This window comes from Parabacteroides sp. AF21-43, assembly GCF_003635435.1.
Classification (GTDB): domain Bacteria; phylum Bacteroidota; class Bacteroidia; order Bacteroidales; family Tannerellaceae; genus Parabacteroides; species Parabacteroides distasonis.
Genome location: NZ_QTMG01000004.1, coordinates 1 through 115,343, shown reverse-complemented (window position 1 = coordinate 115,343; position 115,343 = coordinate 1). Strand labels below are relative to the sequence as shown.

The 115,343-nt window shown below is 42.2% G+C and carries 98 protein-coding genes (1 of these 98 running past the window's edge); 33 read left to right on the top strand and 65 right to left on the bottom strand.

Annotated features, from left to right (window positions below):
- The 5 genes in view from DWX84_RS04725 to dinD are tightly spaced (at most 33 nt apart) and all read right to left on the bottom strand, a layout consistent with a single transcriptional unit that may run on beyond the window.
- On the bottom strand, positions 1 to 1,778 hold the 5' end (the start) of the coding sequence (locus DWX84_RS04725; protein ID WP_122377431.1) for a discoidin domain-containing protein. 1,846 nt of this gene lie to the left of the window's left edge; the window shows 1,778 of its 3,624 coding nt (coding positions 1-1,778); its start codon is at positions 1,776 to 1,778; its stop codon lies beyond the left edge, outside the window.
- A 32-nt stretch (positions 1,779 to 1,810) separates the two neighbouring features.
- Positions 1,811 to 2,590 carry a radical SAM protein gene (locus DWX84_RS04720; protein WP_122370271.1) on the bottom strand — a complete coding sequence of 260 codons (780 nt, stop codon included), beginning with the start codon at positions 2,588 to 2,590 and terminating at the stop codon, positions 1,811 to 1,813.
- Positions 2,591 to 2,623: 33 nt separating this feature from the next.
- Entirely contained in the window at positions 2,624 to 4,684 is a 2,061-nt protein-coding gene (locus tag DWX84_RS04715; RefSeq protein ID WP_009016542.1) for a helix-hairpin-helix domain-containing protein, read from the bottom strand.
- Positions 4,685 to 4,697: 13 nt separating this feature from the next.
- Complete coding sequence (locus tag DWX84_RS04710) at positions 4,698 to 5,507, bottom strand: hypothetical protein (RefSeq protein WP_121960724.1); 810 nt, start codon at positions 5,505 to 5,507, stop codon at positions 4,698 to 4,700.
- 21 nt (positions 5,508 to 5,528) lie between these two features.
- Positions 5,529 to 6,356: a DNA damage-inducible protein D gene (gene dinD, locus DWX84_RS04705; RefSeq protein ID WP_005863734.1), complete on the bottom strand. Its 828-nt coding sequence runs from the start codon at positions 6,354 to 6,356 to the stop codon at positions 5,529 to 5,531.
- A gap of 119 nt (positions 6,357 to 6,475) precedes the next feature.
- Between dinD and DWX84_RS04700 the strand changes: the two genes are divergently transcribed.
- Positions 6,476 to 7,081, top strand: a complete 606-nt coding sequence (locus DWX84_RS04700) for a DUF4294 domain-containing protein (RefSeq protein WP_008778681.1) — start codon at positions 6,476 to 6,478, stop codon at positions 7,079 to 7,081.
- Here DWX84_RS04700 and DWX84_RS04695 read toward each other — a convergent pair.
- Positions 7,073 to 7,603 (bottom strand): RNA methyltransferase, encoded by a 531-nt coding sequence (locus tag DWX84_RS04695; RefSeq protein ID WP_122377430.1) that lies wholly within the window; start codon positions 7,601 to 7,603, stop codon positions 7,073 to 7,075. The genes DWX84_RS04700 and DWX84_RS04695 overlap by 9 nt on opposite strands.
- 696 nt (positions 7,604 to 8,299) lie before the next feature.
- On the opposite strand from DWX84_RS04695, the gene nadA reads away from it, so the two are divergent.
- From nadA to DWX84_RS04675, 4 genes are all read left to right on the top strand, one after another.
- Positions 8,300 to 9,286: a quinolinate synthase NadA gene (gene nadA, locus DWX84_RS04690; RefSeq protein ID WP_008773192.1), complete on the top strand. Its 987-nt coding sequence runs from the start codon at positions 8,300 to 8,302 to the stop codon at positions 9,284 to 9,286.
- Positions 9,287 to 9,845: 559 nt separating this feature from the next.
- Complete coding sequence (locus tag DWX84_RS04685) at positions 9,846 to 12,266, top strand: TonB-dependent receptor (protein ID WP_121960725.1); 2,421 nt, start codon at positions 9,846 to 9,848, stop codon at positions 12,264 to 12,266.
- A 20-nt stretch (positions 12,267 to 12,286) separates the two neighbouring features.
- Positions 12,287 to 13,729: an MBOAT family protein gene (locus DWX84_RS04680; protein WP_048926947.1), complete on the top strand. Its 1,443-nt coding sequence runs from the start codon at positions 12,287 to 12,289 to the stop codon at positions 13,727 to 13,729.
- Positions 13,730 to 13,764: 35 nt separating this feature from the next.
- On the top strand, positions 13,765 to 14,724 hold the full coding sequence (locus DWX84_RS04675) for a hypothetical protein (RefSeq protein ID WP_227154513.1): 960 nt from the start codon (positions 13,765 to 13,767) through the stop codon (positions 14,722 to 14,724).
- On the opposite strand, the gene DWX84_RS04670 is transcribed toward DWX84_RS04675, so the two are convergent.
- The 7 genes from DWX84_RS04670 to DWX84_RS04640 all read right to left on the bottom strand — a co-directional run bounded on the left by DWX84_RS04670 (position 14,708) and on the right by DWX84_RS04640 (position 23,716).
- Positions 14,708 to 15,760 (bottom strand): acyltransferase, encoded by a 1,053-nt coding sequence (locus DWX84_RS04670; protein ID WP_048926945.1) that lies wholly within the window; start codon positions 15,758 to 15,760, stop codon positions 14,708 to 14,710. The two genes, DWX84_RS04675 and DWX84_RS04670, sit on opposite strands and share 17 nt — an antisense overlap.
- Before the next feature lie 4 nt (positions 15,761 to 15,764).
- The gene (locus DWX84_RS04665; protein ID WP_048926944.1) at positions 15,765 to 18,095 is read right to left on the bottom strand and encodes a T9SS type A sorting domain-containing protein; all 2,331 of its coding nucleotides are present in this window, start codon (positions 18,093 to 18,095) and stop codon (positions 15,765 to 15,767) included.
- A gap of 1 nt (position 18,096) precedes the next feature.
- Positions 18,097 to 18,678: a non-canonical purine NTP diphosphatase gene (locus DWX84_RS04660; RefSeq protein WP_005863752.1), complete on the bottom strand. Its 582-nt coding sequence runs from the start codon at positions 18,676 to 18,678 to the stop codon at positions 18,097 to 18,099.
- A gap of 87 nt (positions 18,679 to 18,765) precedes the next feature.
- Complete coding sequence (locus tag DWX84_RS04655; RefSeq protein ID WP_005860386.1) at positions 18,766 to 19,644, bottom strand: YitT family protein; 879 nt, start codon at positions 19,642 to 19,644, stop codon at positions 18,766 to 18,768.
- Positions 19,641 to 22,481: a leucine--tRNA ligase gene (gene leuS, locus DWX84_RS04650; protein ID WP_122377429.1), complete on the bottom strand. Its 2,841-nt coding sequence runs from the start codon at positions 22,479 to 22,481 to the stop codon at positions 19,641 to 19,643. The genes DWX84_RS04655 and leuS overlap by 4 nt, the downstream gene beginning before the upstream one ends.
- Positions 22,482 to 22,570: 89 nt before the next feature.
- Complete coding sequence (locus DWX84_RS04645; RefSeq protein WP_048926942.1) at positions 22,571 to 23,128, bottom strand: ORF6N domain-containing protein; 558 nt, start codon at positions 23,126 to 23,128, stop codon at positions 22,571 to 22,573.
- Between the two features lie 24 nt (positions 23,129 to 23,152).
- Positions 23,153 to 23,716, bottom strand: coding sequence for an ORF6N domain-containing protein (locus tag DWX84_RS04640; RefSeq protein WP_048926941.1), 564 nt, complete (start codon positions 23,714 to 23,716; stop codon positions 23,153 to 23,155).
- A 406-nt stretch (positions 23,717 to 24,122) separates the two neighbouring features.
- On the opposite strand from DWX84_RS04640, the gene DWX84_RS04635 reads away from it, so the two are divergent.
- From DWX84_RS04635 to mutS, 13 genes are all read left to right on the top strand, one after another.
- Positions 24,123 to 25,832 (top strand): lipopolysaccharide assembly protein LapB, encoded by a 1,710-nt coding sequence (locus tag DWX84_RS04635; protein ID WP_048926940.1) that lies wholly within the window; start codon positions 24,123 to 24,125, stop codon positions 25,830 to 25,832.
- A 181-nt stretch (positions 25,833 to 26,013) separates the two neighbouring features.
- Positions 26,014 to 26,376 (top strand): DUF3244 domain-containing protein, encoded by a 363-nt coding sequence (locus tag DWX84_RS04630; RefSeq protein WP_048926939.1) that lies wholly within the window; start codon positions 26,014 to 26,016, stop codon positions 26,374 to 26,376.
- Positions 26,377 to 26,396: 20 nt separating this feature from the next.
- A complete protein-coding gene (locus DWX84_RS04625) occupies positions 26,397 to 27,422 on the top strand; it encodes a DUF4848 domain-containing protein (RefSeq protein ID WP_048926938.1) in 1,026 nt (341 codons plus the stop codon).
- Between the two features lie 12 nt (positions 27,423 to 27,434).
- Positions 27,435 to 28,070 (top strand): outer membrane beta-barrel protein, encoded by a 636-nt coding sequence (locus DWX84_RS04620; protein WP_048926937.1) that lies wholly within the window; start codon positions 27,435 to 27,437, stop codon positions 28,068 to 28,070.
- 358 nt (positions 28,071 to 28,428) lie between these two features.
- Positions 28,429 to 29,517 (top strand): hypothetical protein, encoded by a 1,089-nt coding sequence (locus DWX84_RS04615; RefSeq protein ID WP_005863764.1) that lies wholly within the window; start codon positions 28,429 to 28,431, stop codon positions 29,515 to 29,517.
- A 79-nt stretch (positions 29,518 to 29,596) separates the two neighbouring features.
- Positions 29,597 to 30,874 carry a DNA cytosine methyltransferase gene (locus tag DWX84_RS04610; protein WP_005863765.1) on the top strand — a complete coding sequence of 426 codons (1,278 nt, stop codon included), beginning with the start codon at positions 29,597 to 29,599 and terminating at the stop codon, positions 30,872 to 30,874.
- A gap of 1 nt (position 30,875) precedes the next feature.
- On the top strand, positions 30,876 to 31,595 hold the full coding sequence (locus tag DWX84_RS21790; protein ID WP_229103476.1) for a hypothetical protein: 720 nt from the start codon (positions 30,876 to 30,878) through the stop codon (positions 31,593 to 31,595).
- On the top strand, positions 31,564 to 32,028 hold the full coding sequence (locus tag DWX84_RS21785) for a hypothetical protein (RefSeq protein WP_233573911.1): 465 nt from the start codon (positions 31,564 to 31,566) through the stop codon (positions 32,026 to 32,028). The genes DWX84_RS21790 and DWX84_RS21785 overlap by 32 nt, the downstream gene beginning before the upstream one ends.
- Positions 32,029 to 32,126: 98 nt before the next feature.
- Positions 32,127 to 32,351 carry an ATP-binding protein gene (locus DWX84_RS04600; RefSeq protein ID WP_048926936.1) on the top strand — a complete coding sequence of 75 codons (225 nt, stop codon included), beginning with the start codon at positions 32,127 to 32,129 and terminating at the stop codon, positions 32,349 to 32,351.
- A gap of 27 nt (positions 32,352 to 32,378) precedes the next feature.
- Entirely contained in the window at positions 32,379 to 32,708 is a 330-nt protein-coding gene (locus DWX84_RS04595; protein WP_048926935.1) for a hypothetical protein, read from the top strand.
- Complete coding sequence (locus DWX84_RS04590; RefSeq protein WP_048926934.1) at positions 32,705 to 33,268, top strand: RNA polymerase sigma factor; 564 nt, start codon at positions 32,705 to 32,707, stop codon at positions 33,266 to 33,268. The genes DWX84_RS04595 and DWX84_RS04590 overlap by 4 nt, the downstream gene beginning before the upstream one ends.
- Before the next feature lie 69 nt (positions 33,269 to 33,337).
- A complete protein-coding gene (gene fsa, locus DWX84_RS04585) occupies positions 33,338 to 33,994 on the top strand; it encodes a fructose-6-phosphate aldolase (protein WP_005860406.1) in 657 nt (218 codons plus the stop codon).
- Between the two features lie 84 nt (positions 33,995 to 34,078).
- Complete coding sequence (gene mutS, locus DWX84_RS04580) at positions 34,079 to 36,664, top strand: DNA mismatch repair protein MutS (protein ID WP_154396195.1); 2,586 nt, start codon at positions 34,079 to 34,081, stop codon at positions 36,662 to 36,664.
- Positions 36,665 to 36,699: 35 nt separating this feature from the next.
- Here the strand turns inward: mutS and DWX84_RS04575 are convergent, their stop codons facing one another.
- The 7 genes from DWX84_RS04575 to DWX84_RS04540 all read right to left on the bottom strand — a co-directional run bounded on the left by DWX84_RS04575 (position 36,700) and on the right by DWX84_RS04540 (position 42,321).
- Positions 36,700 to 37,866: a 6-bladed beta-propeller gene (locus tag DWX84_RS04575; protein ID WP_048926932.1), complete on the bottom strand. Its 1,167-nt coding sequence runs from the start codon at positions 37,864 to 37,866 to the stop codon at positions 36,700 to 36,702.
- Positions 37,867 to 37,942: 76 nt separating this feature from the next.
- Positions 37,943 to 38,419: a DUF4252 domain-containing protein gene (locus DWX84_RS04570; RefSeq protein ID WP_081024254.1), complete on the bottom strand. Its 477-nt coding sequence runs from the start codon at positions 38,417 to 38,419 to the stop codon at positions 37,943 to 37,945.
- Positions 38,412 to 38,804, bottom strand: a complete 393-nt coding sequence (locus tag DWX84_RS04565) for a hypothetical protein (protein ID WP_048926931.1) — start codon at positions 38,802 to 38,804, stop codon at positions 38,412 to 38,414. The genes DWX84_RS04570 and DWX84_RS04565 overlap by 8 nt, the downstream gene beginning before the upstream one ends.
- Positions 38,797 to 39,309, bottom strand: coding sequence for an RNA polymerase sigma factor (locus DWX84_RS04560; RefSeq protein WP_005863772.1), 513 nt, complete (start codon positions 39,307 to 39,309; stop codon positions 38,797 to 38,799). The genes DWX84_RS04565 and DWX84_RS04560 overlap by 8 nt, the downstream gene beginning before the upstream one ends.
- Positions 39,310 to 39,320: 11 nt before the next feature.
- The gene (locus DWX84_RS04555) at positions 39,321 to 39,776 is read right to left on the bottom strand and encodes a DUF4252 domain-containing protein (protein ID WP_048926930.1); all 456 of its coding nucleotides are present in this window, start codon (positions 39,774 to 39,776) and stop codon (positions 39,321 to 39,323) included.
- A 126-nt stretch (positions 39,777 to 39,902) separates the two neighbouring features.
- Positions 39,903 to 40,850, bottom strand: coding sequence for a fimbrillin family protein (locus DWX84_RS04550; protein WP_048926929.1), 948 nt, complete (start codon positions 40,848 to 40,850; stop codon positions 39,903 to 39,905).
- Positions 40,851 to 41,352: 502 nt separating this feature from the next.
- On the bottom strand, positions 41,353 to 42,321 hold the full coding sequence (locus DWX84_RS04540; RefSeq protein WP_005860423.1) for a fimbrillin family protein: 969 nt from the start codon (positions 42,319 to 42,321) through the stop codon (positions 41,353 to 41,355).
- 203 nt (positions 42,322 to 42,524) lie between these two features.
- On the opposite strand from DWX84_RS04540, the gene DWX84_RS04535 reads away from it, so the two are divergent.
- The gene (locus tag DWX84_RS04535) at positions 42,525 to 43,670 is read left to right on the top strand and encodes an AraC family transcriptional regulator (protein WP_005860425.1); all 1,146 of its coding nucleotides are present in this window, start codon (positions 42,525 to 42,527) and stop codon (positions 43,668 to 43,670) included.
- Here DWX84_RS04535 and DWX84_RS04530 read toward each other — a convergent pair.
- Positions 43,662 to 44,576, bottom strand: a complete 915-nt coding sequence (locus tag DWX84_RS04530) for a TolB family protein (protein WP_008773214.1) — start codon at positions 44,574 to 44,576, stop codon at positions 43,662 to 43,664. The two genes, DWX84_RS04535 and DWX84_RS04530, sit on opposite strands and share 9 nt — an antisense overlap.
- A 95-nt stretch (positions 44,577 to 44,671) precedes the next feature.
- Positions 44,672 to 45,775 carry a redox-regulated ATPase YchF gene (gene ychF, locus DWX84_RS04525; RefSeq protein WP_005863784.1) on the bottom strand — a complete coding sequence of 368 codons (1,104 nt, stop codon included), beginning with the start codon at positions 45,773 to 45,775 and terminating at the stop codon, positions 44,672 to 44,674.
- 239 nt (positions 45,776 to 46,014) lie between these two features.
- Between ychF and DWX84_RS04520 the strand changes: the two genes are divergently transcribed.
- The 5 genes from DWX84_RS04520 (at position 46,015) to mobV (ending at position 51,133) form a co-directional block, all read left to right on the top strand.
- Complete coding sequence (locus DWX84_RS04520; protein WP_122377428.1) at positions 46,015 to 46,944, top strand: hypothetical protein; 930 nt, start codon at positions 46,015 to 46,017, stop codon at positions 46,942 to 46,944.
- A 129-nt stretch (positions 46,945 to 47,073) separates the two neighbouring features.
- Positions 47,074 to 47,364, top strand: a complete 291-nt coding sequence (locus DWX84_RS04515) for a helix-turn-helix domain-containing protein (protein WP_042987434.1) — start codon at positions 47,074 to 47,076, stop codon at positions 47,362 to 47,364.
- A 4-nt stretch (positions 47,365 to 47,368) separates the two neighbouring features.
- Positions 47,369 to 48,445 (top strand): AAA family ATPase, encoded by a 1,077-nt coding sequence (locus DWX84_RS04510; protein ID WP_057329505.1) that lies wholly within the window; start codon positions 47,369 to 47,371, stop codon positions 48,443 to 48,445.
- 153 nt (positions 48,446 to 48,598) lie between these two features.
- On the top strand, positions 48,599 to 49,585 hold the full coding sequence (locus DWX84_RS04505) for a toprim domain-containing protein (RefSeq protein WP_057329504.1): 987 nt from the start codon (positions 48,599 to 48,601) through the stop codon (positions 49,583 to 49,585).
- Between the two features lie 192 nt (positions 49,586 to 49,777).
- On the top strand, positions 49,778 to 51,133 hold the full coding sequence (gene mobV, locus DWX84_RS04500) for a MobV family relaxase (protein ID WP_057329503.1): 1,356 nt from the start codon (positions 49,778 to 49,780) through the stop codon (positions 51,131 to 51,133).
- A 212-nt stretch (positions 51,134 to 51,345) separates the two neighbouring features.
- On the opposite strand, the gene DWX84_RS04495 is transcribed toward mobV, so the two are convergent.
- From DWX84_RS04495 to DWX84_RS04475, 5 genes are all read right to left on the bottom strand, one after another.
- Positions 51,346 to 51,975, bottom strand: coding sequence for a hypothetical protein (locus tag DWX84_RS04495; protein WP_057329502.1), 630 nt, complete (start codon positions 51,973 to 51,975; stop codon positions 51,346 to 51,348).
- Position 51,976: 1 nt separating this feature from the next.
- Positions 51,977 to 52,456, bottom strand: a complete 480-nt coding sequence (locus DWX84_RS04490; RefSeq protein WP_057329501.1) for a DUF488 domain-containing protein — start codon at positions 52,454 to 52,456, stop codon at positions 51,977 to 51,979.
- Positions 52,457 to 52,462: 6 nt separating this feature from the next.
- Positions 52,463 to 53,014 carry a DUF488 family protein gene (locus DWX84_RS04485; RefSeq protein WP_057329500.1) on the bottom strand — a complete coding sequence of 184 codons (552 nt, stop codon included), beginning with the start codon at positions 53,012 to 53,014 and terminating at the stop codon, positions 52,463 to 52,465.
- Positions 53,015 to 53,106: 92 nt separating this feature from the next.
- The gene (locus tag DWX84_RS04480; protein ID WP_122377427.1) at positions 53,107 to 54,252 is read right to left on the bottom strand and encodes a site-specific integrase; all 1,146 of its coding nucleotides are present in this window, start codon (positions 54,250 to 54,252) and stop codon (positions 53,107 to 53,109) included.
- A 331-nt stretch (positions 54,253 to 54,583) separates the two neighbouring features.
- Complete coding sequence (locus tag DWX84_RS04475) at positions 54,584 to 55,663, bottom strand: acyltransferase (RefSeq protein WP_048926928.1); 1,080 nt, start codon at positions 55,661 to 55,663, stop codon at positions 54,584 to 54,586.
- A gap of 216 nt (positions 55,664 to 55,879) precedes the next feature.
- Between DWX84_RS04475 and DWX84_RS04470 the strand changes: the two genes are divergently transcribed.
- Positions 55,880 to 58,057: a thiol protease/hemagglutinin PrtT gene (locus DWX84_RS04470; protein ID WP_229103478.1), complete on the top strand. Its 2,178-nt coding sequence runs from the start codon at positions 55,880 to 55,882 to the stop codon at positions 58,055 to 58,057.
- Positions 58,058 to 58,239: 182 nt separating this feature from the next.
- On the opposite strand, the gene polA is transcribed toward DWX84_RS04470, so the two are convergent.
- Complete coding sequence (gene polA, locus DWX84_RS04465; protein WP_048926926.1) at positions 58,240 to 61,005, bottom strand: DNA polymerase I; 2,766 nt, start codon at positions 61,003 to 61,005, stop codon at positions 58,240 to 58,242.
- A gap of 101 nt (positions 61,006 to 61,106) precedes the next feature.
- Here polA and DWX84_RS04460 point away from each other — a divergent pair, with 101 nt between their 5' ends.
- Positions 61,107 to 62,081, top strand: a complete 975-nt coding sequence (locus DWX84_RS04460; RefSeq protein WP_008773223.1) for a polyprenyl synthetase family protein — start codon at positions 61,107 to 61,109, stop codon at positions 62,079 to 62,081.
- A 191-nt stretch (positions 62,082 to 62,272) separates the two neighbouring features.
- Here the strand turns inward: DWX84_RS04460 and deoC are convergent, their stop codons facing one another.
- Genes deoC through mnmG form a run of 6 tightly spaced genes read right to left on the bottom strand, consistent with a single transcriptional unit; the run spans position 62,273 to position 69,422 of the window.
- Positions 62,273 to 63,211, bottom strand: coding sequence for a deoxyribose-phosphate aldolase (gene deoC / locus DWX84_RS04455; RefSeq protein ID WP_005863803.1), 939 nt, complete (start codon positions 63,209 to 63,211; stop codon positions 62,273 to 62,275).
- A 4-nt stretch (positions 63,212 to 63,215) separates the two neighbouring features.
- Entirely contained in the window at positions 63,216 to 63,548 is a 333-nt protein-coding gene (locus DWX84_RS04450; RefSeq protein ID WP_005860438.1) for a nucleotide pyrophosphohydrolase, read from the bottom strand.
- Between the two features lie 2 nt (positions 63,549 to 63,550).
- A complete protein-coding gene (gene dtd / locus DWX84_RS04445; protein WP_005860440.1) occupies positions 63,551 to 64,003 on the bottom strand; it encodes a D-aminoacyl-tRNA deacylase in 453 nt (150 codons plus the stop codon).
- A 27-nt stretch (positions 64,004 to 64,030) separates the two neighbouring features.
- Positions 64,031 to 65,866, bottom strand: a complete 1,836-nt coding sequence (uvrC, locus tag DWX84_RS04440; RefSeq protein ID WP_048926925.1) for an excinuclease ABC subunit UvrC — start codon at positions 65,864 to 65,866, stop codon at positions 64,031 to 64,033.
- Positions 65,863 to 67,500, bottom strand: coding sequence for an adenine deaminase (gene ade, locus DWX84_RS04435; RefSeq protein ID WP_048927205.1), 1,638 nt, complete (start codon positions 67,498 to 67,500; stop codon positions 65,863 to 65,865). The genes uvrC and ade overlap by 4 nt, the downstream gene beginning before the upstream one ends.
- A gap of 44 nt (positions 67,501 to 67,544) precedes the next feature.
- Entirely contained in the window at positions 67,545 to 69,422 is a 1,878-nt protein-coding gene (gene mnmG / locus DWX84_RS04430) for a tRNA uridine-5-carboxymethylaminomethyl(34) synthesis enzyme MnmG (protein WP_048926924.1), read from the bottom strand.
- Between the two features lie 118 nt (positions 69,423 to 69,540).
- Here mnmG and DWX84_RS04425 point away from each other — a divergent pair, with 118 nt between their 5' ends.
- Together DWX84_RS04425 and DWX84_RS04420 are read left to right on the top strand one after the other, a co-directional pair.
- The gene (locus DWX84_RS04425; protein WP_048926923.1) at positions 69,541 to 70,689 is read left to right on the top strand and encodes a metallophosphoesterase; all 1,149 of its coding nucleotides are present in this window, start codon (positions 69,541 to 69,543) and stop codon (positions 70,687 to 70,689) included.
- A gap of 145 nt (positions 70,690 to 70,834) precedes the next feature.
- Positions 70,835 to 71,473, top strand: coding sequence for a porin family protein (locus DWX84_RS04420; RefSeq protein WP_048926922.1), 639 nt, complete (start codon positions 70,835 to 70,837; stop codon positions 71,471 to 71,473).
- Here the strand turns inward: DWX84_RS04420 and DWX84_RS21595 are convergent.
- The 3 genes from DWX84_RS21595 to DWX84_RS04410 form a co-directional block, all read right to left on the bottom strand.
- A complete protein-coding gene (locus DWX84_RS21595) occupies positions 71,446 to 71,619 on the bottom strand; it encodes a hypothetical protein (protein WP_005863815.1) in 174 nt (57 codons plus the stop codon). The two genes, DWX84_RS04420 and DWX84_RS21595, sit on opposite strands and share 28 nt — an antisense overlap.
- A gap of 28 nt (positions 71,620 to 71,647) precedes the next feature.
- Positions 71,648 to 72,079, bottom strand: coding sequence for an rRNA maturation RNase YbeY (gene ybeY / locus DWX84_RS04415; protein ID WP_044545705.1), 432 nt, complete (start codon positions 72,077 to 72,079; stop codon positions 71,648 to 71,650).
- A 90-nt stretch (positions 72,080 to 72,169) separates the two neighbouring features.
- The gene (locus tag DWX84_RS04410) at positions 72,170 to 73,399 is read right to left on the bottom strand and encodes a nucleoside recognition domain-containing protein (RefSeq protein WP_005863819.1); all 1,230 of its coding nucleotides are present in this window, start codon (positions 73,397 to 73,399) and stop codon (positions 72,170 to 72,172) included.
- An 84-nt stretch (positions 73,400 to 73,483) separates the two neighbouring features.
- On the opposite strand from DWX84_RS04410, the gene DWX84_RS04405 reads away from it, so the two are divergent.
- The 5 genes from DWX84_RS04405 to DWX84_RS04385 all read left to right on the top strand — a co-directional run bounded on the left by DWX84_RS04405 (position 73,484) and on the right by DWX84_RS04385 (position 77,396).
- Complete coding sequence (locus DWX84_RS04405; protein ID WP_044547042.1) at positions 73,484 to 74,443, top strand: 2-hydroxyacid dehydrogenase family protein; 960 nt, start codon at positions 73,484 to 73,486, stop codon at positions 74,441 to 74,443.
- Positions 74,440 to 75,147 (top strand): DNA alkylation repair protein, encoded by a 708-nt coding sequence (locus DWX84_RS04400; protein ID WP_048926921.1) that lies wholly within the window; start codon positions 74,440 to 74,442, stop codon positions 75,145 to 75,147. The genes DWX84_RS04405 and DWX84_RS04400 overlap by 4 nt, the downstream gene beginning before the upstream one ends.
- 1 nt (position 75,148) lies before the next feature.
- Positions 75,149 to 75,895 carry a TIGR02757 family protein gene (locus DWX84_RS04395; protein ID WP_048926920.1) on the top strand — a complete coding sequence of 249 codons (747 nt, stop codon included), beginning with the start codon at positions 75,149 to 75,151 and terminating at the stop codon, positions 75,893 to 75,895.
- Between the two features lie 6 nt (positions 75,896 to 75,901).
- Complete coding sequence (locus tag DWX84_RS04390; RefSeq protein ID WP_008773231.1) at positions 75,902 to 76,504, top strand: TIGR00730 family Rossman fold protein; 603 nt, start codon at positions 75,902 to 75,904, stop codon at positions 76,502 to 76,504.
- 61 nt (positions 76,505 to 76,565) lie between these two features.
- A complete protein-coding gene (locus tag DWX84_RS04385) occupies positions 76,566 to 77,396 on the top strand; it encodes an MBL fold metallo-hydrolase (RefSeq protein WP_048927204.1) in 831 nt (276 codons plus the stop codon).
- 8 nt (positions 77,397 to 77,404) lie between these two features.
- Here DWX84_RS04385 and DWX84_RS04380 read toward each other — a convergent pair whose 3' ends face one another.
- The 28 genes from DWX84_RS04380 to DWX84_RS04245 form a co-directional block, all read right to left on the bottom strand.
- Positions 77,405 to 77,602, bottom strand: a complete 198-nt coding sequence (locus DWX84_RS04380) for a hypothetical protein (protein ID WP_005863831.1) — start codon at positions 77,600 to 77,602, stop codon at positions 77,405 to 77,407.
- A 790-nt stretch (positions 77,603 to 78,392) separates the two neighbouring features.
- Positions 78,393 to 79,583: a cyclically-permuted mutarotase family protein gene (locus DWX84_RS04370; RefSeq protein WP_005863833.1), complete on the bottom strand. Its 1,191-nt coding sequence runs from the start codon at positions 79,581 to 79,583 to the stop codon at positions 78,393 to 78,395.
- 3 nt (positions 79,584 to 79,586) lie between these two features.
- On the bottom strand, positions 79,587 to 81,662 hold the full coding sequence (locus DWX84_RS04365) for a GDSL-type esterase/lipase family protein (RefSeq protein ID WP_048926919.1): 2,076 nt from the start codon (positions 81,660 to 81,662) through the stop codon (positions 79,587 to 79,589).
- A 21-nt stretch (positions 81,663 to 81,683) separates the two neighbouring features.
- Positions 81,684 to 83,702 (bottom strand): family 20 glycosylhydrolase, encoded by a 2,019-nt coding sequence (locus tag DWX84_RS04360; RefSeq protein WP_048926918.1) that lies wholly within the window; start codon positions 83,700 to 83,702, stop codon positions 81,684 to 81,686.
- 11 nt (positions 83,703 to 83,713) lie between these two features.
- Positions 83,714 to 85,336: a sialidase family protein gene (locus DWX84_RS04355; protein ID WP_005863836.1), complete on the bottom strand. Its 1,623-nt coding sequence runs from the start codon at positions 85,334 to 85,336 to the stop codon at positions 83,714 to 83,716.
- A 137-nt stretch (positions 85,337 to 85,473) separates the two neighbouring features.
- Positions 85,474 to 87,039 carry a SusD family outer membrane lipoprotein NanU gene (gene nanU, locus DWX84_RS04350; protein WP_005863837.1) on the bottom strand — a complete coding sequence of 522 codons (1,566 nt, stop codon included), beginning with the start codon at positions 87,037 to 87,039 and terminating at the stop codon, positions 85,474 to 85,476.
- A 25-nt stretch (positions 87,040 to 87,064) separates the two neighbouring features.
- Entirely contained in the window at positions 87,065 to 90,340 is a 3,276-nt protein-coding gene (locus DWX84_RS04345) for a TonB-dependent receptor (RefSeq protein ID WP_005863838.1), read from the bottom strand.
- A gap of 47 nt (positions 90,341 to 90,387) precedes the next feature.
- Positions 90,388 to 91,638: an MFS transporter gene (locus tag DWX84_RS04340; RefSeq protein WP_005860494.1), complete on the bottom strand. Its 1,251-nt coding sequence runs from the start codon at positions 91,636 to 91,638 to the stop codon at positions 90,388 to 90,390.
- Between the two features lie 103 nt (positions 91,639 to 91,741).
- On the bottom strand, positions 91,742 to 92,944 hold the full coding sequence (locus DWX84_RS04335; protein WP_005863839.1) for an AGE family epimerase/isomerase: 1,203 nt from the start codon (positions 92,942 to 92,944) through the stop codon (positions 91,742 to 91,744).
- Between the two features lie 3 nt (positions 92,945 to 92,947).
- Positions 92,948 to 93,865, bottom strand: coding sequence for a dihydrodipicolinate synthase family protein (locus DWX84_RS04330; protein ID WP_005863840.1), 918 nt, complete (start codon positions 93,863 to 93,865; stop codon positions 92,948 to 92,950).
- Positions 93,866 to 94,006: 141 nt separating this feature from the next.
- Entirely contained in the window at positions 94,007 to 95,215 is a 1,209-nt protein-coding gene (locus DWX84_RS04325; protein ID WP_005863842.1) for an ROK family transcriptional regulator, read from the bottom strand.
- Between the two features lie 200 nt (positions 95,216 to 95,415).
- Complete coding sequence (locus tag DWX84_RS04320; protein ID WP_005863846.1) at positions 95,416 to 96,711, bottom strand: HlyD family secretion protein; 1,296 nt, start codon at positions 96,709 to 96,711, stop codon at positions 95,416 to 95,418.
- A gap of 21 nt (positions 96,712 to 96,732) precedes the next feature.
- Complete coding sequence (locus tag DWX84_RS04315) at positions 96,733 to 98,928, bottom strand: peptidase domain-containing ABC transporter (RefSeq protein ID WP_005863848.1); 2,196 nt, start codon at positions 98,926 to 98,928, stop codon at positions 96,733 to 96,735.
- A 36-nt stretch (positions 98,929 to 98,964) separates the two neighbouring features.
- Positions 98,965 to 100,110: a 6-bladed beta-propeller gene (locus tag DWX84_RS04310; RefSeq protein WP_005863850.1), complete on the bottom strand. Its 1,146-nt coding sequence runs from the start codon at positions 100,108 to 100,110 to the stop codon at positions 98,965 to 98,967.
- Between the two features lies 1 nt (position 100,111).
- Positions 100,112 to 101,296 (bottom strand): 6-bladed beta-propeller, encoded by a 1,185-nt coding sequence (locus tag DWX84_RS04305; RefSeq protein WP_005863852.1) that lies wholly within the window; start codon positions 101,294 to 101,296, stop codon positions 100,112 to 100,114.
- A gap of 128 nt (positions 101,297 to 101,424) precedes the next feature.
- Entirely contained in the window at positions 101,425 to 102,804 is a 1,380-nt protein-coding gene (locus DWX84_RS04300) for a glycosyltransferase (RefSeq protein ID WP_048926917.1), read from the bottom strand.
- Between the two features lie 25 nt (positions 102,805 to 102,829).
- On the bottom strand, positions 102,830 to 104,068 hold the full coding sequence (locus DWX84_RS04295) for a TIGR04157 family glycosyltransferase (RefSeq protein WP_048926916.1): 1,239 nt from the start codon (positions 104,066 to 104,068) through the stop codon (positions 102,830 to 102,832).
- A 30-nt stretch (positions 104,069 to 104,098) separates the two neighbouring features.
- Positions 104,099 to 104,962, bottom strand: coding sequence for a lanthionine synthetase LanC family protein (locus tag DWX84_RS04290; protein ID WP_048926915.1), 864 nt, complete (start codon positions 104,960 to 104,962; stop codon positions 104,099 to 104,101).
- 17 nt (positions 104,963 to 104,979) lie between these two features.
- Positions 104,980 to 106,134, bottom strand: a complete 1,155-nt coding sequence (locus DWX84_RS04285) for a 6-bladed beta-propeller (protein ID WP_057328961.1) — start codon at positions 106,132 to 106,134, stop codon at positions 104,980 to 104,982.
- 59 nt (positions 106,135 to 106,193) lie between these two features.
- Positions 106,194 to 106,451 (bottom strand): SPASM domain-containing protein, encoded by a 258-nt coding sequence (locus DWX84_RS21780; protein ID WP_233573910.1) that lies wholly within the window; start codon positions 106,449 to 106,451, stop codon positions 106,194 to 106,196.
- Between the two features lie 59 nt (positions 106,452 to 106,510).
- Positions 106,511 to 107,350 carry a hypothetical protein gene (locus DWX84_RS04280; protein ID WP_233573908.1) on the bottom strand — a complete coding sequence of 280 codons (840 nt, stop codon included), beginning with the start codon at positions 107,348 to 107,350 and terminating at the stop codon, positions 106,511 to 106,513.
- On the bottom strand, positions 107,347 to 108,789 hold the full coding sequence (locus tag DWX84_RS04275; protein WP_057328959.1) for a radical SAM peptide maturase: 1,443 nt from the start codon (positions 108,787 to 108,789) through the stop codon (positions 107,347 to 107,349). The genes DWX84_RS04280 and DWX84_RS04275 overlap by 4 nt, the downstream gene beginning before the upstream one ends.
- 115 nt (positions 108,790 to 108,904) lie before the next feature.
- Positions 108,905 to 109,072 (bottom strand): TIGR04149 family rSAM-modified RiPP, encoded by a 168-nt coding sequence (locus tag DWX84_RS04270; protein WP_081032003.1) that lies wholly within the window; start codon positions 109,070 to 109,072, stop codon positions 108,905 to 108,907.
- Positions 109,073 to 109,214: 142 nt separating this feature from the next.
- A complete protein-coding gene (murF, locus tag DWX84_RS04265) occupies positions 109,215 to 111,233 on the bottom strand; it encodes a UDP-N-acetylmuramoyl-tripeptide--D-alanyl-D-alanine ligase (RefSeq protein WP_083434086.1) in 2,019 nt (672 codons plus the stop codon).
- 21 nt (positions 111,234 to 111,254) lie between these two features.
- The gene (locus tag DWX84_RS04260) at positions 111,255 to 112,034 is read right to left on the bottom strand and encodes a response regulator transcription factor (protein ID WP_157395831.1); all 780 of its coding nucleotides are present in this window, start codon (positions 112,032 to 112,034) and stop codon (positions 111,255 to 111,257) included.
- Between the two features lie 31 nt (positions 112,035 to 112,065).
- The gene (locus DWX84_RS04255) at positions 112,066 to 113,700 is read right to left on the bottom strand and encodes a glycosyltransferase family 32 protein (protein WP_048926909.1); all 1,635 of its coding nucleotides are present in this window, start codon (positions 113,698 to 113,700) and stop codon (positions 112,066 to 112,068) included.
- Positions 113,701 to 113,899: 199 nt separating this feature from the next.
- A complete protein-coding gene (locus DWX84_RS04250) occupies positions 113,900 to 114,265 on the bottom strand; it encodes a DUF3244 domain-containing protein (RefSeq protein WP_048927202.1) in 366 nt (121 codons plus the stop codon).
- Positions 114,266 to 114,369: 104 nt separating this feature from the next.
- Positions 114,370 to 115,320 (bottom strand): hypothetical protein, encoded by a 951-nt coding sequence (locus tag DWX84_RS04245; protein ID WP_229103479.1) that lies wholly within the window; start codon positions 115,318 to 115,320, stop codon positions 114,370 to 114,372.
- Positions 115,321 to 115,343 lie beyond the last annotated feature (23 nt).

The following is a 115,343-nucleotide window of genomic DNA, read 5'->3' as shown; positions in this document are numbered from 1 at the left end:
TGAATCGTTACCTTGCCTGTAGAAGTCAAGTACACATCATCCCAAATACCTATATTACGACCACGGATCGTCGAGATCCAATCCCAACCGATCGAAGCGTGGAAGGTTGGGTTATCAGCGCCTAAGATACCACCGTTGAAATCCGTATTCTTCTCACATTTCTCCTTGATAGCGCCGATATGCTCATTCTTGATGATCTCCACCGCGACAACGTTCTTACCCGGTACGACCCTGTCTGTAACGTCAAATACACCTCGGATAAACGCTCCCTCGATACGGCCGATCTTGTTACCGTTTAAATATACATTCGCTTTCCAGTTGATACCATCGAAATTCAAGAACAAACGATCTTGCTTGAATCCTTCGGGTACCTCAAACTCATCCCTATACCAGAAATTAGAGTTGAAGAATGACTCGGATATCTGCATCAAGTTATCCGCGTAATTCGGATTCGGGATAGCTCCGATATTCTTATAACTGCTCAATACCGTTCCCGGTACGGTCGCCACGATCCAATTTTCCGGAGAGAAAGAAGGTTTCGATATTTCCTCACCAGAAGCGGTTACCTCGGAAGCTCGTTGTACTTTCCAGTTTCCGCCCGACAAACGGATCTCGTCTTTTGTAGAAGCCGGAGCAGCAGCCGGTTGGGCAAGCAAGCCACCTTTACCCATCACCTCTATCTCGCTTAAGATATAACGTCCGTCATTAGCCGGTTGCTCCATCCATACCCGTACGTAGCGGCCCTTTCCTTTTAGCTTGATCTCATCCAGATTAGCATCTCCACCCGGAAGATTCGCTATGTCAACCCATTGTTTCGCGTCGTCGGAAACTTGAATCTTACCCTTGATCGCTTTATTGATCCAATGCAATTTTACTTTGTCAAATTCGGATTGGCTACCCAAGTCCACATAGACCCACTCCTCTCCTGTCGTGGCACTCATCCAAGCGCTATTAAAGAATTTGGAAGGAAGCAAATCTATCAACTTATCTTGGTTATAGAAATTCATCTCGAAGAATGCCCAATAAGCGGCACCTTCCATTTTCAATCGCATCCGATAATAAGCATATTCACCCGGTTGATCGAATGTCAAAGTCTCATTCAACATACGGGTGGGCAACGTACCCGGATCCCAGCTATTTTTATTTGGGTCTGAATGGGCCTTATACTTGCTGGCCTTACCCGGCATACCTTTACCCTTTAAGGCAGCCAATTCCGTCCAAGTATTTCCATCATTCGATCCCTCGCAAACAATCTCATATCCATCCTTAATCTTATTCTCGTCATAAGCCACGCTGCCGCGAAATTGTACCTTGTCGGCTTTCTCTTTCCAGTTATTCAGCGTGAACAGGAAATAGGCATCCTCGCCTGTAACCGCATTACGAGAATAAGGACCTTGATCGATCATCCACTCACGCTCACGACGAGCGATATCCCCATTTTGCGTGGAGAGATCGAGATACTGAGGTTGTTTATCGCTAATAACACCATCCGTCACCAGTTGAGCCGTTAGATTGTAATCATAACTGGAGGAGTTGTAAGCGCTACGCAAAAGAGCTATGTTACGATACGTGGAATAATCCGGACGTAATGAAGGAGAGAAATCCTCCCCCGGATCTCCCGGATACGAACCGATACCTCTGGTATAATAATCCGACCGATCGAAAGATTCCGCCGGAACACCGCTCTGCCCACATCCTCCTAGCAATGCTGAGACCGCTACCGCTCCACAAAGCGTCAAGAGTCGAGGCAATTTTTTCTTTTTACTGAATGTTCTCATACTACTTATTGTGTTTCTCTAAATTAGTTAGTTTAATAAGATACCGTCACGTCAAAACCCTCCTTCCGGGCCCGTTCCGCAATCGCATCTAATTCTTCTTTAGTAGCTTTTTTCAAAGCTTTAACCGGGGTCTCCCTATCTATCGTATAAATCATGACTTGTTTCGGACGGATTTGTTTTAAGGCGGAGATCCAGCCCGCTATCTCCTCTTCTGTCATATTATTAACCGATTCCCCGTTTAATTCCCCCTTCAAGAACATGGTCTGTATAATCAAGTTTCCGTTAAAACGACATAATTGCTTTAATAAAGACTCGAAATTAAACGCCGGAGAATTAGGTACGTCTATCTGCCGAATCCGACTGTCTAATACAGAATCCAGTTTCAATATGTTATCCTCTATTTTATTCAAGGCTTGAAAGACCTCCTCTTTCTGGAGCATCGTAGAATTAGAAAGTACGGCGATTTTAGCATCAGGGAAAAATCGATCCCGGGTAGCGATCGTATCATCAATGATTCCACCGAATTCCGGGTGTATCGTAGGCTCTCCGTTTCCGGCGAATGTAATTACATCCGGAGCGATCCCTTCCGCTTTCATGGAACTTAGTTTTTGCTCTAAGGCTTCCCTCACTTCCGTACGAGTAGGCAGTTTACTATGGGTCCTATGATTCTCATTCAATCCACATTCGCAATAAATGCAATTAAAAGAGCATAATTTCCCGTCTGTAGGAAGTAAATTCATCCCTAAAGAGACACCTAGGCGCCGACTATGTATCGGGCCAAATACAATTTTATCAAAAAGAATTGTAGACATAGCGCTGTTTGTTTTTACCCACGCAAATCTACTCTAAAATTTCCAGCGAAGCAAAGCATAAAGATCTGTTTTATCAGAACCGCTTATCTCCTCCGTATCAGTACCTATCAAATCCCTGTCCCAATAATGGGTGTGAGCCAGTTTCGCGGATAAGGATAAACGTTTCCAAATATCCAGACGAAAGGTAAGGGCAAACCGCATCCCATCCCCATAAAAAGAGGGCATATTAAAGGCATACAATATATTCTTCTCATACGAACTGACCCGGCTATTGTAATCATCCGTATGAAACCACGCTAGATAACCATCCATTTGAAGAGGTAGGGTAGTGGGCTTCCAGCCTATACTTTGGGATATCATAATTCCTTTATTAAGTTTCTTTATAGGATCATCGAATAGAATACCATCTAAGGAAGTCTTAAAAATAAAAGGAGAAGAAAAGTTATAAACCTGTTGAAAACGAATACGATGTTGTTTATAAGAATTGATTCTCAATAAATTATCATTTTCAAAAGTTCCATTCTTTTCTTTTTGCCGGTATTTATAACGAAGATAAGCTGAATAGTTTCTACTAGGGGTATAATCTATCTGAGCCATATATTCCTGTCCTCCGGAAGGAGCGTCTATCCCGTATTTCAACCAAGGAAAACGGAATAAGTCCGCATAAACGGATAATTTCCAGCGGGCGATCGGGGTTAATTGCAATCCCATATAAACCCCTTGCTCGTTTTGAACCGTAGAGCCTTGCGAGAAAGCATTTCCAAACAAAGCTTGATAACGGCGGTCGTAATAACGGTATAATACCAAGAAAGATATATAAGAAGCGGGTGTTAACTGCAAGGCATTCAAGGTAGAAATAGCTCCGTTTTTCGAAAGGGCAGTTTCGCCATAAAACTTAATACGGTTACTTTTCAACATATAGTCAACACCGATGTTGAAATTGTTGGAACCTCTGAAATAGAACAAATTATAAGGTTTTGGATCGGGGTCCATCTTAAACTTACCGAATGAATAGGAGAGAGCCGTTAAACCTACATGAAAATGAGATGTAGCATAGCGGATATTTCCTCCATATACCTGCATCGTTATCATTTTCCTCTTTTCCCAATCCCGTTGTAAACGATGAAGTCCATCCGTTTTTAATGAGGTGAATGTCAAGCTATCTACGGCCGCATCCATTTTCCGGTACGAATAGAAAACACTTATATCCAAGTTTTTAATCGTGATCGTACTAGCCACCCCTCGGAAGAAATCCTGTTCATTGGTTGAGAAGTGCCTACGGAAGCCATTTGTCCTTCGCTCCGCTTGAGCGACTACTGCCGTACGACTAGGAGAAAAGTCATTGCTAATCACCAGACCTTGTCCGAAAGACATCTTGTAATCCCCTATAGCCAAGCTTTTTAACCAGTTGATATCTTTTAGGAATAGATGTGCGGAATAAAAGTCATATCCTTTATGATATGCGTTCCAAAAAGGTTCGCCCGCATCTTTCTCGGCTACGAAGCCTGCTTGTAAACGATCCTCGAAAGTATAGGAATAACGTAAGGAGTGATAGAAAGGTTCTCCTCTATATTTACGATTTGGATATAACGAAAGTATGCTGTCCGTTTGTTCACCATATCCCTTTTTCTGTTGAAAACATTGATCATACCTGATTTGTAATTCATTACGACCATATTTCAACAGGTTCTTAACCGTAAGCAACCGTTTTTCAACAAGATTATCACCTATATAAACAAATGGAAGGAGAAGAGATATCGTCTGAAAATCGATATCCTCTATATTCTTCAACTCATAGATGCTAACCATATTTCCGTATCGTTTCCGGTAGGAAAGTAGCTGCTCGATTTGGCGATCGGATAGAAAAGGTAATCGCTTCAGTTGTTCTTCCGTCACGGCATTCAAATCAAAAGGATGCTCAGTTAAATAAGATAAATCGGCATACAAACTTTCGATACGCTCCGTATCCTCGGTTTCCAAGGCTAGTTCCTCTACATACTCCATCCACTTATCAACAGAATATTCTATTTGAGAATTAGCGTAATAACTATTTATCAACAGGATTATCGACAAGATTATAAACAATCGTTTCATAGCTAAGTATCATTTAAAAAGAGAATGATAAACCAAGACCGGTACTCATCCCTAAAATCGGATGGTAAATAGAGGCTACATCTATCGTAAAGCAAGAAAAGTTATAACCAATTCCTAAAGAGGGCAGGAGAGGAGCGGTCTGTATTCCGGCACGAATAAAAAAAGAATCGAAAGCGGTGTATTCAAGACCAAAGTTTCCAACAACTAGGTTTTCATTTTCCGTTCCTACACTTCCTGTAATTAACAGACTGTTTATAATCTCCCATTGAAAACTTATTTGAATTAAATAATAATTAAAATCTTCTATTTCAATATCTTTATCTCCTATAGAAACAGAAGGAAAATTCATTATTAACATTCCTATTAACAACTTATCAATAGAAGAGAAAGTGATTCCAATATCTGTTGACAGTCTGGATCTTGTATTTCCCAATAGATCAGTTTGCAAGAAACTATAGTGAACTCCAAGCCCTAACGCCCATTGATCCCCCAAGCGTTTTCCTCCCAGCACACGAACCATCATCTCCCTGTACTTATCAAACCCGAAAACAGAGATATCAACACCTGCGGATAATAGTTGATTCGGATAATAAAAACTACCGGACATCGTACCCAGTTCTTTCAACATGTACCGATTAAAGTATTCTAAGTGAATAGATTTTTTCTCTTTATCGACAATAAGGGCCGGATTGAATAAAATAGATTGCGTCGCCACATTCCCTCCCATTCCCACGCTACGAACATCCGGTAAACGTAAGTTATCAACACCATGTACATACAATGAAAATACCCCCGCAAACAGGGATAGCAATAGATATTTCATAGTTAAGATTTTGTATGGTTTCTACTTATTCTTCAAGTTTTTCTTATTATCCTTATTTATCCTACGCTGTACCTTTTTAATATCCTCATTAGGAGAAAGTTGTTCAGGCTTAATCCCCCTTTGCAATAACATATCACGTACAGCAGTATTGTTATCAATATGTTCTTTTTCAATAGGAGATTGTCCATATAGATCCTTCGCTTGCACATTTACGTTTGTCATTTCAGTCGCTAGGTCTTTAGCTTTTATACTTATAGTCGGTAAAAAATCAGCGATAGGTCTATTCGTGGGGACGTTCATTCTCTTTTTCAACATCTGTGTACTTAAATTGAATAAAGCTTGATCTCCCTTAGAACGAATAATCGCGAATCCTTTATTATCAATACCTCTTTCGTATAAGATTCCGGATAATTGTTTTTCAGTCTGACTTAATTTTTCTCTGGCCTTTAAGCGTTCACAATCCAATAGGCGTTGTTCAATCACCTCGGCCTTACGGGTTTGTACCGCAAAATAAGTCTGAGCGAAAGCTACTTGTGGTTTACGACTATCACCATTTTGTGCGATTAAGTAGCATGCGTAGCGTGTTAATAAGATGTCATTTATTTGTTGCTCAGCACCATGCCCCACAATAATCACTTTCCCGACATCGGGAAAGTGATCCTCTATATTTTCTCCCGCATTCCGGCACGCTTCTTTGGCTTTCACCACTACATTATTGATAAAGTTATCCCATTTGGCATATCCTAATAGAGGTTGTAACTCTCTGGCACTCCAGCATTCTATGCCTTCTACCTCACATGAAATGGATTCGAATTTTCCGAATAGGGCGGTAATTTCTTCTTTCTTCATAGTTAATATATTCTTAAGTTGTTGTCAATTGCGCAAATGTAATGTTTTATATTCATTTAGCAAGTTATTAACAGATAAATGATGCTGAGAGTCACGCAGTATTTATATTTTCGCGGTATATGATACGAAAAGGGATATATTGTATTTTGGCTCTACTCGCTCTCTGTAGCTTTAAAGGGATGGCGCAGGCGGTAAAGACAAATATTGTTCCGGAAGGTTATCAGAAAGCTCAACTGTATGAAGGTGATACAATGGCTGTCGTCAACCTTCGGGAAGTTTTCATATATCCTCAAGTTAAGTTTAAGAATAAGCGTGAACAAGCGAAGTACAATAAGTTGGTACGAGACGTAAAGCGTACTTTGCCCTATGCCAAGATGGTGTATGATACGTTGATAGAGACCTACGAATACATGGAAACCTTACCGAATGACAAGGCCCGCCAAGCCCACTTGAAACGGATGGAGAAAGAGTTGTTCGCCCAATATAAACCGGAACTAAAAAAATTATCCTTCTCGCAAGGTAAGCTACTTATCAAACTGATCGATAGGGAATGTAATCAATCCAGTTACAATTTATTGAAAGCCTATCTAGGAAGTTTCCGTGCGGGCTTTTGGAATTTCTTCGCCGGAATGTTCGGAGCCAGTCTGAAATCGGAATACGACCCGAAAGGTAAAGATGCCATGACCGAACGGGTCGTCGTATTGGTTGAGAATGGTTTAATCTGATAGTTGCTTGAAGAAATCCCAGATCACGATACCGGTAGTAACCGATACGTTCAAGGAATGCTTTGTACCGTATTGAGGTATTTCAATACATATATCACAGTTATCAACCACATTTTGTTGAACGCCTTTTACCTCGTTACCCATGACGATAGCGTATTTCTTTGTTTTGTCTAACTGCAAGTTATCTAACATGACACTACCTTCCGCTTGCTCTACGGCACATACCGTATACCCCTCTTGGCGCAGTTTATCAACAGCCTCCGGGGTATCCTTGAAATATTCCCAATCTACGGTTTCTTCCGCTCCTAAAGCGGTCTTATGGATCTCCGCATTCGGAGGGCAAGCCGTAATACCACAAAGATAAATAGCCTCTACCCGGAAAGCATCGGAGGTACGAAACACGGAACCCACGTTGTTTAGACTTCTAACATGGTCTAAAACAACGATTAAAGGTATCTTCTTACTATCCTTAAAAGCCTCGGGAGTCAGGCGGTTCAATTCGGTTACTTTTAATTTTCGCATAACAAATATCTTTGACCGCAAAAGTAGCGAATATCCGTGGATATGCCGTTGAAAAGCTATTAATAAGTAGTGGACATAAAATGAAAAATATTTCTTGCTTTATTCAAATACTTGTCCATACACCCCCCTTTCTCAAATTAGCAAATGAATAAGCCACTTATTTATTACGCGCTATCAACAGCCCTTATACACCTATTGACAGCCTTGCTGGAGGATCTATTTTTTCACAATCAAGGTTATCAACAATAAACAGCTAAATATTCATAAAGTCTATAACTATAAGAATTACAATCTATAGATAGACATCCATGCTGTTGGTATCCTTTTGATAAACCGTTCACAGACTTTAATAAGTCAATAACCAAAGATTGTAACAAAAATGTATTAACCATTTCAACAGCCTATCATATTCATCATATTTATTTTTAAAATTAAAGATTAATAAGAATATAATATAATGATTGTGGATAACTCTTGATGGTTCACGACAGCTCATCCATCGACAGCAAAGATAAGAATCTTTCTTGTTATTTCTATAAATGAAGAAAGTTTATACCTTTGTGCTTTGTGAACAATAGGTTGATAAACTAGATAAGATGAAGATTATCAGTAATACTTTCTGTGGATAATATTGTTTATATATAGTGAAAAGCCTATTGGGAGCAGTAGAAACAGGAATCATTAATATATAAGGCTATGTTGACAAACCAATCAATCGGGTACATGGATGCGCCCGTTCCTAAGGATTTAGACCTTAAGGAAGCGATCGACAAGTTACGTAAAGAGAAGAATGCGATTATTTTGGCGCATTACTATCAAACAGGCGATATACAAGATATAGCGGACTATGTGGGAGACAGTCTGGCCTTGGCACAATGGGCGGCTAAGACGAAGGCGGATATCATCGTGCTTTGTGGGGTTCACTTTATGGGAGAAACAGCGAAAATCCTCTGCCCGGATAAGAAAGTGCTGGTACCGGACTTGAATGCCGGTTGCTCCTTGGCGGATAGTTGTCCGGCTCCGGAGTTCGCCGAGTTCGTCAAGCAACATCCCGGTCATACGGTAATCTCTTACGTGAATACGACCGCCGCCGTGAAAGCGGTCACGGATGTGGTGGTTACTTCCACGAACGCCCGCCAGATCGTGGAGAGCTTCCCGGAAGGTACACCGATGATTTTCGGTCCGGATCGTAACTTAGGTAATTATATCAATAGCATCACGGGACGTAATATGTTGCTTTGGGATGGCGCTTGCCACGTGCATGAGCAATTCTCATTGGAGAAGATCTTATCTTTGAAGAAACAGTACCCGAACGCGGAAGTGATCACCCATCCGGAATGCAAGCAGCCGGTTATACAGGTCTCAGACTTCGTAGGATCGACCGCGGCTTTGCTGAAGCATACCATTAAGTCCGACGCGAAACAATTCATTGTAGCGACGGAAAGTGGCGTTATTCACGAGATGCGCAAGCAGAGTCCGGATAAGGAATTCATCCCGGCTCCTCCGAACGACAGTACTTGCGCTTGCAACGAATGTAATTTCATGCGCTTGAACACGATGGAGAAGCTATATAATTGCTTGAAGTTCGAGATGCCGGAGATATTCGTGGACGAGGAGGTACAGAAGAAGGCCATCAAACCGATCAAGAAGATGTTGGAGATCTCTGAGAAGCTGGGACTCTGATCCAAACAAATGCGGGATAGGTCTCAACCGATAGGCCGGACTTGAGTGATATAAAAGCTAAGCCCGGTCTATTATATGTAAATAATCAAAATTATGTACAATATCTACAACTATCCTTATAATCATTTGAATTTAAAATATTTATCCTATTGTTGTAGATAGGAAAACATCTACAATAGTAAGTCTTTATCTACCATCATTTCCCGCTTTTAGTAAGTGTCTTTGCCATGCCGTCAAAGGAATTTTCTACACTCTACGTATATAATCAGTCCGTTTTTCTTCCTTTCTTTATATAGATAAAATATTAATATATAAGTATTTGTGGTTTTTTGTGGTATAAAACAAAAGTTTTACACATAGGAAACATTTGTTTTCATAGAAGAAAACTAAAGTTTTGTACTGAAGAAACTTTTGTTTCCCTAGGAAGAAACCATTTGCTTCGCTACTCGAACTCGGACGATCCCGGGAAAGAATATATCAAGAATGATCGCTATTAATTACCGTAACATTCTGAATTTAGTTACTTTTGCGTAGAAATCTAATTGTAATTCTCAATATCATGAAAAAGATAGGACTAATGTTGGCCTTATTATGGGTGATTTGTGCGCTCTCGTGGGCTACTTCTCCGAATGCCCGTATTAAGGGGCAGTTAATAGATGCCTCTACGAATCAAGTGATTAATTATGCGGATATCTTTCTGTTTGCGATGGGAAGTGAAAAACCTTTGCAACAGACTTTTCCGGACGATCAAGGACGTTTCTCGTTTACTAAGGTGGCTCCGGGTAATTATGTGGTCATGGTCCGTCTGATGGGATATGATGTGTTTACAAAGAATGATATCATCTTGGATGCCTCGTCTCCGGTGGATTTAGGTAAGTTGATGATGAGTCCCTTGGAGGTAGGTATCGCCGAAGTGGAGGTAGTGGCTGAGAAACGCCAATTGGTTTATAAGTTGGATAAGAAAGTGGTCGAGGCTTCCTCCAATATGATGGGAGGAGGCGGTTCCGCCGTGGATATATTAGAGAATACGCCTTCCATACGGGTAGACGCGGAAGGCGATGTTACTTTTCGTGGAAGCAGCGGCTTTTTGGTTTACATAGATGGTAAGCCGAGTGTCTTCTCGGGTACACAGGCTTTGGAGCAAGTCCCGGCCGGGCATATAGAGAATATAGAGATTATCACGACGCCCTCCGCCAAGCATGATACGGAAGGCGACGTGGGCATTATCAATATTATCACGAAGAAGCATTCCCAGCGAGGATTGAGCGGGATGGTGAATCTCTCGGGAAGTACGTGGCTTTCCCGCCATGTCGATTTCTTGTTGGCACAGCAACATCAGCGTTCCCGTTGGTACATCGGCGGACAGTGGACGGATCGTATGCGTAAGAGTGATTTCGATCAAGAGAAGAAGACGGTGGTTGGCGATCAAACAACGACTTCGCATTCCGTCGGGCCTCGTACGGGAGACAGTTACCATTATACGCTGAAAGGCGGTTGGAGCCTGAATCTTCCCAAGACAACCATCGCGTTGGATCTGGAGGGCGGCTATGGCGGAAATAAGCGTAAGGGAGAGATGAACTATAAGGAAACCCGTTCGGTAGCGGGCGGCTCTCCGGTGACGGAAGATTATCGAAGCATAGATGATTATGATAATGATGAGAATATAGGTTTGGGAAGTCTGGCGGTACAGCATAAGTTCAACGATAAGGGGCACGAGCTTTCCGGTAGCGCCTATTACAAATATGGCGGTCATGCGTTGGAATATTTCTTTAATGACTTGATGTCTTTGGAAGGGCAACGCCAACAGGGGCACCGTGCTTATGAGGCCGAGCATCGGGAAACGATGCGTATCAATCTGGATTACGCCTTGCCTTTCGGGAAAGGAGGTAAGCTAGAGGCGGGTTACCAATATTATTCTTATCTGGAAGACGGCGATTACAATATGGAATGGTGGGACCCCAAGGGACAAACGTTCTTTTGGCGTGACGATATCTACAACACGTTTTATTTTCAAGAAGGGGTGAATTCTATCTATACGATTCTTTCCCATACGTGGAAGAATTTAGAGGCGCAAGCCGGCGTTCGGGGAGAGCATACGCATACGGTCTTGCGAAGTTCCGTGGAGGGAGCGGATCGTACGAAGAATCGTTTTGAGTTTTTCCCATCGGTGCATTTGGGCTATACGTTCCCGAATGAGCATCGCTTGTTGGCTTCCTATTCCCGTCGTACCACACGTCCGCAGCTTTTCTATATGGAGCCTTATATTACGTATCGCGACTTTTATACGGCCGAGATCGGTAATCCGGATATACGTCCGGAGTACATCAACTCCTTTGAATTGAACTACCGGAAGAATTTCGGGGAAAATACGGTATCCGCTACCGCCTTTCATCGGTATCGGAAAGATAAGATCGAGCGGTTGCGCGTACCTTATTCAGCCGGTGTAACCTTAGACTCGATGTCAAACGTAGGACATGATTATTCAACAGGTATCGAGCTAAGCGTCAGCCTGCATCCGGTACGTTGGTGGAATACCACGGTCAACGGAAACGTTTATCACTATAAGGTGAAGAACGAACAGGCCGCCGGTGGAAATACGACCTCAAGCACCAATTACGATATCCTATGGAATAACCTGTTTAATCTGGGGAAATACACCCGTATCCAATTGGATGGTAGTTTTGTAGGCCCTTCCGTAACGACGCAGGGCCGTACGGACGCTTATTGGTATGCGAACGTAGCCGTTCGCCAGCAACTATGTAACCGAAAACTAACCGCTACCTTAGCTTTCCGGGATATTTTCCGTTCTGCCAAATATATCAGCGATATCCAAACAGCGGATTTACGCTCCCTGACACGTATCAAACCCAAATATCCACAAATCACGTTGACGTTGAGTTGGACATTTAATAGTTTCAAGGCCAAATCCACCCAAGCGAAAGAAGATCGCTCGGAGATGTTCGAGGGTATAAAGCATTAGTATATATCTTCGCGGTTATTATGCTATTTAATTCGATTGAATATTTGATTTATTTGCCAATCGTATTTTTATTGTATTGGCTTGTCTTCGGAAAGCGACTACGACTACAGAATTTATTTGTAGTCGTAGTTAGTTATCTTTTTTACGGGTGGTGGGATTACCGGTTCTTGGCATTGATAGCCCTTACCTCTTTCTGTAGTTGGCTGAGTGGGATAGGAATAGAGGAAGTACGTGCGAGGGCCGGGAAGATACCTCGCTGGTTCGATAAAGGTATCGTGGCTGCGAATGTCATATTTAACTTACTGATACTCTCTTTCTTCAAGTATTACGACTTTTTTGTGGATAGTTTGATAGATGCTTTCTCTTATATAGGGATTTCATTGCACATCTCTACGCTTTCTCTCTTATTACCGGTCGGGATTAGTTTTTATACATTCCAAGCCTTAAGTTATACGATTGACGTGTATAGAGGTAAATTACCGGTAACAAGAGATATCGTTTCCTTTTTCGCATTTGTTAGTTTTTTCCCTCAGTTGGTGGCCGGTCCTATCGAACGGGCTACTAACCTGTTGATACAATTTGAGAGACCTCGCAGCTTCGAGTATAACGACGCTGTAGATGGGATACGACAAATGATGTGGGGGTTTTTCAAAAAAATCCTGATAGCCGATAATTGTGCCTTGGTCGTAGATGACATATTCGGGAACTATGGAAATTACCCGGCTAGTACTTTGCTATTGGGAGCCGTTTTGTTCTCATTCCAGATTTATGGAGATTTTTCCGGATATTCAGATATCGCTATAGGTACAGCCAAGTTGTTTGGGATACAGTTGAGGCAAAATTTCCGGTATCCCTATTTTTCTTTAGATATAGCCGAATTTTGGAGACGTTGGCATATCTCGTTGAATACTTGGTTCGTAGATTATGTATATATTCCCTTGGGAGGTAGCCATAATGGTTTCTTTAGACATATTCGGAATATCTTGATCATATTTTTCTTGAGCGGTCTTTGGCATGGAGCGAACTGGACATTTGTGGCTTGGGGTGTTTACCATGGTTTGCTATGTATAGCATTGTTGATACTAAAGAAATATGTAAAGATAAGGTTGATACCATCAAACGTTGTGTCTATGTTGGTTACATTTGGCTTCGTGGTGATCGGATGGATTCTATTTAGGGCTGAGAATATATCAATGGCATTCGATTATATATATGATCTGTTCTCCTCTTCTTTATTCCGTGTGCCTAAGGTAAGTGGGGCCAATAATGTTTCTGCTTTATTATCGCTTATTTTTATTGCTTGTATGCTGGTGGTCGAATGGATGAACCGGGAACGACCGTTTGGATTTGATATTAAGAAAATACGAAGTATATATATACGATATACTTTATATGCGATCCTCTTATTTTGTATATATTTCTTCGGAAATAACGCTTCTAGCTTTATTTATTTTCAATTCTAGCAAGTATGAAACCAACGCATAAACAAATAAAGAGTATGATAAGATTCCTGTTGTTTCTGGGGATCTTGTTGTTTTTGTTCAATCAGATCACTCCCTATCTCTATCGATTATTGCCTAACGACTACGTACGAACACGACTTATATGGAGTACGTTAAATAATCCGGAAGAGCGTCCGGATCTTGTCATTTTAGGTAATAGCCGCGGTATGAGTGGTGTGAACGGATACAAGTTAGAAGCAGAGTTGCGAGGAAATCCCTGTGTATATAATCTTACCTCTACCGGTCAGAGATTGAGTGAGAGTGCCTTGTATTATTCCTATTTACCATCTTCTGTTCAAGTAGTTGTACAGTGTGTGGATTTAGATCAATTACGTGGCCCGATCGAATTGGATGATCCCAACCGGGTAGCTCTACATATGTATGGATATAAAATGGATGGTTTTACCCGTGAATTACTTCCTGCTTTAGAGAAACCTCTAAGTGAACCGAATTTATACTATAATTATGTGGCTCGAAATTGTTTATTCTCCGGCTTGACTACTTATCTGCGTAATAAGTTGGATGATGATGTTATCCCCGGAATTATAACCTCTGATTTACGTTATCCAAACTCTACGATGTCTGATAGAAATGAATCTGTCTATAAACGGAAAGTAGAAGAACAGAATGAAGAAAATAAATTCGAGGCATATCAAATCACTCCTGAATGGAAAAGGTTAATAGAGCGTTCTTCCGTTTATTTTAGGGATAGGGGTATTATTTATTGTCTGGTTGTCATGCCGTATAACCCGGATATAACAGCTTTTACAGTAGCGGAGAAACAACGAGCTTTGCGAATGTTTACTCAAATGTTTGATTCTATCCTTATCGTCGACTGTATGGATCTATTGGATACGTCGGATTTTTATGACGCTATCCATCCGAACCGGAAAGGAGCGGAGAAGATAACAGATCAGATCATCCGGTCATTGCGTTCTTCTAGGCTTTCTTTTTAGGATGATATAAACAGGGTTTCTCTATGTATTTCCAGGATAACATACCCAATCCGGTGCTAAGGATAGTGGTAAGAGCCAATGTCAATATCAAGCTATACCGATCAAGTCCGTAATGAATGAATATTTGGATGATCGGGAAATGAATCAAGAAAATACCATACGAGAAATTTCCCATCCGGTTGAATACATGTAACCACTTGAATCCGTAAGCTACCGTGATAATGATAGAGGCTAGAGCGATAGGCTCGAAAATACTCAGCAACATATACTCTCTACCCAATAAAAGAAATAGGCTGACAGGGAACAAATATCTCATATATTTTCGAAAAACAGGGAAATAGGCAAGTATGATAATACCGGAACAAAAGTACATCATTTGTCCGGGGAATTGTCTTTTCATGAATTCATAAATAGGGTTGTGTGTCATATCATCTAAATAATTACACGTTGTCGAGTAGATGAAAGATAAGATATAAATAAGAAGTAGGCATACCAATTTATTGTATCTTTTCAGTAACCAATAGATAATGGGTATGGTGATATATAGCATGAATTCAACCTTGATAGTCCATAAAGACCCATTCATCGCTTGTAAAGGATTGGTATCGAATACGCCGGGTAAATCCGGCGATAAAAAGTTAAATGTAAGTAAATTACAGATAAGATAGGTGTATAAGCTAGAAGAGGTGAGGTATTCCCTGCAGGATAAAGAGGTAAGGAATAATCCGATTAAGGCACATAATAAAATAGTCAAGCTGTAGGCGGGCATAATACGTTGAATACGTTTACGGAAAAAAATCCGGGTATTAGGCGTACGTAAGAAGCTAAACATAACAAGAAATCCACTAATAATAAAGAAACCTTTCACTCGAAATCCTCCGCTAACAAACCAAAAAGGATCTGTCTCTGTCAGTGTGCTGAAATGGTTGAACATGACAGAATACGCAAGAAAGAAGCGAATAAAATCAAAATTATTCGCTTCTTTTACTTGATTTATTAATCTGGAGTTGAGTAAAACTTTCTCTGATTGATTCATTGTTCTATTTGACTACAATGATTTTTGTTACGACGCTCTCTGAGGCTTCCTCTGTGGAAGCTAGTACAAGATATACGCCTGTCGCTACACGTGATCCGTTTGCGCTCCGGCAATTCCAGATAGCTTGTCCCCCCAAGGATTTAGTTTGATAAATAATATTTCCGTTTAAATCCGTGATTTTTACATTCGAATTATCCATTAATCCTACAATCGTTACTTTATCCATATGTTCGGGACGTACCGGATTAGGATATGCATAGATCTCCGAGTAATCAGATTTACCTTCCGAAGCTTCTCCTTGATAGGAATTTAGTCCTTTATCGGTACCGATAAAAACCTCACCGGTCTTATCGTTTATCTCTATATCGTATATGTTATCGGAAAGGAGCGGGCTATTGGTCGTATTAAATTGATAAACGATTGTCTCATTATCATTATCTAGAACATAGACGCCATTTCCTTTGGTTCCAATCCATTTTCGATTACCTGCGTCTACTTTTAGGGTCGTGACGACAACGTTATCTAAGAAATAAGCGAGATTGCCAGTTTCCTCATTGGTATATTTTACCCTTGTACAACGTGTAGCGGCTTTATCCTCAGCGGAAGAGATCCTAGGTTTAGTGAAATATACGGCCCCCCGATTCGTACCAACCCAGATATATCCATCCTTATCCTCGGCTACGCATGTATAATTACTAGGAGTCAATTCTTTTCCGTCGGTATCAATAAGTGTAGTAAACTCATACGAGGAAACTTCATCTAAAGACTCGCTATTCGGTATCATTACAAGTTTAGGGGTGTTACGAGGCACATAAATCCATTTATCGTTAGTGGAGGTTATAAGTATATCGTTTATTGTATAAACTCCTCTAAGTTGCTCGATATCCAAACGATGCCATGCTCCTGCTTTGTCAAGAACAAGTACCGCATGGTTAACTTCTGAGCTTGTCATCCACAAATTTCCATTTTTATCAAAGGCCAGTCCATCTATATAACAATAACCGGACCCATAGCCTCCCGCGGTTTCTTTAAAGGCATTCTTTTCATTGTATGACTGGACGGGAGTTCCATTCTTATATTGGATAACGCCATCACCCATGGAAGAGGCGTATACGATCTCATCATTAGAATCGTCGGTCGTTACGGCTATACTTGTATAGTCTCGTGGATTTCTTGGTAAATTGAGTTTCTTTTGGGCTTCTTTAGGATCGATAAAAGACCATTTATCATAATCGTATGTAAGAATATAACCTCCTTTGTCGAAGCGCTTACCATTTAGGAGGTCTTTACCTCCTATGATCATATATACTTTATCATTTTTACAAACAATATCGAATGCGCTATTGCTGTAAGGTCCGTCTAAAATGATAGGTTCATTAAGAGCCTCAAAACTATTTGAGCCTTTCCGTTGGATAGAACGTAGCCCTTTGCTTCCTTCCGCTATCCAATATTTGTCTGTTTGATAGGTACTGATATCATTGATACTTAAGTTTATTTGGTCAAACTTTTGCGTATCGGATACGATGAAAACCCTTGAGTTATCTATACATGCTAATTTTTCGCCTATTACTTTCATGTATTTTAGGGTTGAGCTATTTATTATTAGGGAAAGCTCTCCATTGTTTTCATAGAAGATACCTTGCTGACTGACCAAGTAGAACAAGGTATTCTTGAATGAAGCGATAGCTGAGATCGTATGACTATCGGAAAGGTTTGATAATCCATAGGGCTTCCAGTTTGCCTTATCCAGTAGGTTTTCTTTTAATGAGGCGTATATAATCCCCGAAGATACTTCTGCCTTATTGGTTGTAGAGGCATATATATTGCCATTCTGTATGGCACACGATGTTATATTTAAGGAAAGCTTGTAGGTATCCTTTATTTCCTTTTTGGCCATATTGATCACGACGATACCGAATGCTGTCGATAAATAGGCATATTCATCGTGTACCAATACTGAATTGATTTGTTTGTCTCTTATGGACGTACTGGTCGACAGATAAGGTAGATTTGTCGCCACTCCTCCCTCAAGTATATCTATATTTGAATTATCATAGATAATAAGGAGTGATTTTGTTTGTTTATTATAGCGGATCAAAGAAATCGTATTATCATTTAATCCGTTTCCTTTATAATATTGCTTAATACTATTATCTTCTTTTCCATACGTATAAAGAGATCCTTCCGCTACCACAAATACTTGGTCGTTCGATTCCTCTACGCTGTTTGTGTTATTGTAAGAAAGATACGTTTTCCATCCGGTTGTATTAAAATTCGCGGCTAATACAGTGAATGAAAAGAATGAAAATAGAATGATAGTAAGTATATGTCTCATATTAACAATTGTAATCAGATAAAAATAATGTTAACTTCATGACGGCTTTCGCACGATGGCTGATCTGGTTTTTTGTATCGTTACCCATCTCGGCGAAAGTTTGTGTATAGGTATCAGGCATGAATATAGGATCGTATCCAAATCCGCTATCTCCGCGTTTTTCGGTAGTGATAGAGCCATTTACGATACCGTCGAAGGTATATTCTTTTCCGTCAAGGATTAGAGCTATGACCGTGCGGAAACGTGCTTTTCTGTTTTCTTTATGATTCATTTCGGACAACAGCTTGTTCATATTAGCTTCCGAGTCGTGCTCTGTTCCTGCGTAACGAGCCGAATAGACTCCCGGAGCATTATTTAATACCTCGACTTCTAATCCCGTGTCGTCAGCGAAACAATCATATCCGAATTTCTCTTTGATATAGCGGGCTTTTAGCAAAGCATTTCCCTCTAAGGTATCTGCCGTCTCGGGGATATCGTCATGGCAATCGATATCGGATAAACTTATGATTTCCGCGTATCCGGCGGTTATCTTGCGGACCTCGTCCAGTTTGTGTTGATTATTTGTCGCGAATACAAGTTTCATATTTCGTAATCTATTAAATAAGAAAGCATTTCTATACGGTAGATATATAACGTATGGAAATGCTTTAAATTGTTTGTATATTCTTTTTTAAGTCTTTATCTGATCGAACCCCTCACCATATACCCCTCGGACAATGCTTTGGGAGATGAACGCTTGGTGGTCTATCCGTTTCACGATCCGGAAGATGGAGACGGATTCGGATTTCTTGGCGAGTAGTACGACTACCTTGACGGGTTTGCGGGAATAACCGCCCTCGCCGTCCAGTATCGTGCAGCCACGGCCTAAGTCATGGATGATGCGATCCGCTATCTCGTCGTACTTCTGGGAGAAGATGAGGAATTGTACGGATTGGCGGTTACCGTTCAATACCATGTCGAGAACGTAATTGCTTATGACCATCTCCACGAAACCGAAAACGATCTTGTCCACGTTATGGAACAGGAAGAAAGAGGAACTGATGATGAAGAAATCGCAAAACAGAAGGATACGTCCGATCGATATATTCTTATATTTATTGATTACCGCACCGATAATATCCGTACCTCCGGTACTACCGTTGGCCGAGAATACCAGTCCTAGTCCGGCACCACACATAAACGCTCCGATTATGATAGCCATAAACGGCTGGTCGTGCAGTATAGGTTGTCCTTTCAGCAGCCACTCGAAGAGAGAGAGAGAAGCCGAGAGTGAGAAAACTCCGAAAATAGTTTTTATCAAGAATTTTAGACCAAGGATCTTTAAGGCTACCACCAACAAGGCTACGTTGATGACAAAATAAGATACGGATACCGGGATCAATCCATTGGAGGCAAAGAAGATCAACGCACAGATACCACTTACCCCACCTGTCACGATTTCGTTGGAAAGGATAAAGGCGTTGAATCCGAATCCGTATAATAGAGTTCCGAACAGGATCATTAGATAATCCTGTACGGAAAAATAGATTTTTGTGAGTTTTAAGTTCATCCCACTACGATATTAACGATTTTGCCGGGAACGACAATTACCTTCTTAACGGTCTTGCCTTCCATCCACTTCGCTGAGTTCTCATGGCTCAAGGCCGCCTTCTCAGCGTCTTCACGGGAGATATCTGCCGGAAGTTCGAGGTTGAAACGGGCTTTACCATTGAATGAGATGACGTAGGTAACTGATTTTTCTACCAGATACTCTTCGTTATGTTCCGGCCACTGGGCATCGCAGATGGTCGTATCATGTCCTAATTGATGCCATAGCTCTTCCGTGATGTGGGGAGCGAACGGAGCCAATAAGGTGATCAGCGGCTCCAAGATGGCGCGCTTGCTGCATTTTAAGCTCGTTAACTCGTTCACGCAAATCATGAAGGCGCTAATGGACGTGTTGTATGAGAAATGCTCGATGTCGAACGTTACTTTCTTGATCAGCTTATGCAAGGATTTCAATTCGTCGGCCATAGGCTCGGCATCGGTAACTTGTAGGGTATCCGTATTGCCGAAGAACAAGCCCCAAAGCTTCTTTAAGAAACGGTGTACGCCGTCGATACCGTTCGTATCCCAAGGCTTGGATTGCTCCAGCGGGCCTAGGAACATCTCGTACAAACGTAGGGTATCGGCACCATATTTCTCAACGATCATATCCGGGTTCACTACGTTGAACATGGATTTGGACATCTTCTCGACTGCCCATCCGCAGATATATTTACCATCTTCCAATACGAACTCCGCGTCGTTGTATTCCGGACGCCAGTTCTTGAAAGCCTCTATATCCAACAGATCGTTAGATACGATATTTACGTCTACATGGATAGGGGTGACCTCGTATTGGTCTTTCAAGTTCAAGGAAACGAATTTATTGGTTCCGTTGATGCGGTACACGAAGTTCGAGCGTCCTTGGATCATACCTTGGTTGATCAATTTCTTGAACGGCTCTTCCTCGCAAACGATACCCAAGTCGAACAAGAACTTATTCCAGAAACGGCTGTAAATCAAGTGGCCGGTAGCGTGTTCCGTACCACCGATATATAAATCCACGTTTCTCCAATATTCATCCACGTCTTTAGCTACCAAGGCTTTATCATTACGCGGGTCCATATAGCGCAAATAATAAGCGGAAGAACCGGCGAAGCCCGGCATCGTACAAAGCTCCAGCGGGAAGATCGTCTGGTTATCGATCTTCGATACCTCGGTGACTTTTTGGTTTACCGTGTCCCAAGCCCATTTAACGGCGTGTCCTAATGGAGGCTCGCCCGTCTCGGTAGGCAAGAATTTATCTACTTCCGGCAGCAACAAGGGCAGACATTCTTCCGGCAACATCTGAGGCATACCATCGGCGTCGTAATATACCGGGAACGGTTCGCCCCAATAACGCTGGCGGCTGAAAATAGCGTCGCGCAAGCGGTAGTTTATCTTCACACGTCCCAAATCGTGATCTTTTACGTATTTCTTGGTAGCGGCTATCGCTTCCTTGATCGTCAGTCCGTTCAAGGAAAGATCGCAATAAGGAGTAACGCCGGCTCTCGGAGAATTGCATACGATACCTTCCTTGGCATCGAAACTTTCCTCGCTTACGTCGCAACCTTCCACCAAGGGGCGGATTTCCAGTCCGAAATGCTTCGCGAAAGCGTAGTCGCGGCTATCGTGCGCCGGAACCGCCATAATTGCTCCCGTACCGTAGCCGGCCAATACATAGTCGCTGATCCAGATGGGAACTGCCTCGCCCGTAAACGGGTTAATAGCGTAGGAACCACTGAATACACCGGTTACCTGACGGTCGGCGATGCGCTCGCGCTCGGTACGTTTCTTGGTACGATCTAGGTAAGCGTCTACTTCCGCTTTTTGGTCTGCCGTAGTTAATTGTTGAACCAATTCGCTTTCCGGAGCTAATACCATGAAGGTAACACCAAACATCGTATCGGCACGGGTCGTAAAGATCGTGAATTCCTTGTCGCTGTCTTTTACCTTGAAGCGAACCTCGGCACCTTCGCTGCGTCCGATCCAGTTCTTTTGGGTCTCTTTCAAGGAATCCGTCCAGTCGATCGTATCCAACCCGTCCAACAGGCGTTGCGCGTAAGCGGATACACGTAAGCACCATTGGCGCATGATCTTTTGTTCCACCGGATAGCCTCCACGCTCGGAGACACCGTTCACGACCTCATCATTCGCTAATACGGTACCCAAGGCGGCACACCAGTTCACCATGGTCTCTCCACGATAAGCGATCCGGTAGTTGAGTAATATCTCTTGTTTTTCTTTATCGCTCTTGGCTTTCCATTCCTCGGCGGTGAAACTAAGTTCCTCTCCGCAAGCTACGTTCAGACCTTCCGTTCCACTGGTCTCGAAAGCCTGTATCAACTCGCTGATCGGGCGGGCTTGCTTCTCGTCGTTGCAGTAGTAGCTGTTGAACATCCGGATGAAGGCCCATTGCGTCCATTTGTAATATTCGGGATCACAGGTACGGATCTCACGGCTCCAATCGTAGCAGAAACCGATCTTTTCCAATTGCTCCCGATAACGGGCTATATTATTCTTTGTCGTGATCTCCGGATGTTGTCCGGTCTGGATGGCGTATTGCTCCGCAGGCAATCCGTAAGCGTCGTAACCCATCGGGTGCAATACGTTAAAACCTTGCAAACGTTTGAAACGCGAATAAATATCAGAAGCTATATAACCGAGCGGGTGGCCAACGTGTAATCCCGCACCGGAAGGATAGGGGAACATGTCCAATACATAGTATTTAGGCTTATTCGTGTCTTTTTCGACTTTATAAACCTTTTCGGCAATCCAGTAGTCGTGCCACTTCTTCTCAATCTCTCTGAAATTGTACTCCATGATCGTTTATCGTTTTTGTATCGTTTTCTATTTAAGGCCACAAAGTTAGTGAATTTATTTATTTTATATGAGTTATTTACATGAACTGTTTATTTCACGTACCCAATCCGGGGGCGAGATTGATTCTCGGTTCTTTTCGCTTGTAACTCAGCGAGTGACAGATTGATTAGCTCAAGTTGCGTACGGGTATCTTCGTTGATGTCGTTGTAATCGGCAAATGCTTCTTCGATATACGCTTTGAGTTCCTTTACTTCTTGTTGGAGTTCAAGCAAAGGGGAGGAAGAACTTATTATTTGTCGTATGCCGACGAAAGCACGCATGATAGAGATATTGACTTTAATGGCTGTATCGGATCTGAGTACAGAAGAAAGCATTGCTATACCTTGCTCCGTGAAAGCGAATGGAGCATATTGGTTACCTCCTTTCTTTGAGATGCCAATTTGGCATACCATATTGTTTTTCAGGTTGTTAAATTCTTGAATTGTTAATGTGAACATAAAATCATCAGGAAAGCGTTCTATATTACGTCTGACCGCACGTTTCAGTTGGGCGGTTTCCGTTCCATACATTTCCGCCAGATCAAAATCCAGCATGACTTTTAGCCCTCTGATCTCATAAATCTTGTTTTGTATCGCTTGTAATTCCATAGTATAAGAACTTATTAATTTACTTTATTTGATATAACCAATTTTAGGCCTTTTAGCATTGTTCTTTTTCTTTGTAGCCAGTTCGGAAAGAGCTATGTAAATATCATCCAAAGACTTTTGGGTGTCTTCACTGAGATCATTGATAGCGCAAAGCGTTTCCTCATTAGCCATTTCAAGAGATTTGATACGTTCTTGTAGTTCTTTAATTTCGATGGAACTAGTGATAGTTTGTAAGGTATAATTCCGGATAGCGACAAAGGCTCTCATAATGTTTCTGTTGATTTCTATGGCAGTTTTAGAATTTAGCACACTACTAAGCATAGCCACCCCTAATTCCGTGAAAGCAAAAGGCTTATATTTGAAATTACTACCTCTTCCTTTGTTCAAGATACCAAATTGGCATCTTGAAAGTTCCTCCTTGGTTAACTCAAACATGAAATCATCTCCTTCAAAGCGTTCTATATTACGTCTGACCGCACGTTTCAGTTGGGCGGTTTCCGTTCCATACATTTCCGCCAGATCAAAATCCAGCATGACTTTTTGCCCTCTGATCTCATAAATCTTGTTTTGTATCGTTTGTAATTCCATAGTAAAGATTTTAGTTTAATATTATGGTCGCAAAGGTTTGTAAAATAATTGAGATAAGCAATAAGCTAGTTGGATATTTATGATTGGTTGCATTTGTAAGTTGTACAATGAATTATTGCTGATCCGGCTTATTGTCTATTTTTTATGTGTTCTTATTTTCCTTATAAGATTTCCGGGAAAAACACGTACGTGATTTATGAAAAACACGTACGACTTTTTGGAAAAACATGTACGTGTTTTCCGGAAAACATGATGATGTTTTTATATCACTGATATTCATGTATATATAACTTGATACCTTTGCATGGACTTATTGTGTGTTTTTTCTTCTTGTATTTGTTATTTTGTTGTTCTATCGTTTGTTTATGAATTAAAAATATTTAATTTTGCTTATCTATAATAAAGGATGAAGTCATTTATATATATACTATTAACTTCCTTGACTTTCCTTGTGGTAGGATGCCAAAATGAATCTGAGGAAATCCGTTTGATCAATCAGGCGGAACGCCTGTTTGATGCCTATCCGGATAGCGTAATCACTACATTGGATTCCATTCCGCTCCCGGAAGAGATGAGTCCCCGTCTGATAGCCCGTTGGTGTATGTTATACGCACGTGCCGCCGATAAAATAGAGGACGAGATGCCTTATACGAACCAGCTTGAGATCGCCTTGAAATACTATCAAAAGAAAAAGATGCGGGAAGAGGAGGCTGAGATCGGCCTTTATCTGGGGCGTTCGTATGTGGAGGATAAGGAGTACGAGAAGGCAATGAGGGCTTACTCCGATGCGCTGGAGGTTGCGTTGGCGATTAAGAACTATAATCGTGCCGGGTATATTTGTAGTTATATGGGGGATTTGTATGAACTGGATGATCGTTATGTGTTAGCTGCAAAAAAATATAAGGAGAGCGGACGGTATTTTCGATTGGCCGGTAATATGAAAAGCTATGTGCGTTCGTTTGTGAATGAGGGAAGGAGTTATATGGATGTTGATTCTAATTATTTAGCTTTAACTATATTGAAGCGAGCAGAAGTGATAATAGATTCCTTGAGAGTAGATGAGGTTAGAAATTATGTATACAATGGTCTAGGTAATATATTTAATGTTTTGGAAAAATATGATTTAGCTGAAAAATATTTATTGAAGAGCATAAAAGAGGATTCGAGTGATACTGCTTCGGATTATTTGACCTTATCAGATCTTGAGCAAAAGCGTGGAAATTTAGAACAAGCGGAAAATTATCTTCAAAAGGCTAATAGTGTATCCATAGATAATGATTTTGTACCGGCTACTATTGCTTATCATTATTATAAAATAAATAAAGAAAGAGATGATTATAAAAGAGCTTTGTCTTTTTATGAAGAATATGTAGCAGCAGAGGATTCCCTTATGAATATAAGTAAATCTGTCGATATATATGATACAGAACAAAAATATGAACATTTGAAATTGCATAATGAAAATATAAGATTACTATTAAAGGGGCAAAGGAATTATACTTTTATATTGATATTGTTATTTTTATGTGCTTTACTCATTATTGTCTATTTAGCTACGATAAGAAGAAAGAATCGTTCACTTTTAAAACAACAAGAAAAAATTAATACTTTGAATCAAAGCATATATCAATTATATGCAGAACTTCGGAGAAAGAGTGATGAACTAATCCAATTGCAAAATACTCAGCATTCTTCGGTGAAAATGCAAGTGGAATATGAAAATGTAAAGAAAGAGGTAGATAGCTTGAGATCTCGATTATTCGAATTAAGAGAATCTAAAATTCTCAATAGTAATTTAGCTAAAAAAATAAAGAAAATATCTCAAACTGTGCAGCCTAATCATTCTGAAGCACCCGTTTCCGAAAAAATGTGGATTGATATTGAAGTTTTGATGATGGAAGTTTACCCTAGTGTTATAAAGGTACTGAAGGATGCAGGCTTGTCACCATCGGAGATGCATCTTTGTTTCCTTACATTATTTAAACTTGATTCAACAGCTATATCTATCCTTTTAAATATTATTCCTACTTCCGTCGATCGTACACGTTTGCGAGTACGAAAGAAATTAAATTGGGAAGGTAAACAAGGATTGTATGAATCTCTTGTTAATATTTAGTATGTAATAAACCTTCATTTAAGGGGCTCTACGATTGTTTGTCTATGTATTTGTTTTTATAGTATTTGATTGTCAAGTGTTTACGTTTTTTTCTTTGTCTATGTGGATTACATAATTTAACCCCTTTAGATCATATATAATCTCTAGATTTGCAACCGAAACATAACAAAAAAGAGAGATTATGAAAAATGTAAAATGGCTACTAGCAGTGTTGTTTATTTTTTCAATTTGTATTCCATCTTTTGCAGGTCATGTGCCTTTACATGGTCATCTTAAGAAAAAACAGCGATCTGTAAATTTGGATGTACCTATAAAAGCAGACATAGATGAAACCTCAAAAGTTTTATCCTTGGAGTTTTTGGAATATGTAGGAGAGGTACGAGTATCTGTTGCGGATGCGAATGGAAATATCGTTTATGAGGAGATAGTGGATACACAAGATGTTTCTTCTAGTATTATCTCATTAGATGAATGTACTTCTGGATCTTATGGACTTTATATATCAGATTCAGAAAACTACGCAGAAGGTCTTTTTAATTTATAAATAATTTAAATTTTAGATGTATGGACAAAAAGACAGTGCTTTTAGCATCTGCATGTACTTTATTAATGATGTCATGTAGTAATGATGCGGAGTTGATTAAGGTTGCTGAAACGACAGGATTACAAACGAAGGCTTTTGTTGGTGAAGCAGATTTCCAAATTGTAGATTATGCGGGAGATAAATGTATTCAGTTCAAGAATGATTCCGTATTTAATGCGATGCTTTGGGAGATGAATGATATGTCAGAAGAAGAGATAAATAATATTTTCTCGGGAGCTGGTTTCGTAAGTCAATGGCAACTTATGCAAGAAGCAGATCAAGAACAGGAGCTTATTGTAGACAATTATGAGAAAGATCTTAGCCAACCTTGGCCTGCTCATCAAATTAAAGAATTCAAACAAAAATATGATGATGTTTTCATGTTTGAACCTTATGATTCTACAGATTTTATTGCGCATTATAAATTAAAAGGTTCCACGTATAGTCCTTTTGTAAATAGGCAAGGATTGTTTTTAATTGGAGATAGTGTTGTATATACTGCTGTATATGAATCTTTAGAGGAATATTTTGGATTAGGAATATCATTGTATGGTAGTAATGGAGCCACAACTGAATCTGATATGAATTGTGCTGAAATTAAATATCAAATACCTGGTGGTGATTATGTAAAAGCAAGAGCAATTCCTAAATTTACAGGTTCTCGGATGATATCTAATCAAGAATATCGGGTAGTAAGTTGTGAAATACTTAGTCAGAAAAAAAAGGTGATGTGGAAAAAACACCATGCAGATGTGTATTTAGATTATAGAGTGAAAGGATCTGGTGTAGGTTTTGGTGTTACAAATCCTAACAATGGGCAATTTTTGAGTTGTAATGATCAACCACTTAAACTAAAATATGCAGCTTATGGTAAAAATACAATTGATTTAGGTATTTGTGGTAAAAATGCCTATTCACCTCTTTGGATACTTAATGGAACTTTGGAAATTCAAGCCGATGACATTCCATTTAAGGGTTATTCGTCAATACTACTGAGAGAAGGATAAATATTTAATACGATGAAAAAAGTTTTATTTTTATTATTGTTAATAACAACTTCAGCTTTCGCTCAAGTAGAGCATGGGTTATTAGTAGGTGCTGGTGTTGGATTCCCTTTGCAGGACGGTTGGAAGGAGACTACTTGGGGGGATAAATCGAATTTGGATTATCGGAACGATTATAAATTGAATAGTATGATCGGTTATCGCTTCCGATTCCTTCCGGAACAGAAATTCTTCTATGACTTGGATATGACGATGGGATTCCAAAAAATGGAAACTGTCAAGTCTTCTCGTTATCTTTCTTACGAAGGTATGGAAGGTGGTTCACATATATTCAAAGGTGGTACTGAGACGATTGATGAATTTGTCATGCCTATCTCCGTAGCCGCTAGTTGGAATTGGCGTTTTGCCAAGAAATTCCATTTGGGTGCCGGTATCGCTCCTACGCTTTATGTACAACCACAAGCCGTGTTTGATCTGTCCGTGATGGCGAAGGTGGGATATCGTTTAAGCAAGCATTGTGAGTTCGGCCTTTCTTATCAATATGGCTGTTTCAATACCTTGAAGCATTTCAATAACGGACCGGCTAATGGCCGTCGTGGACATCTTTCGGATTTGATGCTCTCTGTATATGTTCCTTTTGTTTTGAAATGATGGAATAATAAAATATAGAAACACATAATGTTTTATTTAGAACCAAAACAAAGATGAATAACTGCCTATAAGAAAAGAGTACGTGAAAAAGAGCCATGTGTAGAGAGATAATTCTATGCATGGCTTTTGCTTGTATATGATGTATAAATTTTGAATAATTATTGAGGCCTTTTTGCATTTTTTGTTTGCGATATTGTCTCTTTCGTGATTAAGAACTATCTTTGACAAACTATTCAATATAAGGCTAATGCCAAAAAAAATGAAAGCTTTAGGTATTGACTCTGGAATAATTTGGTAAGTCACGGGCCTTGAACCGGGGGAATAGGATTGAAAGTAGAATATTATAATAGTTAGGGATATGCGTATTGTTGCCTTTTTTAGTGCTATTGCCGTAATTATTCTGCTATTGGCAGGATGTGGACATGAGAAATCAAATAATTCTCAAGTTGTTAATTTAGTTCAACTTGGTGGAGTGGAGTATCCGGAAATACCGAAGTCGAATATCATTCAGCTAGAGAAATCTGATTTCCCGAAAGGGGAGATCCGTTCTATTGAGCGGATACCGATTGACTTGGAGATCGAGCTTCGGGAAGTGAATATATTGGCTAAAGGCAACTACCTCATCGTTAAACACCTTGAGTGGCGGGAGGGAGCCTATCTTTTGCATGTACTCTCTTTGCCCGATTATAAAACGGTTGCTCAATTAGCCCCTTTTGGCGAGGGACCGGATGAGTTCAATGATATACGCATGATACCCACGGAAGAGACCGATAAGCTTTGCTACGTCTGGAACATACGTAATAATCGGATCTTTAGCTTGTCCACTACCCTTAAACTAGAGGAGTATGATCAATTGGCTGAAATCCCTGAAAATAAGATAGTCCCTGATAAGCCTTTATATATGGGAGATGGCAAGATGCAGGTTAGTCTAGGTTCAAATGATGGAATGGGAATAGGATTGGTAAGCTTGAATGATACTATAGTGAAGGGAACCGTACCTTTCCTGTTCGCTGAAGGAGCAGGTTGGTTTTTCTATATCGGAAATTTGGCGCATAGCTTTTCAAGAAAACGAGAAGCATTTGCGTTTACCTTTCATGACCGGATCGTTTTCTTTGACTTTGATGGTAACCATGTGAAGATGTGCCGATTTGGAGATAAAACCTTACAAACTACCTCTTCGCCGGATAATCCTCTCTATTATTACAGTTGTTTCGCGAGTGACAAGTATGTCTATGCCGTTTACCGGGAATCAAAGAAAGATACGGATGAAACGAATCCCTTGTATCTGGAGCAATTTGATTGGGATGGGAATCCGGTAGCTCGTTATTCGTTACCCAAAGGAAGAGGCCTATACACTGGATGTGCGACAGAAGATAATTCGATAATCTATATGGTAGATTATTATGAGGACAATTTCCTGCATAAGATTGTTTTGAGCAAAGACTAATAAATTCTAGTGCTTTTCCCGTGATTTTTGTAGATTTGCGATTCTTTTGATAAAAAATAGTATATAGCAAGGATCGGAAATGAAAAGAGGTGGAAAGGATATTGAATCGTTGGATAGCTTACGGGTCTTGTCCCTGTTCTCCGGATGTGGGGGCATGGATTTAGGATTCGAGGGGGATTTTATATGTCATCGTAAGTCTATATCTCCTCAAAATACGTGGGTTCAAGAGGTTATCGATGAACACTGGGTTCGTTTACAGAAGAATCGTTTTCGAACGGTCTTTGCGAATGATATATTGAAAGAGGCACAAACCGCTTGGCTTCAATATATGGATCGATTCGGATATGATAAAAACGTTTATAATACAAAGAGTATCGTAGACTTGGTGAAAGAGCATCGAGCGGGGAAAAAAGTCTTCCCTAAAAATATAGATGTCGTCACGGGAGGTTTTCCTTGCCAGGATTTCAGTGTCTCCGGTAAACGTTTAGGGTTTGAGTCGAATAAGGATCATACCGGGAAATTGCGTGAGGACGATGAGGCCTCGGAAGAGACGAGGGGTAAACTTTACTATTGGATGAAGCAGGTGATCGATATTACGAGACCCAAGATATTTATCGCGGAGAACGTGAAGGGACTAGTGAATCTGGGAGACGTGAAAAGTATTATTCAGAGAGACTTCGCCCATGCGGCTGGGGATGGATATATTGTTTTAGATCCTCAAGTTTTACATGCGGGCAATTATGGGGTTCCGGAGTCTAGAGAGCGTGTGATTTTTATCGGGATACGTAAGTCCGCGTTAAAGGTTAAGGCTTTAAGAGCGCTTCAAGAGGAGAAGATACCCAAAGCTTACGATCCTTATCCGAGTCCGACACATGCTTGCACCGTGGAAGATAAGAAACTATTGCCACCGGTGGTTTGTCGGGATGTATTTGTAGGATTGGAGGAACCGGATAGGACAGAAGATCCATCCCAGCGGTATTATTCACAGGCGAAATATATGGGAGCTCATTGTCAAGGTCAAAAGGAGATCGCGCTGGATAATATTGGCCCGACGATTCGTTCCGAGCATCATGGAAATATAGAATACCGTCGTTTATCCCGGGAGCATGGGGGCGTTATTACGGAAGAATTAGACGCCGGTTTACAAGAACGTCGCTTAACTCCTCGAGAATGTGCTTTGATACAGACGTTTCCGCCGGATTATACGTTTGTCTCCCATAAAAAGAACAGTACACGTTTTGAGTTAAGTGCCTCAGGCGCTTATAAAGTAATCGGTAATGCGGTTCCTCCGGTATTAGCGTATCATATAGCGAATCGCATACAGACTTTATGGCCGTTGTATTTTAAAAAGAGATAATATGGAAGAGGAGAATATTATTACTGTGCGTAATAGAAATCTTCAAAAAGCGGATGAGGCTTTTGCGGATTTTATGTTTATGCTGGAATCATACTTGAATGAAAAAGCAGCTGCTATTCCGGGTACGTATTGCGATTGTAAGAGTAAGGAACTGGAAAATGTAGTAGTGAACGTGATGAAAGAACTTTGCGGTAGAACTCCTTTCCGTGCGGAGGAGATACGCTTGGTTTCCGCCCAATATTTTCCAGATATTATCGCGGAGAAATATTATGGGGTTGAGGTAAAATCTACAAAAGAGAACCATTGGACATCTACGGGAAGTAGCATCGTGGAGTCTACACGTGATAAGAATGTAGAAAATATCTATATGCTCTTCGGCAAACTGGGAGGTAAGACGGCGGAGTTTAAGTGCCGTCCTTATGAGGATTGTCTCTCCGATATAGCTGTTACCCATTCTCCCCGTTATTTGATTAATATGGAATTAACGAAAGAGCAGACTATTTTTAGTAAGATGGGAGTTGCTTATGATCAATTAAGGAATGCTTCGGATTCTATAGAGATCGTTCGAAAATATTATAGGGAAAAAGCCATTAAAGCCAAAAAGAAAGCTATGCCTTGGTGGTTGGGCACTTCCGCTGAGGAAAGTTTGGAGGAGCATACGGATATGAATATAAGCCTGTGGGTGGATAATGGAGAATATGCGGATCCGGACAAGGAATAAGAGACTAAAAGCGGAGATATTTATTTTATTCCCGGAAGTAGTGAGTGGGAATTATGAGAATGCTGCCTTATGGTTATGTACGCGCCGGTCTGTTGTTAATTTTCATATGCGGGACACTTTTTCCGCTGGGGGCCAACAATTGAAACTGAATGATGAACTTCTGCCTTTTCCTTTACCGCATGTGGTTGGTGAGTTGTTAGAATCTGCGACTTTAATAAAGAACTATCTTCTTTATAGTGATGATTTAGACTTAGATATATCGGAATTCCGTCCAGAACTTATGTTGCCTAACCGATATGAGGTCTGGCTTAATGATATTTGGAAACGTATTCATCAACTAAAACCTTATAAAAGGAAAGAGACTATCGAAGAATTGGGCGGTATTTCATTGGCCGAATGGATCGATAGGAAATATACTTTGTCTGTAAAATAAGTATTCTCATAAAATATCTTTTCTTCTCGATCGTCTCCCTAAATAGAAGGACATGTCTGACTCGAGAATGAAGTTTAATAATTAAAAGAGAAGAAAAGATGTTTTGGCATAAAAAGAAGGAGGTACTCTCTTTGGAGATAGCCTCATATGATTGTACAGGATGTGGAAGTTGCGTTGATAGATGTAGGCGCGATGTGTTGAAGATGATCGATAACGGACACTGCCTGCTGGCTTCCGTGGAATATCTGGAAAACTGCGTAGGATGCGGGAAATGTGTCCATATATGTCCTGCTAAGGCGATTGAGTTAGTGACCACAAAGTAAAAACGAATAAAAAATCAGATAAGTAATATGAACGCATGGAGAAAAATAACGCACGTCGTTATATTTATCGCTGTCTTCGCGGCGATCGTAGCAGTGGTTATGTTGTTGTGGAATGCCTTGATCCCGTCTATCACGGGCTGGACGACTATCAATTACTGGCAGGCGGCAGGCTTGATGGTATTGACACGCCTATTGTTTGGGGGACCTTGGCATCACTTCGGTTTCATGGGTAACCGGAATGTGAATTGGCGGAAAGAGCATAGGCGTTTTCATGAGCGGATGGGACATGTATCTCTGGAGGAGAAAAAAGCCTTTATTCGTAGATGGATGAATGGCTTTAATGAGGAGAAAGAATGACACGGCAGACTGAAAATATACCTATATCGGATATATTCAGGAAATACCAATCTCAGCTAAAGAGTTTTATCTCTAAACGAGTCCCCTCCAAAGAGGATTGCGAGGATATCTTACAAAATGTTTTTTACCAACTGTTGAAAACAGACTCGGAGGGTACCGTGATAGGGCAAGTATCTGCTTGGCTTTATTCCGTGGCGAGGAACCAGATCATAGATCGTAGCAGGAAGCATACGGAGGAGCCAATGCCCTATAAGCAAGGGGAAGATTCGGAAGGAAGGTTTATGAATGAGATTTCTGAGTGGCTGATGGATGAGGATCAGTCCCCTGAGATGGATTTTATCCGTTCCTTGGTATGGGAGGAGTTAGAGAACGCTTTAGCGGAGTTGCCGGATGAGCAGCGTACGGTTTTTGAGTTGACCGAGCTGGAAGGCTTTTCTTTTAAGGAGATCTCCGAGGCGACGGATGTTCCGGTGAATACGCTTCTGTCCCGGAAAAGATACGCCGTCTTACATCTCCGCAAATGGCTTAACGACTTGTATATCGAATTAGTAGGCGATTGAGGCGGTTGATTTAGAACTAATAGCGAATCAGAAGGGTTATATAAATACGTAACATTAAAGTGTAAAGCTATGAAGTTTTTTATTGACACGGCGAATCTGGATCAAATCCGGGAAGCGAATGAATTGGGAGTATTGGATGGCGTGACGACTAATCCGTCCTTAATGGCGAAAGAGGGAATCCGGGGGGTGGAAAATCAACGGAAACACTATTTGGAAATTTGCGAGATCGTGGGCGGGGATGTAAGCGCCGAGGTAATCGCTACCGACTTAGAGGGCATGATAAAAGAAGGGGAGGAGTTGGCAGCTTTACATCCTAATATAGTCGTTAAAGTACCTTGTATCGAAGCGGGGATTAAAGCGATAAAATATTTCACCAGAAAAGGCATCCGTACGAATTGTACGCTGGTTTTCTCTGTCGGTCAGGCGTTATTGGCGGCTAAGGCCGGGGCTACGTATGTATCGCCCTTTGTCGGGCGTTTGGATGATATCGCCAGCGACGGGATAGAGCTGGTACGTAAGATCGTGGAAATGTATGATTATTACGATTATGATACCCAAGTATTGGCGGCTTCTATCCGTAGCACCCAGCATATCATCCAATGCGTGGAGGCCGGGGCGGATGTGGCTACTTGTCCTTTGTCCGCCATTAAAGGCTTATTGAAACACCCGTTAACGGATAGTGGGCTGGCTACTTTTCTAGCGGATTATAAGAAAGTAAACGGATAGAAAAAAAATAGTACCTTTGTGCGGATAAATTGTAAACGCATTTAAAAGATTACTATCGTGGCAAAAGTTGTGGAAACCCCTTTGATGAAGCAGTATTTCGATATAAAAGCGAAACATCCGGACGCTATCCTTTTATTCCGGGTTGGAGACTTTTACGAGATGTATGGCGAGGACGCCGTGATTGGCGCGGAAATACTGGGTATCGTACAGACCAAACGTGCGAATGGCGTGGCGCAGCATGTCGAGATGGCGGGATTTCCACATCATGCCTTGGATTCTTATCTGCCGAAGTTGGTGCGGGCCGGAAAGCGTGTGGCTATTTGCGACCAGCTGGAAGACCCTAAGTTGACGAAGAAACTGGTGAAGCGGGGTATTACGGAATTGGTGACTCCCGGTGTTTCCATCAATGATAATATACTGAATCATAAAGAGAATAATTTCTTGGCCTCTATCCATTTCGCCAAGGAGGTATGTGGTATCTCTTTCTTGGATATCTCTACCGGCGAGTTTATGACGGCGGAGGGTTCTATAGACTATATCGACAAATTACTCAATAACTTTTCCCCGAAGGAAGTCTTGATCGAACGAGGAAACAAGAAACGTTTCGAGGAGGCTTTCGGTCCTCGTTTCTTTATCTTTGAGCTGGATGACTGGATCTTTACGACCTCGGCTGCCGAGGATCGCCTGTTGAAGCATTTCGAGACGAAGAACCTGAAGGGTTTTGGCGTACAACATCTGAAATTAGGTATTATCGCTTCCGGGGCGATTCTGTATTATCTGGACCAGACCCAGCACACGCATATTTCCCATATCACCGCTTTATCCCGTATCGAGGAGGATCGATACGTCCGCTTGGATAAGTTTACGGTACGCAGCTTGGAACTGGTGGGTACGATGAACGATGAGGGAACAAGCTTGTTGGACGTGATCGATAAGACGATCTCGCCGATGGGCTCTCGTATGCTTCGCCGGTGGATACTATTCCCGCTAAAGGATGTAAAACCGATCCAAGAACGCCAAGAGGTCGTGGATTATTTCTTCCGTGAACCGGAGACAAAGGAGTTGCTGGATACGCAGTTGGAGCAGATCGGCGATTTGGAACGTATTATCTCCAAGGTGGCTGTCGGCCGTGTATCTCCTCGTGAGGTGGTTCAGCTAAAGGTCGCGCTTCGTGCGATCGAGCCGATCAAGGAGGCATGTATGGCGAGTGAGGAACCCAGCTTATGCCGGATCGGGGAGCAATTAAACGCTTGCGCCTTGATCCGCGACCGGATTGAGAAAGAGATTAATAACGATCCCCCTTCGTTGGTCAATAAGGGAGGAATTATAGCGAAGGGGGTCAACGAGGAATTGGATGACTTGCGTGCCATCGCTTATTCCGGCAAGGATTATTTGTTGAAGGTACAGCAGCGCGAGATCGAATTGACGGGTATCCCAAGCTTGAAGATCGCTTTCAACAACGTCTTCGGCTATTATATAGAGGTACGTAATACCCATAAGGATAAAGTCCCGGCGAATTGGATCCGTAAACAGACCTTGGTGAACGCCGAGCGCTATATTACCGAGGAGTTGAAGGAATACGAGGAGAAGATATTAGGGGCGGAAGAAAAGATACTTGCTCTGGAGACCCGCCTTTTCAATGAGCTGGTATTGGCCTTGACGGAGTATATTCCGCCTATCCAGATGAACGCGAACTTGATCGGGCGTATCGATTGCCTTTTATCTTTCGCCAAGGCCGCGGAGGCGAATAAGTATATCCGTCCGATCGTGAGTGATTCCGACAAGATCGACATAAAGGGAGGTCGCCACCCGGTAATCGAGAAACAACTGCCCTTGGGAGAACCTTATATCGCCAATGATGTCTATCTGGATGACGAGAAACAACAGATCATCATTATCACGGGTCCGAATATGGCCGGTAAGTCCGCCTTATTGCGTCAGACAGCCTTGATTACGCTCATGGCGCAAATCGGTTGCTTTGTTCCGGCCGAGAGCGCCCATATAGGTATCGTGGATAAGATATTTACCCGTGTAGGTGCCTCGGATAATATCTCGGTGGGTGAGTCTACTTTTATGGTAGAGATGAATGAGGCCTCCGATATATTGAATAATATGACTTCCCGGAGCTTGGTACTGTTCGACGAGTTAGGCCGGGGTACCAGTACCTACGATGGCATATCGATCGCTTGGGCGATCGTGGAATATATTCATGAGCACCCGAATGCGAAGGCGAAGACGCTGTTCGCTACCCATTACCACGAGCTGAACGAGATGGAGCGTGCCTTTAAGCGGATCAAGAACTATAACGTATCGGTCAAGGAAGTAGGGAATAAGGTGATATTCTTGCGTAAGTTGATACCGGGAGGAAGCGAGCATAGCTTTGGTATCCACGTGGCGAAAATGGCCGGTATGCCTAAAAGCATCGTGAAGCGTTCGAATGAGATCTTGAAGCAGTTGGAGTCCGAGAATCGTCAGGAAGGCATCGGGGGTAAACCTGTAAAAGCGATCGCGTCTGCCGCCGAGGGGTATCAGCTGAGTTTCTTCCAGTTGGATGATCCGGTGTTGAGCCAAGTACGGGATGAGATCAAGAACTTGGACGTGAATAATCTTACCCCCTTGGAAGCCTTGAACAAACTGAGTGAGATTAAGCGGATTATTACGGGGAAATAATCCGCTTGATCGTATTACCGATGATTGGTAATCGTTTACTTTTTAGGTCTCACCAACACTACCACCCGGTTGTCATCCTCTTCCAATGTCGCGGCTACCTCTTTTAGTTTGCCTTTCAGCTTTCCCCTTTTATAGTCCTGGCAAAGATCGGAAGCATTGATGGTAGAACACAATTCGCCTTTTGAATTGATGGGAGGAAATGTCACCATATAGATTTCTTTCTTATAAGAATAATCATCGTTGTATGTGATATAGTTGAAAAATTTCTTTTCTTGCGTATCGTATGCGAAGTACTTTCTCGGGAAACCTTCTCCTGTGTTAAAATCATATATATTCGTTACGCTTTCCATGAAATAATAACGATCGGAAATCAATCTTAAGACGACGAAAACGCCCGGATCCATGGTGTGGATAGGGGGTGTTCGTGCGATAAGCGGGCGCAAACTGTAATCAGGCATTAAGGTGTAGACCGTATCTGCAGAGGCCTCAAATAGAATCCAATTACCCTTAAAAGGAATTATACTGTTATACGGACCTGGTCCAGCTGCTCTTGTTTCTCCTTTATCATAAAGTCTTTCAACGATATGGAATAATTGCTTCTCTTTATATGGAACCGTGATTTCTTTCGTTATACTTCCATCTTGCTTCGACACAAGCAAGAACGGTACCTCAAAATTAAACTTATCATAGCAAATCAAGTTGTCCTTGTCATAATCAAGCATTTCCACGTAAAACGAACTTTTCTCGCTTCTTTGATTCAGACTTCGTTTGAAATTTCCTTCCAAATCATAAACCCTTATCTTTTTCGCATGAAAATCATTTACGAAAATCTCTTCGTTTTCTTCATCTAACGAAACCGATCTCATAGACACGTATTCTTCTCCACCTTGTCCCTTGCGATTTATTTTGCGAATAGCTTTTCCGTTCCGGCCATATACGAAAATATTGCCATCATCGTAAAAGTTTGTCACGATTATGTATTTCTCGCCAACCGCCTGCACGCATGCCCGATTGATAAACTCATCGTTTGTTTCCAGCGGAATATACTCCACATCCATGAAGTCTTGAAGGACCAACTCTTTTTTGGTTGAATAACTATCGTTTACATCCACGGTTATAAGACCATCGGTCGATGAATGGTCGCCTCCACATCCAGCCATAACAAACAGGATGATTATCCCTGTAAAAATGAATCTTTTCATACGCGTATGATTTTTGTTTAACTTATGGTGGTGAAGATACTATAAAAAGCCGATGGTTTTCACGAAATTATCCTAATTATTTGTTGATCTCACTGGTAATTTCCTGCACATCTTGGAGCGTAAAACGCCCTAACAATTGCATGACGCTGAAACCCCCATCGTCCATGTCGGCTATCATGATCAACTCCTGTATCAGTTCTCCTTGTTGCTTGACGTAGAAATTGGCTTTGGTCTTTCCGTCTTTTACTCGCATGAGTTCCTCATGGTCCTTTCCGATCAAGGCTTTGAGCTCCCCTCGCATTCGTTCCCTCAAATCCGCTTTTTGGGTGGTGAGTATTTGCAGGGATTCTATTTTCCCTTTCAGATTGGCAAGGTTGAGTCCGGCGGTTTCCATGACCGGCATCATCTGAAACATCTTCTTGGAGATATATACGGAAGTAACATCGTCCATATCCGCATATTTGTCGAAAAGCTTGTTCTGGGCAAAACAGATATTCACGCAGCAGAGAAGCAGTATTGTATATAGTTGTTTGAGTCTCATTGTATTAATCATTTAAATGTTTATTTACGATCTTGTTTATTTTTGTGATCTCTTGACCGGCTTCATTGACCTGCCCGAGACCTTTGTTTAAATTCCTAGACATGAACGCCAAGGCATTTTGGGCTACGACAGCTGCCTCTTCAGGATCGGTAAAGGTATCGGCCATAGTGGGAGCCGGACGATTTGTCTCCGTGAAGATGAGGAATAGGGCGCCAAGAATAGCGGCGGCGATTCCGCTTATCCAATAGAAGGAACGTCTTCGTGAGACTCGGGGAGATACCTCTTCTTGGGCTAGGAAGTCGATTCGTCGTTCCAGCCTTTCGGAAAGTCCCTCCGGTAAGGCTAAATCCTCTTGGAGTGCCTTGTTTATTAGTTCATCTATCTTTTTATCATCCATGACAACTTGCTTTTTCTAGTTTCTCCCGGATCAATTTGCGTGCCCGGGAAAGTAATGTTCTTATATTAGAGGAGCTAAGCCCTGTAATCTGTTCAATGTCCTCATAGGAACAATCCTCAATACCACGCAGGCGGATTACCTGCCTCTGGTTCTCGGGGAGCTGCTCGATCAGTTCCTGTATATGCCGGATATCCTCCTTTTCTTCCAGTTCCTTTTCCGGCGAGGAGTCGGTCGTTAATAGAACGGTCTCCAATGCCTCTTCGTTGTCTCTTCGGCTTGCTTTAGGCGAGCGCAGGAAATCCAGACAAAGATTCTTGACCAATGTTATGGAAAATGCTTCCGGATTCTGGATGTCTCCCAGCTCATCCCTTTTATTCCATAATTTGCAATAGGCATCTTGAAGTATGTCTTCCGCATCCGCTTTATTGTCTAATAAGGCATAAGCGATTCGATAGAGTTTAGGATGAAATGGAAGGAACCGTTGTTTAAAAACATCAACGTCCATCGGTATCGCCCTTAATGATTTCCAGTTTTGTGCTCATTGATTACCCGGTCTAGATCGGACGGGCTGATCTTTCCTTTGATACGGATTAACGCATTGTCGTTTCCTGTCGTGAATATGACCAGTTCACGGATCATATCCTCTTTTATTTTGACAAGAACTTTCGTGCGACTGTCCCTTTCATTTGCCGTGACCATCGTCTCGTAATCAGGATCTCTCAGGTTCCGTATGGCGGTAGACAGTCGGTCTTTCACCTCTTGGGCACAATTATCAAATTCAAGGATCTCTATACCGTTTACTCCCATTGTCTCGGTGAACAGGCTGGCTAGCTTCATCGTTATGTTTCCGATATTTACGGAAGTAACATCGCTTTCACCCCGGAAAGCATTGAATAATTGATCCATCTTCTGCTGCCCGTATCCTACTTGGCTGATAAGGAGGATGGCCAGTAACGCTAGTAATCTTTTCATTGTAATTGACTTTTTCGTTAATACTATGTTTTTGGATAGCCCTTCGTCCGTGCGCCTTAGAGTGGGGCTTTCACAAAGAAGACGGGATAAGGGATTTGTTTGTTACAAAAATAGGCAAAAAAAGAATTATTTTTTATTCAACTTAGGTATCCAAATGCAGGCAACTAAGTCGTGAAACTTAATCTCCTTACCATCGAAGTAGAATTTGTATGAGTATTTATATCCTTTATTCCAACAGGTGCCTTCCGGAATGATGTATTTGTAAGTCTTCCCATTGATCGTAAAGATCGCCTCAACTTCTTTTTCCCGGATAGGAGAGTAGGTAGGGACTATACGGATATTTTGCTCCTCCGCTTTCGCGTGTCGTAAAGTTACGGATGGATCTATTGTAAGTAAAGTGGCCTTGTGTGCCCCGGGAGTTCCTTTGATATTTCCGGTTACGATATCCATTGTGCCGGTATACTGCAAGGTATTACCTCCCGCACGGTTACCGATCTGTATGGAGGTTAGCTTGAATAGCCCGTTAATGTTCGAATCTTGATATATTTCGAAAGAGAGAAGTGATAACGCGTAATTCATGGAGAGTTTCGCGAGCGGAGATTTACGGTTAACCTCTTTTTGACCTTGCGAGAGCCTCCCATATTTATAAAAGGGGGTTTCCGCCGCGATTGGGGATATTTTGATCGGTATGGAAGTGGGATCTAACGGTATTTGTACTTTATAAGGTGAGTAAGCGTAGATCATGACTGGTCGATTAGATCTGAGGAATACCTGCGGTGTTTGTTTCCATTTTAAAGAACCTTTTGATGAGCCTACAGCCTTTGATTTTACGTTTTTATAAAGAGATGCGCCTTTATATAAACTGTCTTGATTACCATAGGTTATAAATAATCCTATTTCGGACCCTTCGGGCAGAATTTCGGTGAATACTGAAGAACCTGCCGTATAGGACCGGGTGGTCATTTCAAGAACTGACTTTCGTGTGGTTGATTTCTCTTTGGACATCCACTGCTGATTTTCATGACATCCGGTAAAGATGATTAACAAGATCGTAATTAATAATAATTTGTTCATTTTGTCTAATGTTTTAATGGAACCTTTCAAACAATAAACATTTGAGCCAATATAGTTTATTATTCTATTACTATTAATTATCATTCCTGTTATAAAATGATATTTTTATATATTATATAGTAACGATTGTTTTATCCTCTTAATACGCAAAGTAACCTGCTTTATTGTATACTATAATAATCAATATATCCAAGAGATATAAAGATATTATTAAACGGGTCTCGTTCTTGTAATAGTCAAATAGAAGAGTGTTTTTGGCGATAAGTTGAGAGGGAATGATAGCCCTTGAATGTAAAAGGGTATTTGGACGAGACCCGTTGTTTCTCTTATTGAGAGAATATATAGAGTCGGCTGAGTGAAAAACACATCGTACGGGTAGTGACGCCGATGGTCTAATTCGCCGGAATGATAGAGCCAATTGTTATTTTCAGTGTAGTTGCCGGTGGCAAACGGATCAAAGCTTGCCACGGCATTACACCTTAATAACCACAACATAAAAAACTTACATGATATTGCCAATCAATCCTTCGTCGTTACCCGGTAACCAGTCTGTGATAGAGACGTCTCGCAATTGTAACGACCTTCCGTTAAAGCTTAGCTTATATAAATATTTTTTCCCTTTTTCCCATTGGGTGTTAGCGGGTATGTCAAATTTGTAGGTTTCTCCGTTGATCGTGAATAAGGTCTCCACGTCTCCGGTTCCGATCGTGCCGGAAGGTGGAATTACCATGAGCCGCATAGGATCACAATATTTCTCGTTGATGAGGGTAACTGGATTCGTCAAGGATAATACCGTGGATGCGGACGTGCTACGGGCGGTAGAACCGATGATATCGCCTGTCGTGATATCGAGGGTTCCTTCGCTGACTAAAGTTGTTCCACCGGGCTTATTTCCTACTTGAACGGAACTTATAATAAAGGCACCTGTCTTGCCTTTGCTTAGGTTCAGCTGGAAAGATATAAGCGATAGGGCATGATTCATGCTGAGTAATACAAGTGGCGAGGTACTGTTGACTGCTTTTTGTCCGATCGCATGGGTTCCATACATATAATCATCGGTCTCCAATGCGTTCGGGGCCAGTTTAACAGGTATCTGCCGGGCGTTAAAATTTATATCTTCTTGATATGGATAATATGCGTATATCGTAGCTTCATTAGAGTCGAGGATCACTTCCGGACTCTGTTGCCACCGGATTTTTCCATTCACTCTATAAGCTTTTACGCTTACGTTTTTATAAGTGGATATGCCATTGTATAAATCGTCGACTGTACCGGACGTGATTTGTAGTCCGAGCATAGAGCCTTCTTTAAATTCTTGTATAAAATTGGTGGATTTTGTAGTTAGGATACGAGTCGTTATTTGGAGTGGTTTTTCATTCCAGCCGATATTCTCAAGACCTCCGAAGTCTTTGTCGTTGGAGCAACCCCAAAAGCTTAAAATCATACTGGTAAAGAGTACTAAATTTCTCATTATTTTACTTATTTTTGTGTGAAACTTCTGGATGCAAATATCGGGTGGTTAAGGGGAAAGGGAGGTGCATACGGTCTAAAACGTCGGTGAAATCGTATAAAATTAGATCGTTCAAATTGTCTAAGGCGTTCATATTGTTAACTGAGGGGTCAAAAAGAACATTCGGGGGGCGTATTGTTTAATAGATAGGAGGTAGTGTTATTATGTTGGATAAAATTCAGTTTCTACTAAGCTTACAGATATTAGGCTTTTGTGTTTTTGGTGGTATTACCCTGCTACTACGGGCCCGTGAGAATAGGGCAAAACAGATTTTGGGGTGGAGTATGTTATTATGGGCGTTTTTAGCGGCGGTACGAGTATCGGTTAACCTGTATTTAGAGGATTCAAAAGAGATATTTCATCCGGATGTGCTGATTATGGGATGTATTGTGGTAGCTACATTGGCTTGTTACGTGATAGAAGTGTTACGACCTTGCTATATGACCGTTCGCCGTTTCTTTATTTTTACCAGTCCGATATGGGTATTGGGTATTTCTTTTTTGATTTACCGGCTATCCGGTGGAAATATTCATCGTTATAACTCTTTTGGCGAGGTATTCGATACCTTGAATCTGGATGTGGTTATAAGGCTTTTGATTTTATTTTTCACGCTTCTGTATATGATCGTTCCTATTTATCTGATCTTGCGCTATAGTGAGGGATTTAAGGTGTATTTAAGGGAAAATGTATCGGACCCGGAAGATTATGATCTGGACTGGTTGAAAAAGACCATGCTGATCCTTTCTTCTATGTATATTTTTTATTTGGTATTGTTGTTTACGGATCGGGTTAGCCTATATGTAATCGACAAAACGTTTTTATTGGTTTTATGGTACTATTTCTTTTATAAGGCCTTGTTCCTAAAGGTTATCCATTTGGATCACACATTCGAGAGCGGATGGGGATTACCCGATTTGGAGGAGGATACGGATGATGATCAAGGTAGTGAGGAACAGAAAGGCATCATACGCCAAAGGTATGTTGAGGAAGTACAGGCGTGGTTTGAACGTGAAAAGCCCTATCTACGGGAAGATTTGCGCTTAACGGATTTACAGCGGATCTTCCCGATGAGCCGTTCTTATCTATCCCAATTGTTTAATAAAGAACTAGGTTGTTCCTTCTCGGATTACGTAAACCATTTCAGGGTAGAGGAAAGTAAACGTCTATTGGAAGCCGAACCTCTGGCCAGTATACAAGAGATAGCCGAACGTTCGGGCTTCCATTCTATCAGTACGTTCCGTCGTGCGTTTATTAAGCAGACGGGGGTTATTCCTTCCGAATACAGGAGAGACGGGAACGAGTCAATTTAACCGGTAGCTGACGAAAGCGAATCGTTTGCTATCGGGTGCCCAAGAGTTTACGTTTATGGTACCTTGGCCGCCGAATAGTTTGACTAAAGTCTTAGGTTCTCCGCCCTCGGCCGGCATAAGGCGTAACTCTACGTTTTTATTGGCGAGGTGCTGTCCGGGTTCCAGATCTCCTTTTGTATAGGTGATGAAAACGATTTGTTTTCCATCCGGAGAGATGTGGGGAAACCAAGAATTACGGGTCTCATCGAATGTCATTTGGGTTTGTTCGGAACCATCCGCTTTCATGCGCCAGACTTGCATAAGCCCGGTACGTACGGAGTTGAACCAGATATATTGTCCGCAAGGTGAGTATTCGGGGCCATCGTCCAAACCTTCGGCTGTCGTAAGACGTTTTTCTTCTCCGCCTAGGGAAGGAATGACGTAAACATCAAAATTACCGTTTCTTTCAGCGCAATAAGCGAGTTGTTTTCCGTCGGGGCTCCACCCGTGTAGGTAGCTAGGACCGAGTGGGGTAATCAACCGGGGAACACCTCCTTCGAAAGGCAGGGTATAGACACGCGATTTACCATCTTCTTTTGTTCCGTTACTGATCGCTATTTGTTTGCCATCCGCAGAGATCACATGGTCGTTGTTGCAACGGGTCGCATAGTCGCTATTGATTAATTGCGGCTCGCCCGGAGATTCCGGAGAGAGCTTATATAATTTTCCTCCACTATTATATACAAGCCAATTACCATCCGGAGTCCAGTTAGGTGCCTCGATTAAAAAAGGGAATTCCTTGACAACGGAACGTTGCCCGGTCGTAATGTCCATCACTTCCAGCACACTAGTCACATTCTTTTTTTGGGCATGCGTACAAAAAACGGCGATACACATACAAAGTACAGAATTGAGAAAACGTTTCATATACATATAGATTTAAAGGATATAAGAAAACCGGGTAAAATTAGCTTTACGCTATTTTACCCGGTTTCAAAGATATAATTTATTTCGATTACTCTTTATACATTGAAACGGAAATGCATGATATCTCCATCTTGCACAACATATTCCTTACCTTCAACGCTCATCTTTCCGGCCTCTTTAACAGCAGCCTCGGAGCCATAAGCGATATAATCCTCGTACTTGATCACCTCGGCACGGATAAATCCTTTTTCGAAGTCCGTATGGATAACACCGGCGCATTGAGGAGCTTTCCAGCCTTTATGGAACGTCCACGCACGACATTCGTCCGGTCCGGCGGTCAAGAAGGTTTGCAGATTCAATAATTTATAAGCCGATTTAATCAAACGGCTTACGCCAGACTCTTCCAATCCGATCTCTTGTAAGAACATCTGGCGTTCCTCATAGGTATCGAACTCAGCGATCTCGCTCTCGATCTTAGCGGCGACTACTAAAATCTGGGCATCTTCGTCTTTAACCGCCTCACGTACGGCATCTACATATTTATTGCCATTTACGGCGCTAGCCTCATCCACGTTACAAACATACATGACAGGTTTATCCGTCAGCAAGAATAAATCGTGGGCAATGCGCTCCTCGTCTTTCGTATCAAAAGAAACGGTACGTGCGCTTTTTCCTTGTTCTAAAGCCTCTTTGTATTTACAAAGTACCTCGTAAGCGATCTTGGCTTGCTTATCACCTCCGGTTTGCGCTTGTTTTTGCACCTTGGCGATACGGCTGTCTATCGTTTCCAAATCCTTGATCTGAAGCTCATAGTCAATGATCTCCTTATCACGGACCGGGTCTACACGTCCGTCCACGTGCACGATATTATCGTCGTCGAAGCAACGCAATACGTGCAAGATAGCGTCTGTCTCACGGATATTAGCCAAGAACTTATTGCCCAGTCCCTCGCCTTTACTCGCTCCTTTCACCAATCCGGCGATATCCACGATCTCTACGGTGGTGGGGATCACTCGTTGCGGATGTTCGATTTCCGCTAGTTTATTCAGTCGCTCGTCGGGTACGGTGATCACGCCTACATTCGGTTCGATCGTACAGAACGGAAAGTTCGCTGATTGTGCCTTCGCGTTGGATAGGCAATTGAAAAGGGTAGACTTTCCTACGTTCGGAAGTCCCACAATGCCACATTGTAAAGCCATATTATTATAGTATTTTTCTTATTATCAATTAGTTATATATCTCTGTAAAATAGACGAGTAACAAAATGGTAACAATATAAAGTTAAAAAAGAATAATTGTCCCTTCTACCTCGTTTTGGTGTGCAAAGATAATCAATTTTAGGCTAATGCGGTTATCTTCTTATACTTTCTCTTTTGTCCATTATTAGTTTTTAAGTAGAATCGTTATCTTTGCTCATATTAATGAAACAGAGAACATTATGGAAAATACAGAGTTTAAAGCTAAATTTGACAATATACAAAGGTTATTTGACCGTTGCATTAACCATGCCTATGAAACCTTAGAAAGAAGTATTTATATGAAATCCCAATACCTGAATATGGAACAGGTGGAAGAATTGGAAGGACAAGAGTATATTCGTGCTGCTGATGAATTAGCGAGTTTGTATATGAGTTATTCTGTACTAAGTGAGATACAGCGTTGTTATTTCATACATGACTTCTTTTGGGAAAGCGGTTTTTATGAAGCCTTGAAGCCCGATGAAAAAAGAAAGTACCTTTTATTCTCTCCTCTTTCATTTGATTATTCCCGATACGAACAGGACAATTCAGCCTATGATGAAGAACTGCCTTATTTTTCTGTAGTGGTTAAAACCGTTGTGTTGGAAAGATATTCAGCATACTTGCGAAAAAAGAAAGAAGATAGAGCGCGGGCAGAACTGGAGCCACAGCCGGAACAGGAAGTACAGAAGCCGACAACAAACACCGAGCTTCCGATAAAAGTCGTACCCCCTATTGCTGAAACGGAAAATCCGTTTGGTTCAATTCTTAATGACAAACAGATAGAATTGATTGCAGATTGCATCAACGAGGTTAAAATGTTCAATGCCTCTGTAACTGTTGATGATTTGAAAGCGATACTCTCCTGTAAACCTAATGCAATATTAAGGTCAAATAATAATAGATATGTAGCTTTCCTTTTTTCGGAATTAAGTAATAGGTCTTTGATTACCGGTAATTGGCAATCGGTTATTGCCAATAATAAACTGTTTCTTTCCAAAGACAAAAGTAGGGATAAATACCTCAATCAAGGGGATTTAGCCACAGCAACCAATTATGTGAAAGGTATCTCCCATGAGAAAGGATTTGCAACCATATACAACTATATCAAACAACTGAAAAGACTTTAAGAATAGGTTAAGACCTTAAACATAACTTAATCCACTATCAAGCTAATCCTCAATACATTTGCCCTCGTTAACGAAAAGAAAACGAGGGTGCGCACCTTCATATTGTTTCACTAAATCCAAAAAAGCAATATGGATAAGACATTAGAGATGCGAGTTGAGGAACTCGAACAGATGCTGTTTTTAACTAAGAATGTGCTTAGCTTTGATGAAGCGAGCAAGTTTCTTAACCTTTCCAAAAGTTACCTGTACAAACTGACTTCGGGTAACTTGATACCCCACTATAAACCGCAGGGCAAGATGCTGTTTTTTGAACGGGCAGATTTGGAGGCGTGGCTACGCCAAAATCCTATCAAGACACAGGCGCAAATAGAACAGGAAGCGCAGAAGTATATCCTTAGTAACCGTCCTTTAAAAAAGTAAAACTATGGAAGACAAAAAAGTGACGGAAAAGAAGAAAGAGGATGCAGCAATAACAAGAGAAGATTTTGCAGTCCTTTGGAAAACCATTCATTTGAAGATTACCGATACTTACGATGTGCCACCCGAAATCCTTTGGGTAAATGGTTCAACTATTGGAACACTGGGAAATTTCAGCGCATCCACAGGTAAAGCCAAAAGCAAAAAGACATTCAATATTTCTGCTATTGTGGCAGCGGCATTGAAGAATGATGAAGTTTTGCAATATTCAGCGTTCCTGCCCGAAAACAAGCGTAAAATTCTGTATGTGGACACAGAACAGAGCAAATACCACTGCCATAAGGTGATGGAACGCATCATGCGTTTGGCTGGTCTTCCTACTGATAAGGATAGAGAGGATTTTATCTTTGTCGTGTTGAGAGAATGTACACCCGACAAGCGAAAGCAGATAATAGACTACATGCTTGCTAATATGGAGGGTATAGGTCTTGTGATTATAGACGGTATCCGTGATTTGATGTACGACATCAACAGCCCCAGCGAATCATCCGACGTCATCAATTTGCTAATGCGTTGGTCAAGTGAGTATAATTTGCATATTCACACCGTATTACACTTGAATAAAGGGGATGATAATACACGTGGGCATATAGGAACGGAACTTAACAACAAGGCTGAAACCGTCCTACAGATAACCAAAAGTACGCAGGATGTGGATATTAGCGAAGTAAAGGCGATGCACATTCGAGACAAGGATTTTGAACCGTTTGCATTTCGCATCAATGAAACTGCATTGCCCGAAGTTGTGAAAGATTACGTTTTTGAACAACCTAAACAGAATCGCAACTTTCCACTTACAGAACTTACGGAGCAACAGCATCGTGAAGCGTTAGAAAACGGATTTGGAAAGGATGTAGTGCAAGGCTATCCCAATGTTATCGCAGCCTTGAAAAAAGGTTACGCAAGTATCGGTTTTGAACGTGGGCGCAATATTCTCGTGGACTTGAACAAATTCCTTGTAAACAAGCGCATGATAATAAAAGAGGGAAAAGGCTACAAGTACAATTCTGATTTCCACTACTAAAAGTAAGTTTGGTTTAGTCCGTGTGTATATATAAAAGGAATGGACTTCTTTTTAACGAACCACTATACAAGGTCAGTTTAATACACTCCGGGTGTATATATAGCGGACTAAACGGAACTGATTCAATTATTCATTTACCAATACATTCAGATTATGACAATCGAAGAATCCAAAAATATAAAGTTGGCAGACTATCTGCACAGTTTAGGCTATAACCCGATAAAGCAACAGGGCAATAGTCTTTGGTATAAATCACCGTTGAGAGAGGAACAAGAGCCTTCTTTCAAAGTGAACACAGACCGCAATTTATGGTACGACTTTGGAGCAGGAAAAGGCGGCAACATCATTGCATTGGCACAGGAACTTTACGCATCCGACAGTTTACCCTACCTTTTAGACCGTATAGCGGAGCAAAGCCCCTCTATCCGTCCCGTTTCTTTTTCCTTTCGCCAGCAGTCATCAACCCAACCGAGTTTCCAGCATTTGGAAACAGTGCCGCTTTCTTCTCCTGCTTTGTTTGCATACTTGCAGGATAGAGGCATAAATACAGCACTTGCGAAAAAAGAATGTATGGAAGTCCGTTTCTCGCTTAACGGTAAATGGAACTTTGCCATCGGCTTTCCTAACGCATCGGGAGGTTATGAGGTACGCAATAAGTATTTTAAAGGCTGCATAGCTCCTAAAGACATCACCCATATACGGCAGACTGGAGAACCTAAAGAAATCTGCTATGTGTTCGAGGGGTTTATGGACTATCTTTCTTTTCTGACCTTGCGACAGAAAAATTGTTCTGATTATCCCGACTTTGACAAGCAGGACTATCTTATTCTGAACTCTGTTTCCAATCTTTCCAAAGCCTTGTACCCGTTGGGGAACTATGAGAGAATACATTGTTTTTTCGACAATGATACGGCAGGGATAAGAGCCGTACAGGAACTTTATAAAGAGTACAGTTTCCGTGTCCGTGATTCCTCGCGCATTTATAGTGGCTATAAAGATTTGAATGATTATTTGTGTGGAAAACGGTTGATACAGTCGGCAGACTTGACACAGCAGACCAAACAATCACAGACGGTCAAACAAGCCGACAGGCAGGAACAACAACCAGCCAAAAAGAGAAGCAGAGGGTTTAGAATGTAGTTGCCGCACGCTTCCCACAGGCTTTTGAGTAAGGAAAAGCCATAGCTCAATAGGGCGTTTTCTTCACGCAGTGCAAGCACCGCTAAAAACACCCTATCGAGCAAAGGGGCGATGCCCCTTTTGAAACCCCGTGAACCATGCGGCGAATGTGCGAGGCAAACGGAATTGTCTAACGAAAAAACAGTATTCAATATGGGATATTTTACTCTTGATTTCAAGAAAGCAAAGGGAGCATCCGACGCTCGTATGTCCGACCATATCGAGCGCAGGGTGATAGCTCCGAATGTGGATTCTACACGTACACATCTTAATCGTGAACTGGTGGAACTTCCCGAAGGTGTGACGGTACGTGATGAAGCGATAGCACATCGCATCAAGTCGGCAGGCATCAAACGGAAGATTACTCCCGACCAAGTAAGGGCTATCCGTGTCATGATGTCGGGAACACACGAGGATATGATGAAGATACAGCAAGACGGGCGTATGAATGAATGGTGCAACGACAGTATGGAATGGTTGCACAAGACTTTCGGACGGGAAAATACCGTTTCAGCAGTTCTGCACATGGATGAAACTACACCTCACATACACGCCACCATCGTACCGATAGTAACGGGAGAGCGCAGGAAAGCAAAACAGAAGCAAACGGAGGGTAAGCGTTCCTACCGAAAGAAAGCGGATGCAGCCCGGCTATGTGCTGATGATGTATTGAACCGTGACAAGTTGATAGGCTACCATGACGACTACGCCAAAATCATGGATAAATACGGTTTGCAGCGTGGCGTGCGTGGTTCGGAAGCAAGGCACGTCACCACAGCCCAGTATTACCGTGATTTGAAGCGGCAGACGGGCAAACTGGAAACGGGCGTGCAGCAACTCCAAGAGGAAAGGGAGGAAGCTGAGAAGCAGTTAAAACAGGTTAAGAAAGAAATAGGAACGCAGAAACTTGAAGCGGTCAAGACCGAAGCAAAAGCCGCTCTTATTGCAAAGGTGGGTTCTCTTTTGGGCAGTGGGGAAATCAAGGAGCTTAAACAGGAGAATAGGCAACTGTATGAAGAAGTTACCACTCGTGACGAAAGTATAGAAAAACTGCAAACCATGGTGCAGGAGCAGCAGAAACAACATCGTAAGGAATTAACAGAAGTACAAGCGAAGCACATTGAAATACTGAATGAGAGGGATAAGGAAATTTCACGTCTTAACCGTATCATTGAGAAGGCGTGCAAATGGTTTCCATACTTCATGGAGTTACTCCGCATTGAAAAGCTATGCCGCCTTGTCGGTTTCAATCAGGAATTGACAGACAAACTTGTAAAAGGCGAGCCGATTGTGTGCAGTGGAAATTTGTACTCGGAAGAATATAGACGGAAATTTACAACGGAAAAGGCAGGTTTTCAAGTAGTGAAAAATCCGACAGATAATACGAAGTTGGTTCTAAGTATTAACAGACAACCGATTTCCGAATGGTTCAAAGAGCAGTTTAACAAACTACATCAGAACATACAGTCAAAACAGGAACAGAAAAGGAGCAAAGGATTTAAATTGTAAATTCTTTATTTAGCTAAAATATACAAAAGGTCAAATCTAAAATAATTCACGATTTGATATTTTGTATATTTATAGAATAGATTTACTGATTAGGTTTAGTCTATTCCTTTGTCTATATGTTCAAAACAAACTAAACTCATTTGTATGAACAGCAGCAAAATAGGGGCTGGCGAAAAGAGAAATGTTTTTCTGTTTTTCGCCAGTTTATGTTATTATTTGTACCAGCCCGATAATTGTAAATAACACCTGTTTTCAACTTCAACATCATTTGGTGACCACCATCGTGCAAGAGAAACACGTAATAATGTTCCTTTGGGAATTATGTCTTCTGTAGGTTGTAGCCCTACATATTTAATTTGTATCTCAGAACTCCAAGGATCATCGGTTTGGTATTTATACCGAACTTTTCCTTTAGAATCTATACTTTTTATTAGGTCTTTATCGGCAATCCAAAAAGAAACACTGTTTTGTGGAATTTTTGAAGAATTTATGTATCCACTTCCATTAGTTGTAAATTTTAGAGCCTTATCAAATAAATTATCAATATTACCTCTGCATATACTGATATTTCTTTTTGTTATAAAGTCAATCATGCTTATGCCATCTTTTAGTCGTCCTACATATTTAGAACTTTGTACTAAAATGTCTTCGATATGGGGTGGGGTCGGATTTTGTTTTTCTATGAATGTAATATCATAAGCCTCATTGATTTTAAATGGACAATCGTCAGATTGATTGTGACCATTGTTATCAAGCAATCGTACAAATCTTCCATCAAAAGTTATGCCTCCAACGCATACTCCTGTATTCATGTGTGTTTTTGATACTATTAGAACTTTCATTTTATAGGTGTTTAATGAAATTATTGTATTTAAGGTGTAAAGCTTTTGCTACTATAGAACGATGACATGCTTCAGGATGTTCTTCAACGCAGAATAGAGCTATTTTCTGAGAATTGTTTTCTTTTAATGTATGTATTAATGTATCAAAATTAAACTGTGATAATATTTTGTTCTTATACTCAATTTCAAATACTTTTCCGATTTCTATCCGAGCAGATTTCGATATTCCATTCTTCTTATCTATTTCTTTTTGTAGCTCTCGAATTTCAGTAGTTGGAGATAATTGGCTTATATATAAATATTTAATTCCATATTCTTTTAATTTGTTTTGTAAATAGGTACTATTTACATATGCGTATTTTTTACCTCTAACTCCTCTTCGTTGTCGAATATCGCAAAATGTATCTATTCCATTTTCTTTTAGCTTTGTAAAGAAAGATTGTTCTGTAGAGCCATATACCCCAATTGTGTAGAATTCCATATTTTATTAGATGTATTTTTTTCTTGATGTGAAATGTTCTTCGCCAAATATGGTATTAAGACCATCGCCATTAGTTAGTTCGAAAATTACTTGGTTTTGTGTTTTCTCTTTCTCAATACCAATGATATGTCTTAATTCAATTCCCATTTTTTGTAGTTCAACTCCAATGAGTTTTGCTCTATGGCATTCTTTGGGATTGCTTTCACTGCATAAAATGCAAACATTAAATCCTTTACTATTTGCATTTTGTAATCTTTTTAATCCTTCGATGAAAAACTCTTTGTTTTTTAGCTTGTTATAATCGACTTTACCATCAGTATAACACGTTCTATCTAAAGGTAATCCCCCTAATAAATCTCCCATATATCCATACTTAATGTGGTATTCTTCTACAGAATATTTGAGGAAGCCTTGGTTAAAATGAGTATAAAATTTAGAATATGGTTTAGAGCGTATATCAACAAGAAACTCAATATCGAAACTTTGTAGTTCCAATATAAGCTCTTTGATATCCTTGCTTCCATGTCCTATGGAAAATATGTGACTTAATTGTTCCATATATTCTTTTTGAATAGATTCTATACTATTACAAAAGTAACAAAATCTTTTTAATGTGGTTCTAATTTTACTTTTTTTATTTTGATTGTTAGCTAATCTGTGAAGTTGGGTATCAGGTCAATAGCTTTCTTCTTGCTTTCATCCACAATCTTAGCATATATTTGCGTAACTTGAATATTTGTATGCCCAAGTAATTTTGATACAGTATATAAATCTGCTCCAAGTGTAATCATCATAGTTGCATGGGTATGGCGGGATACATGGAATGTAAGATGTTTGTCTATTCCTGCACTTTCTGCCCATTTGGGCAATATTTCATTTGTCCTGCCCAATGATATTAAATCAGCGAAAACTTTGTCTGTGGGCTTTGCATTGCCTTTAGGAGGCAGTTGCTTTATAGCTTCACCACTTAGTGGTATTGAGATTGCTATTTTAGTTTTTTGCTGTACCATATTGAGGGTATATTTTCCTTCATTGTCTTCCTTTAAGTCACCCCATGTTAAGGCAGCTACATCGCAATGGCGAATACCACAAAAACAGCAGAAGAGGAAAGCTCGTTTTACCGTGTTATTGCGGAAATCTGTTTTTACCAAAATTTTCAACTCGTCTATGGTGAGAAATTCTCGCTTGGCTTGTACTTGCTTAGGCTTATCTTCCAATTTTATTTTATCCATAGGATTAGCAGGTAAAATATCTTCTGTTACAGCATAATTGATGCAATAACGAAGCATCTTGTAGTAGTGGGCACGTGTATTTGGACTTACATATTTTTCTTTCTTACAATGTTGTTGTTTAGCTGTTTTCAGATATTCGACAAAACCAATAATGTATTCCTTATCGAGTTGTTTAAATGTAATCCCTGTCTTATCGTATCGTTGCAAATGATGGATAAGGGTATTAGAGGTGACCTTTCTGCCTGTCTTTTCTATATCTTTATCAGCTATGTACTGGATATAGTCAATCAACTTGATGTTTGACTTATTTTTACTGTTGCTGAAGCCATAGCGGTTATTTTGTATTTCAACGATTTTTTGCGCTTTGATGGCATTTGCCAATTTCATGGTTTCTGCATTACGGTTCTTGGCTGCACGGTCTTTTTCTGGAACAAGATAGAGTTTTAGAAATTCATAGTTTCTTTTTCCATCTACATAGATGTCCAAGTAAATAGATTCGTTTCCGTTGTTCAATTTCTTGGTTCTGATACGGATTGGCTCCTTTATTTTCACTTCTTTGCTCATGGTTACTTCTTGTTTGATACAGTAGCAAAGATAGAAAATATTTTTGTTTTTGAGTAACAAACGAGTAACAGAAGTAACAAGAAACAAGGGTGAAGAAGGGAAAAATGAAGTAACAACAGAAAATGATAAATGAATGTAATATATTGATATATAGTATATTTATATTCTTTTGTTACTCTTTTGTTATTTTGAATATGGCATTACCATTATTCCACATTGTAATGCCATATTATTATCGTATTTTTTATTATCAATCTGTTATATAGTCGCTCCAAGCGACTTGTTTTGAGTTCGCAAAGATAATCAATTTTAGGCTGATACGGTTATTTTCTTAGGCTTTCTCTTCATGCTTAACCGGTTGCCTCATCGATTGTTTGTTTAATAATGTTTTAACGAGTTTGTTCATAGGCTTCTCGAAATGGTAGTAAGAAAACAGGCTCAACAGGATTATGACACAAAATAGAAGCGGGATCGAGATGTACCAGTCTATATGAAAGTCGCTTTCTTTTTGCCATTTAGCATAAGAGAGCAGTACAAAAAGATGAATCAAATAGAAACTGTAACTGATTTCTCCGCCAATCACTAAGAGGCGGTTCGATAGGAGTCGTGAGACCATACCTTTTTGCAGGGAAAAACTTATTAGGATAAACGCGATGGGAATCCAGTAGTAGCAGGAGTATCGGTATACTTTGGGGATTTCAGCGGCATACAGATAGAAACTTAAGAATAATGCTATTGACGCGATCTCTATGATACTTCCTTGGCTGGAGGTGATGTTTTTAGTTTTCAAATGGTCGTATAATTGAAATAATAGCATCCCGGCTATAAAATCCGGAAGTCGGGTGATTGGATTAACATACCAATATCCTTTTATACTTTCCAAAGGCGTAAAATACATACCGACAACGCTCAATATCGCGCAAATCAAGAAAGTGCTAAGTAATTTTCTGTAGTCTTTCGTGAATGCTATAAGGAAAGGAAAACAAATATAGAAAAGCTGTTCACAACATAAACTCCACGAAGGGCTGTTGAATGAAAAAAAGTAATTGTCTTTTGGTATATAGGCGTTTGTCAATGTGAGTGAGGCGAGGAAATGCTTGCACCAATCTATAGTTCCCGATGCTATTACATAGTTTCCTAAAGCGACGGCAATCAATAAGGTCAGCGAGTGTAAGGGATAAATACGGGCGATGCGTGCTACCCAAAAAGTGCGTTTGGTTATCTTATTCTCACTAAATTTCTTTTGATAATTGTACGCTATAATAAAACCGCTTAGCATGAAAAAGAAACTAACCCCTACAAATCCCTCCTTGAAAAAATGGATATCGAAGTGATTATCTATTACATAACAGTGCGCCCCAAAAACCATCATGGCGAATATAAATCGCAAAGATGTTAAAGTGTTAATCATAATTTCGTTACATTAAGTCTGTAAATGTAGGAAATCAATATGGAAATTTAGACAAGATTCTCATCATACTATTAGATTTACTGATCCTTTGGCTAATTTGTCATAATTTTCTTGCATGAATTAGCGTAGAGACTTGCCTATGTATAGAAAGAATTTGAAAGCTTTTGATAACTTTGTATGTATTAGTATTTAATATTCATTCAAAACTTTATGTCAATGAAACACGTCTACTTGGCTTTGTTAGCTTGTGCTACGCTATGTGTACAAACACTTTCAGCTGATCCGATAGGTTCGGCCGAAGCGCTCCGGATTGCCCAGCAACAGTATTCAATGGAGAATACCTCGGTGTTGAGGGCCGGTTCTTTTCCTGAGTTTAAGTTGGCCTACGTAGGGACGGAGGAAGGCATCGAGGCTCCTTCTAAATTACGTTCCTCGAGTGTGGAGAATGCCTTACTTTACCTGTATAACGTAGGGGATAACCAAGGTTTTGTAATCGTATCCGGAGAAGATCGTGGAAAGCAGTTATTGGGTATATCCGATAAGGGGTCTTTGCCGGAGAAAGGTCTGTCCGCTACGATGGAGAATTTTATGCGTATGTATATCCATTATGTAAAGGCGTTACGGTCCGGGATGCCTCTAGCGGTGGATAGTGTTGAGGCTTCTTCACGGTTTCCGGAGGCGGTGATCCCTTTGATTAAAACGGAATGGAAGGATGATGCTCCCTACAATGAGATGTGCCCGGTTGTCAATGATGTTCTAACTTTTGCGGGTGGGGAAGGTGTCGCTATGGCGCAGATCATGAATTATTATCAATATCCGAAAAGCGGTATGGGTAACGTAAATTATAAGAATCCGGGAAGTACGTTGCTTGTTTCCGCTGATTTTGGGCATACAACGTATGATTGGGAAAATATGCCTGCTACTCTTGATGAGTCTTCCTCTTGGGATGAGATAGAGGCTGTTTCCACGCTGATTTTTCATTGTGGAGCGGCTGCCTATATGAATTATGAATGGGATATGGGGGCTAATAAAGAAGATGTACGGAAGGCTTTCATTAATAATTTTGGATATGATAAGAATATACAATTGTATGATAGGACCTTCTTTTCCGGAAAAGAATGGACGGATCTGCTGAAAACGGAACTAGCCGCTCAACGTCCGGTTTATTATGAAGGAGGTAGCGGAGAAAATAATCAGGCCTATAAATGGGCATTTGTTTGCGATGGCTATAATCGGAGCGGACTTTTCCATTTAAATACGGGCTGGTTTGGTAGTGGATATTTTGAGTTAGGTGCGATTGACGATAATTTACGTACTTACAATGAACGCCAAGCCATGATCACGGGTATCCGCAAACCGTCTGATGACTCGAAGCCTGTGAAGTTGTTAACGATCAGTTCTTTGGGTACTAAAGATATTGAAAGTATCAAGCTAGGTGAGAAGTTTCCGATTACTTATAACCTATTTAACTTGGGGAAAGATGGGAGCTATGTCCATACATTAGCCTTTTTCGAGGAGAATGAGGCGGTGGAGTTGCCTATCAGCGAAGCGGCATTTTTAGATACGATCGCGGACTTTCAGCTAGGTAATTATATAACGAAAGATTTCCTTTGTGAGTCCCTAGGTATCACGGATACTACGGTTACTCTGTATATGTACGTACTGGGAGGAATGGAAGGAGATAGCATCCTACGTCCGATCCGTTCGGTAAATCATCCGTATGATTATATCTTGTTGGATGTGAAGGATAGCGTTATTTCTTTCTCACAGGCACGGAATAGCTTGACCGCCGATCCTGTAAAGGTCGAGTATGATGCGGAAAGTGGGACCGCTACCTTTGAGGTGACTTTCTATAACAAGCAAAAAACGAATTTCCAAGGTACGGCCGGCCTTTACGTGCGAGATCCTAATCTCTCGATAGACGATTACAGTTGGGAGGTGAATAATTGGCTGGAGATTCCGGCAGGGAAAAGCCAGACGGTATCTTATAGTGGCTCGTTTGATTGGGGTATTGGTGATATGCTTGCCGTAATGGCTACTTACCAAGGTGACTTGAGTGAGCTGTGGGAAACCAAGTATACGGATATCCGTGAAAGCTATCGTACGTTCTGCCTAAAGATCGATGGTTCGCTAGTGGTTTCTAATGAGGTTACCGAGCCGTCTGTCTCGGATTTGGAATATGCGTTTGATTCCGCTTCCGGCCTATTATCGGTTCAATCGGATGTGGCGATAGAAAATATGATGCTTTATACTTACGACGGTGCGTCTGTCTGGGGAACTACCATAGATAGCCGGAAACAATATACGACTACCTTGTCGATACCTTCCGGGCATTATATCTTACGTATAAAGACGGCGGATGGAATAATCTCTAAGAAGATTTATAAGCAATAAGAGTTCCTTTTGATCACTAATAAATAGGGTGTCCTAAAAAGCTTCCGGCGATTTAGGACACCCTGTTGTTTTTACTTAGGCTGTTATGGTCTTAAAAAAACACGTACGTGTTTTTGGAAAAAGTCGTACAAGTTTTTCGGAAAACACGTACATGTTTTTTTAAGGGGAATTCCGGCATTATTTTAATGCGCCTCCAACCAGTTCTCTCCCTCGCCGCAATCGGCGATTAAGGGGACTTGTAGTTTCATGACGTTTTCCATTTCCTCCAGCACGATTTTCTTTACCTCCTCGGCTTCCTCTTTGTAGACATTGAAGTTTAACTCATCGTGTACTTGGAGGATCATCTTGCTTTTCAATCCCTCTTCCTCAAAGCGTTCGTAAATGCGTACCATCGCTAGTTTGATGATATCGGCGGCGCTCCCTTGGATAGGGGCATTGATCGCGTTTCGCTCGGCATAGCCGCGTACGACGGCGTTGTGTGAGTTGATATCCGGAAGGAAACGCTTGCGCTTGAAAATGGTCTCTACGTATCCTTTTTCCTTGGCTACCTTGATGCTCTCCTCCATGTATTCCTTGATGCGGGGGTAGGTGCTGAAATAACCGTCTATCAGTTCCTTGGACTCAGAACGAGGGATGCCCAGACGCTCGGCGAGCCCGAAGACGGAGATGCCGTAGATGATACCGAAGTTGGCGGTTTTCGCCTTCCGGCGCATATCGCTGGTTACTTCTTCTACCGGGATTCCGTAGATCTTGGCGGCTGTGGCGGCGTGGATATCCGCTCCGCTTTGGAAAGCCTCGATCATATGCGGGTCACCGCTCAGGTGGGCCATGATACGAAGCTCGATCTGGGAGTAGTCGGCCGAGAAGAAGAGGCAATCCGTATTGTCCGGGATAAATGCCTTACGGATCTCACGGCCCAGATCGTCCCGTACCGGAATGTTTTGCAGGTTCGGATTGGTAGAGCTGAGGCGTCCGGTAGATGTTACCGCTTGGTTGAAAGAGGTATGTATCTTTCCGGTCTGCGGATTGATCAACTCGGGTAGAGCGTCGATATAGGTACTTAATAACTTTTTAAGTCCGCGGTATTCAAGAAGCTTGCCGATGATGGGATGCTTGTTGCGAAGTTTCTCCAATACATCCTCGCTGGTACTGTAACCGCCTGTTTTGGTCTTCTTCGCTTTCTCGTCCAGCTTCAAGCGGTCGAAAAGGATTTCGCCGACCTGTTTCGTGGAGTTAATGTTGAACTCCGTGCCGGCCAGCTCGTAAACCTCTTGCTCCAGTTTGTTCATGGAGGCGGTAAGTTCGCCCGAAGATTGCTTAAGCGCTACCGTGTCTAGCGTGACGCCGGTGGCCTCCATTTCCACTAATACATATATTAATGGCATCTCGATCGTGGTGAAGAGGGATTCCAGTCCTTCCTTCTTTAACTCGGGTGCGAAATAATTCTTTAGCTTGAGCGTGATGTCCGCGTCCTCGGCGGCGTATTCGGCGATTTGCTCCACGGGTACGTTTCGCATCGATAACTGGTTCTTTCCTTTTGGGCCGATCAGTTCCTCGATGTGGACGGTCTGGTACTTGAGGTAGGTCTCCGCTAGGTAATCCATTCCGTGCCGCAATTCCGGATTCAGCAGGTAATGGGCGATCATCGTATCGAACAGAGGACCGGCTACCTTCACGTTGTATTTACGAAGTACCAAAATATCGAATTTGATGTTTTGCCCGATCTTTAATGATTTCGGATTTTGCAGGGCAGGGGAGAAGCGTTCCACTACTTTCGCCGCCTCTACTGAGTTGGCGGGAACAGGGACATACCAAGCCTCGTTTTCTTTCACGGCGAACGACATTCCGACCAATCCGGCTTTCAAGGGATCGATGCCATCGGTTTCCGTGTCAAAAGCGAAAAATTCTTGACCCAATAAAAAGCGGGCTAAATCGGCTTGTTTTTCCTCTGTATCAGTTAAATAATAGTTATGGGGGGTGGACTTTAAGTCCGTGAGAATCGATTTTTTGGGCTCTTCCGTACTCTCGGGCGTAAAAATCGCGAACAAATCGCCTTGAACGGGACCTTTCGGAGCGGCTTTGACCGGCTCAGAACTTAGTTTGTTAATAAATGTTCTAAATTCCAATTCTGTGTAAATCTCAGTCAGGCGCTCTTCGTTTGGCTTTTCACGAACGCAACGGGCGGCATCGAACTCGATAGGGACATCCGTCTTGATCGTCGCCAAGAATTTGGAGAAACGGATTTGCTCGGCGTTCTCCTCTACCTTCTTCTTTTGCGCGCCTTTCAACTTATCAGTGTTCGCTAACAGGTTCTCGATACTTCCGAATTCGGTCAGTAGTTTTTGAGCGGTCTTCTCGCCGACACCCGGACAGCCGGGGATATTATCGGAAGCGTCGCCCATCAGTCCCAGCAAGTCGATCACTTGCTCCGTACTCGTGAGGCCGTACTTGTTTAAGACCTCGGGCACGCCCATGATCTCGTAATCGCCTCCGAATTTCGGACGATACATAAATATATGTTCGGACACCAATTGGCCGTAATCTTTATCTGGCGTCATCATGTACACCTCGAAGCCTTCCTTCTCCGCCTGTTTGGACACGGTGCCGATCACATCGTCCGCCTCGTAGCGGGGTACTTCCAGAATCGGAATATTGTAAGCCTCTATGATTTCTTTAATGATAGGGACGGATTGACGGATCACTTCCGGCGTCTCTTCCCGTTGTGCCTTGTATTGCTCGAAGGCCTCATGGCGGAAAGTCGGTCCCTTCGGGTCAAAGGCCACCGCTATATGAGTCGGGTTCTCACGTTTTAATACATCCTCCAGACTGTTGATAAAACCGAAAATGGCGGAGGTATTCACACCCTTGGAGTTGATACGCGGATTCTTGATGAAGGCGTAATAGGAGCGATAAATTAACGCATACGCATCTATAAGGAATAACTTCATTACTTTTAACACGTTTTAGTGGGACAAAATCTGGGTAAATGTACGAAAAAACTCGCTTACTCGATAGTTTTTGTTACTTTTGCGAATCTTTGCATGGAATTATGGATGAAAGAAGGAAAATAGAAGAACCGGTTTCCGCTGAATTTGAACGTTTCAATAAGGATTTCGAGGCATCTCTACGCAGCGAGACGACCCGGTTACAATCGGCTATCGACGTTATACTGAATTCTACCGGGAAGCATGTGCGTCCGTTATTGGTGCTCCTTACCGCCAAGGTCTGTGGACAGGTTACGGATAACACGATCAATTCCGCTGTTTTGCTGGAGCTTTTGCATACCGCTACATTGATTCACGATGACGTGATCGATGAGACGAAGCAACGTCGTGGCGTTCCCTCATTGAACGCTATCTTCGATAACCGTATTTCCGTGTTGGTAGGTGATTATGTGCTTTCTACCGCTTTGATCCGTTCCATACAAACCGGCGATTTGCGGATTGTCGGGATTATCTCTAATTTAGGCAGAGACTTGTCCGAAGGTGAGATCAAGCAATTGGAGACCGCCGAGGAGAGTATTTTAGACGAGAATTGTTATCTGCAAGTTATCAAGAAGAAGACGGCTACCTTGCTTTCCGCTTGCACGGAGATTGGGGCCATTTCGTCGGGCGCCTCCGCGGAGGTGATCGCTCTTTGCCGTGAGTTTGGCGAGTATCTGGGGTATTGCTTCCAGATCAAGGATGATATCTTTGATTATTTCAAGGAGGCGAATATCGGTAAGCCGACGGGAAATGACATTCGTGAGGGTAAGGTTACGCTTCCATTATTATATGCCTTGCGGCAGGGTAGGGAAGAGGAGGCCGCCCGTTATTTGGATATGATTTTACGGAAGGATTTCGCGGCGGAGAATGTCGATTCTTTGATCGAGTTTGCCAAGGCGAACGGTGGAATCGAATATGCCGAGGCCCGCATGAAGGAATATCATGATAAGGCGGTCGATGTTCTTTTGAGATTGCCAGAATCCGGGGCACGGACATCCTTGATCCAGTTGGCGGATTATATTATGACTCGCTCCAAATAGAAATTCCTTTATCTATTAGTTGTAGAGAGATGGCTCTTGTTAGTAAAAAAGTAAGTATGCTTCAATAGCCAATGAAGTTAACTTACTTGACGAAGTCAGTTAACTTCGATGCCAAGGTAAGTTAACTGACTTTGAGAGTGCTTACCGGACACAGGATTCTAAGTCATTTGCGCCCGGTTTATTAGAATGGACTATTTCCCGAGTCGTTTTTCTATATCACCGACCAGACTGCTCGCTCCTATACGGAACAAATCCTTGTTCAGCCATTCGTTGCCCAGTATTTCCTTTACGATCGTATAATATCGAACTGCGTCTTCCGCCGTGCGTACGCCTCCGGAGATCTTGATGCCAACCTTGTTTCCGGTGATGGAATGGTAGGTTTTGATGGCTTTGCACATGGTATAGGCGGCCTCGAAAGTGGCTCCCGGGTATCCTTTACCCGTGGAGGTCTTGATGAAGTCCGCACCGGAATACATGGCTAGGATGGATGCCTTTTGGATGTTCTCCGCTGTGACTAAAGCTCCGGTCTCTAAGATTACCTTTAAATGGGCGTGGCGACAGCTCTCTTTGATCTCTTGTAATTCTTCCGTCAGTTCCTCGAAATTGTCTTCCATGAAGTAGCCTAGGTTCATGACAACATCGATTTCATCGGCTCCTTGCATGACTGCCATGGCCGTTTCGGCGATCTTGACTTCCGTAAATGTCTGTGAGGAAGGAAAACCTCCGGCAACCGACGCGATCTTAATCTCTTGTGCGGTAAGTGCCTGCTTAACCGTTTCCACGAATAGGGGATAGACGCAAATAGCGGCTACGTTCGGGACATCCGGACGAGTTCCCTCGAAATCATTTACCGTGTCTACCATCTTCCAGATACTTTCTTTGGTATCCAGACTGGTTAATGAGGTCAAGTCGATGCAACCATGAATCGTTTTCAATACTTCCGGTGTAAAGTTTTCTTGGAAATGTTTCTCTAAAAGAGCGTTTACAGCCTCGGTGGTCTGGGTATCCGGCAGGGCCGGCTCAAACTTATTGAAAGCTTCATGATAACGGTCTATCTGTACGGAATTTGATTCGTGTTCATGTTCATGATGATGATCATGTCCACATTCGCAATCGTGATGATGTGCCATATGCTTATAGTTTTTGATTGTTTATATGTCGTTCTTTATCTCGGTCTGTTTTCTTTTGGAGATTCTTCTCGAAAGCGGCGGTAAGATCTACTCCGGTCTGGTTGGCGAGGCAAAGCAGTACCCATAAGACATCTGCCATTTCATCGCCTAAATCCCGGTGTTTGTCACTTTCCTTGAAAGACTGCTCACCGTAGGTACGTGCCATGATCCGGGCTAGCTCGCCCACTTCCTCGGTGAGGATGGTCATATTGGTAAGCTCATTGAAATAACGGACCCCATAGGTCTTGATCCAAGAGTCTACCATTTGCTGGGCTTGTTGTAAAGTTATATCTGCCATACTTATTCTTTATTTTGAGAGTCGATAATAATAGTAACCGGCCCGTCGTTTAAAAGTTCAATTTTCATATCAGCTCCGAATGTTCCGGTTTGTACAGGTTTTCCGAGTTGAAGCCCTACCTCTTCGCAAAAAGCTTTATACATCGGAATGGCGATATCCGGTTTAGACGCTTTTAAGTAGGAGGGGCGGTTCCCTTTTTTCGTAGAGGCGTGTAAGGTAAATTGGCTGACAACCATGATCTCGCCTCCCGCTTCGATAACCGAGCGGTTCATGACCCCGTTTTCATCGTCAAATATGCGTAGGTTGGTGATCTTTTTTGCCAACCATTCAATGTCTTCTTGCGTATCCTTGTCCTCGATACCGACTAATACCAATAGCCCCTTTCCAATTTTGGACTTAAGCTGTCCGTCTATCGTGACGGAAGCGTGCTGCACACGTTGTGTAACTGTTCTCATCTTGTTCGCTTTTTGTTCGCTTTTGTTCTATTTTTGTTCGCTTTCTGTTCGCTTTCCATCCAGTCCCTCTTGTAGTGCCTTGGCTTTCGCCTCGCCAATCACGGATTTCAGTTCCTCGAAGCTTGCTTCCTTGATTCGTTTTACGCTTTTAAAGTGACGTAAAAGTAATACTTTTGTCTTTTCACCGATACCCTTAATGGTGTCTAATTCGGATTTTGTCTGGGTCTTACTTCGTTTATCCTTGTGGAAAGTGATGGCGAAACGGTGTACCTCGTCTTGTATCCGGGTAAGTAGATGGAATAGCGGACTGTCCAAACGCATGCCAACGGTTACGGGTGGGAACCCGAATAATAACTCCGAGGTTCGGTGCTTACCATCTTTCGCTAGTCCGGCGATTGGAATGGACAAGCCTAATTCATCTTCTACCACCGAGCGAACCACTTCCATTTGCCCCTTTCCACCGTCTGTTATAATCAAGTCGGGTAGGGGAGATTGCTCCTCGATCGCTCGCCCGTAACGCCTACGGACGACTTCTTTCATGGAGGCGTAATCATCCGGACCGACTACGGTCTTTATATTGTATTTACGATACTCCTGCTTGGACGGTTTCCCCATCTTGAATACCACGCAAGCCGCTACCGCATCGCTTCCCTGTATGTTTGAATTATCGAAACATTCGATATGAGCGGGCAGTTTTTCCAGATGCAAGGCCTCTTGGATCTCTTTCAAGATACGGGTATTCCGTTGTTCCGGATTCAACTTTTCCGCTTGCTTCAAGCGGTCTACCTTAAACTGCTTGACGTTCATCTCGGATAAATCGAGCAGTTTCTTTTTATCCCCTCTTTGGGGAATGGTGAAAGTGACATTCTCTAGCTGCATGTCCAGCTTGAAGGGTACGATAATCTCCCGGGCGGTGCTTTTAAAACGATTCCGCATCTCGATAATACCGAGGCTTAACAATTCCTCCTTGGTCTCGTCCAATCGTTTTTTATACTCGAATGTATAGGCTTGTACGATCGCCCCGTTTCCGATATGCATAAAGTTCACATAAGCGGAATGGTCATTCTCTATGATCGTGAATACATCTATATTATGTAGCATCGGGGTTACGACCGTAGATTTAGAACGGTAGTTCTCGATGACTTCGTATTTTTCCTTGATCTTTTGCGCTTCCTCGAACTTGAGCTCGGCAGCGAGCGATTGCATCTCCTCATAGAGGTGTTTGCTAATTTGCGAGATGTTGCCTCGCAGAATCTCTTTGATCTCGGAAATATTTTGCTGGTATTCTTCCAATGATTGCAAGCCTTCACAAGGCCCTTTACAACGCTTGATATGGTATTCCAGACAAACCTTATAGCGTCCTTGTGCGATGGATTCGGGAGTGAGGGGATATTTGCAAGTGCGTAAAGGGTAAAGTTCCTTTAGCATCTGTAGCATCACTTTCGCCGTGAACAAAGAGGGATAAGGACCGTAATATTGCGATCCGTCCCGAACGATGTTCCGGGTTTGGAAAACCCGGGGAAAGTACTCGTTCTTTACCACGATGGAAGGGTAGGTTTTGTCGTCCTTCAATAATACGTTATAGCGGGGACGATACTGTTTGATGAGGTTGTTTTCCAGTAGTAACGCGTCTTCTTCCGTATCGACGACTATATATTTGATATCCCGGATTTGTTTGACTAACACACGTGTCTTATTGCTGTCATGTACCTTGTTGAAATAAGAGGATACCCGTCGTTTTAGGTTCTTCGCCTTGCCGACGTATATAATCGTTCCGTTTTCATCGAAATACTGGTAGCATCCCGGCTTTTCCGGAATGACCGATAGGATCGTCTTGATATGTTCGTCTTTATCGGCTATCATACGAATAGGGGAGTAAATTGGAATGTCTCGCTATTGAACAAACCTTTGTTGCTAAGTTTCAAGGATGGGATCACCAGCAATCCCATAAAAGAAAGCGTCATTTGTAATGAATCCATCGGGGTCTTTAATCGCTTGATCTTTTCCTCGATCTCTTCGTAACGGCGACTTGTTTCCTCCAGCGATTCGTCGCTCATCAATCCCGCTACCGGCAAGGGCAGGAGAGTGACTTCGTCCATACTGCTTACTGCGATTCCACCTTTAGCCTTTATTACCGCATTGATCGCTTGCATAAGCTCGAAATCGGTTACGCCTATAGCGATGATGTTATGGCTATCGTGGGAAATACTTTGAGCGATGGCACCGAGCTTGAGCCCTGTTCCTTTTATAAAGGCAATAGCGGGAGGAGCCGTTTGATAGCGATTTAGAATGACGAGTTTTAAAATGTCTCGTTCTGTATCTGATTCTACAAATCCATCGAATGTATGTACAGGATATAGTTCTTCTTTCGTGATTAATTCGCGGTCTTCGCAAACAATGACACGCATCTGTTTTCCTTTCGCTTTTACCGCTAGCTTTTCTAATGGGATCGGTTTCGTGTGGAAATTATTGCGGAGTATAGGTTTGTGGAAAGGAAGCGTGCATTTCTCTCCATCGTATACACAGGTTCCTTGTATATAGGTTGCCTGTATGGTTAGATTCTTTAAATTGTTTACTTGGATAAAATCGGCGGAGTCTCCCTCTCGTAAGAAACCTGCGGGAATTTTATAGTGCATGGCCGGATTATAGGAAGCGGCCCGTAATACATCATATAGATCATATCCTAAATCCAGCGATTTTTTTACCATCCTATTTATGTGTCCTTTGTTTAAAAACGAAGGATGCGCGTCATCCGTACAGAACATGATTTGTTCGGGATACTCTTTCAATAGCGGATGAAGTGCGTCAAAGTTTTTCGCCGCGCTTCCTTCCCGAATAAGGACATGCATCCCAAGCTCACATTTTTCACGGCCTTTTTCTAGATAGATGGTTTCATGATCGGTGGAAATACCAGACTCGATATATGCCTTTAGCTTGGGGCCTGTTGCTAGGGGATAATGTCCGTCGATGGGTTTACCCGCTTGTTTCGCGGCTTCTATTTTGCGCATAACTTCCGGATCTTTATTTAAGACTCCGGGGTAATTCATCATCTCAGCCAAGAAGTGTAGATCCTCTCGTTCCAACAAACGAGCGGTTTCGTCTGCGTCTATGATCGCACCGGATGTTTCCATAATCGTAGCCGGTACGCAAGACGGGATACCGAACCATGTGTAGAAAGGAATCCCTTTCGCGTTGTCGAGCATATATTCGACTCCTTCGATACCCATTACATTCGCTATCTCATGAGGGTCCGCCACGCCACCGATACTGCCATGGCGTACGGCTGCGTGAATGAATGCCGCAGGGGTTACCATGCTACTCTCTATATGGACATGCGCGTCAATAAAGCCGGGGAGGAGGTAAGATCCCTCATCTTGTCCGGTAGGGATTACCTTTCCGATATGCCCGTTTAGGATTGAAATCTCTGCCCCGAAGGTGCGCCTGTTGATTATATCTACCAGATTTCCTCGTATAACCAGTGTTTTAGCTTCATTCATTTGAATATCTCCTTTAATATGTTTCACGTGGAACATTTCGTGTTTTATCTTCCGAGCAGTACCAAAAGGATGTTGATGTCGCTAGGGGAAATACCCGGAATACGGCTCGCTTGAGCGATCGTGTCGGGGTCTATCCGGGTCAATTTCTGGCGGGCTTCCGTAGATAAAGACTGGATAGAATTGTAATCGAATTTACCCTTGATCCGGATATTCTCTAAGCGGTTTATCTTGTCCGCTATGATTTGCTCTCGTTTGATGTAGCCGCTATACTTAATCAATATCTCGGCGGCCTCGATGATCTCTTCCTTACGAGAGGCCGGGACTTTGTCCAGCTCCGCACGAAGGGCCGGAACTAGATCCGCTAGGTTCTCTAAGGTAGTCTGCGGACGGAGTACGACATCGAATAATTTGCAACCATGGGATAGGGGGGCTGTGCCCAGTTTCTCCAAACCGCTATTTATATATTGAGGCTTTACGGAGTAGGTCTCCACAAAACGGATGATAGCGTCACGGCTCTCTTTTTTCTCTCGCAGTAAATCGTAGCGGTCTTGTTTGGCCAATCCCATTTGGTAGGATTTCTCGGTGAGTCGCATATCTGCGTCGTCTTGGCGCAGTAAGATGCGGTACTCCGCACGAGAGGTAAACATACGGTAAGGCTCGTCTACGCCTTTTGTTACCAAATCATCGATAAGGACACCGATATAAGCCTCATCCCTTCCGAGGATAAAAGGTTGTCCGCCGTGGCAATTGATGTGGGCGTTGATACCCGCTACCAAACCTTGTCCGCCGGCTTCCTCGTATCCGGTAGTCCCGTTGATCTGTCCGGCGAAGAAAAGATTTCGGATTTGTTTGGTCTCCAAATTGTGTCTTAGCTGAGTCGGGTCGAAGAAATCGTATTCAATCGCATATCCGGGACGATAGATTTGCACGTCACGGAAAGCGGGGATCGCTTGGAGCGCACGAAGCTGGATATCCAAGGGTAGGGAAGAGGAGAAGCCATTTAGGTAGTATTCCTGCGTGGTCTCGCCTTCCGGCTCTAGGAATAGTTGATGTTGCGTCTTGTCGGCGAACGTCACGATTTTCGTTTCGATACTAGGACAATAACGGGGACCGATACTTTTGATCTGTCCATTATAAAGAGGAGAGTCGGGGAGACCTTCCCGTAATATATCGTGGCAAGCCTCGTTCGTAAAGGTAGTCCAGCAACTCAATTGTTTTAATTTACGATGACTGGTATCCATGTAAGAGAACTTATGGAAATCGTTTTCCCCCGGTTGTTCCTCCATTTCATCGAAGTGAACGCTCCGGCCATCAATACGGACCGGTGTTCCGGTTTTCATGCGATCTGTTTGGATACCTAAAGAGATAAGTTGCTCGGTAAGTCCGGTCGCCGCAGGCTCGGCGATACGTCCGCCCCGTATCTGGGTTCTTCCGATATGAAGCAGGCCGTTTAGGAAGGTCCCGTTCGTAAGCACCACCGCTCCGGCACGGAATACGACATTCATTCCCGTACGAACGCCGCAGACTTGTCCATACTCGATAATCAGTTCTTGAACCATATCCTGCCAGATGGATAGATTCGGCATATTCTCCAGTATGCCCCGCCAGCAATCGATAAAACGGGCACGGTCGCTTTGGGCACGCGGGCTCCACATGGCCGGTCCTTTGCTACGGTTTAACATACGGAATTGAATAGCGGTCTGGTCGGTCACGATTCCCATATATCCGCCTAGCGCGTCGATCTCTCGTACGATCTGTCCTTTGGCGATTCCCCCGACTGCCGGGTTACAACTCATCTGGGCGATCTTGTTCATGTCCATCGTGATCAAAAGCGTCTTTGATCCTAGATTCGCCGCGGCGGCGGCGGCTTCACAGCCGGCATGTCCTGCGCCTACTACTATTACATCGTAATTGAAAGTCATTTTTATTCCCTTTTATTTTACGCGAAGATAGTGAGTGTTCGTGAAAGAATTCGTTTATATTTGTATAATAAATACATACATTGTTTTCAGGTTTAACGAACTAAAGATTTAAGCTGCTATGAATTCTATTCAATGCCGTATCCTTGTTTTCCTTGTTTTACTGACCTCTTGCTTCAGTCCGGTTTATGGGAAAGATAAGAAACCTCGTCAAGCGATCGAGAAGTTATCGATCGATGGTCCCTATCTATTGAAAGCGGATGATGGTAGTATGCGTGCGATATCTGTAGACGGGAAAGGCCGGTTATTGGATAAGCATTATAAAAGTATACCTACCACCTTTTCATTCGAGGTGTTTTCTGATAACGGGGAGAGATTGTTTCCGGTAACCATACACTCCATCTCTCGTCCGAAATGGAAAGATGTGCAACCAGAGAAGACGTTTGTTCTTTCAGATCCACATGCGAACTGGTCTTGTTTCGCCTCCCTGTTAAAGGCGGGAAAAGTGATCGATGCGGACTATAATTGGATTTTCGGGACTAACCAATTGGTAATAATCGGTGACGTCTTTGACCGGGGCGTGGATGTACTCCCTATCTATTGGTTGATCTACAAATTGGAGAAAGAAGCGGAGGATGCCGGTGGAAAAGTGACTTTCTTAATCGGAAATCATGAGACCATGGTTCTGGGAAATGATTTGCGATATACGAAGAAGAAATATACTCAATTGGCGGATACTTTAGGAATGAGCTATCCGGAGCTTTGGCAGAAAAGCGAGTTGGGACATTGGTTGAAAACTCGTAACTCGATACAAGTGGTCGGAGATAACCTGTTTGTCCATGCCGGGTTGAGCAAGGAGTTTTTAGACCGGAATTACGATATCCCTACCGTGAATGAGATCGTGAGCGATGGTCTCTTCTTGACGAAAAAAGAACGTAATATAGATAAAGGCTCCGATCTTTCTTTTATGTTCGCTACGTATGGACCGATCTGGTATCGGGGTATGGTACGTAGTGCGGATAAGTATCATCCGCTAGACCGGGATGATTTGCGGAAAATATTAGAGAAATATAATGTGAACCGCATCTTTGTAGGTCATACCATTTTCGATGATATCACGACTTTCTATCATTATAAAGTGATTGCCGTGAATGTCGATAATCAAGAAAACAAGGAGAAGGAACGAGGCCGTGGCGTCATGATCGAGAAAGACGGCTCTATGTTTGTCGTATATGATTCGGGAAAACAGGAACCGTTGTTGATCGAGTAATATTTGGTGCTTGAGCTGTCAAGGCTGCTACCATCATGGTGGAGGAAGAAGTGCCTCCCCTAATGTGAAGTAATGAGATAGGGAGTGCAACTTTTATGTATCTTAAATCATCTATAAATATAGATATGTTTTAAATGTAGGAGTTATGAGAAAAGTTGTATTACTGTTTATCTTGTTTGTTTTCTCTTTGTCGCGAGCCGATGCTCAAGAGTTCCATTTTATTCCTAGGATTGGCTTGAATTTGGCAAATACTTATCCCGAAAGTTTTGCGGACATGCGTCCGGGGTTAAATATTGGTGTGGCGGAGGAAATACGTTTTAGTAAACTGTTTGCTTTAGAACCGGGTGTTTATTATTCTATGCAAGGTTACCAAAAAGAAAACGCTAAAGGCGAGACAGCCCGGCTAAAGGCGGATTATTTAAATATTCCTATTTACGCTAAATTTTATTTGTATCGAGGATTCCATCTTTTTGCGGGCCCACAAGTTGGCTTTAATGTAAGGGCGAAAGCTTCGAATTATATTTTCGTCTCGGGTCCTACTCCGGTGCACCAGAGCGAGTACGATTTCTCCGGTGATAAAAAAGAAGAGATCCGGAATTGTGATTTCTCCGTTTCAATGGGGCTTGGCTATACCTTTGACATGGGATTAGTCATCTCCGCCAATTATAATTTAGGATGTACTCATTTCTTTAGGGAGCCGGAATACTCATTAGGTGGAAGCAATCATTTTAGGGGAAAAGATCATAATGGGGTTATTCAATTCAATCTAGGATGGCGTTTCTGATCTCCAGTAAATCGTGAATTAAGAGAGATCGCTTGTTCCTCGTTCAGCCTTGCGGCATGGCTACGTAGGCAATGAACTGCTTTCGGGCATTGCTCGTCCGTGGCGTAGCAATACGTGTAATCGTAAGGTATGTCTTCTGTTTTCATATTTGTGTTTTTGGGATTGGTTGATGTTTTATCCCCGACATTCCTCCGGCAAGATCGCTAACGCTCTGTTCTCGTTCTCCTCCATGATCTCCCGCTCGCCGGGACCTTTGTCGTTGATACCGCAAAGGTGCAGGATGCCGTGGATGATGGTACGGTGGAGTTCCTCGTTATAATCCGTGTGGAATGTCTCGGCGTTTGTCCTGACCGTATCGAGGCTGATGAACAGGTCACCCGAGATCTTATTTCCTTCCGTATAATCGAAGGTGATGATATCCGTGTAATAATCGTGTTGGAGATATTGGCGGTTTACCTCCAATATCTTCTCGTCGGAACAGAAGATATAGCTGATATCTCCCGTTTTCTTTCCGTATGTCTCGGCCACTGCCTTGACCCAGCCGCTAACCACTCTTTTCTTGATTGCCGGAAGCTCGATATCTTCGGCGTAATATGCTATTGCCATAAGGTCTATTTATCGTATTGAAATTTCGTTACAAATGTAATCATTCGATTTTAAATAGATTCATTTCAAATCTATTGATTGCATAGAATGTTAAAAGAACAGATAAGCCATCGCTATCGCCGCTATCGCCCCGGCCAGATCCGCTAACAAGGCGCATTGTACTGTATAGCGGGTATTACGGATACCTACGCTACCGTAGTAAAGAGCAACTACATAGAATGTCGTATCGCAAGAGCCCTGAACGATGGATGACAGGCGACCGACGAAAGAGTCCGCTCCATACGTGTTCATGGCGTCCAGCATCATGCCCCTAGCCCCGCTCCCGCTTAACGGTTTCATCAACATGGTAGGCAGCGCTTCCACGAAATCCGTGTTGAGCCCTATCGAAGCAATGCCGAAACGAACGCCTTGTATGATGAAATCCATCGCTCCGGAAGCCCGGAAGACACCGATACCTACTAGGATAGCTACCAGATAAGGAATAATCGTTATAGCAGTCTGGAAACCTTCTTTCGCCCCTTCTATAAAAGCATCATATACATTGATCTTTTTACGCATGCCGCTGATGATAAATCCGCAGATAATGGTAAAAAGAAGCGTGTTGGCGAATAAAGTCGAATACAAGGAAACTTGCTCCTGTTCCATCGAGTTGAATAACCATACCAGGCCTCCGATAAATAACCCCAGTCCCCCGAAAAACAGGATTAGGTTCCGTTGGAGGATATTGATCTTCTGCCGTACGCAAACCGCTAAAATAGCGACTAGGGTTGATGTGAATGTAGCAAGCATGATCGGCAGGAATACGTCTGATGGATTCGCCGCTCCTAACTGCGCCCGGTACATCATGATGGTGATCGGGATCAAGGTCAGTCCCGAGGCATTGATGCATAAGAACATCACCATGGAGTTGCTGGCGGATTCTTTATTCGGGTTTAATTCCTGTAACTGTTGCATGGCTTTCAATCCCATTGGCGTGGCGGCATTATCCAGTCCCAGTAAATTTGCCGATAGGTTCATGAAGATAGAACCGGTCACGGGATGGTCTCTTGGGATATCCGGGAAAAGCTTGCTGAATACGGGAGCCGCCAATCGTGCGAACGCTTGTATCACCCCCCCCTTCTCTCCGATCTTCATGATACCCAGCCAAAGCGACAAGATCCCCGTTAATCCTAACGAAATCTCGAAACCCGTCTTGGCCGAGGCGAAAGAAGCGTTGATAATCTCGGTAAAAACAGCGGTATCCCCACCTATGACCAATTTACCGATAGCCACTACAAAAGCGATTAAGAAAAAAGCGATCCAAATATAGTTTAGTACCATAATAAATATATATTGGTCACAAATTTAGGAATTAATTGCCAATTGATTTGTATTTTTGCTTTTTGAATAACAAATAGATCCAAGATGAAGATATTAGTGACATACGACATGTTCCGCGAGGGATTTACCGAGTTGGAAAGTAAGTACGAGGTAACCTTTCCCAAAGGAAGAGATTTTACGTATGAGGAGGTTTTCGATATGATACCGGAGTACGATGTGCTCTGCTCCATGTTCGATTTCCCGGTAAACAAAGAGTTGATCGACCATGCGTCGAAATTGCGGCTGATCGCTAACTACGCCGTTGGTTATAATAATATCGATGTGGCCTACGCCCTCGAGAAAGGCTTGACGGTGGCGAATACGCCTGATCCTGTCACGGCCCCTACCGCCAATATCGCTTTAGGCTTGATGCTGGATACCGCCCGGCGTATCACGGAATGTGATCGTAAGCTGCGTACGCTTGGTAAGGACATGAAGGTCGGTGTACTGGAGAACCTCGGTATGCCGGTTACCGGACAGACCTTGGGTATTATCGGTATGGGACGTATCGGCAAGGCTTTAGCGAAACGGGCGAATGCTTTGGGCATGGATGTGATCTACCACAATCGCCGTCAGCTTTGCATCGAGGACGAGACCAAATTGAATGTTACCTACGTCTCCAAGGAAGAGCTTCTGGCGAAAGCCGATTTCGTATCCTTGAACGCCCCTTACACCCCCGATACCTATCATATCCTCGGCGAGGAAGAGTTCAAGCAGATGAAACCTTCCGCTATCTTGATCAACACGGCCCGCGGTCCGTTGGTAGACGAGCATGCCTTGGTAAAAGCCTTGCGGGAAGGTACGATTCATGGTGCCGGTCTGGATGTATTCGAGTTTGGAGACTATCCTCTCCCCGAGTTATTGGAAATGGACAACGTGGTATTAACCCCTCATATCGGCACCCAGACGACGGAAACCCGTATCATCATGGCTCGCACGGTATGCAACAACGTGATCGGGTTCTTGGAAGGCGACCGTCCCGTATCACGGGTACTCCGGCCATGACGGCGGCGTTTATCCTATCCGAGCTACAGTCGGTCGGTACACCCGAGAAGGCGGTTCATTTGAGCCGCTTTTTCAAGACTGGTCCCGGTCAATATGGTGAGGGCGATCAGTTTCTCGGGGTGGTTGTCCCGCAAACCCGTAGCATAGCGAAGGCTAATAAGGCGACTCCTTTCGATGAGCTGCAGCTGTTGCTGGATAGTCCGTGGCATGAGGCACGTCTATGTGCCTTGCTGATTTTGGTCTATCGTTTCCAGGATCGGAAAGTGATGCCGGAAGAGCGGGAAGCCATCTTCCGATTCTATCTGAAGAATATGCGGCGTTGCAATAACTGGGATTTGGTAGACTTAACCTGTCGGGATATCGTCGGCGAGTATTTGGTGGACAAAGATCGTTCCCTCCTCTACCGTTTGGCGGAAAGCGAGAATTTATGGGAACAACGGATCTCGATCGTCTCTACGTGGGCATTTATCCGTCGGAATGATTTTGGGGATACCTTGGAGTTATCCGAACGGTTGATCGGTCATAAACACGATTTGATGCATAAGGCGGTTGGGTGGATGCTGCGTGAGGTCGGCAAAAAGGAGCGGCAGACGCTTACCGATTTCTTGGAACGCAACGCTACTCGTCTTCCTCGTACGGCGCTTCGTTATGCTATCGAGCATTATCCGGAACCCGAGCGGCAATATTTTCTAAAGAAGAAATAACATGGATACAAAGACCATCTCTTTACTTCGTGAATGGGCGAAAACGTACAATACGGAATCGTTTATCAAGGATGATCCGGTGCGATTCCCCCATCGGTTTACGGAGAAACGGGATATTGAGATATCGGCTTTCCTGACGGCGTGGATCTCTTACGGTCGCAGGGCGCATATTCTCCAAAAAGCGGAAGAGCTACACCGGCTGATGGGCGAAAGTCCTTACGAGTTTATCCGTACCGGAGAGACTTCTTTCGCTCCCCTACGGAACCGCCCGGTTTGCGGGCGGGATACCTTTTACCGTTTTTATACCTATCATGATCTGCATCTCCTTTGTTGTCGCCTAAAGGATATATACGATACCTACGACTGTATGGAAGACGCTATGGCCGCCGCCGGTCCTTGCGAAGATCCTATCTTGCGGTTGCGACAACTTTTTGCAGATCTCAATGGCATTCCGGTCTTGCACGGAACTTCCGCTTGTAAGCGTCTGGCGATGTTCTTGCGTTGGATGGTGCGTACGGATGGTATCGTCGATCTCGGTATCTGGAGAACAGCCGTGCATCCCCGCCAATTAATCATCCCGTTGGATACGCATGTGCACCAGATCTCCTTGCGCTTGGGCTTGACAGGCCAAAAAACCGCTACCCTTCGTACGGCCCGTGAGATAACGGACGCATTGGCGAAAGTCTTCCCCGATGATCCTTGTCTGGGGGATTTCGCCTTATTTGGCTACGATATAAATCAAGAATAAAAAGATATGGAAGAAAAGAAGATAAATAACATCTCGTCTGTTTGCGTGTATTGCGCGTCCAGCACGAAGATTCCCTCGGTTTATTTTGACGCCGCCAAGGAATTGGGGCGTCTTTTGGGGGAGCGAAAACTACGGGTAGTCAATGGTGCCGGGAATATCGGTTTGATGTGCGCTGTCTCCGACGCTGCGTTAGCGGCTGGTGGAACGGTAACGGGCGTTATCCCCCATTTTATGGTGGAGCAGGATTGGTATCATAAAGGCTTGACTGAGTTGATTGAGGTCGAGACGATGCACGAGCGTAAACAGCTCATGGCAAATCTCTCGGATGCGGTGATCGCCCTTCCCGGTGGATGCGGTACATTAGAGGAACTTCTGGAGATCATCACTTGGAAACAACTCGGTCTCTACCTCAATCCGATCGTAATCCTCAATATTAATCATTACTATGATCCCTTGTTGGAACTTTTGAGGAACGCCATGAACGAGAATTTCATGCGTCCCCAGCACGCCAAGATGTGGGCGGTAGCCGACACGCCGGAAGAAGCTATCCGTCTCATCCACGCCGAGCCGAAATGGGACGCAAGCCTTCGGAAGATCGCGGCGATTTAATACTATTAGGCGAAAGGAGACGCAGCACGCTACGTCTCTACAATTAAAAATGAATATGATAATGAAAAAACTAGGTTTATTAATGATGTTGTTGATCCTGTCAAGGATCGCTTTATTCTGCCAGCCACAGACGGCAGGCATCGAGGAGAAAGAAGTGCTTAAGAATGAAGATGTGATTTTCCATCAGATTGATGAGCATACATGGTTTGGAACAGGTCATTTAATGGCGAACGAGAGCCTGTATCTGGTCGAGGGCGATACGAAAGCGATCTTGATTGATGCCGGAACAAAGATCAAGAATTTGGATAAGCTCGTGGCTTCCATCACGGATAAGCCGGTTACGCTGGTCGCCACGCATGTGCATCCGGACCATACAGGCTCGGCTATCGATTATTTCCCCGAGATCTATATCAATCCGGCGGATACGGTAGGTATACCGGAATTTATGCCGAATTATAAAGGCAAAGTTTGTTTCCTTGAAGATGGTGAAATCCTAGATTTAGGTGGGCGTATTCTAGAGATAGTCTTTACTCCCGGGCATACTCCCGGCTCAACCACTTTTGTGGATAAGGATGCCGCTTATGGTTTTAGCGGCGATTCGTTCGGCTCCGGTAATCTATTGCTGGGAGTTGACTTCTCTACGCTCATATCTACTTGTAAGAAGATGAGTGCGGTGATCGAGAAATATGATATCAAATACCTCTACCCCGGACATTATTTCGGAATGAACAAGGAAACCCCTCAACGGGTAAAGGATCTAATCACGATGAGCGAGGAGATCTTATCCGGTAAAGCGCAAAGCGAGCCTAACCCCAGCGGCCTGATGGGGTTAGACCGAATATACACGAAGTATGGTGTCCGTATAAATTATAAAGAAGAAAGTATGAAATGAGGGGACCTTTAGATTCTGAACTCGATTTCACTGATAATCTTCAATTCAAGCAATTTCTCCAATATTAATCTATCCATATGAGAGTGAGCGGTTTTTCCGTGTGCTAACTTATATACACGGAAGCCGCTGACATTGAATTCTTTCCCTAATTGATCATACAAGCTTTTCTTGTTTGTCTTAAACCAGTAATTAAATAAGTTCTTCATAATCCGACTTTTGTAATTATCTTTCATTGTACGTTGTTAAAGAGCGTATTTTTACCTACCAGAATTGTAAGCGATGAAAACGAATAGCTAAAACGATGGTTTAAGCTAGTCGTTTTAAAGAAGCACTTAGGAATGAAGATGTGCTTTTCCATCAGATTGATGAGCGTACATGATTTGGAACAGGAAATTTAATAGCAAACGAGAGCCCGTATCTAGCCGAGGGAGAAACGAAAACGATCTTGATTGATGCAGGCCAATAGTAGCCTATATATTTATTATAGGTAAAGGTGGAATAGCCCCCTCCTTCATGCATGCATCCCCACTGTCACCCTCTTGGCATTCGTAATCGGTTTGGGTAAGCCCTTTATAGAGAGGAGTGCATATCTATGATTGCGATATCTTCTTTTCCCATCATGGCCAATAATGTGCTGCAATTTGAGGCGTATCCGGATGTGTAGGTTATCGCATACTTATTTTTAAGGTAGGCTTATTGTATATTTCCATATACGCTCTTGTTTCCTGTCGTGTGATTCAGTAAAAACATGTACGTGTTTCCCGAAAAACATGTACGACTTTTTCCAAAAACACGTACGTGTTTCGCAGAAAGTATAATTGTCTTTTTAAGTTGTTTATGTTCAGTGATTTATATAAGAACATTATTTACGTGCTTATTGTCTAGGATTTGCCTTGGGATACGTATGCTCTAAATAGACTCCGGATACTTAAAATCGGGTGGAAAAAGTAAACAGGGATCGTTGGCAAACTTACCAGCGATCCCACTAAATCCCTATTATAATTTCGCTTGATTCACTTGCGGCGTGCGGATACCCGGTTTCAATTCTCCGTTGATGATAGTTAACCGGCCATCTTGGATAACCGCTCCCGCTCCGGCACGGGCCAACTGCTCATATTCGCCCAGATCGCTCCATGCTTTCGTGGATAGGTCGTATTGAAGTAAGGTGGTATTGAATCGGTACCATTCTACCGGATGGTGCATATAGGCCTTGGCTTCCGCTTGCAGGCGGGTAATGGCCGCTGAATCTCGCGTCGCCTCCGCTTTCGCTAAATGGATCGGGCGGGCGATGGCGGCTAGGAAACAATCGTAGTTCACACCTCCCATAAATAAGATTTTATCCGTTTGGAAAGTCACGGCACAGCCTCCTGTTAGGGTACGGTTCGTTCCGTCCTTAAACGGGGGAAGAACGGTCTCTTGTTGCCAGGTAAAAGTTGCCGGGTCGAATACCAATACATCCGTCGGGACGATCGGTTCCTCTTCGTTTAGGATGGGCTGGAAGCCTCCGGCTAGATAGATACGTGTGCCGTTGGGACTTTCTCCGGCCGCTAATACCGGTTGTACACGGGCTGCTCCCGGGAAGTCCGGTAGTTGTTCCCATCCCTTTTCGATATTCGCGAGGTTGAGGCGTAAGAAGGTATGGCAGGGCTGTCCGTTCTCATTTCCCCCTGCTACGTAAATCTCCTGTCCGGTAAATGCGGCCGAGAGATTATCCATTGGAGACGGTAAGGAGGGTAAGGCACAAACCGCTACCTCTCCTTTCGTGGGGTTATAGGAGATGCGGGAGACCTCTACCAAGGAAGAATCACTGTTGTTTCCTCCGATGCAAACGATACCTTCCGGGGTGGAAACCGTAGCGCCGTAGGCGACGGGACGAGGCAGTCGGTCGATCTCTTTCCAGCCTTCGGGAAGAAGGACGAATATCTCGCTATAATATCGCTTGGCTCCTCCCTCGGTGACGGGTTTGTCCGGAAAGTTGCAACCTCCGGCAACGATCAATACGCCGTTATGGATGCCGGCGAACGGGGCGGAAACGCCAAGGGAAGCCGTATCGGCTGCTCCCGGTAGATCCGGTAATTTTGTCCAGTTTATCATGGTGTTCTGTTTTTTAGATACAGGCTGGCCGCATCCCGCTACGCAGAGTAGCAGGAGGAACAGCCAACCGGTGATTTGTTGTTTATTATGCATAGCTTATTCTTTTATAGCCCGGAATGTAGAGGCCGGCATGCCCGCCTCGTTTACAAGATTCGCTCTCGTGAAGGGTTGCCAGCCGTAGCGTACCAGCTTCGGGTGAGTCACTTGATCGTTCCACACCTTTACTTTCCCGTTCTCTACCACGGCTTGCGCCGGATAGTAAAGTCCTTCCTGCTCGGCGATCTCGAATGTACGGATGGGGTCCCCATCGGAAGTTCTCAAGCCCTTTGCGTAATCGAAAGTGATATAGGCGGCGTTATCGGTAAACGTTGCGCTGCGGAACAAAGGGCCGGATGGGATTACGTTATGTCCGTAGGTCTTGTTCAAGGCCCAATGTGCCAGTCGTTCGCCAATCTCTTTTTTTCGGGTAGGGTGAACGTTTAAAGAATCCCCGCGATCGCTACTAACGGCCATACCCGTATTCGATACGGTTTGCGCCAGGCGGCGTTGGCTGTCCCTGAACCAAGTCCAACTCGGGCGGTCTATGCTGGATAGTTGGACATAGTAGAAAGGCAGGTCTGCGTTCCAATTCTGGCGCCAGCTGTTCACCAATAGCGGGAATAATCGTTCGTGTACTTCCATATTATGGGCGTTCGATTCTCCTTGGTACCAAATAATCCCTTTGATGGGATATCGATGAAGGGGTTGGATACCCGCCTCGAACAGATAACAAGGCTCATACGGATGGCGTTGGAGCGGGTTGGACGCTTGCTTGATGTTTAAGGCCGCCCGTTCACGTACCCAATCTTGGATAAAGTCGTTCTTCGTCCAATCCTGTAAGATATCCGGAAACTCGAATTCCAGTGTTTTCCGGTCGATCCATGCCTCCGTAGGCGAGCCGCCAACAGCGTTCAATATCAATCCTACGGGTACTTGTAAGCTATCGGCCAGCATACGCCCGAAGGCAAATCCTATGGCCGAGAAGCGTGCGGTATTCCGCGTGTCGCATACTTCCCATTGGGCGTCGTGGTAATATTGCAGGCGGTTCAATGAATCCAGTACGGAAGCGTCCCATTCCACGGCGTAGGTCTCCCAGCGGGGCTTTAGGTCGAATAAACGGATTTGCGAGTGTTGTTTCACGTAATCCAATTGTTGCTGTTGTTCTTCCTTTACGCTCTCGTTTACCCGGAACGCCATGTTGGATTGTCCGGAGCATAGCCAGACTTCCCCGGCTACTACATCCCGATAGTTCAGCGTGCGGCTGGGGGTAGAAACCGTTAAGGTATAGGATTTCCCGCTTACCCGTAAGGGATCGAGCGTGACAGTCCATTTCCCGTTCGTACCGGCTACGGTCTCCTTCCTTTGTCCGGCGAGGGTAACGGTTACTTTCTCCCCTTGGTTGGCGATGCCAGATATAGGAAGCGGTTGATCCCGTTGCAAGACCATCCGGTCCGAATAGATGGCAGGAAGCTGTAATCCTCCGTAATCGCCGGTTAGCGCCCCATAAACGGTGCGGGCCAAGATACCGGCACCTTCAGCGTTTGGATGCAATGCGTCGGGCAATAGATCCGGACGGTCATATAATCCTTCCTGCAAATCGACCAAGGTCGCGCCGGCTATCCGGGCGATTTCTTCGATAAGCGCTTGCTCCATCCAGTACCAGTCTCTTGTACCGGATTTAAAACGAGGATGGCGGTGAGATATCGGAGTCATACGGCAAACCCATACCTTGCATTTCGGATTGGCTTTCCGGAAAGATTCGATCAAGGAAAGATAATCCCGAACGAAATCGTCCCGGTAATTCGGCCATGCCCGAGGGTCCGTATCGTTCAATCCCAGATGGATGATCACGTAATCCCCGGCAAACCTCAGTGCCTTTTGATACGCCTCTTGTTGGGTATAAGGACGATATCCCTTGTTTAATAAAGTAGCCCCGCTATGCCCGAAGTTCTCCACTTCGTAGGCATCTCCAAGCATCTGTTGCAATTGGACCGGGTAGCAGTTTGTTTCCCTGTTCTCGATTCCGTAGCCGTAGGTCACGCTATTACCTACGCAAGCCACCTTGATTCTTTGCGCTTGCCCCATGAGAGCGAAAGCGAGGAAGATGGATAAGATTCCTATTATTTTTCTCATTTCATTCAACCGAATTAGACGTTATTTAAGTTGTTTATCCGGAGAGTAAACCAGTCCTTCCACCGCTTTCTCTCCATCCGGGGTGACGCAAACGAACGTAAACATCCATTTCACCAGACGGACCTCGGGGGTATTGAACGTACCGACCGGAAGCTTCATGAACACCTTGTTCCAGCCTTTTTCCAGATGGACCGGGGTTGGTTTACGGCTTACGCAGTTCTCGTTCCCCAGTGGGATCTCATTGGACTTCTCCCGGTGGGTAGCGGTCCATACGGGGGGCGTTATCTCTTGATCATTTACCCAGATACGGCTCTCTTTATAATCCCATTTCCCTTGTGAGGGAGGAAGATCCATCTCCGAGCGCCCGTAATTCTGGAATTCGATCCACGCCCCTACGTCTTGCGTCTTGGGCGAATAGATCCAAGTCCATGCGTAAGCGGTATGATTCGGCTGCGGGTCCTTATAGACACCGGGAACCAGCGGTCCCCAGACATGGCGCAGGTAGATTCCGGCACCGATGGCGTCGTGCGTGCCGTAGCTTTTCCCTTCATAGGTATATTGCGTCTGAAGCGCCTTTTCCGGAGGGAAAGAGCGGGTCAGTTCCCCATCATTCGGGAAAGGGTCGGTGATACGCCATCTCACGTTGGTTTGCTTGACGTAGGCGAACGGGTATCCTTGGAAATGATGTTCTTTATGCCATAACATCCGCCGCTCAAAATCGACAAATGCCTTATGCTCCTCGTTATCGGGATCGATAGGCAGCATCGTTCCGTTCTTATCGAAATATTGATAGCCGCCGCCCAACCAAGAACGTTCGGCGATCGCTAATAGATTCGGATACAAATTATTCTCCCGGATCAATTTGTCCTCCGGCTGTACGATCCGGTCGTGCCATACGGCAAGGATCGTACCCGCCAAATCATGGCTTCCTTGCGGTTCATTGTAAATACGGCTGGTGTACAAGGCGATTAAGTCGGCGAACGTATCAAAATGGTTGATATAATGGAAACGGGAGTCGATCGCAGGAATGCCCGGTCGTGCTTTTCCCCGGTAACTCCACATTTGCTCCATGTCGATCTCACCCGGTTTGTACTTCCATCCCGGGTTCCAAGAGATCACTTGTTTCCCTTTCGCACGGATATAAGCGACCATCTCGGGTACGAACTTCGGATTGGTAAACTTTACCTCGTCCGTACCGATATGTAAGTAAGGAACCTCCTCGAATACCTCGCAAACCTCATCCATCAATAGTTTTAAGATCGCCATACCCTCCTTGCCCTGCATATCATGACGGAACGCCCGGATGAAAGCGTCGCTATGCCCCGGCATATCGATCTCCGGGATCAATAGTACGTTATGCTCCTTGCAAAAGCGAACCAGCTCCTTTGCCTCCTCGATCGTGTAATATTTTCCGGGCATACGGCTCATATTGCAGCTGTCGTTCAGCATCGGAAAGATCTTGCTCTCCAGACGCCAAGCTTGGTTCTCCGTGAGATGCCAATGAAATACGTTCATCTTGTAGCGGGAAAGTACCTCGATCTCCCGTTTCAGTTCTTCCATGGAGATATAGCTCCGCCCTACGTCTTGCATGAATCCTCGTATGCGGAAAGCAGGCCAGTCGGTGATCTCGCAACCTTGGATGGAATATTGGTTTCCTCGTCGCTCGGTCAGTTGGCGTAAGGTCTGTATCGCCCAATAAGCCCCTTGCTCGGACACTGCCCGGATGGTTATGCCCCGGGAAGAGACGCTTAGTTGATAAGCCTCCTCGGAGTTGAGGGGGATTCCGTCCAATTTGTCAACCAAGGAAACCTCTATCTTGTATCGGCTGTCCGGTTGGACGCTTACCGGCAGCTCCTCCAAGAATTCCATTAGGATGGAACGGAGTTTCCCTTCGGAAGAAACCGCGATTTCCTTCGGATGGAACGAAGCGTTTGTCCGGACGTATTTTTGGGGCAAGGGCAATAAAACAGGATTCCGGGCCTGTAAAGACCCGGAAATGCCTATATATACAATAAGAATAAGATTCAGTATTGATCTCATAGATTGTTTCTCTAAGGAATAAGATCTGTTAGCTTAATGGCTTGGAAGGTCATATGCGCCACGCTTGACTCGTAGAAGATTCCAACCGTTTCCTTATCGATCATGGAGAGACAGGAATATCCCCAGCCCTCGGCCTCGTCTAATAAGACTTGATGTTCCGTAGGCCAAGTAAGTCCGCCGTCCAGACTCGCCTTGATCGTGATATGATTACGCCCTTTTGTCGTATTCGGGTTGGAGAAGAGTAAAAGGTCTTTGCCGGTGATGTTGTCTTTGGCGTTTACCTTGATCAAGCTGGCCATACAAACGGGTTCCTGCAAGGCACTGCGGCTGGAAGGATGCTCTGTCCATGTCTTGCCTAAATCTTTTGTCGTGGCTACGGCACGGCTACCGCCCCGGTTATCGCGCATATTTAGCATCAATACGCCCGGCTCTACCTCGGCAACTTGCGCCTCCGTGGTATTCGTGCGGGCTAAGTTATGCAGGTGCCATGTTTTCCCGCGGTCTTTGCTATACATAATGCCGGCGTTGGGCACACGGGTAGCGTCGATAAACTGGATGGGGAAGACCAAAGTACCGTCTTGCATCGTGATGCCTCGTCCCGGGCCTTGCAATAGGAAATACCAAGACGGGTCTTTTACTTGAGACGTGATGTTGATCGGTTCGCTCCACGTCTTACCATCGTCCTCACTTTTCACGAGCATAAGTTGGGCGGTCTCGTCCGGTGTCATTCCCGGCATGGAGTTCCACCAAGCCCGTTCGTTACCCATACCATGCGTCCATGCGGCTACTACCCAGATCGTATTGGTCTTTTCGTCTACCAAGATCGATGGGTCTCCCACGCCGTTTTGTCCGTGGGGCAGGCCATCCGTTTGTTTGAAAGTCATGGCTACTCGCATCGGTTCCCAAGTTTGTCCCTTATCGGTACTGCGGCTTACTCCGATATCGATTTTCTCTTGCAGGTCCACGCTGCTATTATAGCGAATATCGTAGACTCCGAGTAATGTTCCGTTATTCGTCGTCACTAATCCCGGGATGCGGAAGGCCGCCGATCCGTCATCCCCGGCTTGGCGTACGCCGATACCTACATGGCGTTCGTCCACCTTTCCTTTCCAAGTGATGTCGATCGGTTTGTTGTTGATCTGGGCGTTAGGTATCGTAGTCGCTACTTTTGCCAATAAGGAAGTCTCTGGCTTCATCTGGATACTTACCCAGAAATAATTGATGCCTTTAAGCATCGGTTGTTTAGAGGTTAGTTTTACCGTGCGCGACAAGGGGGCGGTAACCTCATCTTGCCGTACGGAATAAGATTCAAGAGCCTTACGGGTATTTCCCGGTATATGGCTGGATATGTACGTAACGGGACTGAAATGTTCCCCTTTGCGGGATGGAGCTTCCACTCCGCTATAAAATAGACGTATCGCTTGGATGTCCGACAGATTGACATTGTCTCCGATCTGTATCGTGATCTCGTTTAATACATCCCCTTTTTGGGCCGGTATCCGCATCTCGTAAAGTACATTGTCGATCCGGTCTATCAAGATGGGGATTTGTTGCTCTCGCACATAAAGACTGTCTGCCGCAAAAGCCGTTTGTACGATGAAAAGAAGGCAGAAATACAGGAAAGTTTTTTTCATGATGTTTTTTGTTTGTAGGTTGAAATTAATAGATATGTGAATTCCAAAGGTAGCGATATTCATTCATATGAACAAAGCCCCTTTGGAATTCGTGCCAAAAACCTAGTTATATCCAATCGCCTTAAACCTATGTACGATTAGTATCCGGGAGTCTGTTTCAATGCGGGATTGTTTGTCAATGCATCCTCGTTGATCGGCCACAAAAGACGAGACTCTTGTGCGGTCGTGTATTTCAAGACATATTGATTACCGAAACGTCTCAAGTCATACCAACGCTTGCCCTCGAAGAAGAACTCGCGCAGCCGTTCTTTCAATATAGCTTCCATCACGTTCTCATCGCCCCCCTCAAATGGGTTATCGTTATAGAAACTTCCCTTGTCATTCGGATAAGCGACCTCGTTTTTATGTGCGTTGAAATATTCAGAACCGTAAGCACGCTCGCGTACGGCATTGATCTCCGTGGAAGGATCTTCTCCTAAGAGAGCTTTAGCCTCGGCTAGTAGTAACAGGGCATCGGCATAACGGTAAATAGGATAATCATCCAGCCAGTTACGTTCGTTGCTACCCTCCAATGTTGTTCCTTGGAATTTGTATGCGAATGGAGCGATGTACTTTATGCTTCCGTCTTCCTGTTTTTGATAAACAGCTTTCAAGGTTCCTGTCAGACGGGAATCATTTTCGCGGAAAGTTTTCCAGTAATGATCTTTCTTAACTTGGTAACGCATTAAACCGTGGAAATTATAACCCGGAATTTCCATGAATGGGGTTCCTGATTCATCGCAATAGTTTGCCATGTATTCACGTTGCGGAACCATGTTGTTTCGCCAATTATAATCTTTCCACATGGTGAATTCATCTTTGATACTCTTGAAAGCGAAGATGATCTCGCTATTCTCCTTATTCCCATAGGCGAATACATCAGTAAACTTATCCTGTAGCTTTAGGTTGCCGTTTTGTTGAAGATCTTGCAAAGCAGCCTTGGCGGTAGAATAATCTCCTGTACCTCCACCCATTTGGCGACCACTCCATAAATAAACTTCACCTTTTAGTATCAATGTGGCTGATTTAGACCAGTAGCCTTTTCCATATTTGTAAGAATAATCACTACCGAAAGCATTGACGGAAGCGTCAATGTCTTTCTTGATCTGGTCCATGACCTCACTTGCTGGAGACGCCGCTTTTTCCAAATGAGAGATATCCAGTTCGTTACCTAGAGTAGGTTCGGTTACCAAAATTACATCTCCCCATGAACGTAATAGATGGAAATAAATATACGCACGCATACCATATGCTTCACCTAAGAAGTAGTTCTTCTCATTTTCATCTAATAAGGTAGTCTCGTTGGTCTTACGGATCATGAGGTTTAATTGGTTGATTGTCTCATAGAAATCTCCAAAATTGCTGATGCCCGTAAATTCAGCGTTGATCGTATTATACGGATATCGTTCTACGCCTTGAGTGGCTTCACCTCCGAAAGGCTGGTCGCCATAAATATCGGCACGTGGTTCACCCAGTACGAATATATTATAGCTACGTAAGCGAAGCAAGGAATGCAGACCTGTATTGAATGCCTTGAATTGGTCCGATGATTTCCAATAGTTAGCATCGGAAATACTGCTGACTGGCTCCATGTCCAACGAGGTGCATCGATTGAATGTCAACAAGGACACAGCCACCATAAAGGTTATAAATATCTTTTTCATATGATGTTTAATTTTTATGCGTTAATTAGAAAGTTACAGATACACCCATAAGGACAGTCTTAGGAGTCGGATATCTACCATTGTCGATGCCTTGACCATAATAGGTATCTACGGCTGGTTCTGGTGATACTCCGGAATAACCGGTAAAGTAGCACAGATTTTGTCCGGTGACATAAACAGAGGCGTTTGACATAAACGCTTTATTGATCCATCTTTTCGGTAAGTTCCATGTCAATGTGATCTCGCGAAGTGCCAAGTAATCACCCTTTTCATAGAATCGTGAGCTGTTGTTATCTACAGCCGTAAGTCCGTTGTTGGAGCGGGTGATATTCTTTTTGCTCAATTGATCCGCATAGTAGAATTTCGGGATATCCGTATTCGTGTTCTCTTCAGACCAGCTTTGTTTAACCATGTCGATGATGTTAAATGAACCTTGGTATTGTCCGATAGAGCGTGCGGCCAAGTCGTTATACAATGTATGGCCTAATGCGTAGTCGAAACGGGCGTATAAAGAGAAATCCTTGTAAGAAACGGTGGTAGAGAAACCTCCTGTTACGTTCGGGAAGATATTGCCTACCTTCACACGGTCTAGATTGTTGATGACACCGTCACCATTCAAATCGGCCCAACATACGTCACCCGGCTCGATTTGTTGTTTTCCGGTTTTGTCTTTCAGGGCTTCCCATGCCGCTGGACCATATAATTCACCAATGGCGTCATAACGATTATTTGCGTTTGCTTTTACGTCATCCCAATCTTTGAAAATGTGATCTTGCTTGAATGCGAACAAGTCACCCAGCTTTCCTCCTTCTTGTTTTCCGCCAACCCAAACGACTTCGCCTTTTTTCGGATCCCATACTTGGTATCCACCTTGGCGGTTGTTCTCGTTTCCGTTTGCCGGAAGCTTGATGATCTTGTTGGCTACCGTAGATAAGTTAGCTGTTACGTCCCAACTGAAACCTCCTACATTATTTAAGATGTTAGCTTTTACCTCCATCTCAAAACCTTGGTTACGCAGTGTTCCTAAGTTGGTTTTGATACTTTTGAATCCCGTGTAATTAGGCAAATCCAGATCAGTCAACAAATCGGAAGTCGTACGGTTATAATAGTCTAAGATAAAGCTTAAGCGGTTATTGAAGAAACCTATATCCAGACCTACTTCGAAAGACTTACTTTGCTCCCAACGTAAACCGCTATTAACCAATTGGTCATTGTAAAAACCAACGGAATTGTTGTAGTTTGTTATGATGTTTCCGTCTTTGTCCTTCTGTCCGTAACTACCGTATACGTCATAATAGCCTAATCCGTTTACATTACCGTTTACACCATAGCTGACACGTGGTTTCAGGTTCGAGATAATATCCGCTAATTTGGAGTCCTTGAAGAAATCTTCCTCCATGATGTTCCAACCTGCGGAGACACCCGGGAAGAAACCCCAACGGTGGTCGCTCAGTTTGGAGATACCATCATAACGAGCTACAACAGACAACAGATATTTGAGGTTGTAGTTATAGTTTACACGAGCGAAGCCGGAAAGGATACGATAGCCTTGTTTGTAACTGTATGAATACGTACGGTTACTTCCTGCGTTCAAGGTTGGGATATCATCCGAAGGTGAATTTTGAGTCTTGGCGTTTAACGTATATTGATGCCAATTGAAATACTCACCGCCGACCATGGCTTCCAAATTGTGCTTGTCCTTGAAACTATCAGAATATGTCAAGGTCACACTATGTTGCTGTTGATTTTCCTTTACATATTTCGCTTCAGCCTGGCGCGTTAGGTTCGGTGTGCTAGAGTTCTGTTGTTGATAGGCTTTATCAAATTTATCCGTTTGATTATCTACGTGATACAAAGCGCTATTAGCCTTTAATACTAATTTCTCGGGAATGATTTGCAAATCGAAACCTATGTTGTATGTTGAACGACGGATTCCATTTGTATTCGTTAGCTTGTCCTTGTAGTAAAGAGGATTACCATCACCGGTACCGAAACCGGAAGCGGGAGATCCATCTTCCATATAGGGGTTCCAAGTTGGGCGTTGGCTCATCGTACGATAGAAGAACTCGTATTGACCGATCCATAATCCCGGCGTACGAGACCAAGTGTAAGTCGCCCCGCCGTTTACAGTTAAGATCGGGAATATTTTATAGGAACCGTTTAACGTTCCGGAGAAGCGTTCGTAACTAGTACCTTTGATCAAACCATCTTCTTTGTAATAACCTAAACTAGCAGCGAAAGTACCCTTATCGTTACCGCCTGTAATGTTCAAATAATGATCTTGCGTGAATGAGGGGTCTTTGAAAGCTGCATCTTTCAATTGGCCTGAATAATCCTTAAATAAAAGTTGCTTTGTAGGATCATTGGGATCTGTCATTTGTTGCCAACCTTCGTTTAACAGACCTTTCGTCGTGTCATCTAGATAGCGAATGTCGAATAAATCGTTACCAACTCCATAGCCCATTTGGTTATCGATACCCGAACGTCCGGTTCGCTTGTATCCTAAGCGATTATAATAGATATAGTCCTCTGCGTTCAAGTAATCATATCCTGTACGGGCGAAGTTTGCTCCTCCTTTAAATTTATAGGAAACGGAAGCTACGCCTTCTTTTCCCCGTTTGGTCGTGACAAGGATTACACCGCCATTCGCACGTGCTCCATAAATGGCCGTTGAGGCAGCATCTTTTAATACTTGGATGGACTCGATATCTGAAGGGTTGATATCTGCCAAAGAGTTACGAACGATACCGTCTACCACTACCAAAGCTCCATTGTCTTTTCCGGTCATGGTAGCTCCACCACGAAGTACGATATTGGGGTCTTTACCCGGCTGGCCACTTATGTTTACTACGCGTAAACCGGAAACCGTACCTTGTAAAGATTGTCCGGCATTGGCCATAGCTGCATTTTCCAGTACGGCGTTATCCAATTTAGAGATAGAGGTTGTCAAGGTCGCTCTCTTTTGTGAGCCACCGTAACCGGTTACCACTACTTCGTCTAGCTGTTCGGCGTTTTCTTGTAGGATCACGTCTACTTTGGCTTTCCCGGCTACTGGAATTTCTTGTGTCTTGTACCCAATGAAAGAAAATACTAATGTGGCGTTTTTGTTGGATACGGTGAGAGTGTAATTACCGTCGAAATCGGTAATCGTTCCATTTGTCGTGCCTTTTTCAACGATAGACGCACCGGGGACACCCATTTTATAGGTATCCAGCACTGTTCCGGAGACTGTCTGCTCTTGTCCGTACATAAATGCCGGAAGTAGGAGCGCAAGCATTAAGAGCAGTAGATTCTTCTTCATAATGAATTACTTTTTTGTTGTTTATTTAGTTTATTGGATGAGATTAATTAGCATTCGTCGGTCATATTAGCGACTTTCGGACGTAAGAAGATCACTTGGATTAAAAGTGCGATGAGTACCAATCCGGCTAGCATGGCGAAGTCATGGCCAAGGTTACCAGCATCGGTAGATTTTCCTAGTATATCCGTGATGGCGGCTCCGGCGAATACACCGGTCATATTCATAATTCCATAGGCTGTAGCCCGATAACGGGGGGAGATGAATTGGCAAAGGATAGGCATATTATTGGCGTCGAATATACCATAACCGATACCGAAGCAAAGACCACCGCCGATAATCATCGGGAAGTTGTGCCCAAATCCTAGTAATAGGAGAGAGGGTATCGTTAATGCCAAACCAATGGCGCCTGTGTATACACGTCCCCGGACATTCCGCTGGATCCATTTATCGGATAAAATACCTCCGGCGATTACCCCTATAAAGGAAGAGATAGCGATCGTGAATGTAGATAACGGACCGGCCTCGGACATATCCAACGAGAGATTTTCAGCGAATAGGGTAGGGAGCCAGTTCTTTGTCGCCCAACCCGGTAAGCTCGGCGTGGCGAAATAAAGAAGAATGATCCAAAAAGCGATGTTCGTGAATAACATCCCTAATCCTTTAAACGCACCGGAAATCGGATTCTCTTTCGGATAATTTTCCAGTTTTACGGCTTGTTCCACATGATCTTTCTTATCGTGTAAGAAGATGATCAAGACCACGCTATAAGCGATGCCGATGATACCAAACCAATGGAAAGTCGTTTCCCACGTATAAGCGCTGGCCACCGTAGCTCCGAATCCTCCCAAGGCTTGGCCTACGTATAGACCTGTCATATGGATACCTACGGCTAATGACCGTGTTTTCTCTTGGTGATAATCTGTGATAAGCGATAATCCGGCAGGAATATACAGGGCCTCACTAACCCCCATCAAGGCACGTAGGTAATAGATCTGATTGAAATCCGTGCAATACCCCATCATCAAAGTCACGAAGGACCAGACAAATAAGCTACCCACGATTAGCCACTTCCTGTTTACCCTGTCTGCCACCATACCGGCTACAGGGCTCATGAATCCGTAGATCCAGAGGAAGACCGCCATCAAACGTCCGAAGTTCGCCGCAGACTCTAGTTCCACGATATCCACCATCATAGCTGATTTCATGGTTGATAGCATCTGGCGATCCATATAGTTCAGTAAGGCGACAACCCATAGTAAACCGACTACGATCCAAGGATATAATTTCTTATTTTTCATTTGATTGAGGAAAATAAAAAGGAAAACAAAGCCTTAGAAACATCAGGAGCCACGGTTGTGACCCCTGATGTCAATTGACCAATTTTCAGTATTTTAGATAAAGTTATTTAGAAAGAATTTCGTCGCAGAGTAAACTACATTTGAGAAGCATTCTAGGAATGTGGAACGGACCTTTGAATAGATTGCCTTTGGCAGATTGAGAGACACTACCATCGAAGTGTAGGTAGCCATACCATTCCCCATATTCTTTGTCGGGGAGATGATTAAATGTGTAATCGTTTATTAGTTTGTGCATTTCGAGATATTTGGCGTCGCCAGTCGCTTGGTAGGCGTAAAGCGTAGCGATAACCGCCTCGCATTGTGGCCACCAAAACTTCATGTCGTGCCAATACTCTTGGGGAGGGAAGTTTTTGCAATCCTTGAAATAGTTGATTCCGCCGTACGTCTTATCCCAGCCCCAGTCCCAAGACCAGTTGAGGATTTGTAAACCCATCTCTTTCAGTTGGGGGTCCCATCCTCGGTATTTGGCCTCTTCCAAGATAAACCATGCGGTCTCGATGGAGTGGCCGGGATTGATGGTACGCCCGGCGATAGAGTCGATAAACTCACCGTTGGGTCCTACTGTCTCCAAGATAGCCTTGAATTCGGGATGCATGAAATCACGGCGTAACTCGGCTATGGAATCATCGATTTGTTGTGTAAGTATGGGATCGTTTATGGCCTCACGGATGCGTGCCGCCGTATCGATCAGTATCATGCAGAAAGAATGGCCTTTCGCCACGAGACCTTCACGAAATTTAGGCTCCAATAATCCCGGGGTATTCTTATAGTGCAATACTTGCTTGAATAAGTTCACGGCCTTCTCGGCATAGCCTTTGTCACCTGATGCCAATGCATAGTGGGCCATAGCGATCGCCGCGAAAGTCTCGGAGAATACGTAACGGCGTTTACGTACAGGGATGCCTGTCGCTGTCACCTCGAAGAACATACGTCCGTCCGTATCAAAACAATGTTTCTCGATGAAATCGATACCGTTTTTACAGGCTCTCAGCCATTCTTCGTTCTTCTCAATGTGATTATAGGCATATGCCAAGATAAAGGCGAATCGTCCTTGGAACCAAACGGATTTAGTGGAGTCCATCAGAGTACCATCCCGGTCTACGCAAGTAAAGTAACCGCCGTTCTCTTTGTCCAGTCCGTATTTCATCCAAAAAGGAAGAATATTGGAAAGAAGCTCATTCCGATAGGTCTTGCCCCAATAAGCTAGATATTCCGATGGATTAGATAAATTGTCAAACGCTGCCATACCTTAGAATTTATTACATCTTTCAAAGAAATTGATAGCCTCTAATTCCGCTTTCATCGCGGCCTCTTCTTCGTCCGTCATATTCCGGAACGGGGTACGGTTCTTGCCGAGATCTAATCCGATCAATTTCATGATGCGTTTTCCTCCGACGATATTACCACGGTAATTGCAGATAACGTTAATAACCTCCTGAGAGAAGTTTTGTCTCTCGCGAGCTGTCTCTAAGTCACCGGCTGCCCAAGCCTCTAGGATACCGGTTAATTCTTTTCCGTTATAGTTTGTGGTACCACCGATACCTCCTTGCGCTCCACCCATCGCAAGGCAAGGAAGAATCGTTTCATCCTGTCCGTGCAACATGTCGAATTTACCATCCTTGTATAAACGACATTGATTGTATTCGTATAAGCTCTCGTATGTATATTTGATACCGGCGAAATTAGGGATATGCCCGTCTACTGCTTTTAAGAAATCCAGCATAGGGAGGAAAGCGTTGTTAAACGCAGGGATATGATAGTAGTAAAACGGTAAGGCAGGAGCGCCGCAAGCGATCTCCTCGCAGTACTTTACCAATTCCTCAATTCGACCGATACGAGGGAAAGGAGTAGCCATAGCGCCAATACCCCAAGCGCCGATCTTTTGAGCATGTTCCGCCAAATTACGACTAGACTTAACGCATGTGCTACCTACGTGCACAATTACCTTAAAGCCTTCCGGAGCTGCTTCCATCCATTTCTCGGCCAATTTCATGCGTTCTTCCTCTGTCAGCATATAACCTTCTCCGGAAGAACCATTGATGAACACGCCTTTCAGTCCGTTTTTCACAAGAAGTTTCGCATAAGCTTCAATTGGCTCGTAATTAACTTCCCCGTTCTCATGGAACGGAGTGAAGGGAGCATCGATCAGTCCTTTAATTTTATCCATACCTGCGTTATTTTTATGAGTTTTAACCTCTAATTTTAATTATGATGCAAATATAAATAAAATAATTTAATAATATAGTAGTGTTTTATCGAGAAAATGAAATAATTATTTATTTTTTATTTAATTCCTTTGAAATACATATTAAATCATACCTAGAATTTTAGATCGAGATAGCAGGCAGGCTCCTAATATACCCGCTCTTTCACCTAATTTGGATACTTTGATCTGAGTATCACGGGTTACCAAGTTCAAAGAGTACTTCCTGACGGCACTTTTAATAGGTAGGCTTAAATATTCTCCCGTCTGCGACAAGGGGCCGCCCAGTACGACCAGTTCCGGATTGAAAATGTTCATCAATCCGGCTATTCCTTTACCTAGATTAAAACCGATCTCCTCCAGTATCTCAATAGATAGCATATCCTCTTTCTGAATAGCGTCGATCAAGTCAGAGAGCCCGATGTATTCCCCGGCATCGATTTTACTGGCCAATATGGTGTTGCTACCCTCTTTATACCGCTCAAGGAGGGTACGGTATAGGGCAGAACCGGAAGCTCCAGTCTCGAGGCATCCTTTTTTACCGCAATGGCAAAGAATCTCATTCTCGAAGAAGCTGAAGTGCCCAAATTCTCCGGAGAAGCCTGATTTCCCGAAATAAACCTTGCCGTCTATGATGATACCGATACCTAATCCCCAAGATATATTGATGAATAGGATATTTTTTTCTCCTTTTACGACTCCTTGAAGATATTCGCCGTAAGCCATGGAACGGGTGTCATTCTCTATATAGATCTTTATATGTAGTTTTTCCTCAAGGATTTGAGACAAGGGCTTCTCCTCAAAGTAAAAAATGCTATAGCTATATCCGGCGAAAGGATTTACCCGTCCGGATATATTAATGCCAATGCTTAATATCTTTTCCCTTGGGATCGGCAACGAGTTTATAAATTCATTGATACATTCGCAAAGATGGTCTAAAGCGGCTGGTGTGTTTTCGAGTGTATAAGGGATATTCTGCTCAATGCGGATCTTATCTCCTTTAAAATCTAATATGGCTAGATTCAGTTGATCTTTCAGTATATCTACGCCCACAAAATAGCCGGATACGGGATTGAGCCCGTAAATACTAGGTTTACGCCCTCCGCTAGTCTCTTGTTTTCCAAAGTCGAGTATATAACCGTCCTCTTGTAATTCGCTAATTAGCTTAGTGACGGTGGGGATACTGAGATTCATTTCTTTACATACCTCCGCTATAGTAGCGTCTCCATTGGCCATATAATAATGTATGATCTTCTTTTTCAGAAGGCCACTGCGAGTATTGTCATCGGACGAGAGCAAGAACTTAGTTGTCATGGTTATACCTTTATTGAGTGATTAGGGCAAAGGTACAATAAGTTTTTTCAAAAACTAAGCGTAATAAAATAAAATTTTTTCATAAGGAGCTATCTTAATTGTAAGAATTTGTAATAGAAGTTGAATGACATAGTCTGCGGCGAACTCTGTCACTCGTGACATCTGTGATAAACGCATAGGAAAGAAAGGATAATATTACACTAAAATCCTTCTTTCACGATCCGTTTGATCGGGAGGAAGAATCGTTCGATCAGGCGTAATTCTTCCGTTACGATCTCCGCGGAGGCTTGCGTCTCGGGCGAGACGGGCAGGTCGATACCGTAATTGGTTCTCAGACCCTCTGGAAAATCGATATCCGCCGTATAGTACTCGTCGGTGGGGACCAATGAGATATTCGATACCACGCCGTTTACCACGCCAAACTCCTGATCCGGGAAATTGGAGAAACGGACGATCGCCCGCTGGCCTCTCCGGACTTTTCCCGAGCGTGCTATCGGTATGCGCACCTTCCCCACCAGCCGGCTCTCGCCTTGCGGCACGACGGTGAAAGCCACCTCTCCGGATGGGATATACTGGTTCTCGTTCCAGTACTTGGTGAAAGTCACGACACCCCCTACCGGGGCGATGAGGCAATAACGCAACCTCCACTCGTTCATGCTATTCAGCAATTGTTCCCGGGCGGTCTGTAATTCCTGCCGTAGCGTAAATTCTTTCTCGCTCCGCTCCAGCGTCAGATCCAGCAAGGATTGCTCTTGCTCCCCGATCTGTATCCGGAGATTCTCGGCCGAGGCTGCCGCCCCTTCCAGCGAATAACGGCTTTGCAGCAAAGAAGCCCGTGCGGTCTCATGCTCGTAGGAGGAAATCACGGACCGGCTATACAATAATGAATCCCGGGCGTATTGCCGCCTTGTCAAGGCGAATTGCTCCGAGAGGGTCTTCCGCTGCCGTTCGGTCTCGTTGTAGTAAGCCTTATACAACGCTATCTGTTTGCGGATGGAGGCCATTTTTTGTGGATAATAATCGATCTCCCTGTAATTGATGCAGGCATGGAGCGCCGAGAGTAGTCCCGAGTAAGCCGCTTGCATATCACCCAGCGATAGCTCCTTGTACCTTGATAATGCCTTGTCCAAGCTATCCACGTCGCTTCCGGATCGTTCCAACACCTTATCCAGATAGATGGCATCGTCCGTGTCGGCGTGATTCTCTATGACCGCCAGCCAATCCCCCTCCCTTACCGGACGATTATCCCTGACGAGCAGCTCCTGTATCTTTCCCGCTGCCCGTGTCACTACCGCCGTCGCGGGATGTTGCCCCGTCAATGTCATGTCTGCCGTGATCACGTCAGGATACTTAAAGAAACAGCTCCCCACCAGCAACGTCACGACCACGAGGAATAACAGCCTTATCCCCCACCGTACGATCCAGGCCGGCACTTGCCCCATCACCTCCTGTACCTCCTCGCTCCTCAGTTCTATGTCCTTATTTCTCTTCTCCAACCAATTTTCAACTTTCAATTCTCAATTCCCAAGCTCCAACTGGTTCTTCACCAACTTATAATAAGTCCCCCGCAAGGCCGTGAGTTCCTGATGCGTCCCTTCCTCCACGATGCGTCCCTTGTCCAGCACCACGATCTTGTCCGCGTCACGTACCGTGCTTAGCCGATGCGCCACGACCACCACCGTCCGTCCTTTATAGAAGGCGTGCAACTGCTCCATGATCTCCCGCTCGTTGTTTGCGTCCAAAGCGTTCGTGGCCTCGTCCAGGAAGATGAAGTCGGGATTCTTGTACACCGCCCGGGCGATCAGGATCCGTTGCCTCTGCCCTTGGCTTACTCCATTGCCCTCCATGCCGATCTTCGTATTATAGCCCGGCGGGAGCGAATCGATGAAATCCCGGATATTCGCTACCGTCACGGCATGCAGCAGGCGTTCCTTGTCCACCACCTCTTCGCCGGGGGCGATGTTGTTGGCGATCGTATCCGAGAAGATAAAACCATCCTGCATGACCGAACCGGTCTTGCTGCGCCATACGTGGGGATTCAAGTTCCTGAGGGAGGTATCGCCGATCCTCACGTCCCCCTTGTTGGGGTTGTAAAAACCGAGCAGGAGTTTCACGATCGTCGTCTTCCCGCTCCCGCTGGCCCCTACGATGGCGGTCACCCTGTTATGGGGTATCGTCAGGTTGATATCCTCCAGCACGTAATCCCTGTCCGCCCCGTCATAGCTGAAGCTGAGATTTTCCAGCCGTAGCGTCCTGTCATCGGGGAGAACATTCAGTCTTATCCCGCCTACCTGTTCCTCGTCCTCCTTCCCGTGTATCTCGCCGAGCCGCTCCAAACTGATCTTCGCGTCCTGTAAGGACCGTGAGAAATCGATCAATTGCTCGATAGGTGAGGAGAGCTGCCCCACGATGTAGGTCACCGACATCATCATACCCAGTGTCATATCCCCTTGCACGACGGCCCGTGCCGCGATGAAGGAGATGAGTATGTTCGTGGTCTGGTTGAAAAAGACCGCCCCGAGTTGCTGATATTGTTGTAACGCCAACCCCTTGATCCCTATCTTGAAAAGTTTTACCTGTATCCGTTCCCATTTCCATCGCATCTTGGTCTCGCAATTATTGAGCTTGATCTCCTGCATTCCGGTGATGAGCTGGAATAGGTTGCTCTGCTCCCCGGCCGCCTGCGAGAAACGCTTTACGTCCAGCTCCCTCCTCCATCTCATGAAGCCCAGCACCCACGCCACGTACAACCCGTTTCCTAGTAGGAACAATCCCAGTATGGTCCAGTCATAGTAGGCCAGTACGAACCCGAACACGATGAAGTTGACGAAAGAGAAGAGCGTATTGATGGATGTCCCCGTCATGAAAGCCTCGATGCGGTCATGGTCTCCGATGCGCTGCATGATATCGCCCACCATCTTGGTATCGAAGAAATGCAGGGGCAGGCGCATCAGCTTGGCGAGGAAATCGGAGATCAAGGCGATATTGATCCTCGTGTTTACGTGCAGCAATATCCAGCTCCGTATGAAGTCCACGGATAGCTTGGCGATAAAGATCACCAATTGCGATATAAGGATCAAGGTTATGAAACCTAGGTTGTTGTCCCGTATACCGGTATCTACCAAGCTCTGCGTGAGGAAAGGCAGGATGAGTTGCAGTACGCTGGCTGTCACCATGCCCAGCACGAGCTGTGCCATCTCCCGCCTGTAGGGCGATATATATCGGAAAAAGAATCCGAGGTTACGTTTCCTGTCTCTCCCCTCGTCCTCCATCCCGTAGAACTCCGGCCCCGGTTCCAGCAAGAGCGCCGTCCCGGTATCCTGTCCGTCCACCTTGGTGCTGACCCAGCACCGCTTGAACTCCTCCCTCGTATAGGTGATAAGTCCCGCCGCCGGGTCCGCTATGTAGAACTTCCCTTTCTTTATCTTGTAGCAAACCACGAAATGCCATTGGTTCCAGTGCAGTATGCAGGGTAGGGGACATTCCTTTTCCAATTCCTCCACCGTGATCCGCACGCCCTGTGTTCGGAACCCGATCGCTTCCGCCGCCTCGCTGATACCCAGCATGGAGACTCCTTCCCGGGTGATGAAGGCTTTCTCCCGTAAGTTCTGGATCGAGTACACACGACCATAGAACTTGGCGATCATACGGAGGCAGCTAGGACCACAGTCCATAGAATCCAATTGCTGATAATGTGGAAACGATCTTAGCATAAATTAAAACATTAGGATATAGACATGATTTAGTTCTTATTTCTTATACTTGATCAGCATTATGACGGGATTGGAATCCTCATTCAATTTCGTCGCGATTTCGTTTAGCCTGCCTTTGAGCTTCCCTTCTTTATAAGCCTCAATCAGTTCAGGCGCATCAAAGGGATACCAGTTCGCGATATCTTGATTAATAGATGAAATCCAATAGATCGGTCTTTGATATAAAAAATCAGTATTATATATTTGATATTTGAATATAGAATCTTCCTGTTTGTCGTATACCAACCTACTCACCGGTATTTTTCTCGTTTTAATATCGAGTTTTTTTTCTACGGTTCTCATAAAATAATAACGGCTTGTCACCTCCTCTACAAAAAGAAATATTTCTGTATCCATGGAATATATAGAGGGTGTCCTCACGATAAAAGGCTTAATATGACCGTTTGGCGAATAGGAATATAGGGTATCGGATGAGAGATTCATAAGTATCCAATTATCGGAAGTGGCGGTTGTAGCAAAAAAAGTAGGAATTACTTTTTGATCATTATCTCCGAATATAACCAGTGTTTTCTGTTCTTTAGAAGGAATTGTAATTTTCTGGATAATACTTCCGTCATACTTTGAGATAATCAAATGATAAGGCTGTTGGTCTGCCACCATTCCATAGCCTTTGTTATCATAAGTGATCAGATTATCCTTGTCATAATTAAAAACCTTAAGGTAGTCACTCTCGGGGTCTAGGAAATTAAAGCTTCTTTTAAAGTCCCCGTCTAAATCATATACTGATATTTTCCCTGTATGTGTAACAAATAGCTCATTGTTTTCCTCATCTAGTGTAATTCCTGCAATCCCCGGATATTCCTCGACACCTTGTCCTAAACGGTTTATTTTCCGTATAGCTTTTCCCGTTTTCCGGTCAAAAATGAATATGTTCCCGTCGTTTGTGTTGTTTTTTACTATTATAAATTTTTCGTCGACATCCATGACATTACCATGTGTGATAAATTCGTCAGTCGTTTCCAGCGCAATATATTCCACATCCATAATATCCTGAAGGATTAGCTCCTTTTCTGGGTAATCTTTGCTAACATTGATCGTGACAAGCTCGTCTGTCGATTGCTTATCTTTTCCACATCCCGCTAAGGCAAAGAGGAGGACTACTGAAATTAAATTTACTTTCATGCTAGTATTTATTTTTCTTATGTTTTATCAGCATAATCACCGGATTAGACTCTTCATCCAATGTAGTTGCGATCTCTTTCAGTTTGCCTTTCAATCGTCCTTTCCCGTAAGCCTCGGCAAGTTCGTGGGCTTGCAATGACTGTCCGATTACGAATTCCGGATCTAAAGGTCTCGACATCATATCCACTTCTCTTTTGCTGGTATAATCACCATTGTATATTTTAGGTATGAATAAAGAATTTTCCAGTCTATCGTACATCAAACCGGAAATTGGAAACCCTCTCCCTGTTTCAAAATTAAATTCCGCTTTCAACAGGCTCATGAAATAATAACGGTCGGTAAAAACGGTTGGTATAAGAAATACTTCAGGAGGATCCATGGAGTGTATGGAGGGGGTTCTTACGATAAGGGGGATTGTCGTATTAGCATCCGGCAAATAGTGGTATATGGTATCGGATGATGTCTCCATAAGTACCCAATTAGTATGATCTGGAACTATTTGGTACACAGCGGTTGGAACTGGAACAGCCCAAGCTTCCCCATCTCTTGCGACCGGGCTTTTAACTTCATCAAAAGGAATTGATATTTTCCGGGTGATACTTCCATCCTGCTTGGAAAAGATTAAATAATATGGAGGTATGGCGTTTGACGGGTTTTCCAGACTATTATCCGGTACATAAGAGATCAAATTATCCCGGTCGTAATTAAATGTATTTATATGAGATTCCGTACCTACGGCTTTGAAACTCCTTTTAAAATTTCCGTCTAGATCATATACTGAGATTTTACTTCCGGTATAGGCTATGACAAATATTTCCTTGTTTGCTTCATCCAGAACAACCTCCGTAATACCTACATATTCCTCGCCACCTTGCCCTTTCCTGTTTATCTTCTTCAAGGCTTTGCCGGTTTTTCTGTCAAAAACAAACAAATTCCCGTCGTTGGCCCAGTTGGTTATTAATATAACTTCTGCACCAATGGCCATTACTTTGCCTTGGGTAACAAACTCATCATTTGTTTCCAACGGGATGTATTCCACATCCATGAAATCCTGTAGTGTCAATTCCTTTTCAGGATAATTCTTTGTAACATCAACTGTGATGAGTTCATTTGTTGATTGTTTATCTTTTCCACATCCCGCTAACGCAAAGAGGAGGATCGCTGAAATTGTGATTATCCATTTCATTATTTTTACGATTTAAGGTTAAACACTTAGGGCGATACGTTCGCTCAATCATGCCTAATTACAAAAATAGGTTATTTTTTCTCGATATCTCTTCTTTTTGCTCAAAACTTATAGCGATGAATGGAATTCTATCCATTATTTACATAATTTCGGCACAGTCTTAGCAATGGATGTTGTTCACCCTCGCTATCTTGTGGGTCACTTATCGAAAGATCGAATAGTTCGCTTATTTCCGGGTCGTTGATTCCCGGATCATCCTTTTCGGACTCCAGATGCCAGCTGACCCATGTTTGTCCTTCCAACTTATCCAGATCATTCTCTAGCTCATAATGCAATGTGGGAAGGTGGAAAACGACTATAGTCGCCTGTTGGAAATATTTCCTGTCGGTGGTTATCACCCAATCAACGGGTACATCCTCTATTTTCAACTGTAGATCTTCCCCATTTATCGTGTTGAATACGAGCATCACTTTTTTACCAGCCTTTATTTGGCAATCTACGCCTGCTACCCAATCAGACACACGCCAATCCGTATATTCTTTCAGCCCGGCTTCTGCCTTGTAGTAATAATTCCTGCATCTTTGTATAGATTCCGGAATCATTTGCCCGCAATCCCTCCAAAATCGATCCAGATAATGTTTGTGTACTATGTATGAGGAATCTTTTATGTTGGGAAGTAGTGTGAATGCCTTAGAATAAAGCCTGAGGATGTTTACATACCACCAGCTTCTCAAGTCAACGCTCGTCTTAGAGGAAACAAATTGATCAGAGAATTTAATCAATCCCTCAGTAACTTGAAATAATGATTTCAGCCTTCGGGCTAGGCTTGTCGTATGCATGACCGATTCTTCGTTCTGGCGGTAATAATAAAACTCAATGTTGGTGATAACCATCCTCTCCGCTTGGCAAAGGACGATGGGACACCATAACTCATCCTCATGCATGATGCCTTCCTCAAAACGAGCCTGTATTTTATGCAGATATTTCCTATTGTATATGTATTTGAAGGGCATGGGCAAATAGAAACAAGTTTTGACTAATTCTATGAAACTTTCTTTACCGGAAAGCAATTCTTTTATAGATCCGTTGGAAATACATTTAAAAGGTTTATCCATACTTCCGTCTTGATGACATAGCCACATATTTCCCATCACGACATCGGCATGATGTTTCACCGCCTCATCATATAAAAGAGATAATGATTCATCTTTAATCCAGTCATCACTATCTAAAAAAGCGATGTACTCTTCCGTGGCAATATCCAAACCAACGTTGCGGGCTGCGGATGCTCCCCCGTTCTCTTGATGAATCACCTTGATACGTTCCTCTTTTTTAGCGTATTCATCAGCAATTTCCCCTGACAAATCAGTCGAACCGTCATTAACCAAGATAATCTCCATGCGTAGATCACCTTGATTCATCAACGAGTCGATACAAACCGTCAAATATTTTTCCACGTTATATATCGGGATAATGATCGATATGTCGATTTGATTGGGCGTATTCATATAATAGTATCAGGCTAGTTGTTTATTACTTGCATTCTTGGAATAAGGATTTATAAAATTCTATCATGTTTTTCCCGAATACCTCCGAGGAATATTTCTCCAAATACCGTTTGCGACCGTTCTTCCCGAGTCGTTTCGCTTCTTCCGGGTTCTGTAATAGGTAGACGATCTTCTGTGCTAATAAAGAGGTGTCGATCTCTACATTATCAGGAGATACTATTAATGGTACTTTCAATCCGCAAGACTCATCTACTACCTCGTTTAATCCGGATGTAGTGGTCGCTATAATGGGCAATTCATGCATCATCATCTCGACAGGGACATAACCAAATGGTTCGAATAGAGAAGGTACAACACCGGCATCGGCCAATTGATAGATCTCAAACAGCTCCTCCTTTTTCAATAGCCCAGTGAAAGTAATTTTAGTGTAAATATTTTTTGCTTCTTGAAAGGCTCTTGTGTAATCACCATTACCGGCTATTAGCAAACGGCTATTAGGATAAGCTTCTAAGACTAGATGGAACGCTTTGATCAAAGAACTCACACCCTTTATTTCGTCAATCCGACCGGCAAAAAGAATAATTTTCTCTTTAGGTCCTACGTGCCATTTCTTACGTAAAAGTTCTTTATCTACCGACATATCAACTACATCACCCAAACCATTAGGGACAACAGAAACTTTCATTGAATCAAGTCCATAATCCTGACATAGTATTTTTTTCATATAATTTGACAAGCAAATTGTATGATCCACCTGGGTATAGTACGCCCTTTCTTCTTCAAACGATTTTTTTACGTTTTCACTAAAACTATCCGGATGTTCTTCATTGAGAATATTACGTAGGCGATTCAGGTTGTCAAAAACAGTAAATCCCCAGTCAGAAAAATGTGCGACAGAAATAATCTTACAATCAAAAGCTTCTTTCAGTTCGCTGACAAGACTCTCATTTTGATGATAATTCAAATGGAACACTAAATCCTTTTTGTCCTTAATATGTAATTGAAGTAAATATACAACATTACGAAAATACAACGCTCTTTGTTTTTGGCTATCTGATGTTCGTTGCTCTGGTATAGGTGAGGGAAAATACCAATGCTCAATGTTCTCTATTTTCTCCATCTGTATATATGGCTTGTCAGATAGCAAATTTATTATACAAATGTGCAAACTTCTATTTTGTAGAGCAAAAGTTAGTTCTCGGATATATGTCCCGACACCAAAAACAGCTCCTCGACGAGTTTCATTAAAGATATATAGATTCATATTAACGACATTTTCTTGGTTAATAAAAGATTATAAAAGTTGCATCCATGACAGATCCGTTGAATTAAGTGCGGTCAATCGCAACAATCCTTCACCCGCATAACCAGAAAGAAGCCCCATAGAAACAGGCTGTTTCTCCATATCTAGATCAGGAAGTTGTTTTAAGATATTATCAATTTCGTTTTGACTAGTATTATGGAAATATTGGCTATTTATACTTTTGCACGCAACGTTACCTATCATAGAATTTTCTAAACGATGAAAGCATACTTCCAAACTCCATTCCCTACATTGTTCTAAGAGATCTTTACAATCCTCATAACCAAATATCTTTTGTAAGTCAAGTAAGAAACAATATACATCTGTTTGTTCTTCCGGAGAAATCTCCGGTAATTTATTTTTGATCAGTTCAACAATATGCCATAGACATTCTCGTGCTTGAGAGGATGGCTTCTGATAACGTAATCTCGAAATCCAATATCGACCATACCCAGCTAATCCGTCATACAGGCTGAAATCCAGCCAAGGATCGTACATAACTGCACGAAGCATCCTTTGATCAAAATCCTCACAAATATCATCTTCTACAATTAAAAAATTATTACGGATTAGGTAATCAATTCCTATGCCTATTCCTGCTATACCTTTTTCATAATCTGCGGGGCTATTTACATGTATTTGATTCTGTATTTCTCCAATCAGATCTAAGGCATAATCTGCAAACAACATGTTTTTTGTATATTGCGCATAATGGAAAAAGAAAATTGCAATTCCCATCTTGCCATGTACTAATCCGGGACTTTCTGTCAATGTGCCGTTAAGTAGGAGTGTACCAACAATATGAGATATTTGTTTCTCTATTGTTGTATTAGAAGAGATCGCCTTTGGATTCATAACTATTTACGATAGTTTCATTTTTTATGTTTTATCAGCATGATCACCGGATTGGATTCTTCGTCTAAACTTGCGGCGATCTCTTTTAACCGGCCTTTCAGTCTTCCCCTTTCATGATCTTCAACAAGTTTGGGAGCCTCTAGGTACAAGATAGATGCGATTTCTTCATTGCCTGGTAATGATTTCATATATACCTCTTCTTTGCTTGAATAATCATTATTATACACGGTATATTTAAATATAGTTTTTTCCTTTTTGTCATATACCAAATCAATACCCGGAAATCCATATTCTTTTTTGACTGTTCCCATGAAATAATAGCGGTCGGTGAGCACACTCGGTAAAAGAAATACTTCTGGCATCATAGATTGAACAGATGGAACCCTTACTATAGCAGGTTTCATAGTATGGTCTTGTGAATATGTATACAATGTATCGGCCGAAAGTTCCATCAGTAAATAATTATTAAAATAAGGAATTATCGGATAAACACACGAAGGAAGGTAGGCATAAGTCATACCAGTTGTTTCATCTTTAGTCCTCATCACTATTGATTTTTTCTCTTTAAATGGTATTTGAATTTCTTTGGTGATACTACCATCTTGCTTTGAAACGAGCATGAATGAATGACCAGTATGAAAAGCCAGAGAATTATTATCATTAAAAGCATCATGGCAAATTAAATTTTCCCTGTCAAAATTAAACATTTCAAAAAACAAAAAATCTCCTTTATGAGGAAGACTTCGTCTAAAATTCCCTTCTAAATCATAAACAAGTATTTTTTTTGCATACATATCGTTGACAAATATTTCGTTATTGTCTTCATCTAAAACGATTTTTAAAATATCCGTATACTCTTCCCCTCCCTGTCCTTTCCTATTTATCTTTCTCAAAGCTTTTCCTTCCCGATTATAGATATAAATATTTCCATCATTGCTTCGGTTTTTTGCAATTATCATATCCTTACCAATAGCTTGAATAAAACCTTGGCAAATAAACTCATCTGTTGTTTCTAACGGAATATATTCGACATCCATAAAATCTTGAAGAATCATCTCCTTTTTAGGGTAATTTGCTGTAATATCTACAGTTATAAAGTTATTAATTGGTTGTTCATTTTTTTTACATCCAATCAATAGAAACAGGATAATAACTAAATTTATATTTTTCATATATACTCGTTTATCTTATTACGACTCTCTAATTAACATATTATCACGATCCATTATTGTCACTTTACATGACAAAGGTTAGGACGACCAATGGCTATTTCATAATTAGATGGAGAGGGGCAGAACCATTGGTATAAACAAGTATTGCATGGCGCTTGATTACGGATACGAAGCCACGATCTGCCTTCTTCTAATTCTTTAGATATGATCTCATAAATACTATGTGTATGTATATTTCCTAATATTGGATAGTTTACATTTGCATAAATATCACCATTAGACATAATGGCTATTTTCCCAAAATCAAAAATATTCATCGATTGATTTATAAAAAAATCACTAATGGAAAGTGGTGTGGATAAAATATCATCCTTTGTTAGAAAAACATTTTCCTTAAAAAATCTATGTTATCTCCCGTATATACTGGTTTTAATTGGTGTTTTTCAATTCCAAATTCCTCTATAAATTTATTTATTTGCGAATAATTATCCATAGATGTTACTTCAAAAATACATTCAAAAGGTATTGATTGATTAAGTAATAATCGCCTTGAATAATTCCATTTTGATATATCTATTGGGTAATTTATTAATATTGAGTATGAAAAATTATTTACAAATTCTGGCTGCAAAGATATAACATTTGAATAGTTACATGTTATTTTTTTTAATGAAGGAAATTGATCTAAAACAAGTAATAGCTCTTTATAATTCGCAACATCTTTTAAATTTCCAATAATATTAACAGTTGAAATGTTTGGCAATGACTTTAGAAAAGAATTTAAGTCCATTATATTAGTATTGTAATCCACGTAAATACTAATTTCAGATAGATATTCTAAAATCTTTTTACCTGTTGGAAAATTTTGTTTTTTAAACAACTCTTGAGTATTTACTAAACTAGTAAAAGGCATTATTTGAACGGGTTTTGATTTAGATAATTCAATATCAATTATATCACCCATATATTTCGCCCTAAGCTCCATGATAAATTTTCTTATATTGTCTAGATTATATCTTTCAGCAGTTAACAAAACAACACCGCAATTTTCTTTTAGAAGCGTTTCTTTTAATAGTTTAACAATTTCAATATCTTTTGATTCAATAAATGATCCATCAAAAGTATTATACAGTAATACATTGCTATTAACAATGCTAATGTGCACATATGGTTCTATTTTAAACCAGTAATTAGTTGTCTCTTTTTTTGTTATCATATGATTACTATATTTTCTATTATTGAGGAGTTATCTTCTGGGTGTTTTTCAAGAAATGAGAAAATTCGGTGTAATTTTTGAACAAAAGTATTTAAATCGTGAAAACTATCGCAAACGAACTCCTCTGTATCTAACTTATCTAGATTATTATTCTTCATGAGAAATAAACAAACATCACAGGATTTGTTGATGTAGCAATGCTGACATTTTTCTTTAACATGATCATAATAAAAATTATATAATTGCGTAATTTTAGGTATATCAATTTTTACAGATTCATTTACTTCCCCTACGGTTAACTTATGATAGTTAACTTTTTCACATAGAGCTAATTTGCTACTTGTAGTTAACATCAATTTTTTCCAAAATGGCAGGCAAGTACTTGTTGGTAGATATTTTTTCTCTTTAGATAACAAATCTGTTATATTTGAAATATAATAATTAATTGAATAATTCTTTAAAAAAGAAGTTAATTCTTTATATTGTAATAATTCTTCGTGAGGTAATAGATTTGAATCGTCCTTTATGTATTCAGACTCACTTCTTCTATAACTGTGAAATATTTCATTAAAAAATTCTTTTTTACTTGGATTTACGTCATTAGGTGCTAATTCAGAAATTCTTGGAATTTTATGATATCTTGAATAAATAAATTCATATATATCATTTACTGAATTTCTGTCATGCAAGACGGCATTAAAATTTACATTGTCAGTAAAATATTTAGGGTATTTATTCTGAAGATTATCTATATTTACGATTACTTTTTCGAAAGAATTTTCCTTGCTTTTTCTAAAAATTCGATAGCTATGATTTGATTTATTCCCATCTAAACTTATAAGCAATTGAAAGTTGTTTTCAACTAAAAAATGCAAATATTTATGTAGCAATGTGGCATTTGTAGTCATTGTGTATACAATTTCAATTTCTTTCCCTGATTTCAATTGATTAACGACATCAACGATCTGTTTGATAAAATCTCCATTAAAAAGAGGTTCTCCTCCATGAAAGCTGATGTATAATTGGTTTTTTTTACTTTTATGCTTAAGTTCAAAAATGTATTTCAGCAAAATAATTGCATGATCAATATTGATCATTTTTTGATTCCTTACGTCAAACTCTTCATAAAAATCGCCAAATACGCAATACGAACAATTCAAATTGCAAAAGTCTGTCGTTTCAAATACAATTTGTGGAACTTGCGCTATATTGTTTTTTATTACAGACTCATCTATTTTGCCAAAATTAACAGGGTCTACTGTGGAGAAAAAATTATGTTTTTTCAGATATTCATATTTTTTAATATAATACGGATCTGCATCTGCTGATCCTTCATAAGCTTTTCTGAAATCAGGATGTACTAATATCGATAATTTAGATTGATGATTATAGATATATAAATTATCATTTTCTGAAGTGTGAATGAGTGTCTTAAACATAATAGATTAGTTAATCATATCTCCCAATAAGCAAGAAGTTGTTTACTGGGAGACACATGTTATAAAATCTGTACAATACTACTACAAACTAAGCATGCGTTTTTTCCACATAATGTCAATATGCAGCACCAGCACCATTCGAACCTCCTCCAGTGTTTTCATAGCCAGAAACGCCTGCACAAGCACACTTGCATTGACAACCTCCTTTTAAAGCATTTAGTTCACGCTTTTCCAATTCGGCTTTTCTGAATTCATTTAACTTAAGTTTACCTAATGTTTTCATTTTCTTACGTATTAAATTAGTTCATTATTAATAATATATATTACAAATATAAGTGTGTGTGTTTATTTGATAATTAGCCTAATTGAGTCTATTTTGCGCTTATTGCTTCAGGCCATCATAATTTAATATTAATTATAACACATTATAGTAAATGAATGATTGTCTCTAGATGGATTCTATTAGAGCCTTTGATTAAAATTTCATAACCTTGGAGTGGGTTAGTCGATAAATACCGATATAATGCCTCAACGTCAAGGAAACACTGATAAATAGAGCTCACTGCCGTAAACTGATCACCACAAAGTAGGATTTTTTCAAAACCATATCTATTAAGTGCCTCTATTATTTCAGCATGGTACTGCAAACTGTTTATCCCTAATCCGAGCATGTCTCCTAAAATTACAGCCTTAGGTTTCGCTTTCAGTGTGGAAAAGCTAGCCAAAGCAGCATGCATACTACAAGGATTTGCGTTAAAGGTATCAATTATTAGCTCATTACGTAACGTTTTTTTCCACTGTGAACGATGATTAGTGGGGATATAGTCGCTAATCACACGATTAATTTCTGAACAAGGAATATCAAAATGAAGTCCAACAGCAATTGCAGCTAATGCGTTCCACAGATTGTAGTTACCTGCCATGTGTGTTGATATGGTATACCCAACTCCGGCATTTTCCCAATTAAAACAGAGACACGGTTCTGAACTTATCATTCGACCGGAAACAAAAGCATCTTTACTTTCACCATAAGAAATTTGCTCTAAACCTCTGGCTATGGACTGAAGATGTGTATTTTCCTTATGGATAAATATTTTACCACCAAATTGGCGTAAATAATCATAAAGCTCACCTTTGGAACGTATCACACCTGCAAGTGAGCCGAATCCTTTGAGATGGGCCAATCCCACATTAGTGATAATGCCATAACAGGGTTGGATAATTCGAGCTAGTTCTCGTATCATTCTAGGGCAACAAGCACCCATTTCAATAATAGCTACTGTATGCTCAGGTTTTAAGCGTAACAAAGTAAGAGAAGCACCTAAAGAAGCATTTTCACTTCCCTTTGTAGATACTAAATTGTATTTGGTAGAAAGTACGGCTGTTATTAAATCTTTAGTTGTTGTCTTACCACATGTACCTGTAATACCTATGACTGGCGTTTTTAAAATTTTGTGGTGAATTTTTGCTAATTGCTCCAATGTTTGCAGAACATCATCTACTAATATATAGAGATTGTTAGTTATTACCATGGGGTTATCGACAACTGCATAACGGCATCCCGCATCTAATGCCTTTTGTGCAAATTTATTGCCATCGTAAGAATAGGTTTTTACAGCGAAAAAAAGAGAATTAGGCAAACTCATCTGGCTATCTGTACAAATGACTGGATATTCTTTGAAAATTTGATACAGTTCAGAGATAGGCATATAGGATAATCTATTTTTTTGTGGTAAATAATCGTTATTTTTTATTAGCCATGAACCTAAAAAATAATGGATAGCAATAGCATTTTGTAGTTTTTTTTCCAATATCTTTTCATCTGCTTTACCATGAATATAATTTTTCACCTCTTCTCTTGAGAAAGGAGATACTAGTTCTGCTGGCAAAATATCAACTGTATCTTTATTATGATAATTTTCATAGAGGTTGGTTAACATTGACGCCCCTGTAGTATTTAACACATCTTGATATTTATTTCCTGTATAGAATATTGGTGTGGTTTGAAGATGCACAATAATATTGATAAAAAATGGATGATTTGGAGGTGTAATGATCAATGCATTATTAATATAGGGGACTTTATTACAAAAGCGATAATGTCCTTCTGGTTCCGAAGCAAAATGACATTTACTTCCATCCAATATATATCTATCGAAAGATTCTAAACATTCATAGTCAAAATCCACATACAAACCTCCTATCTTATAAAGAATTAGGTAGCGTATTACATGCCAACGTTGCACATTATATTGATATCCAAAGTAGATATCAATCATTTCTGGATAGTAATCGTAAATAAAATCAACTATTCGGCTTTCATCCCAAAACTCATATTTCCAGTCAGGATGATGCTCTTTCCAAGTTTCACCTAACAATTTATATGCGTCCCCCAAATATTCGGTACGTCCCTCCCAAATCTGATGAATTATCTTTGGAATCATAATAATGCAGATTGATTTTATTTATTTATTTATTTTAATGTTTAATAGGTGATAATAGTCGCAAAATTCAATAGCCTCCTGTATGGAATGTGCTTTTAATTTATTAAATAAAGATTTTATCTGATTACGTATAGTATTTTGACCTTTGTATAAATCATTAGCTATCTCTACCGTATTTTTACCTTGTTTGGCAAGCATAAGTATCGCTTTCTCTCGTTCTGTAAGCAGTTCTCTTGTTTGTTGTTTCCAGCGTCTAGTGATAAAATTATACTCTTCGTATATTAATATGTTTTTGTTATGCAATAATAAATTTCCAGTCTCTTTGTAGGTTGAGCTTCCTACAATACAAATAAAGTAGCGCAATTGGTTATTTAGACAAATAGGTTTCATCCGTTGATATACCATTTGTGATAGGAAGCGTGATGAAAAAGAATATTTGCGAAGCAAACGAAGGGTACAAGAAAAATAATCTATTTCATTCCATTTATCTTTTCGGTCATTTAGGTATTGAGGAATGATCTTAAGTATGTTTGTCCATAAAGGCAAGTCATCAGGATGGATTATTTGTTTATAGAAATCATAGCCAAGCTTCATTGCCTCTTCCGTGGAATGATCGCATAAGAAAAGGTTATCAGGTTTAATATAGCAAAATCGCTTTTGGACCACGTCAAATACATAAAAGCTATCAGTGGTAAGTGAAGAAAACACTTTACAATATTGAATAAATGCAGACTCTTGATCATTAGTGGTATCTGTTATTTTCCCGGCATATTTGGGAAAAAAATCTTCAAAGGTATTCATAATCATATTATTTTTAGGTTAATTCTTTAGTTTACTCGTGCCAACTGCCGAAGAAATAATGTATCGCAAATGATTTTTCAACTTTGCTCTCAATAGTCATAGATGTTTCCTCTTTCATGATTTTTCTTATATCTGAATGAGTTATAGGAGCGATGAGTTCTGCCGGAATTAACGTAATCCGTTCCTGATATTTACTATTATCATATATCCGAGTTGTTAGAAATGGGCCTGTGGTGTTAAGTATTAATTCTACTGAATCAGTGTATGTTCCGGCTTTTGTGTTATCATAAAAAACTGCATCGATCAACTCTTTGAAATAAGGATGCTCCGGAACTGTTGCCATAAAAGCATTTCCAACAATGTAAGGTACATGGATACGGACAGCGTGAGCTTCCGGTTCCAATCCCATGGCACATTCTGTATTACATAATATAGGGGTGATATTTTCCGTACATTCATAATCCATGTCTACATATAGACCACCAAACTTATAAAGTATTAAATACCGGATTGCGTCCCAGCGTTGTACATTATGTGGAAAAGCATTATAGGCCGGAATAAATTCCGGATAATAGGTTTTCAAAAATGTCTCTATATCATTTTTATTCCAAAACCGATACTCCCAATCGGGATTTAGCTCTTTCCATGATTGGGAAATCTCGACTAAAGAAGGAGGTGGTCCCGCTAAATCCTCATAGATCTGATGAATGATCTGTGGAATTTTAGGATGTATATGATTATTTCGGATTGCGGTGACAAAGTGCTCTTTTAAGTAAAAGTATTCTTTAGGCATATACAGTTCCTCGAAAGATGTATTATATTCTTTGGTTTGTGAATATAAATCGGCTTCTATGTCCGGACAGATGAAAGATGGATGAACAATATGGTCGATTTCCTCGTTTTTGATGTTGGTAAATGGATGATTTTTTATAGCATGGGGCATTTTGTCATAATATGCGATCTTTGTTATTAAATTTTTGTTTGGAATGATCGATAATCGATTATTGATAAGGTTCGTGTATGCGTATTTTACCTCCCAAAAATGTTCATTACTGTGATTCACTATATTAAAGAGCCTGTTCCAGCGATATTGAAATGGAGCGTGAGAAGGTAAATTTGATAAGTAATCCAGTTGGTTAAAAAGATCGTACTTGTTTTCGTTAAGGCAGTGCTCTTGCCAAACTCGTCTCCAACCAGCCCATCCGGATACGTGGGTTAGGTTAGAATAATAGTAAGTTCCGTCTCCCCTGTTTTTACCGAATTGATAATTACTTCCGGATATATGTCCGATGCGTTCGTCGTTTCTGAATTTTTTCAGTAATGTCGTACAATAACCAAAGAATGAAAGAGAGGGTACACAGTCATCTTCTAGTATGATTCCTTCGGGCTCTTGCTCGAAGAACCAAGAAATCGAATGAAAACAGTGTTTGTCGTATCCTTGATTTTTTTCCTGATATAGTTTAAATACTTGGCATTCCCAATCAATGTGGGAAACAATGGACGTTGTTTCCTTACATATTTTACACTGTGTGTCATTAGTTGATTCATCTACTGCTATATATAGTCTTCTTGGTTTCACCACTTTGATACGATCAAATACTTGCTTTATATTTGATCGATTAAAGGCTATAAGGAGAATCGCTATTTTGGGGTCGTAGATTATCATAATATGTATTAGTTCTTGATTAATGACAAACTTAGTATTTCTGTAAGGTTACACTTAGAGTTCCTAATAACATAATTCAATGCAAGCATCCAGGAAAAACGTATCATTGGGGGCACTGTACAGTGATTATCACGATAGTGATGGATCAACTATATAATACTGTTTAATCCTGAAGCTTGCATATGATAAAGAATAATACCTAATTATTTTGTATGATGAATTCTCCCGTAAGCTGCCCTAGGCGATGTTCTAACACTACATAAAAACATCCTGTGCCAGCCTGATCTAAAGAGATGGATACACATTCACCTGCTTCGCCGGAGACTACTTCGTTATACAGGATACCTCCTTGCTCATTTACAACTTGGACAGTCAAATCATCTAGAGCATCGATAAAATGTATGCTCAATAGATTTCCGTCGATGAATACTGTTGGAGGAGCAGGAGTGACAGAGCGATAATAATCGTCATGCCATTTGCCTTTAGTTGGTACATTATCTCCATAAACAGACAGTGGCGAAAAGAGGCCAAATAGCATCAATAAGGTTAATAATTTTGTTTTCATAATATTTTGTTTTTCTTTTTGTAAAAGAAAAGCTTTATTCTCTAATAACAATGAACATGGATGAACAATTGGCATTTTCGTTTTTGTTCATTTTCTAACACTAACTATAGGTCATTGATATATAGATCGAAATCGGAGGCTTTTCCTGTTTTGCCGCTCATCTTCAGATAAAGTCTTTTCCGTAAGACTGATATATTACTATGGTTTAATAACATAGAAAGACGTGAGGGTTTCACATGGATTCTCACTAAATAGCATAACCGTTCCATTTGTATCGGTATTTTAGGGTAAGCTTCTTGAAGTTTTTGTGCAAAAGACGGATAAATAGCGTTTATAAGCTGAAACAGCTCTTCCCAATCCTTGGTAGACGGTTTCCATTCCTCGTTTTCATGAAAGTTTTTATAAACAGATGAATTTTTTAGGTTCTGTAATAATTCAATCTGATGTTCTTTTTGGGCATACAATGCTTGGTTCTTTTGTTCGAAGTCCTGTCGCAGCTTCTTCTTGAGCTCTTGCTGTTCCTGATCTTTCTCTTGTAAAGATCTGTTTAATACCTCTATGATTTGTTTATTATGCTCTATCTGCTCTTTATATTTTAAGACGGTCTTATCGCAAGAGAAAATCTTTTCCCGATCTTTTTCTTGAATTTTCAATAGGTCTTTTTGTCTTTTCTTATATTTAAACAAAAGATAAGTGGTTGGTAGAACTATCAAAAGGCAAATAAGACTGGTTACAACCATCCGTAGGTTTGCATTGGCCGTTTTTACTCGTTCTTCCGCTAGGGCTTTTTGTTTATCCTGTTCATCATAAAGAACTTGTCTGCCTCTAATCGTATTCGTGACTTCTATCTGGTCGAGTGTATCACGCATCATTTCATATCGTTGACTCAACTCCGCATAAAGGATCCATTGTTTTGTCGATAGGGCTATTTTGGATAGATGATAAACAGCCCCCGCTCTCGTGTCCAATCGCACCGCTTTTTCCAAGCATTGTTCTAAATAGATCTTTGCTGAATCTAATTGACCGCATTGATAATAATATTCGCCTAGTGACATGATACAGATTTACTTCACACGTA

Excerpts from the sequence above, each read along its gene's own strand:
- DWX84_RS04635 (WP_048926940.1), top strand. The coding sequence starts at position 24,123 with ATGAAGTCATTTATATATATACTATTAACTTCCTTGACTTTCCTTGTG.
- DWX84_RS04410 (WP_005863819.1), bottom strand. The coding sequence starts at position 73,399 with ATGGTACTAAACTATATTTGGATCGCTTTTTTCTTAATCGCTTTTGTA.
- leuS (WP_122377429.1), bottom strand. The coding sequence starts at position 22,481 with ATGGAGTACAATTTCAGAGAGATTGAGAAGAAGTGGCACGACTACTGG.
- DWX84_RS04490 (WP_057329501.1), bottom strand. The coding sequence starts at position 52,456 with ATGGAATTCTACACAATTGGGGTATATGGCTCTACAGAACAATCTTTC.
- deoC (WP_005863803.1), bottom strand. The coding sequence starts at position 63,211 with ATGGCACATCATCACGATTGCGAATGTGGACATGATCATCATCATGAA.
- DWX84_RS04630 (WP_048926939.1), top strand. The coding sequence starts at position 26,014 with ATGAAAAATGTAAAATGGCTACTAGCAGTGTTGTTTATTTTTTCAATT.
- DWX84_RS04535 (WP_005860425.1), top strand. The coding sequence starts at position 42,525 with ATGTTGGATAAAATTCAGTTTCTACTAAGCTTACAGATATTAGGCTTT.
- DWX84_RS04260 (WP_157395831.1), bottom strand. The coding sequence starts at position 112,034 with ATGAATACCTTTGAAGATTTTTTTCCCAAATATGCCGGGAAAATAACA.
- DWX84_RS04565 (WP_048926931.1), bottom strand. The coding sequence starts at position 38,804 with ATGGATGATAAAAAGATAGATGAACTAATAAACAAGGCACTCCAAGAG.
- DWX84_RS04335 (WP_005863839.1), bottom strand. The coding sequence starts at position 92,944 with ATGGCAGCGTTTGACAATTTATCTAATCCATCGGAATATCTAGCTTAT.
- DWX84_RS04460 (WP_008773223.1), top strand. The coding sequence starts at position 61,107 with ATGGATGAAAGAAGGAAAATAGAAGAACCGGTTTCCGCTGAATTTGAA.
- DWX84_RS04385 (WP_048927204.1), top strand. The coding sequence starts at position 76,566 with ATGAAAAAACTAGGTTTATTAATGATGTTGTTGATCCTGTCAAGGATC.
- uvrC (WP_048926925.1), bottom strand. The coding sequence starts at position 65,866 with ATGATAGCCGATAAAGACGAACATATCAAGACGATCCTATCGGTCATT.
- DWX84_RS04485 (WP_057329500.1), bottom strand. The coding sequence starts at position 53,014 with ATGGAACAATTAAGTCACATATTTTCCATAGGACATGGAAGCAAGGAT.
- DWX84_RS04425 (WP_048926923.1), top strand. The coding sequence starts at position 69,541 with ATGAATTCTATTCAATGCCGTATCCTTGTTTTCCTTGTTTTACTGACC.
- DWX84_RS04540 (WP_005860423.1), bottom strand. The coding sequence starts at position 42,321 with ATGAGAAATTTAGTACTCTTTACCAGTATGATTTTAAGCTTTTGGGGT.
- DWX84_RS04550 (WP_048926929.1), bottom strand. The coding sequence starts at position 40,850 with ATGAACAAATTATTATTAATTACGATCTTGTTAATCATCTTTACCGGA.
- DWX84_RS04245 (WP_229103479.1), bottom strand. The coding sequence starts at position 115,320 with ATGTCACTAGGCGAATATTATTATCAATGCGGTCAATTAGATTCAGCA.
- DWX84_RS04720 (WP_122370271.1), bottom strand. The coding sequence starts at position 2,590 with ATGTCTACAATTCTTTTTGATAAAATTGTATTTGGCCCGATACATAGT.
- DWX84_RS04255 (WP_048926909.1), bottom strand. The coding sequence starts at position 113,700 with ATGATAATCTACGACCCCAAAATAGCGATTCTCCTTATAGCCTTTAAT.
- DWX84_RS04390 (WP_008773231.1), top strand. The coding sequence starts at position 75,902 with ATGGAAGAAAAGAAGATAAATAACATCTCGTCTGTTTGCGTGTATTGC.
- DWX84_RS04680 (WP_048926947.1), top strand. The coding sequence starts at position 12,287 with ATGCTATTTAATTCGATTGAATATTTGATTTATTTGCCAATCGTATTT.
- DWX84_RS04365 (WP_048926919.1), bottom strand. The coding sequence starts at position 81,662 with ATGAGAAAAATAATAGGAATCTTATCCATCTTCCTCGCTTTCGCTCTC.
- DWX84_RS04495 (WP_057329502.1), bottom strand. The coding sequence starts at position 51,975 with ATGAAAGTTCTAATAGTATCAAAAACACACATGAATACAGGAGTATGC.
- DWX84_RS04655 (WP_005860386.1), bottom strand. The coding sequence starts at position 19,644 with ATGAACTTAAAACTCACAAAAATCTATTTTTCCGTACAGGATTATCTA.
- DWX84_RS04640 (WP_048926941.1), bottom strand. The coding sequence starts at position 23,716 with ATGGAATTACAAACGATACAAAACAAGATTTATGAGATCAGAGGGCAA.
- DWX84_RS04710 (WP_121960724.1), bottom strand. The coding sequence starts at position 5,507 with ATGAAATATCTATTGCTATCCCTGTTTGCGGGGGTATTTTCATTGTAT.
- DWX84_RS04675 (WP_227154513.1), top strand. The coding sequence starts at position 13,765 with ATGATAAGATTCCTGTTGTTTCTGGGGATCTTGTTGTTTTTGTTCAAT.
- DWX84_RS04645 (WP_048926942.1), bottom strand. The coding sequence starts at position 23,128 with ATGGAATTACAAGCGATACAAAACAAGATTTATGAGATCAGAGGGCTA.
- DWX84_RS04345 (WP_005863838.1), bottom strand. The coding sequence starts at position 90,340 with ATGAAGAAGAATCTACTGCTCTTAATGCTTGCGCTCCTACTTCCGGCA.
- DWX84_RS21790 (WP_229103476.1), top strand. The coding sequence starts at position 30,876 with ATGGAAGAGGAGAATATTATTACTGTGCGTAATAGAAATCTTCAAAAA.
- fsa (WP_005860406.1), top strand. The coding sequence starts at position 33,338 with ATGAAGTTTTTTATTGACACGGCGAATCTGGATCAAATCCGGGAAGCG.
- DWX84_RS04520 (WP_122377428.1), top strand. The coding sequence starts at position 46,015 with ATGGAAAATACAGAGTTTAAAGCTAAATTTGACAATATACAAAGGTTA.
- ade (WP_048927205.1), bottom strand. The coding sequence starts at position 67,500 with ATGAATGAAGCTAAAACACTGGTTATACGAGGAAATCTGGTAGATATA.
- DWX84_RS04670 (WP_048926945.1), bottom strand. The coding sequence starts at position 15,760 with ATGAATCAATCAGAGAAAGTTTTACTCAACTCCAGATTAATAAATCAA.
- mobV (WP_057329503.1), top strand. The coding sequence starts at position 49,778 with ATGGGATATTTTACTCTTGATTTCAAGAAAGCAAAGGGAGCATCCGAC.
- DWX84_RS04600 (WP_048926936.1), top strand. The coding sequence starts at position 32,127 with ATGTTTTGGCATAAAAAGAAGGAGGTACTCTCTTTGGAGATAGCCTCA.
- DWX84_RS04420 (WP_048926922.1), top strand. The coding sequence starts at position 70,835 with ATGAGAAAAGTTGTATTACTGTTTATCTTGTTTGTTTTCTCTTTGTCG.
- DWX84_RS04360 (WP_048926918.1), bottom strand. The coding sequence starts at position 83,702 with ATGAGATCAATACTGAATCTTATTCTTATTGTATATATAGGCATTTCC.
- DWX84_RS04300 (WP_048926917.1), bottom strand. The coding sequence starts at position 102,804 with ATGAATACGCCCAATCAAATCGACATATCGATCATTATCCCGATATAT.
- DWX84_RS04625 (WP_048926938.1), top strand. The coding sequence starts at position 26,397 with ATGGACAAAAAGACAGTGCTTTTAGCATCTGCATGTACTTTATTAATG.
- DWX84_RS04395 (WP_048926920.1), top strand. The coding sequence starts at position 75,149 with ATGGATACAAAGACCATCTCTTTACTTCGTGAATGGGCGAAAACGTAC.
- DWX84_RS04515 (WP_042987434.1), top strand. The coding sequence starts at position 47,074 with ATGGATAAGACATTAGAGATGCGAGTTGAGGAACTCGAACAGATGCTG.
- DWX84_RS21595 (WP_005863815.1), bottom strand. The coding sequence starts at position 71,619 with ATGAAAACAGAAGACATACCTTACGATTACACGTATTGCTACGCCACG.
- DWX84_RS04400 (WP_048926921.1), top strand. The coding sequence starts at position 74,440 with ATGACGGCGGCGTTTATCCTATCCGAGCTACAGTCGGTCGGTACACCC.
- DWX84_RS04270 (WP_081032003.1), bottom strand. The coding sequence starts at position 109,072 with ATGAAAACATTAGGTAAACTTAAGTTAAATGAATTCAGAAAAGCCGAA.
- mnmG (WP_048926924.1), bottom strand. The coding sequence starts at position 69,422 with ATGACTTTCAATTACGATGTAATAGTAGTAGGCGCAGGACATGCCGGC.
- DWX84_RS21785 (WP_233573911.1), top strand. The coding sequence starts at position 31,564 with ATGGAGAATATGCGGATCCGGACAAGGAATAAGAGACTAAAAGCGGAG.
- dinD (WP_005863734.1), bottom strand. The coding sequence starts at position 6,356 with ATGAAGAAAGAAGAAATTACCGCCCTATTCGGAAAATTCGAATCCATT.
- DWX84_RS04530 (WP_008773214.1), bottom strand. The coding sequence starts at position 44,576 with ATGAAACGTTTTCTCAATTCTGTACTTTGTATGTGTATCGCCGTTTTT.
- DWX84_RS04450 (WP_005860438.1), bottom strand. The coding sequence starts at position 63,548 with ATGGCAGATATAACTTTACAACAAGCCCAGCAAATGGTAGACTCTTGG.
- DWX84_RS04310 (WP_005863850.1), bottom strand. The coding sequence starts at position 100,110 with ATGAAAGTAAATTTAATTTCAGTAGTCCTCCTCTTTGCCTTAGCGGGA.
- nadA (WP_008773192.1), top strand. The coding sequence starts at position 8,300 with ATGTTGACAAACCAATCAATCGGGTACATGGATGCGCCCGTTCCTAAG.
- DWX84_RS04275 (WP_057328959.1), bottom strand. The coding sequence starts at position 108,789 with ATGTTTAAGACACTCATTCACACTTCAGAAAATGATAATTTATATATC.
- mutS (WP_154396195.1), top strand. The coding sequence starts at position 34,079 with ATGAAGCAGTATTTCGATATAAAAGCGAAACATCCGGACGCTATCCTT.
- DWX84_RS04325 (WP_005863842.1), bottom strand. The coding sequence starts at position 95,215 with ATGACAACTAAGTTCTTGCTCTCGTCCGATGACAATACTCGCAGTGGC.
- DWX84_RS04470 (WP_229103478.1), top strand. The coding sequence starts at position 55,880 with ATGAAACACGTCTACTTGGCTTTGTTAGCTTGTGCTACGCTATGTGTA.
- DWX84_RS21780 (WP_233573910.1), bottom strand. The coding sequence starts at position 106,451 with ATGAATATTTTTGATTTTGGGAAAATAGCCATTATGTCTAATGGTGAT.
- DWX84_RS04695 (WP_122377430.1), bottom strand. The coding sequence starts at position 7,603 with ATGCGAAAATTAAAAGTAACCGAATTGAACCGCCTGACTCCCGAGGCT.
- DWX84_RS04355 (WP_005863836.1), bottom strand. The coding sequence starts at position 85,336 with ATGAAAAAAACTTTCCTGTATTTCTGCCTTCTTTTCATCGTACAAACG.
- DWX84_RS04280 (WP_233573908.1), bottom strand. The coding sequence starts at position 107,350 with ATGATAACAAAAAAAGAGACAACTAATTACTGGTTTAAAATAGAACCA.
- DWX84_RS04330 (WP_005863840.1), bottom strand. The coding sequence starts at position 93,865 with ATGGATAAAATTAAAGGACTGATCGATGCTCCCTTCACTCCGTTCCAT.
- ychF (WP_005863784.1), bottom strand. The coding sequence starts at position 45,775 with ATGGCTTTACAATGTGGCATTGTGGGACTTCCGAACGTAGGAAAGTCT.
- DWX84_RS04380 (WP_005863831.1), bottom strand. The coding sequence starts at position 77,602 with ATGAAGAACTTATTTAATTACTGGTTTAAGACAAACAAGAAAAGCTTG.
- DWX84_RS04510 (WP_057329505.1), top strand. The coding sequence starts at position 47,369 with ATGGAAGACAAAAAAGTGACGGAAAAGAAGAAAGAGGATGCAGCAATA.
- DWX84_RS04475 (WP_048926928.1), bottom strand. The coding sequence starts at position 55,663 with ATGATTAACACTTTAACATCTTTGCGATTTATATTCGCCATGATGGTT.
- DWX84_RS04285 (WP_057328961.1), bottom strand. The coding sequence starts at position 106,134 with ATGAAAAATATAAATTTAGTTATTATCCTGTTTCTATTGATTGGATGT.
- DWX84_RS04555 (WP_048926930.1), bottom strand. The coding sequence starts at position 39,776 with ATGAAAAGATTACTAGCGTTACTGGCCATCCTCCTTATCAGCCAAGTA.
- DWX84_RS04250 (WP_048927202.1), bottom strand. The coding sequence starts at position 114,265 with ATGAAAACAAAATTATTAACCTTATTGATGCTATTTGGCCTCTTTTCG.
- DWX84_RS04290 (WP_048926915.1), bottom strand. The coding sequence starts at position 104,962 with ATGAATCCAAAGGCGATCTCTTCTAATACAACAATAGAGAAACAAATA.
- polA (WP_048926926.1), bottom strand. The coding sequence starts at position 61,005 with ATGAAGTTATTCCTTATAGATGCGTATGCGTTAATTTATCGCTCCTAT.
- DWX84_RS04370 (WP_005863833.1), bottom strand. The coding sequence starts at position 79,583 with ATGCATAATAAACAACAAATCACCGGTTGGCTGTTCCTCCTGCTACTC.
- DWX84_RS04315 (WP_005863848.1), bottom strand. The coding sequence starts at position 98,928 with ATGCTAAGATCGTTTCCACATTATCAGCAATTGGATTCTATGGACTGT.
- DWX84_RS04295 (WP_048926916.1), bottom strand. The coding sequence starts at position 104,068 with ATGAATCTATATATCTTTAATGAAACTCGTCGAGGAGCTGTTTTTGGT.
- ybeY (WP_044545705.1), bottom strand. The coding sequence starts at position 72,079 with ATGGCAATAGCATATTACGCCGAAGATATCGAGCTTCCGGCAATCAAG.
- DWX84_RS04660 (WP_005863752.1), bottom strand. The coding sequence starts at position 18,678 with ATGAAACTTGTATTCGCGACAAATAATCAACACAAACTGGACGAGGTC.
- DWX84_RS04340 (WP_005860494.1), bottom strand. The coding sequence starts at position 91,638 with ATGAAAAATAAGAAATTATATCCTTGGATCGTAGTCGGTTTACTATGG.
- DWX84_RS04560 (WP_005863772.1), bottom strand. The coding sequence starts at position 39,309 with ATGGACGTTGATGTTTTTAAACAACGGTTCCTTCCATTTCATCCTAAA.
- nanU (WP_005863837.1), bottom strand. The coding sequence starts at position 87,039 with ATGAAAAAGATATTTATAACCTTTATGGTGGCTGTGTCCTTGTTGACA.
- DWX84_RS04405 (WP_044547042.1), top strand. The coding sequence starts at position 73,484 with ATGAAGATATTAGTGACATACGACATGTTCCGCGAGGGATTTACCGAG.
- DWX84_RS04620 (WP_048926937.1), top strand. The coding sequence starts at position 27,435 with ATGAAAAAAGTTTTATTTTTATTATTGTTAATAACAACTTCAGCTTTC.
- DWX84_RS04685 (WP_121960725.1), top strand. The coding sequence starts at position 9,846 with ATGAAAAAGATAGGACTAATGTTGGCCTTATTATGGGTGATTTGTGCG.
- DWX84_RS04590 (WP_048926934.1), top strand. The coding sequence starts at position 32,705 with ATGACACGGCAGACTGAAAATATACCTATATCGGATATATTCAGGAAA.
- DWX84_RS04595 (WP_048926935.1), top strand. The coding sequence starts at position 32,379 with ATGAACGCATGGAGAAAAATAACGCACGTCGTTATATTTATCGCTGTC.
- DWX84_RS04715 (WP_009016542.1), bottom strand. The coding sequence starts at position 4,684 with ATGAAACGATTGTTTATAATCTTGTCGATAATCCTGTTGATAAATAGT.
- murF (WP_083434086.1), bottom strand. The coding sequence starts at position 111,233 with ATGATTCCAAAGATAATTCATCAGATTTGGGAGGGACGTACCGAATAT.
- DWX84_RS04570 (WP_081024254.1), bottom strand. The coding sequence starts at position 38,419 with ATGATTAATACAATGAGACTCAAACAACTATATACAATACTGCTTCTC.
- DWX84_RS04700 (WP_008778681.1), top strand. The coding sequence starts at position 6,476 with ATGATACGAAAAGGGATATATTGTATTTTGGCTCTACTCGCTCTCTGT.
- DWX84_RS04615 (WP_005863764.1), top strand. The coding sequence starts at position 28,429 with ATGCGTATTGTTGCCTTTTTTAGTGCTATTGCCGTAATTATTCTGCTA.
- DWX84_RS04505 (WP_057329504.1), top strand. The coding sequence starts at position 48,599 with ATGACAATCGAAGAATCCAAAAATATAAAGTTGGCAGACTATCTGCAC.
- DWX84_RS04305 (WP_005863852.1), bottom strand. The coding sequence starts at position 101,296 with ATGAAATGGATAATCACAATTTCAGCGATCCTCCTCTTTGCGTTAGCG.
- DWX84_RS04480 (WP_122377427.1), bottom strand. The coding sequence starts at position 54,252 with ATGAGCAAAGAAGTGAAAATAAAGGAGCCAATCCGTATCAGAACCAAG.
- DWX84_RS04575 (WP_048926932.1), bottom strand. The coding sequence starts at position 37,866 with ATGAAAAGATTCATTTTTACAGGGATAATCATCCTGTTTGTTATGGCT.
- dtd (WP_005860440.1), bottom strand. The coding sequence starts at position 64,003 with ATGAGAACAGTTACACAACGTGTGCAGCACGCTTCCGTCACGATAGAC.
- DWX84_RS04610 (WP_005863765.1), top strand. The coding sequence starts at position 29,597 with ATGAAAAGAGGTGGAAAGGATATTGAATCGTTGGATAGCTTACGGGTC.
- DWX84_RS04665 (WP_048926944.1), bottom strand. The coding sequence starts at position 18,095 with ATGAGACATATACTTACTATCATTCTATTTTCATTCTTTTCATTCACT.